This is a genomic window from Kitasatospora sp. NPDC051853 (assembly GCF_044452665.1).
Taxonomy (GTDB): Bacteria; Actinomycetota; Actinomycetes; order Streptomycetales; family Streptomycetaceae; genus Kitasatospora.
Genome location: NZ_JBITBY010000021.1, coordinates 1 through 82,292, shown reverse-complemented (window position 1 = coordinate 82,292; position 82,292 = coordinate 1). Strand labels below are relative to the sequence as shown.

General features: G+C 73.6%; 66 protein-coding genes. 22 read left to right on the top strand and 44 right to left on the bottom strand.

The annotated features are described in order from the left end of the window. From ACIA8O_RS38610 to ACIA8O_RS38595, 4 genes are all read right to left on the bottom strand, one after another. Nucleotides 1-1,717 (bottom strand): sensor histidine kinase (locus ACIA8O_RS38610; protein WP_396298751.1); only part of this gene is annotated, 1,717 nt, incomplete at its 3' end. Nucleotides 1,718-1,922: 205 nt separating this feature from the next. Further along, entirely contained in the window at nt 1,923-2,483 is a 561-nt protein-coding gene (locus ACIA8O_RS38605; protein WP_396298750.1) for a Clp protease N-terminal domain-containing protein, read from the bottom strand. Nucleotides 2,484-2,486: 3 nt separating this feature from the next. Beyond that, a complete protein-coding gene (locus ACIA8O_RS38600) occupies nt 2,487-2,705 on the bottom strand; it encodes an RNA polymerase subunit sigma-70 (RefSeq protein WP_396298749.1) in 219 nt (72 codons plus the stop codon). A gap of 32 nt (nt 2,706-2,737) precedes the next feature. After that, nucleotides 2,738-3,340: a TetR/AcrR family transcriptional regulator gene (locus tag ACIA8O_RS38595; RefSeq protein WP_396298748.1), complete on the bottom strand. Its 603-nt coding sequence runs from the start codon at nt 3,338-3,340 to the stop codon at nt 2,738-2,740. 112 nt (nt 3,341-3,452) lie between these two features. On the opposite strand from ACIA8O_RS38595, the gene ACIA8O_RS38590 reads away from it, so the two are divergent. Together ACIA8O_RS38590 and ACIA8O_RS38585 are read left to right on the top strand one after the other, a co-directional pair. Next, nucleotides 3,453-4,334, top strand: a complete 882-nt coding sequence (locus ACIA8O_RS38590; RefSeq protein ID WP_396298747.1) for an alpha/beta fold hydrolase — start codon at nt 3,453-3,455, stop codon at nt 4,332-4,334. A 10-nt stretch (nt 4,335-4,344) separates the two neighbouring features. Next, on the top strand, nt 4,345-5,175 hold the full coding sequence (locus ACIA8O_RS38585; protein WP_396298746.1) for a helix-turn-helix domain-containing protein: 831 nt from the start codon (nt 4,345-4,347) through the stop codon (nt 5,173-5,175). On the opposite strand, the gene ACIA8O_RS38580 is transcribed toward ACIA8O_RS38585, so the two are convergent. The 4 genes from ACIA8O_RS38580 to nrdR all read right to left on the bottom strand — a co-directional run bounded on the left by ACIA8O_RS38580 (nt 5,162) and on the right by nrdR (nt 9,886). Further along, entirely contained in the window at nt 5,162-5,581 is a 420-nt protein-coding gene (locus ACIA8O_RS38580; RefSeq protein ID WP_396298745.1) for a hypothetical protein, read from the bottom strand. The two genes, ACIA8O_RS38585 and ACIA8O_RS38580, sit on opposite strands and share 14 nt — an antisense overlap. A 155-nt stretch (nt 5,582-5,736) precedes the next feature. After that, nucleotides 5,737-6,282, bottom strand: a complete 546-nt coding sequence (locus tag ACIA8O_RS38575) for an FHA domain-containing protein (protein WP_396298744.1) — start codon at nt 6,280-6,282, stop codon at nt 5,737-5,739. Between the two features lie 106 nt (nt 6,283-6,388). Next, nucleotides 6,389-9,265 carry a vitamin B12-dependent ribonucleotide reductase gene (locus ACIA8O_RS38570; RefSeq protein WP_396298743.1) on the bottom strand — a complete coding sequence of 959 codons (2,877 nt, stop codon included), beginning with the start codon at nt 9,263-9,265 and terminating at the stop codon, nt 6,389-6,391. Between the two features lie 129 nt (nt 9,266-9,394). Further along, nucleotides 9,395-9,886: a transcriptional regulator NrdR gene (gene nrdR / locus ACIA8O_RS38565; RefSeq protein ID WP_396298742.1), complete on the bottom strand. Its 492-nt coding sequence runs from the start codon at nt 9,884-9,886 to the stop codon at nt 9,395-9,397. Nucleotides 9,887-10,325: 439 nt separating this feature from the next. Between nrdR and lexA the strand changes: the two genes are divergently transcribed. After that, the gene (gene lexA, locus ACIA8O_RS38560; protein WP_345288847.1) at nt 10,326-10,988 is read left to right on the top strand and encodes a transcriptional repressor LexA; all 663 of its coding nucleotides are present in this window, start codon (nt 10,326-10,328) and stop codon (nt 10,986-10,988) included. A 213-nt stretch (nt 10,989-11,201) separates the two neighbouring features. Here lexA and ACIA8O_RS38555 read toward each other — a convergent pair whose 3' ends face one another. From ACIA8O_RS38555 to ACIA8O_RS38535, 5 genes are all read right to left on the bottom strand, one after another. Beyond that, on the bottom strand, nt 11,202-13,304 hold the full coding sequence (locus tag ACIA8O_RS38555; protein ID WP_396298741.1) for an ATP-dependent DNA helicase: 2,103 nt from the start codon (nt 13,302-13,304) through the stop codon (nt 11,202-11,204). Between the two features lie 12 nt (nt 13,305-13,316). Then, entirely contained in the window at nt 13,317-15,020 is a 1,704-nt protein-coding gene (locus tag ACIA8O_RS38550) for an IucA/IucC family protein (RefSeq protein ID WP_396298756.1), read from the bottom strand. Between the two features lie 55 nt (nt 15,021-15,075). Continuing rightward, nucleotides 15,076-16,458, bottom strand: coding sequence for a lysine N(6)-hydroxylase/L-ornithine N(5)-oxygenase family protein (locus tag ACIA8O_RS38545; protein WP_396298740.1), 1,383 nt, complete (start codon nt 16,456-16,458; stop codon nt 15,076-15,078). A gap of 68 nt (nt 16,459-16,526) precedes the next feature. Then, nucleotides 16,527-17,165, bottom strand: coding sequence for a GNAT family N-acetyltransferase (locus ACIA8O_RS38540; protein ID WP_396298755.1), 639 nt, complete (start codon nt 17,163-17,165; stop codon nt 16,527-16,529). Then, nucleotides 17,057-18,865 carry an IucA/IucC family protein gene (locus ACIA8O_RS38535; RefSeq protein WP_396298739.1) on the bottom strand — a complete coding sequence of 603 codons (1,809 nt, stop codon included), beginning with the start codon at nt 18,863-18,865 and terminating at the stop codon, nt 17,057-17,059. Before ACIA8O_RS38535 ends, ACIA8O_RS38540 begins: the two co-directional genes overlap by 109 nt. A 353-nt stretch (nt 18,866-19,218) precedes the next feature. Here ACIA8O_RS38535 and ACIA8O_RS38530 point away from each other — a divergent pair, with 353 nt between their 5' ends. Further along, a complete protein-coding gene (locus ACIA8O_RS38530; protein ID WP_396298738.1) occupies nt 19,219-20,319 on the top strand; it encodes a trypsin-like serine peptidase in 1,101 nt (366 codons plus the stop codon). A 139-nt stretch (nt 20,320-20,458) separates the two neighbouring features. On the opposite strand, the gene hflX is transcribed toward ACIA8O_RS38530, so the two are convergent. From hflX to miaA, 5 genes are all read right to left on the bottom strand, one after another. After that, nucleotides 20,459-21,964 (bottom strand): GTPase HflX, encoded by a 1,506-nt coding sequence (gene hflX / locus ACIA8O_RS38525; RefSeq protein ID WP_396298737.1) that lies wholly within the window; start codon nt 21,962-21,964, stop codon nt 20,459-20,461. Nucleotides 21,965-22,051: 87 nt separating this feature from the next. Beyond that, complete coding sequence (locus ACIA8O_RS38520) at nt 22,052-24,271, bottom strand: RelA/SpoT family protein (protein ID WP_396298736.1); 2,220 nt, start codon at nt 24,269-24,271, stop codon at nt 22,052-22,054. Between the two features lie 289 nt (nt 24,272-24,560). Next, a complete protein-coding gene (gene dapF, locus ACIA8O_RS38515) occupies nt 24,561-25,430 on the bottom strand; it encodes a diaminopimelate epimerase (RefSeq protein WP_396298735.1) in 870 nt (289 codons plus the stop codon). A 27-nt stretch (nt 25,431-25,457) separates the two neighbouring features. Then, complete coding sequence (locus ACIA8O_RS38510) at nt 25,458-25,925, bottom strand: hypothetical protein (protein ID WP_396298734.1); 468 nt, start codon at nt 25,923-25,925, stop codon at nt 25,458-25,460. Nucleotides 25,926-26,153: 228 nt separating this feature from the next. Continuing rightward, on the bottom strand, nt 26,154-27,095 hold the full coding sequence (gene miaA, locus ACIA8O_RS38505; RefSeq protein WP_396298733.1) for a tRNA (adenosine(37)-N6)-dimethylallyltransferase MiaA: 942 nt from the start codon (nt 27,093-27,095) through the stop codon (nt 26,154-26,156). A gap of 72 nt (nt 27,096-27,167) precedes the next feature. Here miaA and ACIA8O_RS38500 point away from each other — a divergent pair, with 72 nt between their 5' ends. Next, the gene (locus ACIA8O_RS38500; protein WP_396298732.1) at nt 27,168-27,461 is read left to right on the top strand and encodes an antitoxin; all 294 of its coding nucleotides are present in this window, start codon (nt 27,168-27,170) and stop codon (nt 27,459-27,461) included. A 7-nt stretch (nt 27,462-27,468) separates the two neighbouring features. Here the strand turns inward: ACIA8O_RS38500 and ACIA8O_RS38495 are convergent, their stop codons facing one another. Together ACIA8O_RS38495 and miaB are read right to left on the bottom strand one after the other, a co-directional pair. Beyond that, nucleotides 27,469-28,161 (bottom strand): class III extradiol dioxygenase subunit B-like domain-containing protein, encoded by a 693-nt coding sequence (locus tag ACIA8O_RS38495; RefSeq protein ID WP_396298731.1) that lies wholly within the window; start codon nt 28,159-28,161, stop codon nt 27,469-27,471. A 43-nt stretch (nt 28,162-28,204) separates the two neighbouring features. After that, entirely contained in the window at nt 28,205-29,704 is a 1,500-nt protein-coding gene (gene miaB / locus ACIA8O_RS38490) for a tRNA (N6-isopentenyl adenosine(37)-C2)-methylthiotransferase MiaB (protein ID WP_396298730.1), read from the bottom strand. A gap of 80 nt (nt 29,705-29,784) precedes the next feature. On the opposite strand from miaB, the gene ACIA8O_RS38485 reads away from it, so the two are divergent. Next, nucleotides 29,785-30,795, top strand: coding sequence for a TAXI family TRAP transporter solute-binding subunit (locus ACIA8O_RS38485; RefSeq protein ID WP_396298729.1), 1,011 nt, complete (start codon nt 29,785-29,787; stop codon nt 30,793-30,795). Between the two features lie 193 nt (nt 30,796-30,988). On the opposite strand, the gene ACIA8O_RS38480 is transcribed toward ACIA8O_RS38485, so the two are convergent. Both ACIA8O_RS38480 and ACIA8O_RS38475 read right to left on the bottom strand, forming a co-directional pair. Continuing rightward, the gene (locus tag ACIA8O_RS38480) at nt 30,989-32,416 is read right to left on the bottom strand and encodes a sensor histidine kinase (protein ID WP_396298728.1); all 1,428 of its coding nucleotides are present in this window, start codon (nt 32,414-32,416) and stop codon (nt 30,989-30,991) included. Between the two features lie 6 nt (nt 32,417-32,422). Continuing rightward, entirely contained in the window at nt 32,423-33,154 is a 732-nt protein-coding gene (locus ACIA8O_RS38475) for a response regulator transcription factor (RefSeq protein ID WP_396298727.1), read from the bottom strand. Between the two features lie 291 nt (nt 33,155-33,445). Between ACIA8O_RS38475 and ACIA8O_RS38470 the strand changes: the two genes are divergently transcribed. The 5 genes from ACIA8O_RS38470 to ACIA8O_RS38450 all read left to right on the top strand — a co-directional run bounded on the left by ACIA8O_RS38470 (nt 33,446) and on the right by ACIA8O_RS38450 (nt 38,518). After that, nucleotides 33,446-34,231, top strand: coding sequence for an amino acid ABC transporter ATP-binding protein (locus ACIA8O_RS38470; protein WP_396298726.1), 786 nt, complete (start codon nt 33,446-33,448; stop codon nt 34,229-34,231). Nucleotides 34,232-34,322: 91 nt separating this feature from the next. After that, nucleotides 34,323-35,213, top strand: a complete 891-nt coding sequence (locus tag ACIA8O_RS38465) for a glutamate ABC transporter substrate-binding protein (protein WP_396298725.1) — start codon at nt 34,323-34,325, stop codon at nt 35,211-35,213. A gap of 31 nt (nt 35,214-35,244) precedes the next feature. Beyond that, complete coding sequence (locus ACIA8O_RS38460; RefSeq protein WP_396298724.1) at nt 35,245-35,895, top strand: amino acid ABC transporter permease; 651 nt, start codon at nt 35,245-35,247, stop codon at nt 35,893-35,895. Next, nucleotides 35,892-36,725, top strand: coding sequence for an amino acid ABC transporter permease (locus tag ACIA8O_RS38455; protein ID WP_396298723.1), 834 nt, complete (start codon nt 35,892-35,894; stop codon nt 36,723-36,725). Before ACIA8O_RS38460 ends, ACIA8O_RS38455 begins: the two co-directional genes overlap by 4 nt. Nucleotides 36,726-36,838: 113 nt before the next feature. Beyond that, the gene (locus ACIA8O_RS38450) at nt 36,839-38,518 is read left to right on the top strand and encodes an FAD-dependent monooxygenase (RefSeq protein ID WP_396298722.1); all 1,680 of its coding nucleotides are present in this window, start codon (nt 36,839-36,841) and stop codon (nt 38,516-38,518) included. A 7-nt stretch (nt 38,519-38,525) separates the two neighbouring features. On the opposite strand, the gene ACIA8O_RS38445 is transcribed toward ACIA8O_RS38450, so the two are convergent. Continuing rightward, entirely contained in the window at nt 38,526-39,359 is an 834-nt protein-coding gene (locus tag ACIA8O_RS38445) for an ABC transporter permease (protein WP_396298721.1), read from the bottom strand. Then, a complete protein-coding gene (locus ACIA8O_RS38440) occupies nt 39,356-40,249 on the bottom strand; it encodes an ATP-binding cassette domain-containing protein (RefSeq protein ID WP_396298720.1) in 894 nt (297 codons plus the stop codon). Before ACIA8O_RS38440 ends, ACIA8O_RS38445 begins: the two co-directional genes overlap by 4 nt. 133 nt (nt 40,250-40,382) lie before the next feature. Between ACIA8O_RS38440 and ACIA8O_RS38435 the strand changes: the two genes are divergently transcribed. Continuing rightward, nucleotides 40,383-41,555, top strand: a complete 1,173-nt coding sequence (locus ACIA8O_RS38435; protein WP_396298719.1) for a sensor histidine kinase — start codon at nt 40,383-40,385, stop codon at nt 41,553-41,555. Between the two features lie 10 nt (nt 41,556-41,565). Beyond that, nucleotides 41,566-42,213 (top strand): response regulator, encoded by a 648-nt coding sequence (locus tag ACIA8O_RS38430; protein WP_396298718.1) that lies wholly within the window; start codon nt 41,566-41,568, stop codon nt 42,211-42,213. 595 nt (nt 42,214-42,808) lie between these two features. Here ACIA8O_RS38430 and ACIA8O_RS38425 read toward each other — a convergent pair. From ACIA8O_RS38425 to rny, 4 genes are all read right to left on the bottom strand, one after another. Then, complete coding sequence (locus tag ACIA8O_RS38425) at nt 42,809-43,522, bottom strand: anti-sigma factor family protein (protein ID WP_396298717.1); 714 nt, start codon at nt 43,520-43,522, stop codon at nt 42,809-42,811. Then, entirely contained in the window at nt 43,519-44,082 is a 564-nt protein-coding gene (locus ACIA8O_RS38420; protein ID WP_396298716.1) for a sigma-70 family RNA polymerase sigma factor, read from the bottom strand. The genes ACIA8O_RS38425 and ACIA8O_RS38420 overlap by 4 nt, the downstream gene beginning before the upstream one ends. Before the next feature lie 35 nt (nt 44,083-44,117). After that, nucleotides 44,118-44,666: a hypothetical protein gene (locus ACIA8O_RS38415; protein WP_396298715.1), complete on the bottom strand. Its 549-nt coding sequence runs from the start codon at nt 44,664-44,666 to the stop codon at nt 44,118-44,120. A 90-nt stretch (nt 44,667-44,756) separates the two neighbouring features. Beyond that, nucleotides 44,757-46,085, bottom strand: a complete 1,329-nt coding sequence (rny, locus tag ACIA8O_RS38410; RefSeq protein ID WP_396298714.1) for a ribonuclease Y — start codon at nt 46,083-46,085, stop codon at nt 44,757-44,759. A gap of 218 nt (nt 46,086-46,303) precedes the next feature. Between rny and ACIA8O_RS38405 the strand changes: the two genes are divergently transcribed. Continuing rightward, entirely contained in the window at nt 46,304-47,173 is an 870-nt protein-coding gene (locus ACIA8O_RS38405; RefSeq protein ID WP_396298713.1) for a hypothetical protein, read from the top strand. A 34-nt stretch (nt 47,174-47,207) separates the two neighbouring features. On the opposite strand, the gene ACIA8O_RS38400 is transcribed toward ACIA8O_RS38405, so the two are convergent. Then, entirely contained in the window at nt 47,208-47,969 is a 762-nt protein-coding gene (locus tag ACIA8O_RS38400) for a regulatory protein RecX (RefSeq protein ID WP_396298712.1), read from the bottom strand. A 7-nt stretch (nt 47,970-47,976) separates the two neighbouring features. Beyond that, nucleotides 47,977-49,083, bottom strand: coding sequence for a recombinase RecA (gene recA / locus ACIA8O_RS38395; RefSeq protein WP_396298711.1), 1,107 nt, complete (start codon nt 49,081-49,083; stop codon nt 47,977-47,979). Between the two features lie 214 nt (nt 49,084-49,297). Between recA and ACIA8O_RS38390 the strand changes: the two genes are divergently transcribed. Then, nucleotides 49,298-49,975, top strand: coding sequence for an HNH endonuclease family protein (locus ACIA8O_RS38390; RefSeq protein WP_396298710.1), 678 nt, complete (start codon nt 49,298-49,300; stop codon nt 49,973-49,975). 44 nt (nt 49,976-50,019) lie between these two features. Here ACIA8O_RS38390 and ACIA8O_RS38385 read toward each other — a convergent pair whose 3' ends face one another. From ACIA8O_RS38385 to ACIA8O_RS38375, 3 genes are read right to left on the bottom strand one after another with little or no spacing between them, the layout of a single operon-like run. Then, entirely contained in the window at nt 50,020-51,333 is a 1,314-nt protein-coding gene (locus ACIA8O_RS38385) for an AI-2E family transporter (protein ID WP_396298709.1), read from the bottom strand. Nucleotides 51,334-51,354: 21 nt separating this feature from the next. Further along, a complete protein-coding gene (locus ACIA8O_RS38380) occupies nt 51,355-51,549 on the bottom strand; it encodes a DUF3046 domain-containing protein (RefSeq protein WP_396298708.1) in 195 nt (64 codons plus the stop codon). Nucleotides 51,550-51,593: 44 nt separating this feature from the next. Then, entirely contained in the window at nt 51,594-53,102 is a 1,509-nt protein-coding gene (locus ACIA8O_RS38375) for a S8 family peptidase (RefSeq protein ID WP_396298707.1), read from the bottom strand. A 259-nt stretch (nt 53,103-53,361) separates the two neighbouring features. Between ACIA8O_RS38375 and ACIA8O_RS38370 the strand changes: the two genes are divergently transcribed. Continuing rightward, entirely contained in the window at nt 53,362-57,993 is a 4,632-nt protein-coding gene (locus ACIA8O_RS38370; RefSeq protein WP_396298706.1) for an ATP-dependent helicase, read from the top strand. A gap of 456 nt (nt 57,994-58,449) precedes the next feature. On the opposite strand, the gene ACIA8O_RS38365 is transcribed toward ACIA8O_RS38370, so the two are convergent. From ACIA8O_RS38365 to ACIA8O_RS38330, 8 genes are all read right to left on the bottom strand, one after another. Beyond that, entirely contained in the window at nt 58,450-58,821 is a 372-nt protein-coding gene (locus tag ACIA8O_RS38365; RefSeq protein ID WP_345288800.1) for a helix-turn-helix domain-containing protein, read from the bottom strand. A gap of 238 nt (nt 58,822-59,059) precedes the next feature. After that, nucleotides 59,060-59,536: a CinA family protein gene (locus ACIA8O_RS38360; RefSeq protein ID WP_396298705.1), complete on the bottom strand. Its 477-nt coding sequence runs from the start codon at nt 59,534-59,536 to the stop codon at nt 59,060-59,062. Beyond that, nucleotides 59,533-60,147, bottom strand: a complete 615-nt coding sequence (gene pgsA / locus ACIA8O_RS38355) for a CDP-diacylglycerol--glycerol-3-phosphate 3-phosphatidyltransferase (protein WP_396298704.1) — start codon at nt 60,145-60,147, stop codon at nt 59,533-59,535. Before pgsA ends, ACIA8O_RS38360 begins: the two co-directional genes overlap by 4 nt. Beyond that, nucleotides 60,144-61,592, bottom strand: a complete 1,449-nt coding sequence (gene rimO / locus ACIA8O_RS38350; RefSeq protein ID WP_396298703.1) for a 30S ribosomal protein S12 methylthiotransferase RimO — start codon at nt 61,590-61,592, stop codon at nt 60,144-60,146. The genes pgsA and rimO overlap by 4 nt, the downstream gene beginning before the upstream one ends. 72 nt (nt 61,593-61,664) lie before the next feature. After that, complete coding sequence (locus ACIA8O_RS38345) at nt 61,665-62,501, bottom strand: RodZ domain-containing protein (RefSeq protein ID WP_396298754.1); 837 nt, start codon at nt 62,499-62,501, stop codon at nt 61,665-61,667. A gap of 223 nt (nt 62,502-62,724) precedes the next feature. Next, on the bottom strand, nt 62,725-65,379 hold the full coding sequence (locus ACIA8O_RS38340; protein ID WP_396298702.1) for a DNA translocase FtsK: 2,655 nt from the start codon (nt 65,377-65,379) through the stop codon (nt 62,725-62,727). Between the two features lie 191 nt (nt 65,380-65,570). Then, on the bottom strand, nt 65,571-66,191 hold the full coding sequence (locus ACIA8O_RS38335; RefSeq protein ID WP_396298753.1) for a two-component system response regulator: 621 nt from the start codon (nt 66,189-66,191) through the stop codon (nt 65,571-65,573). A 259-nt stretch (nt 66,192-66,450) separates the two neighbouring features. Continuing rightward, on the bottom strand, nt 66,451-70,953 hold the full coding sequence (locus ACIA8O_RS38330; protein WP_396298752.1) for a HAMP domain-containing protein: 4,503 nt from the start codon (nt 70,951-70,953) through the stop codon (nt 66,451-66,453). Between the two features lie 500 nt (nt 70,954-71,453). Between ACIA8O_RS38330 and ACIA8O_RS38325 the strand changes: the two genes are divergently transcribed. Further along, nucleotides 71,454-73,985: a SpoIIE family protein phosphatase gene (locus tag ACIA8O_RS38325; protein WP_396298701.1), complete on the top strand. Its 2,532-nt coding sequence runs from the start codon at nt 71,454-71,456 to the stop codon at nt 73,983-73,985. A gap of 295 nt (nt 73,986-74,280) precedes the next feature. Next, nucleotides 74,281-74,835: a GPR1/FUN34/YaaH family transporter gene (locus ACIA8O_RS38320; protein WP_396298700.1), complete on the top strand. Its 555-nt coding sequence runs from the start codon at nt 74,281-74,283 to the stop codon at nt 74,833-74,835. Between the two features lie 131 nt (nt 74,836-74,966). Here ACIA8O_RS38320 and ACIA8O_RS38315 read toward each other — a convergent pair whose 3' ends face one another. Further along, nucleotides 74,967-76,103, bottom strand: coding sequence for a YncE family protein (locus tag ACIA8O_RS38315; RefSeq protein ID WP_396298699.1), 1,137 nt, complete (start codon nt 76,101-76,103; stop codon nt 74,967-74,969). A gap of 127 nt (nt 76,104-76,230) precedes the next feature. Here ACIA8O_RS38315 and ACIA8O_RS38310 point away from each other — a divergent pair, with 127 nt between their 5' ends. Further along, on the top strand, nt 76,231-76,791 hold the full coding sequence (locus tag ACIA8O_RS38310; RefSeq protein WP_396298698.1) for a MarR family winged helix-turn-helix transcriptional regulator: 561 nt from the start codon (nt 76,231-76,233) through the stop codon (nt 76,789-76,791). 7 nt (nt 76,792-76,798) lie between these two features. Here ACIA8O_RS38310 and ACIA8O_RS38305 read toward each other — a convergent pair whose 3' ends face one another. Next, a complete protein-coding gene (locus ACIA8O_RS38305; protein WP_396298697.1) occupies nt 76,799-77,710 on the bottom strand; it encodes a LysR substrate-binding domain-containing protein in 912 nt (303 codons plus the stop codon). Between the two features lie 107 nt (nt 77,711-77,817). On the opposite strand from ACIA8O_RS38305, the gene ACIA8O_RS38300 reads away from it, so the two are divergent. The 3 genes from ACIA8O_RS38300 to ACIA8O_RS38290 are packed head-to-tail and all read left to right on the top strand — an operon-like array spanning nt 77,818 to nt 81,299. Further along, a complete protein-coding gene (locus ACIA8O_RS38300; RefSeq protein WP_396298696.1) occupies nt 77,818-78,873 on the top strand; it encodes an SDR family oxidoreductase in 1,056 nt (351 codons plus the stop codon). 46 nt (nt 78,874-78,919) lie between these two features. Next, a complete protein-coding gene (locus tag ACIA8O_RS38295) occupies nt 78,920-80,566 on the top strand; it encodes a sensor histidine kinase (protein ID WP_396298695.1) in 1,647 nt (548 codons plus the stop codon). Between the two features lie 25 nt (nt 80,567-80,591). Beyond that, nucleotides 80,592-81,299, top strand: coding sequence for a response regulator (locus ACIA8O_RS38290; RefSeq protein WP_396298694.1), 708 nt, complete (start codon nt 80,592-80,594; stop codon nt 81,297-81,299). A gap of 35 nt (nt 81,300-81,334) precedes the next feature. Here ACIA8O_RS38290 and ACIA8O_RS38285 read toward each other — a convergent pair whose 3' ends face one another. After that, nucleotides 81,335-82,177, bottom strand: coding sequence for a phosphatase PAP2 family protein (locus ACIA8O_RS38285; protein ID WP_396298693.1), 843 nt, complete (start codon nt 82,175-82,177; stop codon nt 81,335-81,337). Nucleotides 82,178-82,292 lie beyond the last annotated feature (115 nt).

The window sequence follows — 82,292 nt, the reverse complement described above, 5'->3', positions numbered from 1 at the left end:
GGGGGCGCGCTGGGGGGGCGGCCCGGGGCGCCCCGGGGGGGGGGGCGGGGGGCGCGGGGGGGGGGGCGGGCGGGGGCGCGGCGGCGGGCCCGCCGACGGGGGCGGGGGCCGGCGCTTCGGCGGGGGTCGGCGCTTCGGCGGGCGCGGGGGCCGGCCCGTCGGCGGCCTGCAGGGCGCGGCGGAAGGCGCCGAACCGGGAGGCCGCCACCGCCGCGTCGGCGCGCGGCGCGGGTACGGGGGTGGGCCCGGCGGCGGGCGCGGGCGCGGCGGGGGCGGGCGCGGCCTGGGCCGCGCTCAGGGTCTGGCCCCGGCGGCGCTGCGGCAGTCCGTGCTCGGTGGTCGCGGTGACCACCGGCTGGGCGGCCGGACGCTCGTGCACGGGGGCGGGCTCGGCGGCGGCCCGGACGGACGGCTCGGGCCGCTCGGGCGCCGGGTGGGTGATCAGCTGCTCGGGGATCAGCACCACCACACCGGTGCCGCCCCGGGCGGACGGCCGGAAGGAGACCTGCAGCCCGTGTTTGCGGGCCAGCACGCCGACCACGGCCAGGCCCAGCCGGGTGCCGGAGGAGAGCGAGGCGAGGTCCAACGGCTCGGCGGAGACGGCCTGTTCGGCCCGGCGCAGCCAGCTCTCGCCGAGGCCGAGGCCACCGTCCTCGACGGTGATCACCAGGCCGGAGTGCACCTCCTCCACGTAGACGTGGACCTCGGCGGGCGGGGCGGAGAAGTTGGCCGCGTTGTCCAGGATCTCGGCCAGCGCGTGCATCACGCCCTCGGCCGCGAAGCCGGCCACCGCCGCCGTGCTGGCCGAGTGCAGCCGGACCCGGCGGTAGCCGCCGATCCGGCCGAGCGCACCGCGCAGGATCGACTCCACGCCGATCGGCCTGGTCCAGCGGCGGCCGGTGCGGGCGCCGGTGAGCACCGCGATCGAGTCGGCCATCCTCCCCGCCTGGGCGGTGGAGTGGTCGAGCGTCAGCAGGTCGCCGAGCACGTCCTCGCCGTGCCGGTGCTGCATCTCGCGCAGCTCCGCGTGCATGCTGGTGGCCAGCGCCTGGACCCGTCCGGCGGCGGTCGCGCAGACCGCGAGCGCGGCGGCCCGCTGCCGCTCGCCCCGGCCGACCTCGGTGGCCACGGTGCGCAGCAGCTGGGCGTGCGGGATCCCGGCCTGGCCGGCCAGCACCGTCTCCACCGAGCTGCCGGAGCGCAGCCGGCGGAGCACCTCGGGCAGCACCTCGCCGGTCAGCCGGTCGAGCGCGGTGCGCTCCTCGTGCGCCATCCGGGCCAGGCCGTGCAGTTCGTGGGCCTCGGCCCGGCTCTCGTGCAGCGCCTCGTTGGCGGCGTGCAGGTCGCCGCGGAGCGCGTCGGCCTCGGCCTGGGCGGCGGCCAGCGCGGCGCGCAGCTGGGCGGCCGCCGTGTGGGTGGCGCCGAGCTCGGCGTGCAGGGCGGCGGCCCGGCCGGTCACCTCGGTGAGCTCGTACCGGGTGGCGTCCAGATCGGCCTCGGCGCGCTGCCGGCGGTCGAGCTGACGGCAGGTCAGCGCGAGCAGGACGAGCCAGAGCAGCAGGGCCCCGGCCACCGCGGCGACCACGGCGGCGCGGTGGCCGGACGGGGTGGCGGCGATCGCGGTGGCACCTGCGGCGGCACCGACCAGCAGGCCGACCGCGGCCCACCGGGCCGTGCTGCTGCTACCGCCGGTGGCGCGGCGGGGCTGAGCTCTCATCAGTCTGATCCTCGGGGGCGGACGGCTGCTGCTGGGCGGTCGACCAGCGCACCGCACCCGTCACTCTCCGGGCGGTTGATCAGTACACGCGGTCAGCAGATCATATCCATTCACCACTTGTACTCAAGACGGCATCTGACGCAGCGTCCGGCTTTCGGACACCGTCCGTCACCTTCGACGGGCGGTGTCCGAACGGCCCGTGAAATCAAGCCGTACGGGCCTCCAACTCCTGGCGCAGCAGGGCGAGGTCGATCCCCCGGTCGGCGATCACCCGGACCCCGAGGCCGCCGCCCTCGCGGAGCAGGCCGAGCAGCAGGTGGCGCACCGCGATCTCCCGGTCCTTCAGCCGCAGCGCCTCCCGGAGCGAGAGCTCCAGCACCTTCTTGGCGCGCGGGGTGAACGGACTGCGGTCGGTGACCGCGCTCCGCAGCCAGCCGCGCCGCCTGGGCTCCGCCTGGCCGCCGTCGAGCGCCCCCGCGCCGAACTCGGCCTCCACCGCGGCCCGGACGGCATCCAGGTCCACCCCGATCGAGGCCAGTGCCTCGGCGTCACCGTCCGGGCCGCCGACCAGCCGGACCACCGCCGCCCGGGCGGCGGCGTAGTCCAGCCCCTTCTCCGCCAGCAGGGCCGCCGCCGGGTCGGACGGGTCGGCCAGCACCCCGAGCAGCAGGTGCTCGGTGCCGGTGTACGCGTGGCCCAGCTCCTCCGCCTCGGCCCGGGCCCGCACCACCACCTGACGGGCCGTCACCGTGAACCGCTCGAACATCCCTCAGCCTCCGTCCCGCTTGGCGTGCTTCTTGTGGACGGCCTGCCGGCTGACGCCGAGGCAGACCGCGATCTCCTGCCAGGACCAGCCCTGGCTCCGCGCGTTCCCGACCTGGAGGTCCTCCAGCCGGTCCGCCAGGTCCCGCAGGGCCCGCACCGCGCGCAGGCCGACCGCCGGGTCACGACTGCTCGCGGCTGCCGCGAGCTGCTTGGTGTCGCTCATGCTGTCAACTTTGGTTGACGGCTCGGCATCTGTCAACCCTGGTTGACAAAGGCCCCGGCCCGGCCGGCCACCAGCGCCGCCTCGGCCGCCCGGTCGGCATCCCGCCCGTCCAGCGGCTCGCCGGTCAGGAAGAGGCAGTGGTAGAGCGGCGCGGTGGCCGCCCGGACCAGCGCCACCGGGTCGGTGCCGTCCGGCAGTTCACCCCGGACCACGGCCCGCGAGACCAGCACGGCGGCCTGGCGGTGGCGGGCGGCGAAGAACGCGTGCAGCGCGGCGGCACCCCGCTCGGAGCGGAGCGCGGCGGCGATCAGCGCCCTGGGCGTGGCCCCGGCCTCCGGATCGGCGAACACCCGGTGGACCTCGCCCGCCAGCAGGCGCAGGTCACGCCCCACCGCGCCGGTGTCGGGGACGGGCCACTCCTGCCCGGCGGAACTCTCCAGCGCCTGGGCGATCAACCCGTCCACCCCGCCCCAGCGGCGGTAGAGGGTGGCCTTGTGCACGCCCGCGCGGGCGGCGACCGCCTCGGCCGTCAGCTCGTCGTACGGCTTCTCGGTCACCTCGGCCAGGGTGGCCGCGACCACGTCGGCCAGGACACGGGCGCTCCGGCCGCCCGGGCGCTTCTCGACGGGCTTCACCTGGGGCTCCTCGGACAAAGTCGACTCCAGTCGCATTAAGGCTTGCCAGACTCCGGCCGGGCTGGCACGCTCAGATTAACGCGACTCCAGTCGCTTTAACGAGAGGACGCCTTTGCCCACCACCCTCCGCACCACCGAACTCCACCTCGACGGCCCCGCCGGCCGCCTCGCCGTCCTCGACCACGGCGGCCCGGGCCCCGACGTCCTGCTCCTGCACGGCGCCACCCGCACCGCCCTCGACTGGGAACCCCTGCGCCCCCACCTCCCCGGCCTGCGCCTGACCGCCCTCGACCTGCGCGGCCACGGCCGCTCCGAGGGCGACGGCGACTACGGCTGGCCCGCCCTGCTCGCCGACCTGGACGCCGTGATCGCCGCCCTCGGCCTGCGCACCCCCTGGCTGGTCGGCCACTCCCTCGGCGGCATGCTCGCCGTCCGCTACGCGGCCACCCGCCCCGGCGCCGTCCGGGGCCTGGTCGACCTGGACGGCTTCGGCCCCGGCGTGCCGTCCCTCTACCCGGGCCTGAGCGCCACCGAGGTGACCGAGCGCCGGGCCGAACAGCTCGCCCTCTTCGCCTCCCACCCCGCCGAGCCCCTCACCGCCGAGACCTGCGCCTCCCGCGCCCGGGCCCGCGCCGCCCAGCTCGGCACCGACCCCGGGGCCGAGGTGGCCACCGCCCTGCGGGCCCGCGCCGACGACGGCACCGCCCGCCCCACCCCCGCCGAACTCCCGTCCCTGATGGCCCCGTTGGACGGCTGGGACATGTTCGCCGAGGCCCGTGCACTGACCTGCCCCGCCCTCTTCGTCCGGGGCGCCGTCCCGCCTACCGTCGGCCATCTGCCGCCCCGGCAGGCCGAGTTGACCACCGCCCTGGTCGCCGGGATCGACCGCGAACTGGCCACCCTCCCGCACACCGCCGACGTCGGGGCCGGCCACCTGCTCCACCTGGAGCGCCCTGCCGAGACGGCCCGGCTGATCAGGGAGTTCATCGGGTAGGTTGCCCGGTATGACTGGTACCGCGACCACCGACACCGGAACGGGCACCGCAGCGGCCACCGGGGCGGGGGCCCTGCTCCGCGGCTGGCGCGAACGGCGCGGCATGAGCCAGCTCCAGCTCGCCCTCGCCGCCGACTCCTCCGCCCGGCACATCAGCTTCATCGAGACCGGCCGCTCCCGCCCCGGCCAGGACCTGCTGCTGCGCCTCTCCGAGCACCTCGACGTCCCGGTCCGGGAACGCAACTCCCTGCTGCTGGCCGCCGGTTACGCCCCGCACTACGCGGAGACCCCCTTGGACGACCCCGCACTGGACGCCCTCCGCGAGGGCATGGAGCGCCTGCTCGCCGCCCACGAGCCCTACCCCGCACTGATCGTGGACGGCGGCTACCGGGTGCTGGCCGCCAACCGGGGCATCGGGCTGCTGCTCGACGGGATCGACCCGGAGCTGCTCACCCAGCCGATGAACGCCATGCGGCTCACCCTGCACCCGCGCGGCATCGCACCGAAGATCCGCAACCTGCGCCAGTGGCGCGCCCACCTGCTGGAACAGATGGAGCGTCAGATCGCCCTGGTCCGCTCCGAGACGGTGCGCGCCCTCTTCGAGGAGGTCCGCGCCTACCCGCTGCCCGACACCGCGGACGAGCCCCAGGACGCCCACGAGGTCTTCCCGTTCGCCCTGCCGCTGCGGATCGAGCACGGCGGGCAGGTGCTGTCCTTCCTCTCCACCATCGCCACCTTCAACACCCCCACCGACGTGACGGTCTCCGAACTGGCCATGGAGACCTTCCTCCCGGCCGACCCGGAGACCGCCACCTACCTGCACTCCCTCATGCCGAGGTAGCCCGCAGCGCCCTCCACTGCAGCACCGCGAAGCCCGCCACCGTGGCCGCCTGCACCGGGATCCACACCATCCCGGCGGTGGTCGGCTCCAGCCACAGCTCCATCGCCACCACACTCAGCACCGGCCAGACCAGGTTCGCGTCGATCACCGCCTTCACCCCCAGCGGCGCGGGCCGCCGCTGCCCCGCCAGCACCGCGACCAGCGCCGCGTACCCGACCAGGAACACCCCGATCTCCCGGAGCACCCCCTCCGAGACCCCCAGCAACTCCCCCAACGGACCGGCGAACGCCACGTACGCCAGCCCGTTCCCACCCGTCACCACCGCGTCCAGCCCCAGCACCTGCCGCAGCCAACGCTGCGGAGCACCGACCGAACGGACCACACCGGCAACCGAGTTCACAGCCATGCCGAACCCACCCTCTCGGGACACGATCTCCTTGGAGCCCCTCCCGGGAGACCCCCGGGCGGCTGACACCAACTCTGCCGCCCGGGCCGACGCGGGTCGATTACGTCCGAGGTAATGCCGGACCGTCCACGGGCGGACCGTCCACGGGCCGGCCGTCAGACCGCGGTGAGCCGGAAGGCCAGCCGACCGAACCGGACCCGGTCCCCGGCCCGGACCACCACCGCACCGGCCACCCGGCGCTCGTTCACGAAGGTGCCGTTGCTGGAGCCGAGGTCGTGCAGCACCCACTCCAGCCCCTCCAGCCGGAGCTCGGCGTGGTGCCGGGAGACGGTGGCGTCGCCGAGCCGCAGGCCGGAGCCGGGGATCCGGCCGATCCGCAGCACCGTCACCCCGGGCCCGGGCAGCCCCAGACCCGGCAGCTCCTCGGCCCGCCAGCTCCGCCGCAGCCCGACCCGCAGGGCCGAGGCCCGCGCCACGGTGCGCAGCAGGAACCGGGAGAGCGGATCGTGGCCCTCCAAGTCGTCCACCACGTCGGCGAGTTCGGCCCTGGTCCGGGCGGAGAGCACCAGCTCCATCCGCCGGACGAAGGTGTCGTGCGAGAGCCTCCCGGACCCGACCCCCTCGCGCAGCACGTCCAGCGCACGGTCCCGTTCCACCTCGGACGGCCGTACCAACGCGGTGCGGAGCTCGATCGACGCCATGTCAGGGATTCTCCGCGCCGCCCACCGGCCCTGTCCAGCGCCCTCCGTCGAACGGGGACGGGCCCCGACCACCAGGTGGTCGGGGCCCGTCAGCGGGATCGGCGGATCAGCTGCAGCCGCTGGTGGAGCCGCAGCCCTCGCAGAGGTAGCAGCTGCCGGCGCGGCGCATCTTGGTGCCGCAGGAGAAGCAGAGCGGGGCGTCGGCGTTGAGGCCCAGCTGGATCTCCATCAGCTCGGTGGAGTTGTGCGCCTGCTTCGGGGCCGGAGCGGCCGGCACGGCCGGGGCCGACTTGGCCGCCGGGACCGGGGTGACCGTGACCGGGGCGGACTGGGCCAGGCCCTCGACGTCCACGTCCTCCGAGTCGATCGGCTCGTAGGAGCCGGTCTCCAGGTGCCGGGTGCGCTCCTCGACGGAGTGGATGCCCAGCGCGGAGCGGGTCTCGAAGGGCAGGAAGTCCAGCGCCAGGCGGCGGAAGATGTAGTCGACGATCGACTGCGCCATCCGCACGTCCGGGTCGTCGGTCAGACCGGCCGGCTCGAAGCGCATGTTGGTGAACTTCGCGACGTAGGTCTCCAGCGGGACGCCGTACTGCATGCCGACCGACACCGCGATCGAGAAGGCGTCCATCATGCCCGCGAGGGTCGAGCCCTGCTTGGACATCTTCAGGAAGACCTCGCCCAGACCGTCGTCCGGGTAGGAGTTGGCGGTCATGTAGCCCTCGGCGCCGCCCACCGTGAAGGAGGTGGTGATGCCGGGACGGCCCTTCGGGAGGCGCTTGCGGACCGGGCGGTACTCGACCACCGGGGCCGGGGCGGCCGCGGCGGCGGGCGCCTCCACGGCCGGCGCGTCCTTCTTCTTGGCCGAGAGCGGCTGGCCGACCTTGCAGTTGTCGCGGTAGATGGCGAGCGCCTTGACGCCGAGCTTCCACGCCTCGAAGTAGATCTCCTCGATCTCCTCGACGGTGGCGACCTCGGGCATGTTGACGGTCTTGGAGATCGCGCCGGAGATCCACGGCTGGATCGCCGCCATCATCCGCACGTGGCCCATCGCGGAGATGACCCGCTCGCCCATCGCGCAGTCGAAGACCTCGTAGTCGGCCGGCTTGAGGCCGGGGGCGTCCACCACGTTGCCGTGCTCGGCGATGTGGGCGACGACCGCCTCGATCTGCTCCTGCTGGTAGCCGAGGCGCTTGAGGGCGCGCGGCACGGTGTTGTTCACGATCTGCATCGAGCCGCCGCCGACCAGCTTCTTGAACTTCACCAGCGCCAGGTCCGGCTCCACGCCGGTGGTGTCGCAGTCCATCATCAGGCCGATGGTGCCGGTCGGGGCCAGCACCGAGGCCTGCGCGTTGCGGAAACCGTTCTGCGCGCCGAGCCGGAGCACGTCGCCCCAGGTCTCGGTGGCCGCGGCCCAGACCGGGGCGTCCAGGTCGTCGTAGGAGCGCGCGGCGGCGTTGGCGTCGGCGTGCTGCTGCATGACCCGCTGGTGCGGGGCCGCGTTGCGGGCGTAGCCGTCGTACGGGCCGACCACGCCGGCCAGTTCGGCGCCGCGGCGGTAGGCGGTGCCGGTCATCAGCGAGGTGATGGAGCCGGCCAGGGCGCGGCCGCCCTCGGAGTCGTAGGCGTGGCCGGTGGCCATCAGCAGGGCGCCGAGGTTGGCGTAGCCGATGCCCAACTGCCGGTAGGCGCGGGTGGTTTCACCGATCTTCTCGGTCGGGAAGTCGGCGAAGCAGATGGAGATGTCCATCGCGGTGATGACCAGCTCGACGACCTTGGCGAAGCGCTCGGCGTCGAAGGAGTCGTCGTCGCGGAGGAACTTCATCAGGTTGAGCGAGGCGAGGTTGCAGCTGGAGTTGTCCAGGTGCATGTACTCGGAGCAGGGGTTGGACGCGTTGATCCGGCCGGACTCCGGGCAGGTGTGCCAGTGGTTGATCGTGGAGTCGTACTGGATGCCCGGGTCGGCGCAGGCCCAGGCGGCCTCGGCCATCTTGCGGAAGAGCTTCTTGGCGTCGACGGTCTCGATGACCTCACCGGTCATCCGGGCCCGCAGGCCGAACTCGGTGCCGTTCTCGACCGCGGTCATGAACTCGTCGGAGACCCGGACCGAGTTGTTGGCGTTCTGGTACTGGACGGACGTGATGTCGTCGCCGCCCAGGTCCATGTCGAAGCCCGCGTCGCGCAGCGCGCGGATCTTCTCCTCCTCCTTCACCTTGGTGTCGATGAAGGCCTCGACGTCCGGGTGGTCCACGTCCAGGACGACCATCTTGGCCGCGCGGCGGGTGGCGCCGCCGGACTTGATGGTGCCGGCGGAGGCGTCGGCGCCGCGCATGAAGGAGACCGGGCCGGAGGCGTTGCCGCCGGAGGAGAGCAGTTCCTTGGAGGAGCGGATGCGGGAGAGGTTCAGGCCGGCGCCGGAGCCGCCCTTGAAGATCATGCCCTCTTCCTTGTACCAGTCGAGGATCGACTCCATGGAGTCGTCGACGGCCAGGATGAAGCAGGCGGAGACCTGCTGGGGCTGCTTGGTGCCGACGTTGAACCAGACCGGCGAGTTGAAGCTGAAGACCTGGTGGAGCAGGGCGTGGGTGAGCTCGTGCTCGAAGACCTCGGCGTCCTCGGAGGAGGCGAAGTAGCCGTTCTTCTCGCCGGCCGCGCGGTAGGTGAGGACCACGCGGTCGATGATCTGCTTGAGGCTCCACTCGCGCTGCGGGCTGCCGACCGCACCGCGGAAGTACTTCGAGGTCACGATGTTGACCGCGTTCACCGACCAGAAGTCGGGGAACTCGACGCCGCGCTGCTCGAAGTTGACCGACCCGTCACGCCAGTTGGTCATGACGACGTCGCGGCGCTCCCAGGTGACCTGGTCGTAGGGGTGCACGCCCGGAGTGGTGTAGATGCGCTCGATCCGCAGACCGCCCTTGGGAGCCTTGCCGGCCCCCTTGGCAGCCTTCGACCCGCGTGCGGCCCCGCTCGTGGTGTCGGTCACTTCTCGCTTCTCCTCTAGGGCAAATCCCCCAATGTCCCATTATCAGATGGGTCTGGGGGTGGACGGCAGTGTTCAGCGCACCGTTTTCGGGCACGCCTGACACCCGGGCCGACTGGTTGGGTCAGTAGGTCAGGGCGTGGCGGAGAGGACGGCGATGTCGTCCTCCGCGGGGAGAGGCTGCCCGGCGCGGAGCTCCGCGATGGCGGCCTCGAAGTCTTCGAGATCGTTGAAGGCCCGGTACACCGACGCGAAGCGCAGGTAAGCGACCAGGTCGAGTTCCTTGAGTGGGCCGAGTATGGCAAGCCCCACGTCGTGGGTCGAGAGTTCCGCGCTGCCGGATGCCCGGACGCACTCCTCGACCCGCTGCCCGAGCTGGGCCAGCGCGTCCTCCGTGACCGGACGGCCCTGACAGGCCTTGCGGACTCCGGTGATCACCTTCGACCGGGAGAACGGCTCGGTCACCCCGCTGCGCTTGACCACCATCAGCGTGGCGGTCTCCACGGTGGTGAAACGGCGGCCGCAGTCGGGACACTGGCGGCGACGGCGGATGGAACTCCCGTCGTCACTGGCTCTGCTGTCCACGACCCGGCTGTCCGGATGCCGACAGAAGGGGCAGTGCATCGGGAACTCCCTCGACGGCGACAGCGGACTCGGACCAGCCTACACCGACCACAAGGGGTGGGCTCGACCGAGAACCTATGCCCTAGATGTTGTGGTCGCATCCCGACGCGCCGCCGTGTCCTAGACTTATCCAGTCGAACACTTAAGCGATGTACACCCAAGGCCTTGATCGAGTCAGCCCGACTCGAATAAATTCACTCGAACGTGTGTTTGGCGCAACCTTTCGATCGGTGCCCCTGTTGAGCTGGGAAAGAGGGCCAGCAGTCGGAAGGAACCCGCCGTGAACACTCTCGAAGCCAAGACCTCCATCCCGGTGCAGGAGCGTTCCGCGCGCACCGCCGACCAGGAGAGCGTGGACCACACCATGAGCCGGAGCCAGCCGATCGAGCACTCCGCCGCCCAGGACGACGTCCTCGGCCAGCCCGCCCCGACCCGCGCCATGCCGGGCCGCCCGCCGGGCATCCGCACCGACGAGGCCGGTCTGACGGAGCGCCAGCGGCGGGTCATCGAGGTCATCCGGGACTCGGTCCAGCGGCGCGGCTACCCGCCGTCCATGCGGGAGATCGGCCAGGCCGTGGGGCTCTCCTCCACCTCCTCCGTGGCCCACCAGCTGATGGCCCTGGAGCGCAAGGGCTTCCTGCGGCGCGACCCGCACCGCCCCCGCGCCTACGAGGTCCGCGGCGTCGAGGTCGCCCGGCCGAACACCGCCGAGGCGGCGGGCCGGCCCTCCACCTCCTACGTCCCGCTGGTCGGCCGGATCGCCGCCGGCGGCCCGATCCTGGCCGAGCAGACGGTCGAGGACGTCTTCCCGCTGCCCCGCCAGCTGGTCGGCGAGGGCGAGCTGTTCGCGCTCACCGTGCGGGGCGACTCGATGATCGAGGCCGCCATCTGCGACGGCGACTGGGTCACCGTCCGCCGCCAGCCGGTCGCCGAGAACGGGGACATCGTCGCGGCGATGATCGACGGGGAGGCCACCGTGAAGCGCCTCAAGCGCGAGGACGGCAAGATCTGGCTGATGCCGCACAACCCGGCCTACGAGCCCATCCCGGGCGACAACGCCACCATCCTCGGCAAGGTCGTCGCGGTCCTCCGCCGCCTCTGAGGCACGCGGCGCGCCACCCACGGGCGCGAGGAACGTACGTGGTTGCACCAGGGGCGCGGGGAACTGCGCGCGGTGGAAAGGCAGCACCTGCAACCGGCTGACGGTGAGTCGGTTGCAGGTGAGCCGCCTTCCGCCTCGCGCAGTTCCTCGCGCCCCTGGTGTCACCACGTACGTCCTCGTGCCCCTGGCGTGCTGCCCTCCGGGCGTCGCGGGTCAGCTCTTGCGCTTGGTGACCGGCTTGACCGGCGGGGCCGAGGCGTCGATGGCGGCGAGGGAGCGGCGGACCTGGTTGCGGTCGTCGGTGTACCAGAAGTCGGGCATGGAGGACTTGAAGAAGCCGCCGTACCGCTTGGTCGCCACCCGCGGGTCGAGCACCGCCACCACGCCGCGGTCGTCCGCCGCGCGGACCAGCCGGCCGGCGCCCTGGGCCATCAGCAGCGCCGCGTGGGTGGCGGCCACCGCCATGAAGCCGTTCCCGCCTCGCGCCTCCACGTCCTTCTGGCGGGCGCTCATCAGCGGGTCGTCCGGCCGGGGGAACGGGATGCGGTCCATCACCACCAGCTGGCAGGCGGAGCCCGGCACGTCGACGCCCTGCCACAGCGACAAGGTCCCGAACAGGCAGGTCGAGGAGTCCGAGGCGAACTCCCGGATCAGCTCGCCGAGGGTGTCCTCGCCCTGGAGCAGGATCCGGTGGTCGAGCCGCTCCCGGAGCGCCTCCGCCGCCGCCTTGGCGCCCCGCATCGACGAGAACAGGCCCAGCGTGCGCCCGCCCGCCGCGTCGATCAGTTCCGCCAACTCGTCGAGCATCTGCGGCCGTTCGAGGTCCCGCCCGGGCTCGGGCAGGTGGCGGGCGACGTAGAGGATGCCCTGCTTGGGGTAGCTGAACGGGGAGCCGACGTCCAGGCCGCGCCAGTACGGCGGGGTGGTCTCGTCCTGGACCAGCTCCGGCTCGTCCGCCGTGCGCACGTCCGGCAGCCGGCCCTCCGCCGGGAGGCCCACCGAGGCGGCCACGCCGCCGAAGTCGCCGCCGAGCTTGAGGGTGGCGGAGGTGAGGACGACCGAGCGCTCCTTGTAGAGGCTCTCCCGCAGCAGGCCGGAGACGCTCAGCGGGGCGACCCGCAGGGAGGCGGTACCGGGGCCGAAGCGGTCGGTGCGCTCGATCCAGATGACGTCGTACTCGGAGCCCTCCAACAGCCGGCCGGCGGTCTCGTGCAGGTTCTCCGCCGAGGCCATCGCCTGCTTGCGGACGGCGTCCTCGTCCGTCAGGGCCTTGTCCCTGGTCTCGCCGAGCGAGGTGATCACCTGGCGGGCGGCGTCCCGGATGGCGGTGACGGCGTAGCCGAGGTACTCGGGGAGCTCGCCCTCGACCCGGCCGGGCTGGGCGGTCTCCATCAGGCCGTGGTAGTTCTCGGCGGCGGCCTGGAGGGCGTCCACGGCCTTCTCGTTGGCCAGCCTGGCGGCGCGCTTGACGGCCCGGTTGACGGCGCCGACGGTGAGCTCGCCGGTGGCGGCGCCGGTCACCCGGTTCACCAGCTCGTGGGCCTCGTCGACGATCAGCAGGCCGTGCTCGGGGAGGACGGGGGCGCCCTCGATGGCGTCGATGGCGAGCATCGCGTGGTTGGTCACCACCACGTCGGCCAGCTTGGCGCGCTCGCGGGCCTGCTCGGCGAAGCACTCCTGGCCGTAGGCGCACTTGGTGGCGCCCAGGCACTCCTTGGACGTCACCGACAGCTGGGCCCAGGCCTTGTCGGAGACGCCGGGCGACATGTCGTCGCGGTCCCCCGTCTCGGTCTCCTCGGCCCACTCGCGCAGCCGCAGGACGTCCTGGCCGAGCTTGCCGGTGGGGCCGCCGAGGGCCTCGACCGGGTCGAAGAGGCCCTCGCCCTCGTCGCTCGGGGTGCCCTCGTGGACGCGGTGCAGGCAGACGTAGTTGGACCGCCCCTTGAGCATGGCGAACTCCGGGCGGCGGCGCAGCACCGGGTGCAGCGCCTCCACCGTGCGCGGCAAGTCCCGCTCCACCAGCTGGCGTTGGAGGGCCAGGGTGGCGGTGGCCACCACCACCTTGTCCCCGTGCGCGAGCGCGGGGACAAGGTAGGCGAGGGACTTTCCGGTGCCGGTGCCGGCCTGCACCAGGAGGTGCTCGCCGCTGCCCACCGCGTCGGCGACGGCGGAGGCCATCGCGACCTGACCCGGGCGCTCGACACCCCCGACGGCCTGGACGGCGGTGTGCAGCAGCTCCGGGAGCGCGGCGCGGGTGACGGGCGCCGGGGCCTCGGCGGTGCCGGGCAGGGCCTGGGGTGCGGAGTCGTTCGTCATGGCCCGCCCAGCCTACGGCGTGGGAGTGACAATCCGGTCCTGCCGGGCCGGGGCCGGGACCGTCCCGCCGAGGTGCAGCGGGTTGGCCACCTGGCCGTGCACGGCGGCGTGCGGGCGCTCCGGCCGGTCCCGGTAGCCGTCCAGCAGCAGCCGGTTCCGGTTCAGGCAGAGCCGGTCGATCCTCGGGGTGAAGAGGTCGAAGAGCCGGAAGCGCTCGCCGAGTTCGGGGAAGCGCCGCTGGTAGGCGGTGATCCGCTCGCGCAGCAGCTCCCAGAACTCGTTCTCCGGGACGCCCAGCTGACGCTCGAACAGCGGGGCCAGATAGCGGAAGACGCCGATGAACAGGCCGGAGTGCAGGAACTGGCAGAGGAAGGCCGGGGGTTCGCGCAGCAGCACCCCGCCGACCTCCTCCGGCAGGCCGTCCAGCTCGGGCAGCGGCTGGTCGCTGATGTTGACGTCGTCGACGAAGTCCTTGACCGCGAGGCGGGCCGGGGCGTCGTGCTGGTCGAAGACGATGATGGCGTTCTCGCCGTGCGGGGAGAAGACGGTGCCGTACCGGTAGAGGAAGTGCAGCAGCGGCGGCATCATCACGGCGAACAGCCGGCGCAGCCAGTCCCTGGCGGGCAGCCCGGAGCGGCCGACCAGCTCGGCCGCCAGGGCGCGGCCGTCCGAGCCGGTCTGGAGCAGCGAGGCCAGGGTGCGGGCCCGCTCGTGCGGGGCCAGGTACCGGCCGAGCGGCTCGCGCCAGATCGCGCCGAGCAACTCCTTGTACTGGTACGGCACTTCCGGCAGGTCCCGGTAGAGCGGGTGGTCCACCGTGACGGAGGCGATCTCGCCGAGCAGGATCACCCGGCACTCGTCGCGCAGGAACGGGTCGCCGTCCCGCAGGCCGTGGATCCAGGAGGTGACGGCGGGGGCGGCCAGGGTGCGTTCGGTCGGCAGGCCGCGCCAGACCAGGGTGTTGAGCACCGAGAGCGGGAGCTTGACGGTGCAGCGCTCGGGGTGGCTAAGGTTGAAGAAGCTGCGGATGGACTGCTGGGGCAGCCGCAGGTCACCGTCGCTGGGCAGCGGGACGATCAGGCCCTCGGCGATCCAGGGGGCGAACAGCGGCAGCAGCACCTCGTCCCACTGCCAGGGGTGGACCGGCAGCAGCAGGAAGTCCGGACCGGCCAGCTCGCGGAACTCGGGGCTCAACTCCTGCTCGTACAGGTCCGCTTGGCCCCGGTACTCGGCCAGGCTGCGGTGCACCGCGAGCCAGGGCAGCCGCTGCGGCTGCCGGGCCTCCGGGGTCCAGGCGGCCGCGTCCCGGGCGGAGAGGCCGAGCCGGCCCTTGTTCGGCACGATCCAGGGGTGGCCGCCCTGCCGGCCCTCCAGCGAGGGGTGGTCCAGGTCGGCGAGTTCGGCGGCGGTCAGCTCCTCGGCCAGCAGCCCGGCGTCGGCCATCAGGGTGGCGGTCAGCTCGCGGACCAGGTGGCCGACGGTGTCGCCGGAGAGCCCGAGGGTGGTGCGGGCCAGCTGGAGCAGCCGGAGCGGGTCACCCGCCGGGTCGGCCGCGCAGGCCACCGAGTCCGGGTCCACCTGCCAGCTCCCGTACGCGCCCCGGCGGGCGGTGAACCGGTAGACCGCGCCGGGGAGTTCGAGCCGGTAGCCGGTGCCGTCCGGCTCGGGGACGAACAGCTCCTCGTAGGCGAACTCACCGATCATCTTGGCCAGCATCGCCCGGCGGGCCCGTTGCCAGAGCGCGGCGGTGAGCTGCGCTGGTCGGTGGAGCTCAGTGGGGGACAGCGGCACGGTTCGCCTCCTGCGGGCGTGGGAGCGCGGGGACGGGCACACCGCCGGGTCGGGCGGTGTGGACGGGCGGGGCGAAGCTGGTCCAGGCGGTGCGGTCGGGCAGCCGGTGCACGGTGCGGCCGGTGACGGCGTTCAGGATCACGGCGGCCCGGTGGGCGCCGAGCCCGAGGTCCGGTGTGCCGACCCCGTGAGTGTGCAGCTCCGCGTTCTGCACGTACAGACCGCCGGTCAGCTCGGGCCGGGTGGCGACCCGGTGGTCCAGGTCGACCTTGAACCGGCCCTGCTCGTCCCAGTCGACCAGCTCGGCCACCGGGTCCAGCGCGGCCGGGCGGACGGCGCGGTAGCCGGTGGCCAGCACCACGGCCTCGGTGCGGACCACGTGGGCGGCCCCCGAGTCGCCCTGGCGGCAGAGCAGTTCGAAGCCGCCGCAGGGGCCGGCCAGCGCCTCGGTGACGGCGGTGCCGGGCCGGATCTCCACCGGGTCGGCGTCCAGCGGGCGGCCGATGGTCCGTTCGTAGAGCAGGTCGTGGATCTCGGCCAGGGTCTCCGCGCTGGCCGCCTTGTGCAGCTGCCACTGCTCGCGCACCAGCCGGTCGCGGACCTCGCCGGGCAGGGCGTGGAAGTGCCGGGTGTAGTCGGGGGTGAAGTGCTCCAGGCCGAGCTTGGAGTACTCCATCGGGGCCAGCGCCCTGGTCCGGGTGAGCCAGCGCAGCCGGGTGCCGTCGGTGCCCCGGGTGCGCAGCAGGTCGAGGAAGACCTCGGCGCCGGACTGGCCGGAGCCGACCACGGTGACGTCCTTCGCCCCGTCCAGGCGGTGACGGTTGGTCAGGTACCCGTCCGAGTGCCAGACCCGGGGGTGGCCGCGGAGCGCGGCGAAGGCCTCGGGGAGCACCGGCTCGGTGCCGACGCCGAGCACCAGGTTGGCCGCCCGGTGGACGGCGCCGCCGGCTGTCACCCGGTAGAGGCCCTCCTCGGGCTCCCAGTGCACGGCGGTGACGGGGGCGCCGAAGCGGCAGTTGGGCAGCCGCTCGGCGGCCCAGCGGCAGTAGTGGTCGTACTCGCGGCGGGCCAGCTGGAAGCGCTCGGCGAAGTAGAACGGGAAGAGCCGCTGCTGCTCGCGCAGGTAGTTGAGGAAGGACCAGGGGTTGGTCGGGTCCACCAGCGAGACCAGGTCGGCCAGGAACGGCACCTGCATCCGGGCCCCGTCCACCAGCATCCCGTGGTGCCAGCGGAACTCCTCCCTGGCCTCGCAGAACAGCGTGCGCAGCCCGTCCACCCGGTCGGCCAGCGCGGCCAGCGAGAGGTTGAACGGGCCGATGCCGACGCCCAGCAGGTCGTACGGTTCGGGCTGCGGGTTGTCCATCTCGTCCTAGCCTCGGCAGGTCATGGGAGCGGGGTACGGGAGCGGGTACGGGGTGGTGGGGGCGCCGGTCACTGGCGCAGCATCAGGGCGGCGCGCTTCTCGGGCAGCTCCAGCTCGGCCACCGCGGCGAAGCCGGCCCGCTCGAAGGCGCGCAGCGAGGGGGTGTTGGTGAGGTCCGGCTCGGCCACCAGGCGCACGCGGTCCGGGGCCGCCAGCAGCCCGTCGGCCAGTGCGGTCAGCAGCACCGCGCCGAGCCCCCTCCCCCGGTGCTCCGGCGGGCCGATCAGCAGGTGCAGGCCGGTGTCGCCGGGCTCGGCCGGGTAGTACCCGGCCAGCCGGTCGGCCTCGGCCCGGTAGACCTCCCAGTAGCTCATCGGGGTGCCGTCCAGCAGCCCCAGGTAGGGGGTGCTGTGGCTGCCGGGGGCCAGCTGCGGGGCGAGGTGGGCGGCGGTGGTCCCCGGCGGGCCGGCCAGCTCCCACCAGCGGCTGACCGCCGGATCGTTCATCCAGCCGGCCAGCAGCGCCAGGTCGCGGTCCGGGTCCACCGGGCGCAGCTCGAACGCCCCGGCCGGGGTGGCGGCCCCGAAGGCGGCGGTCCTCACCGGGCCGCCACCGGGTTGGGGATGTCCACGTAGACGGACTGGGTGGCCACCGGGCCGACCAGCTCGTCCATCCCGTTCAGCCGGGTGAGCAGGTTGGCCTTGCAGTGCAGCTGCTCGCCGCCGAGCAGCAGCGCGGGCAGTGCGGAGCCGGTGGCGGTGGCCTGCGGGCCGTTCAGGAAGCCGCGCAGCGCCGCCAGCAGCACCGGCTCCTCGGCCAGGCCCTGGGAGCCGAAGGCGCCGATCAGGCCGAGCACGTGGTTGATGCCGAGGTAGTAGGCGAAGTGCTTGTCGATCACCCGGTCCGGCAGGAAGGTGTCGCTCTCCCGGCCGATGCCGGGCAGCCGGGCCTCCAGCCGGGCGGCGGCGGACTCGCGGAAGTAGTAGCCCTGGTTGTCCCGGTAGCGGCCGCCGACCGGCCAGCCGGCCTGGTCCAGCAGCACCAGACTGTTCTGCTGGTGCGCCTCCAGGGCGATGCCGCCCCGGCCGTCCAGCCAGAGCACCGGGAGCACCACGGCGTCCAGGTAGCGCAGGAACCACTCGGTGGCCACGGTCTGCACCGAGCGCCCGCTGGCCGCGGCCAGGCGGCGCACCACCGTGCCGAGCCGGGAGCCGACCCGCTCCCCGTACGGGCGCTCGGCGACCAGCCCGGCCACGCAGAGCGCCCGGTCCCGCAGCCCGAACGGCTGCTGACGGAGCACCACGTCCAGCCCGTTCGGGTCGGCGCCGCCCGGCAGGTCGACGCCCAGCCAGGCCGGGTCGCGGACGATGTCGAAGCCCGGGTGGACGGCCTGCCACTCGGCGGCCAGGCCGGTCTCCAGCAGGCGGTGCACCTCCAGGCCGCGGAGCAGCTCCTTGCGGAGGTTCTCCCGGCGCGAGTTGGTGATCCGCAGGCCGAGCGAGAGCTTGAGCATCCACGGGGTGCCGGGGCGGCAGACGGTGCGCACCGAGGAGGTCGGGTGCCAGGGCTCGCCCTGCTCGCCCAGGTCGTGCAGCGCGCCGCTCGCGAGCAGCCCGGCGATCTCCGGGCGGAGCGTCAACTCGGCTGCCTGCCAAGGGTGCAGGGGCAGCGCGGCGGTGCCCTCGGGCAGCCGGACGCCGTCCCCGAGCAGCCGGGCGGTGAGCTGCTCGGCCGGGACGCCGACCGCCGAACCGGAGGCCAGCAGCTCCCGGGAGACCGCGAACCAGTGCAGCCGGAAGGAGCCGCGCAGCTCCGGCGAGTACGCGGCGCTCTGCGCCGGGCCGAGGCCGTCGCGGCTCTTCGGGGTCGGGTGCAGCGGGTGCCCGAGCAGCAGCGCCTGCTCGGCCGCCAGGAACGGCCAGCCGTCCTCGGCCCCGTCCCCGCTCTCGGCCTCGCCCCGGCGGCGGCCCAGGATCTCGGCGGTGCGCAGCACCGAATCGGCCACCCGGGCCGCCAGGTCGGTGAGTTGACCGGCCTCCGGCCGCTCGGCGGTGGCCCCGGCCACCAGGGTGGCCACCGTCACCACGTCCACCGGCAGCCCGGCCAGGGTCACCTCGCCGAACCGGTGCCAGCCGGCCGGCGACCAGTACCGGACCGGCGCGGCCAGCTCCGCCGCCCCGCCCAGCACCGGCACCCGGAGCACCCCGTCCGCCCCCGGCCGGGCCCCGGTCTCCCGGGCCCAGCAGCGCAACAGGCTCTCCGTACCGGCCTGTTCGGCGGCCACCGCCGGATCGGCGTCGAGCAGTCTGTCCCGGGCGGGCCCCGTCCCGGTGGTCCGGACGGCCGGCGCGGTCGGGACGGCGGACGGGGCTCCGGCGGAGGCGGCAGTGCTCAGGACGGTGCTCAAGGCTGCTCCTTGGGGCGAGCGGAGGTGCGGGCGCCGGGAGTACGGGAGAACGGCTTCGGGGCGACGCCGGAAGCGGCATCGAGGGGGGAACGGCCGAGGCGCGTGGGGCCGAGGGCGCCGACGTGCCCAGCGAACTGCCCGCTACCGGGTGATCACAAGATCAGCTCACTCGTTGTGGTGAACCTCAAGCGATCACTCACCCGTTGGAGTGGACCGGTTCCGGATCGACACGCCGCCGCACCGAACCCGCTCCGTACCCCGCCCCGTGACCTGGCGGTGGGAGAATCCCCCCGTGGTACCCAGGGGGAACGACGGGGGGACGGACAGTGGGAACGGGTTCGATACGCAGAACGGTGACGGCCGCAGTGGTGGGGGCGGCCCTGCTCACCGGGTGCGGCAGCTCGGCCGGGGGGCCGGAGCACGACTGGAAGCTGCCGGCCGCCGAACGCAGCAAGTGGCAGGGTGAACTCTCCGAGCGCTGGGCCAAGTTGAAGGACTGGCGACCCGAGGACTGGGACCGCTGGGCCCGCGAGCACGTCTTCCGCAACCCGGTGGTCCGCGACCTCTGGGAGCCCGAGCGGATGACCACCGCCGAGCCCCAGCAGCCCGGCCCGCCGGTCACCCCGCCGGCCGCCGACCGCGACGTGACCGGCCGGGACCTGAACGACCCGGAACCGTCCGCCGTCCAGGCCGTCCCGGTGGAACGCCCGTACACCCGCTACCCGGCCTCCGGGAAGGTCTTCTCCACCGCGCCCGGCGGCGGCACCGGCCAGTGCTCGGCCACCGTGGTCGCCGACCCGGCCCGGCCGGGGAGGAGCAACCTGGTCTGGACGGCCGGGCACTGCGTGCACGAGGGCGCGGGCGGCGGCTGGTTCCGGAACCTCATCTTCGTTCCGGCCTACAACAGTTCGGGCGCCGCGAGCAGCAAGAAGAAGCCCACCATGGCCGAGGTGGCACCCCTCGGACAGTGGTGGGCGGACCAGGTGATCAGCTCCCCGCAGTGGATCGCCGAGGGCGGCCACAGCGGCAACGCGGCCAACCAGTACGACTTCGCCGTCCTGCGGGTGCACAACCCCGACGGCGACGGGCGCTCCCTGGAGGAGACGGTCGGCACCGCCGTCCCCGTCTGGTTCGACGCCCCGCGCGAGCAGCTCACCGTCTCGGCCTGGGGCTACCCCTCGTCGAAGCCTTACGACGGACGGGAGTTGAACCGCTGCGACGGCGGCCGTCCGGCCCGGCTCTCGTTCGACGCGACCAGGCCGCCCATGCTCAGCATCGGCTGCACCATGACCGCCGGCTCCAGCGGCGGCGGCTGGTTCGCCGTCATGCCGAACGGACGCACCGCCCTGGTCAGCAACACCTCGATCGGCAACCTCGCCCACACCGCCCTCAACGGCCCGTACCTGGAGTCGGTCGCCCGCCAGGCCCTCGAGTACGTCTCGCGCAAGGCGTAAGTGGCCACACGCCAGGGGCGCGAGGAACTGCGCGCTTCGGGAGGCGGCCCACCTGCAACTGACTCACCGTCAGCCAGTTGCAGGTGCTGCCTTGCCACCCCGCGCAGTTCCTCGCGCCCCTGGCGCGCCACCGCGGACGTCAGCTGGTGACCACCGCGTAGCGCTCGAGCTCGGCGGCCAGCTCGGCCGCGACCTTGGCGTGCAGCAGCGTGCCGTCGGCGGTGTGCTCGGCGGAGATCGGCTCGCCCTCGGCGTGGACCCGGGAGACCAGGTCGCCACGGGTGTACGGGATCAGCGCCCGGACCTCGATCGCCGGTCGCGGCAGCTCCCGGTCGATGAGCTCCAGCAGCTCGTCCATGCCCTGCCCGGTGCGGGCCGACACCACGATGGCGTGCGGCTCGCGCCGGAGCAGCCGCTGGAGCACCAGCGGATCCGCCGCGTCGGCCTTGTTGATCACCACGATCTCCGGCACGTTCTGCGCGTCGACCGAGACGACCACCTCGCGGACGGCGGCCAGCTGGGTCTCCGGCTCGGGGTGCGAGCCGTCGACCACGTGCAGGATCAGGTCCGCTTCGGCGACCTCCTCCATGGTCGAGCGGAAGGCCTCGACCAGGTGGTGCGGGAGGTGGCGGACGAAACCGACCGTGTCGGCCAGGGTGTAGATCCGGCCGCTCGGGGTCTGGGCCCGGCGGACGGTCGGGTCCAGGGTGGCGAACAGCGCGTTCTCCACCAGGACGCCGGCTCCGGTCAGGCGGTTGAGCAGGGAGGACTTGCCGGCGTTGGTGTAGCCGGCGATGGCCACCGAGGGGATCTGGTTGCGACGGCGCTCCTGGCGCTTGGTGTCGCGGCCCTTCTTCATGTCGGCGATCTCGCGGCGCAGCTTCGCCATCTTCTCGCGGATGCGGCGCCGGTCGGTCTCGATCTTGGTCTCACCGGGACCACGGGTGGCCATGCCGCCGCCGGAGGAGCCGGAGCCACCACCACCCATCTGCCGGGACAGCGACTGACCCCAGCCGCGCAGGCGGGGCAGCATGTACTGCATCTGCGCGAGCGAGACCTGGGCCTTGCCCTCCCGGCTCTTGGCGTGCTGGGCGAAGATGTCGAGGATCAGGGCCGTCCGGTCGACGACCTTCACCTTGACGACGTCCTCCAGCTGGATCAGCTGGCCCGGGGTCAGCTCACCGTCGCAGACCACGGTGTCGGCGCCGCTGGAGGCGACGATGTCGCGCAGCTCCTTGGCCTTGCCGGAGCCGATGTAGGTGGCGGGGTCGGGCTTGTCGCGGCGCTGGATCACGCCGTCGAGCACCTCGGAGCCGGCCGTCTCGGCGAGGGCGGCGAGCTCGGCCATCGAGTTCTCCGCCTCCTCGGCCGTGCCGTCGGTCCAGACGCCCACGAGGACCACGCGCTCCAGGCGGAGCTGGCGGTACTCGACCTCGGTGACGTCCTGGAGTTCGGTGGAGAGACCGGTGACGCGGCGCAGGGCCGCGCGCTCGCTCCGGTCGTACTGCTCACCGTCGTACCGGTCGAAGGCCTCGTCGTTCGCCGCGAGGTCCTCGTCCATCAGGGCTTCCGCCCGGAGGTCCGCGATCCGACGGGCGGAGTCACGGTTTTCGTTGCGGCTGTCGAACGTGGAGGTCAATCTCATCCTTAGGTAGATCGGGAGGGGCCGGTGTGGGCCCGCGCACGAGGAGTCTGCCCCGTCTGTCGCCCCGATACCAGGTGGCGAGTCGAGCTACCCCTCAAGGCCGTGACCGGCACCGGAACCACTTCGTCCGGTGAACGCCACGGACCGGCCGTGAATTCCCTCCGATGGTCGCACGCCCGCCGCCGCCCGGTCACCCTCATTTCGCCGGGCCACCCCCGCCCGGTAGACGTCGTAGACCCCGGAGACCCGGAGCATCGCCCGCATCAGCAGCGGCAGCACCGCGGCGTCCGGCAGCTCCACGGTGTAGGTGTGCCGGACCCGCAGCTGCTGCGGGGGCTCCACCTCGGCGGCGGCGATGCCGACGCCCTCGGCCGACATCGCCGCCGTCAGGTCGGCCAGTAGCCGGGGGCGGTTCAGCGCCTCGGCCCGCAGGGTGGCCCGGAAGCCCTCGGCCGGGCGGACGCCGGGCACCCAGCGCGGCCGCACCGGCACCCGGCCCTCGGCCCGCAGCTGCTCGGCCGCCGGGCAGCCCGTCCGGTGCACGGCCACGGCGCCGCCCCGGATCGGGTAGCCGGTCACCTCGTCCGGCGGGACCGGGGTGCAGCAGCGGGCCAGCCGGGCCTGCGCCTCCGGGAGGCCCGGCACCGTCACCGCCGCCTCGCCCCGGCCGGTGACGGGCGGCGCGGGCGGGGCGGGCGGCTGCACCGGCTCCGGGGCCGGGGCCTCGGCGGTCGCGGGGTGGCCGGCCAGCCAGCGTTCGATCGCCAGCCGGGCGGCCGGGGTACGGGCGTGCTCCAGCCACTCGGCGGCCGGGCCGGACGGCTCCCCGCTCTCCTCGGTCAGCACCGCGACCACGTCGCCGTCGGCCAGCGGGGTGCGCAGCGCCACCAGGCGCCCGTTCACCCTGGCCCCCAGGCAGCGGTGGCCGGTCTCCTCGCCGAGCAGGTACGCGGCGTCCACGCAGGTGGCCCCGGCCGGCAGGTGCAGCGTCTCGCCCTGCTCGGTCACCGCGGTGATCTCCCGGTCGTCCGAGAGGTCCGAGGTCAGGGCCGACCAGAAGGTGTCCGGGTCCGGGGTCTCCTGCTGCCACTCCAGCAGCCTGGTCAGCCAGCCCGGGCGGCCCGGGTCGGTCTCCTCCCCGCTCTCCCCCGCCTGGTGCGGGTCGCCCAGCGCGACCACGCCCGTCTCGGCCACCCGGTGCATCCGCCGGGTGCGGACCAGCACCTCGGCCACCTCGCCGCCGGGCAGGGCGACCGCGGTGTGCAGCGACTGGTAGAGGTTGAACTTGGGGGCGGCCACGAAGTCCTTGAACTCGCCCGGCAGCGGGGTCCAGCAGGTGTGCAGCTCGCCGAGCACCGCGTAGCAGTCGGCGTTCTCCTCCACCACCACCAACAGCCGCCCGAAATCCGCGGGTTGGAGCTGCTGGGGCAGCCCGTCCGGGCCGGCCGCGGCGGTCCGCTTCAGCAGCACCCGGTGCACGGAGACGGCGTGCCGCGGGCGCACCGTCACCTCGGCGGCGATCTTCGCCTCGGCGAGCTGGCGGGTCAGCGCCTCGGCGAAGGGCAGCAGCAGCTCGTCCGGCCGCTCCTCGTAGGCGGCGACCAGGGCCCTGGTCCGGGCGTACTCCTCCGGGTGCAGGGTGGCGAAGACGATGTCCTCCAACTCCGCCTTCAGCACCTGGATCCCGAGCCGCTCGGCGAGCGGGATCAGCACGTCGCGGGTGACCTTGGCGATCCTGATCCGGCTGGCCGGCTTCATGTGACGGATCGTCCGCATGTTGTGCAGGCGGTCGGCCAGCTTGATGACCATCACCCGGACGTCGTCGCCGGTGGCCACCAGCATCTTCCGGAAGGTCTCCGCCTCGGCGGCGGCACCGAAGTCCACCTTCTCCAACTTGGTGACGCCGTCGACGAGGTAGGCCACCTCGGGGCCGTACTCCTCGGCGACCTGATCCAGCGTCACCTCGGTGTCCTCGACCGTGTCGTGGAGGATCGAGGCCACCAAGGTGGTCGTCCCGGCGCCGAGTTGGGCCAGGATCATGGTGACGGCCAGCGGGTGGGTGATGAACGGCTCGCCGCTCTTGCGGGTCTGGCCGCGGTGGCTCTCCTCGGCGGTGCGGTACGCCCGCCCGAGCAGGGCCAGGTCGGCGCCCGGGTGATGGCGGCGGTGGGCCTGCACGATCGGCTCGATCGCGTCCGGCAGCGGGGTCCGGTCGGTGGCCAGCAACGCGGCCCGGCCCGCCCTGCCCAGGGCGACCCGGTTGAGGCGCACCAACGCGCGCCTCCCCACCTCGGCATCGACGGTCATCCGCACCTCCGGCAGCGATGGTCCATGCTACCGAGCACAGCACGTTCCGCACCCGCCCGCCCCCGTACCGTCACCACCACCACCCGAACGGGGGGATTCACGGGCTTCGCAAACGGGAAGCGGGGGCTCGCGCTTGCGAGTGGTTGCGCCGGGGGCGCGGGGAACTGCGCGAACCGGAAGGCGGCCCACCGGCAACTGAACCACCGTCAGCCAGTTGCACGTGCTGCCGTACCCCCGCGCGCAGTTCCCCGCGCCCCCGGCATCACCACGTACGGTGCCCGCGCCCCGATCAGATGGCCAGGGTGCCGGAGGCGACGATCTCCGCGGGGCCGGTCATCTCGATCCGGGAGTCGGGGTGCTCGGTGATGCGGAGGGTGCCGCCGGGGAGGTCGACGGTGTAGGTGACGGGGGCGCCGGTCTCGGCCGGGGAGAGGTGGTGGCGGCGGGCGGCCGCGACGGCGACGGCGCAGGCGCCGGTGCCGCAGGAGCGGGTCTCGCCGGAGCCGCGCTCGTGGACCCGCATGGCGACGTGCCGCGGACCGCGCTCGACCACGAACTCGACGTTGACGCCCTCCGGGTAGACGCCCTCGGTGACGCCGGGGGCGGAGTAGAGGGTGCCGGCGTCGGCGAGGTCGTCGACGAAGGCGACGGCGTGCGGGTTGCCCATGTTGACGTTGAGCGCGGGCCAGCTCCGGTCCCCGACGGTCACGGAGACCGGGCCGGAGTCGGGCAGGGCCGCGTGGCCCATGTCGACGGTGACCTCGCCGGAATCGGCCACGACGACCTGGCGCAGGCCGGCCCGGGTGGCGACCGCGAAGGAGCCGGTTCCGGCCAGTCCGGCCTCGACCAGGTAACGGGCGAAGACCCGGACCCCGTTGCCGCACATCTCGGCGATCGAACCGTCGGAGTTGCGGTAGTCCATGAACCACTCGGCCCGGTCCGCCATGGCCTCCGCCGCCGGGTCGGCCGCCGAGCGGACCACCCGGAGGAGACCGTCCCCGCCGACGCCGGCCCGGCGGTCGCAGAGCAGGGCGACCTCGTCCGCGCCGAGGTCGAGCCTGCCGTCCTCGTCCGGGATGATCACGAAGTCGTTCTGGGTGCCGTGCCCCTTGAGGAAGGGGAGGCCGAAGGTCTTGGATGCGGTAACCGAAGCGCTCACAGCGCCGATGGTACTGACCCGCGCGGCTCAGGCGGCGAGCCGTACCACCCGCCAGACGGCGAGGCCGACCGCGACCACCGCGATCAGGGTGTAGATCAGGATGGAGCGCCGGCTGGCCCGCTGCCCGCTCCCCCGGCGCGGCACGCCGGGCCACTTGTACCCGGCCATCCGGGCGGCCATCGCGCCCCAGCCCACCGAGGCGGCGGTGAGCAGCATGCCGAGCATCCCGATCATGGCGGCGCCGCGGTCCCCGGAGCCGAAGGCCAGCGGGAAGGCGAACATCATCGAGCCGAAGGTGGCGACGACCGCGATCGGCAGGGTCTGCCACCAGCGCAGCCGCTTGCGGGGCCGGATCTCCCGCTCGTGCACCACGCCGGGTGCGGCGAGGTCGGCGAGCACGGGGAGCGCCACCGCGTAGGAGGTGGGCTCGGGCAGGGCGAGCTCGGCGGTCAGGCTCGACAGTTCTTCCGTCTCCGGGCCGGTACCCGTGGACACGCGGCCTCCCCTGACGGTGCGGCACGGGCCCGCGGGCCCGCTGCTGGTGAGGCGGATCGAACGACCTGCCTCCGGATGCTCTCGATGATGGCATGTCCGATCCGGCCGACAGCCGGTTCCACCGGCCCCCGGGTGATCCGTGGCCAGGACGTGATGTGCCCGTAACCCTCAGTTCGTCGTGCACCCGCAGCTGCACCGGCAGCGTGGCCGGAAACCGCCCCGGCCTGGTCAGATCTGACGGGCGGTCAATTCCAGCGAGCGTTCCAGCAGCTCCACCGGGTCGGCCCCGGCGGGGCGGGAGAGCCAGTGGATCCGGTCGTCCCGGCGGAACCAGGACTCCTGGCGGCGGGCGAACCGGCGGGTGGCCCGCACGGTCTCGGCCTTAGCCTCCGCCTCGGTGCACTCCCCGGCGAAGAAGGCGAGCACCTGCTGGTAGCCGAGCGCCCGGGAGGCGGTCAGCCCGTCCCGCAGGCCCTGCCCCTCCAGGGCCCGGACCTCGTCCAGCAGCCCGGCCTCCCACATCCGGTCCACCCGGAGCTCGATCCGCTGGTCCAGCTCGGGCCGGGGCACCTGGACGCCGATCTGCACGGTCTCGTACACGGCGGTGTTGGTCGGCAGGCTGGCGGTGAACGGGCGGCCGGTGATCTCGATGACCTCCAGGGCCCGGACGATCCGCCGGCCGTTGCTGGTGAGCACCGCCTCGGCGGCGGCCGGGTCGAGCACGGCCAGCCGCTGGTGCAGCGCGTACGGGCCCACCTCGGCGAGCTCGGCCTCCAGCCGGGCCCGGACCGCCGGGTCGGTGCCGGGGAAGTCCATCTCGTCGATGGCGGCCCGGACGTACAGGCCGGAGCCGCCGACCAGCACCGGGGTGCGGCCCTCGGCCAGCAGCCGGTCCATCTCGGCCCGGGCCAGGCGCTGGTACTCGGCCACGCTGGCGGTCTCGGTGACGTCCCAGACGTCCAGCAGGTGGTGCGGGATGCCGCCGCGCTCCTCCTCGGTGAGCTTGGCGGTGCCGATGTCCATGCCGCGGTAGAGCTGCATCGAGTCGGTGTTGATCACCTCGCCGCCGAGGCTGCGGGCGATGGACACGGCCAGGTCGGACTTGCCGGCGGCGGTGGCGCCGACCACCGAGACGACGCGGGGCTGGGGGGTCGAGGAGGAGCTGCTCACGGGCCAAGTCTCGCAAAGATCGGGAGTGGCGCCGTGTCTCCGGCCGTCACTCTGGGGAAGTATGAGTATGGAATGACCGATTTGCCCCGCCCGCCGAGGGCGGGGCCCGCCGAAGGAGAGCGACTGACCATGGGCCTGATGGACAACCTCAAGGGCAAGGCCGAGGAGCTCAAGGGCAAGGCCAGCGAGCTCGCGGGCAAGCACGGCGACAAGATCGACCAGGTGGTGGAGAAGGCCGGAGCGGCCGCGGACAAGGCCACCAAGCACAAGTACACCGACAAGATCGAGACCGGCACCAACAAGGCCAAGGGCGCGGTCGACCAGTTCGCCGCCAAGCCCAAGGACGACGGCCCGAACCCGAACTGACCGGCCGTCAGCTCCAGGAGGCGACGAAGTACCCGACCCCGTACGGGGCCTCGTCGTACCGGAGCCGCCCGCTCAGCCTGGCGCCCTGCGCAGCTCCCGCGAGGACCTGCCAGGGCGCCCGGCCGTCCGCCTGCAGCTCGGCCGAGAGCACCGGGTCCAGCGCCCGCAGCGCCTCGGTGTCGGCCTCGGCCAGCGCCTTGGCGGCGTGCGCGTCGTACGGCTCGGCCCGCTCGTCCAGGTAGCCGGGGGCCTTGACGGTGCGGCAGGCGCTGCCGCCGCCGAGCACCAGCAGCCCGACCCGGTCGGCCAGTTCGGCCAGGCCCTCGCCGAGGCCGGTCAGCCGCTCCACCGGGGCGTCCGCCGGGACGGCGCAGGCGTGCGTGGGCACCGTGATCCCGGCCTGCTCCAGCAGCCAGGCCCCGACGGTCAGCGAGGGCGCCAGCTCCGGTCCCTCCGCCACCGCACCGGGCAGCCGCACCACCCGGGGCACCCCGTAACGGTGGAACGACCCGATCCCGCCCTCGGTCCAGACCCCGCCCTCCGGCCCGGCCCCGACCACCACGACCAGCTCGACGTCACCGAGCTCCCGGACCGCCTCCAGGCAGGTCTCGCGCAGCGCGTCGAGTTCGGACGCGGCACCGGCGGCCACCTCGGGCACGAGCAGCGGCGGGCAGGGGCAGACGGCGGCGGCGACAAGCATGTCGATCACTCTACGGCCCGGGGCCCTGAAGGCGCGTCAGCGGTCAGGCGTCGCAGCAGCCGCCCGTCGGCGCGAGCGGCAGCGGGGCCGGGGCGCCGATCTTGGGCAGGCCGAGCAGGACGCCGGCCGGCTTGGCGGCCGGGGCGGCCTGGCGCTTCTCCCAGGCGTCGCCCGCGCGGGTGCGGCGGACCGACAGGGTCGGGCCCTCGGCGAGCAGGTGGTGCGGGGCGGCGTAGGTGATCTCGACGGTCACCACGTCACCCGGGCGGACCGGCTCGGTCGGGCGGGTGAAGTGCACCAGGCGGTTGTCGGGCGCGCGCCCGGACAGCCGGTCGGTCCGGTCGTCCTTCTTGCCCTCGCCCTCGGCGACCAGGATCTCCAGCACCCGGCCGACCTGCTTCTTGTTCTCCTCCCAGGAGATCTCCTCCTGGAGGGCGACCAGCCGCTCGTAGCGCTCCTGCACCACGGCCTTGGGGATCTGCCCCTCCATCTCGGCCGCCGGGGTCCCGGGGCGCTTGGAGTACTGGAAGGTGAAGGCGTTGGTGAAGCGGGCCTCGCGGACCACGTGCATGGTCTGCTCGAAGTCCTCCTCGGTCTCGCCCGGGAAGCCGACGATGATGTCGGTGGAGATCGCCGCGTCCGGCATCGCCTCGCGCACCTTGCGGATGATCCCGAGGAAGCGGTCCTGCCGGTACGAGCGGCGCATCGCCTTGAGCACGGTGTCCGAGCCGGACTGCAGCGGCATGTGCAGCTGGTGCATCACGTTCGGCGTCTCGGCCATCGCGGCGATCACGTCGTCGGTGAAGTCGCGCGGGTGCGGGGAGGTGAAGCGGATCCGCTCCAGGCCCTCGATCTGCCCGGCCGCCCGGAGCAGCTTGGAGAACGCCTCGCGGTCACCCAGGTCGGAGCCGTACGCGTTGACGTTCTGGCCCAGCAGGGTCACCTCGATGACGCCCTCGCCGACCAGCGCCTCGATCTCGGAGAGCACGTCGCCGGGGCGGCGGTCCTCCTCCTTGCCGCGCAGGGCGGGGACGATGCAGAAGGTGCAGGTGTTGTTGCAGCCGACCGAGATCGCCACCCAGGCCGCGTACGCCGACTCGCGCCGGGTCGGCAGGGTGGACGGGAAGGTCTCCAGCGACTCCAGGATCTCCACCTGGGCCTGCTGCTCGATCCGGGCCCGCTCCAGCAGCGCGGGCAGGTGCCCGATGTTGTGGGTGCCGAACACCACGTCGACCCACGGGGCCTTCTTGACGATGGTGTCGCGGTCCTTCTGCGCCAGGCAGCCGCCGACGGCGATCTGCATCGCCTTGTGCTGCTGCTTGTCGGCGGCGAGCCGGCCGAGGTTGCCGTACAGCTTGTTGTCGGCGTTCTCGCGCACGGCGCAGGTGTTGAACACCACCAGGTCGGGCTGCTCGCCGTCCTGGTCGGCCTTCACGTAACCGGCGTCCTCCAGCAGCCCGGAGAGGCGCTCGGAGTCGTGCACGTTCATCTGGCAGCCGTACGTGACGACCTTGTAGCTCTTGGAATCCTGGCTCGTACCCACGGACCCAAGGGTACGTGGAAGCGGATCGGGCTCCGTGACCCTCTCCCCATCCGGCGCTTGGCCTGGCAGTATCCAACCCCATGACCTGGAGACCCCGTGCCGCCCTGCGCACGGCGGCCCGCAGCCGGCTCGGCCGGGTGGCCGCCGTGTTCCTGCTGGTCGTGGGCGCGGCCGGGGGCTGGTGGGCCACCGCCGGTGACCGCACCGACTACCCGCGCGGCGAGACCGGCTTCGCCACCGGAGTCCCACGGGGCGTGTACGACCGGTACGGAATCCTGCTGCGCACCTACCTCCACGACAACCTCCCCGGCGTCGAACTGCGGCTCGACAACTCCCAGGGCTCCGTCGACAACCTCGACCGGGTCGCCGCCGACCGGGACTCCTTCGCCATCGCCACCGCCGACGCGGTGGCCAGCTACCGGGGCGACGGCAAGGACCGGATCCGCGCGATAGCCCGGCTCTACGACGACTACCTCCAACTGGTGGTGCCGGCCGACTCCCCCGTCCAGAAGGCCGCCGACCTCAAGGGGATGCGGGTCGGGGTCGGGCAGAGCCGGTCCGGGGTCCAGCTGGTCACCAGGCGGCTGCTGACGGCGGCGGGACTGGACCCGGACCTGGACGTGTCGGCCTCGATGCTCGGTGTCGGCGACGCCGCCGACCAGTTGAGGAACCGTCAGCTCGACGCCTTCTTCTGGTCCGGCGGGCTGCCGACCAACGCGCTCACCGACCTCTCCGAACGCTTCCCGATCCGGATCGTCCCGCTCGGCGACCTGGCCGAGGCGGTCCACCACGTCGAGGGCGGCGGGGCCGACGCCTACCGCGCCGCCACCATCCCGGCCGACGCCTACCCGAAGGCCCACCCGGCCGGCACCGCGGTCGCCACCCTCGCCGTCCCCAACCTGCTGATCACCCGCGAGGACGTCGACCGCTCCCTGGTCCAGCGGATGACCAAGGCCGTCATCGACAGCCGCGACCGCATCGGCTCCGAGGTCCACGCCGCCCAGGTCGTCGACCTCCGCACGGCCGTCTACACCGACCCGCTCCCCCTCCACGCCGGCGCCAGCGCGTACTACCGCTCGGTCAAGCCGTAGGCCGACGCCCGGAAGGGCAGCGACCTCAGGGGCGCGAGGAACTGCGCGCAGGGGAACGGCAGCACGTGCAACTGGCTCACCTGCCCCGACCTCACGCTGGTCCGCCTTCCGGACTCGCGCAGTTCCTCGCGCCCCCGAGGCATCACGTTGTCCCGCGCACCGAGGCATCACCTTGTCCTGCGCCCCGAAGGCGTCAGCGCGGCCGGGGCACCGTGAGGCGGACGGTGAGGCCCGTGGGGTCGACCGGGGTGAAGTCGAGGGAGCCGCCGCCGGCCAGGAGGAGGGTGCGGGCGATGGAGAGGCCGAGGCCGGAGCCGTCGACGTTCTGGTGGCGGGGGCTGCGCCAGAAGCGGTCGCCGATGCGGGCGAGCTCCTCCTCGGTGAGGCCGGGGCCGGCATCGGAGACGGTGAGGGTGAGTTCGCGCTTGTCCTGTTCGACGCCGAGGCGGACCGCCTCGCCGCGCGGGGTGAACTTGAGGGCGTTGTCCAGGACGGCGTCGAGCGCGCTGCCGAAGCCGATCGGGTCGGCCAGCCCGACCGCCGTGGCGGGCCCCTCCCAGAGGAGCCGGATGCCGCGCTGGTCGGCGACCGGCCGCCAGGCGTCGATGCGGGCCAGGGCGAGGGCGGTGAGGTCGACCCGTTCCGGTTCGGGGCGGGCGTGTTCGGCGGTGGCGAGGCCGAGCAGGTCGTCGAGGACGCGGGCCAGCCGGGTGCCCTCCTCGCGGACTCCGCCGAGCTCCTCCTCGTGGCCCTCGGGGAGTTCCAGGCCGAGGAGTTCGACCCGGAGCAGCAGGGCGGCCAGCGGGTTGCGGAGTTGGTGGGAGGCGTCCGCGACGAAGGCCCGCTGCTGGTCGAGGGCGAGCAGCACGTGGTCGGCCATGTGGTTGAACGAGCGGGCCAGGCGCCGGAGTTCGGGCGGGCCCGAGCTGGGGGCGACCCGGGCGTTCATCCGGCCGGTGGCGATGTCGTGGGTGGCCCGGTCGAGGGTGCGGACGGGGCGCAGCACCCAGCCGGTGAGGCGGACGGCGAGCAGGACGGCGGCGACCATGGCGAGGGCCTCGCCGGCGCCGAGCCAGAGCCAGCGGTCCAGCACCCGGGAGCGGAGTTCGCCGGTGGGCGACTCGGTGATCACCACGGCGATGACGTCGCCGTCCCGGACCACGGGGGCGGCGACGGTGATGGTGCGCTCCGGGGTCCACGGCCAGACCTGCGGCGGGTTCTTGCTGCGGCGGCCGTCGACGGCGTCCTGGAAGGCCTGGGCCCCGGGGCCGCCGGTGGGGATCTGCCAGCCGGCCGGGGCGACCGCGACGGCGCTGCCGTCGCGGTGGAAGACGCCGGCCCGGATGCCGTAGAGCTCGTGGTAGCGCTGGACCTCGGCGCCGAGCGAGCGCAGCCGTCCGCCGTCCCCCTCCTCGGGGGTGGCGGAGCCCTTGACCGCGGTGCCGGCCGGGGGCAGGCCCTGGGTGGGGAGCTGCTGGGCGAAGCGGGCGGCGTCGTCCATCCGGTCGACCACCACGGCGCTCTGCTCGGCGGCGGCCTTGGCGGCCGCCAGCGGGACCCCGAGGGCGGCCAGGACGGCGGCCATCAGGGAGAGCAGGATGCCGAGCAGACGGGTGCGCACGGGGGTTCAGCTCTCCTGGGCGGGGGCTGACGGTCCGTCGGACGCGGGCTGTTCGGGCATCAGCCGGTAGCCGACGCCGCGCACGGCCTCGACCAGGCCGGGCAGCGCGAGCTTGGTGCGCAGCGAGCCGATGTGCACCTCGAGGGTGCGCCCGTTGCCCTCCCAGCCGGAGCGCCAGACCTCGCTGAAGATCTGCTCGCGCCGGTAGACCACGCCGGGGCTCTGGGCGAGCAGCGCCAGCAGGTCGAACTCCTTGCGGGTGAGCGGGACGTCGCGCCCGTGCACGCTGACCCGGCGGCGCTCGCGGTCGATCAGCACGCCGCGGGCCTCCAGCGGGCCGGGCTGGGAGACCGGCTCGGAGGGTTCGGCGGCCTGGCCGCGGCGGGCCACGGCGTGGATGCGGGCGAGCAGTTCACCCATGTCGTAGGGCTTGGTGACGTAGTCGTCGGCGCCCAGGTTGAGGCCGTGGATGCGGGAGCGGATGTCGGCCCGCGCGGTCACCATGATCACCGGGACGCTGCTGTGCGCGCGGATCCGGCTGCACACCTCGAAGCCGTCCCGGTCGGGCAGGCCGAGGTCGAGCAGGACCACCCGGTACGGCTCGTTCCCGTCCGGCACCAGGGCGTCCAGGGCCTCGTGCCCGCTACGGGCGTGCCGGACCTGGAAGCCGTGCCGGCCCAGCACCGCGACCAGGGCCGCGGCCACCCGGTCGTCGTCCTCGACGAGCAGCAGTCGCACCTGCGGGCCTCCCTCCGGTACGGGTGTCACGCCTCTTCTGCGTGGGGTACCTGCGGAGTATCGTCCAGACCGCCCGTTCTGTCACGGCCCGGTCGGCGCACGCCCCGGCACCACCGCGACGGGTGACCGGGCGTGGCCGGATCGTGATGCTCAAGTTCCGCTCAGATCCACTGACGTGACAATGTCAGCCGCCCTATGGTCAGCCGGACCGGGGGCTGCGAGCTCCGCCGGCGACCAGCCCCCGGTACCAGTGCACGGACCCAAGCACCGCCCACGAGGGAGCCAGGCTCGATGACCGAGAACGCCGTGAGTGACTCCGCAGCCGTGAGTGGCTCCGCAGCCGCTCCCCTGGTGGTGCTGAGCGGTGTGAACAAGCACTTCGGCGCCCTGCACGTGCTCCAGGACATCGACCTGGAGATCAAGCAGGGCGAGGTGGTCGTGCTGATCGGCCCGTCCGGCTCCGGCAAGTCGACCCTCTGCCGGACCATCAACCGGCTGGAGACCATCGACTCGGGCGCCATCACCATCGACGGGCAGCCGCTGCCGGCCGAGGGCCGCCAGCTGGCGAAGCTCCGTGCCGAGGTGGGCATGGTGTTCCAGTCCTTCAACCTCTTCGCGCACAAGACCGTGCTGGAGAACGTGGTGCTCGGCCAGGTGAAGGTGCGCAAGGTCGCGCGCCCCGAGGCCGAGCAGACCGCCCGGGCCCTGCTGGAGCGGGTCGGACTGGCCGCGCACGCGGACAAGTTCCCGGCCCAGCTCTCCGGCGGCCAGCAGCAGCGCGTGGCGATCGCCCGCGCGCTGGCCATGAAGCCCAAGGTGATGCTCTTCGACGAGCCCACCTCGGCGCTGGACCCGGAGATGGTGAACGAGGTGCTCGAGGTCATGCGCGACCTCGCGGCCGAGGGCATGACCATGGTCGTGGTCACCCACGAGATGGGCTTCGCCCGCTCCGCCGCCAACCGCGTCCTCTTCATGGCCGACGGCCGGATCGTCGAGGAGAACACCCCGGAGGCGTTCTTCACCGCGCCCCGCAGCGACCGGGCCAAGGACTTCCTTTCGAAGATCCTGCACCACTGACGCCCCGGCTGACCTACCGTCAGTCCCTGTCATGCCCAGAACTTCCCCGGCCCGGCTCCACCGTGCCCACGATCGAGGAGACAGCTCCTTCATGAGGACCCGTCGTACCATCGCCGCCGCCCTGTCCGTGCTCGCGCTGACCGCCGTCGCGGCCTGCGGCAAGGAGGCCCCGAAGGCCTCCGACGATGCCGCCAAGCTGCCCACCTACACGGTGAAGACCGACGCCAAGGTCGAGGGCTCGAAGGTCTTCGAGGAGGCCAAGAAGCGCGGCAAGCTCATCGTCGGCGCCAAGTCCGACCAGCCCTTCCTCGGCTTCGAGAACGTCACCACCAAGAGCCGTGACGGCTTCGACATCGAGATCGCCAAGATGATCGCGGCCGACCTCGGCTTCGGCCCGGACAAGATCGAGTTCAAGACGATCGTCTCGGCCAACCGCGAGACCGCGCTCCAGGGCGGCCAGATCGACTACTACGTCGGCACCTACACCATCAACGCCGGCCGCAAGGAGAAGGTCGCCTTCGCCGGCCCGTACTACGTGGCCGGCCAGGACCTGCTGGTGAAGAAGGACAACACCGCGATCACCGGCCCCGAGTCCGTCGCGGGCAAGAAGGTCTGCTCGGCCACCGGCTCCACCTCGGTGAAGCAGATCAAGACGTACAACCCGGGCGAGACCATCGAGTACGAGACCTACGCCCAGTGCGTGGACAAGCTGCTCACCGACGAGGTCGACGCGGTCACCACCGACGACGCGATCCTCAAGGGCTTCGCCGCCAAGAACCAGGGCAAGCTCAAGGTCGTCGGCAAGCCGTTCTCCAAGGAGCCGTACGGCATCGGCGTCCAGAAGGAGGACCCGGCGTTCCAGCAGGCCGTCATCGCCGCGCTGAAGGCGCACGAGGACAACGGCGACTGGAAGAAGGCCTACGACGCCACCCTCGGTCTCTCGGGCTCCCCGGCCCCGGAGATCCCGGCGCTCACCAACTGACCCGTCTGGTAACGAAAGGAGGGCCGCCGGCATGGGCATACTCTTCGAGGACGGCAATTTCGAGCTGTTCCGGAACGGGTTCCTGCAGACGGTCGAACTCAGCGCGCTGAGCGCGCTGTTCGCCCTGCTGCTGGGTGTCCTGCTGGCGGCCTTCCGGGTCTCCCCGGTCCCGGTGCTGCGGGTCTTCGGCACCGTCTGGGTGAACATCTTCCGGAACACCCCGCTGACCGTCCTGTTCTTCGCGGTGGTCTTCGGACTCCCGCGCCTGGACGTGCACTTCGACCACTTCACCTTCGCGGTGATCGCACTCTCCGCCTACACCGCCTCGTTCGTCTGCGAGGTGATCCGGTCCGGCATCAACACCGTGCCGGTCGGGCAGGCGGAGGCGGCCCGAAGCCTCGGGATGACGTTCGGTCAGACCCTGACCCAGATCGTGCTGCCGCAGGCCGGGCGGACCGTGCTCGGCCCGCTCAGCAGCGTCTTCATCGCGCTCCCCCGCAACTCGGCGGTGGCCGGTGCGTTCAGCGTGGGGGAGCTGTTCAACTTCCAGACCACGCTGAACGAGAAGGGCTACTCGATCCTCGGCATCTTCTTCTGGGTCGCGCTCGCCTACCTGTTCCTCAGCACCTGCGTCGCCCTGTTCTTCAAGTTCCTGGAATCCCGTCTGGCGGTGGCCCGTTGAGCGCCAAGAGCAGCGTCCTCTACGACGTCCCCGGGCCCCGGGCCCGGATCCGCAACCACGCCCTGAGCGTGGTGGCCGGCCTCGCCCTGCTGGGCGGCCTCTGGTACGCGTTCACCAAGCTGCGCGACGCCGGGCAGTTCTCGCCCGAGATGTGGGACGTGTTCGCCTACAAGAACACGCAGGAGACCATCCTCACCGCGCTGCTGGACACCCTGCTGGCCTTCGCCACCGCCGCGGTGCTCTCGCTGGTGCTCGGCGCCCTGCTGGCGATCGGCCGGCTCTCCGACCACAAGCCGGTGCGCGCCGTCTGCACCGCCGTGGTCCAGTTCTTCCGCGCGATGCCGCTGCTGATCATGATCTTCGGGCTCTACGTGGCGGTCTTCACCTCCACCCCGTTCTGGGCTCTGGTGACCGGTCTGACCCTGTACAACGGCGCCGTCCAGGCCGAGATCATCCGCTCCGGCATGAACGCGGTGCCGCGTGGCCAGAGCGAGGCCGGCTACGCGCTCGGCCTGCGCAAGACCCAGGTCATGACGGTGATCCTCACCCCGCAGGCGGTCCGGGCCATGCTGCCCGCGATCATCGGCCAGCTGGTGGTCACCCTCAAGGACACCTCGCTCGGGTACGTGATCACCTACCCCGAGCTGCTGAACGTCGGCAAGAAGATCGCCGCCACCTGGGACACCCCGGACGGCTACCCCTACATCCCGGCCACCATCGTGGTCGGCGCGATCTACATCCTCTGCTGCCTCCTGCTGACGGCGCTCGCCAAGTGGCTGGAGGGCTGGAGCCGCCGCGGCGCGAACCGGCGCACAACGGCCGCTGCTTGACGGACACGCAGGTGATCTGTTGCATTGCTCTTCGTGACACCACCCGGGACCCCTGACGCTCCGTCGGCCGCCGCTGCCCCAGCTCGGACCGACCGGTCCGAGGAGGTCCCGTCGTGGATCCGGTGATCATCGTCGGGGCCGGGCCGGTCGGCCTGGCCCTGGCGCTCGCCCTGGCCCGGCACGAGGTGCCGACCGTCGTCCTGGACGAGGGCACCGGAGTCTGCTCCGAGGGCCCGCGCAGCGTGGTGCTCACCCAGCAGACCACCGGCTTCCTGACCCGGCTCGGCTACCAGCGGGCCGGGTCCGACGCCGTGTACTGGGACGCCTTCACCGTCTACCGGCGGCGCTCCGAGGTGCTCCGGCTCCCCCTCAGCGGGATCAGCCACCTGCCCCAGCACCGTCTGCACCGCGGCCTGCGGGACGCGGCCACCGCCACCCCGCTGATCCAACTCACCCCGCACACCCGCCTGGTGGAGCTGGAGCAGGACGGGGACGGCGTCTCCGTCCGCACCGAGCACACCAGGGACGGCACCTCCACCTGGTGGCGCGGCAGCCACCTGGTCGGCTGCGACGGGGCCCGCTCGGCCGTCCGGAAGCTGCTCAAGGTCCGCTTCCCCGGCCGCCCCGCGGTGGACCGGCACGCCGTCGCCACCCTCCGGGTGGACCTGCCCTTCCCCGGCGAGGCCCGGCTGCACCGCGAGCCGCCGTGGCGCGGCGACCGCGAGGCCTCCGCCCGCCCCCTGCCGGACGGCCTCTGGCGGCTGGACTGGCGGCTGCCGCCCGGCCGCCCGGCCCCCGAGACCCCGGTCGACCCGCACGCCACCTGGCCCGGCATCGTCACCGGTGACACCCTGCTGGCCCGGGTCCGCTCCACCCTGACCGGCTGGTGCGGCGAGCTCCCGAAGTTCGAGCTGCTGGCCGCCGCCGACCACACCGCCCAGCAGCGCCTGGCCGCCCGCTTCCGGGTCGGCCGCTGCTTCCTGGCCGGGGACGCCGCCCACCTGCACGGAGCGCTCGGCATGCAGAACCTCGCCGACGGCCTGCGGGACGTGGACAACCTCTCCTGGCGGCTCGCCCTGGCCTGGCACCTGCACTCCGGGGCCGGCTCCGGGGCCGAGTCCAGCCTGCTGGACGGGTACGAGACCGAGCGGCGCGGCGCGGTCGGCGCCCGGCTGCGCGCGGTGGACCAGTCGATGCCGCTGCTGCGGCCGCTGCGCGGCTGGGCCCAGACCAGGCGCTCGCTGCTGACCGGCTCCTTCCGCAAGCACGCACCGCTGCTGACCGACGGTCAGCTCGGCACCGGCCGGTTCGGCGGCGCCCCCGCCTACCCCGAGGCGCCGTCCGGCGTACCGAGCCGGGTGCCGCCGCAGCGCGGCCCCAAGGGCACCGCGCTCACCGAGCAGCTCCCGCCGACCGCCCCCGGCGTGCTGGCCCCCGACGTCCCGGTGATCACCACCGAGGGCGTCCCCGACCACCTGCACGACCGGCTCGGCGGCGGCTTCCTGCTGCTGCTGGTCGCCCCCGGCGCCACCGTCTGGTCCTCCCGGCACTGGCTCTCGGCCGGCCTGATGCCCCGGCTGACCTCGCTGGCCGCCTCGCTGCCGATCCCCGCCGAGGTACTGGTCACCGACCAGTACCCGGCCGCCGACCCGCACACCGTCCTGCTGATCCGCCCCGACGGCCACGTCGTCGGCACCACCCACGGCGCCGAGCCGGACGCCCTGCAGGCCCTCGCCCAGCACGCCCGCGGCGGCCCGGCCCCGATCACCAGCCCCGACCTGACGGGGTCCTGACGGCCCGTCACTGGTCCCGATGGCGGACGGCCAGCGCGGTGACCAGGACGGCGGCCGCCGCCCAGCAGGCGAGCACCAGCCAAGCGCCGCCATGGGTGGCCGGATAGGGCTGCAGGGCGGCGATGTCCGGGCGCTCGGTCAGCGTGCTCCAGGCCCGGTACGGCATCGCGTTGGCGAACACCGCGGTCCAGTGGCGGCGGGTGCTCAGCATGGCGGGCACGATCAGCAGCAGCACCGTGGCGGCCACCACCGAGAAGGCGGAGTGCCGCAGCAGCGCGCCGACGGCCATCCCGGTCAGCGCGGCCACCGGGGCGAGCAGCGCGGAGGCCACCACCAGCCGCAGCGCACCAGGGTGACCGATCGTCACCCCGGCGTGCTGCCCGGCGTACTGGGCCTGGGTGGCCCAGAACGAGACCGCCGCCAGCAGCGCCCCGAACACGGTGGCCACGGCCGCGACCACCAAGGCCTTGGCCGCCATCACCGAGCCGCGGGCCGGCACCGCGACGAAGGTGGTCCGGATCAGGCCGGTGCCGTACTCGCCGGTGACGGTGACCGCCCCCCAGGCACCGACCGCGAGCAGCAGCACCATGGCCCCGTTGGAGGTGTAGGCGGTCATCAGGGACAGGCCCTCGGCGATGAACTCGGCCCGGTCGGCCGGAGGCATCACGTCCCAGTAGCGGACCTGGTCCCAGGCGGTGCCGACGTTCAGCCCGAGCACGGCGAGCGCGGTCAGCAGCAGGGTCCCGGCGGTGGAGCGCAGCGACCAGAGCTTGATCCACTCGGCGGCGACCAGGTCGGCGAGGCGGGCGCGGGGTTCGGCGGTGAGGGCGGCGGTGGTCATCGGATGCTCCCGGCGTGGTCGGAGGTGAGGTCCATGAAGGCCTGTTCGAGCGAGGCCGTACGCGGGCTGAGCTCGTGCAGCGGCAGGTGGTGACGGAGCGCCAGTTCGCCGATCTCGGCGGCGGCCATCCCGGCGACGGTGAGCACCCCGCCGTCGGCGCTCACCCGTGCGCCCCGCTCGGCCAGCAGCGCGGCCAGCTCGGCATGGCCCGGGGTGCGGACGGTGACGGTGGCGCCGCCGCGGGCGGCGAAGGCGGTCAGGCTCTCGGCCGCGATCAGTTCGCCCCGGCCGATCACCACCAGCTCGTCGGCGGTGTGCTCCATCTCGGTCATCAGGTGGCTGGAGACGAAGACCGTGCGGCCCTCGGCGGCCAGCCGCCGGAACAGCCCGCGCACCCAGCGCACGCCCTCCGGGTCCAGCCCGTTCAGCGGCTCGTCGAAGAGCAGCACCGGTGGGTCGCCGAGCAGCGCACCGGCGATGCCCAGACGCTGGCGCATGCCGAGCGAGTACCCGCCGATCCGCCGCCCGGCCGCCCCGGTGAGACCGACCTCGGCCAGCACCTCCTCCACCCGGGAGCGCGGAATGCGATTGCTCCGGGCCAGCGCGGCCAGGTGGGCCCGGCCGCTGCGGCCGCCGTGCACCTCGCCCGCGTCCAGCAGTGCGCCGACCTGCCGCAGCCCGCGCGGCCGGTCCCGGAACGGGCGGCCGTCGATCAGCACCGAGCCGCTGCTCGGGGTGTGCAGGCCGAGGACCATCCGCAGCGTGGTGCTCTTGCCCGAGCCGTTCGGCCCCAGGAAGCCCGTCACCCGGCCCGGGCGGACGGTGAAGGTCAGACCGCGGACGGCGGTCGTGGAGCCGTAACGCTTCGTCAGTTCGTTGACCTCGATCATGGCTCCGAGCCTGCCGCCGCGCCCCGGGCCCGGTCGTCGGCCCGGTGGTGTCACCCCGGGCGGTGGATGTCCTCCACGGGCGTACGACCACGGGCCGATGACCGGACCGTCCATGATCGCTAGCATCGGCGCCATGCGAATACCCCTGCTAGGGCGGTTCACCCCGGCCACCTGGACGGTGCTCGCCTGGTGCGCGGGCACCGTGCTCACCGTGCTGTTCCGGGTGCGCCTCCCCGGCGAGTACGAATCGGCGATCGGCCCCGGGGTCGTCTTCCTGCGGTGGGACGGTGTCCTCTGGCACGCCGTGGCCGGTCTCGTCACCGCGCTCGGCGCACGGCGGCTGACCACCCGTCCGGCCGGCGGGCTGGGCTGGGTGCTGGCCGGGGCGGTCATCGGCGCGACCCCCCTCAGCGTGACGGAGCTCCCGCTCCAGCAGTACCTGGCGGTGGACGTGGCGGTCTACTTCCTGGCCGCGGCCCTGCCCCGGCGCCGCTCGCTGGGGGCCCTCGGCGCGGCGCTCGGCCTGCTGGTCGCGTACCTCGGCGTCCGGCTGGTCTGCGGGTGGACGGCCGGGATCTCCACCGAACTCCCGGTCGCCCTGCTGGTGGTGATCGCCTGGCTGCTCGGCAGCTCCGAGCGGCGGAGCAGGGAGCACCACGAGGAGACCCGGACCCGGGCCACCGAACAGGCCGTCACCGACGAGCGGCTGCGGATCGCCCGCGAGCTGCACGACATGGTGGCCCACAGCATGGGCGTGATCGCCCTCCAGGCCGGCGCCGCCAAGCGGGTGATCGACCGTCAGCCGGAAGCCGCCCGGGAGGCGCTGGGCACCATCGAGACCACCGGGCGGGAGACCCTGGCCGGGCTGCGCCGGATGCTGGTCGCCCTGCGCACCGAGGACGCGCTCGCGCCCGACCTCGGGGTGGCCGACCTGTTCCGGCTGGCGGAGTCCACCACCGCCGCCGGCCTCCGGGTGGAGCTGCGGCGCACCGGCGAGGCCGTCCCGCTGCCGCCGGAGGTCGACGTCTCCGCCTACCGGATCGTGCAGGAGTCGCTGACCAACGTGCTCAAGCACGCGCGCACCGACCACTGCCTGGTGACGGTCGACCAGCTCCCCGACGCCCTGCTGCTGGAGGTCACCGACCGCGGGGCCGGTCCCGGCCCCGGGCCGTCCGGCTTCGGCCTGGTCGGCATGCGCGAGCGGGTCGCCCTGCTGCACGGCGAGCTCGCCACCGGCCCGCTGCCCGGCGGCGGCTTCCGGGTCACCGTCCGCCTCCCCCTCCCCGCCTCTCCGCTTCCCCGCTGACAGGAGCCCGATGACCGTCCGTGTCCTGCTCGCCGACGACCAGCCACTGGTCCGCGCCGCCCTGAAGATGGTGATCACCGACGCCCCCGACCTGGAGCTGGCCGGCGAGGCCGGCAACGGCGCCGAGGCCGTCGCCCTGGCCGCCGAACTGCGCCCCGACGTGGTGGTGATGGACCTGCGGATGCCGGTACTGGACGGCATCGAGGCCACCCGCCGGATCACCTCCGGCCCGGCCGGACCGCAGGTGATCGTGCTGACCACCTTCGACGAGGACGAGAACGTGCACGGCGCCCTGCGGGCCGGCGCCTCCGGCTTCCTGGTCAAGGACATGGCCCTCGACGAGATCCTGGCCGCCGTCCGGGTGGTGGCGGGCGGCGAGGCGCTGCTCGCCCCGTCCGTCACCCGCCGCCTGATCACCGAGTTCACCGCCCGCCCGGGCACCACCGCCCGGCGGGAACTGGCCGGCATCACCGACCGCGAGCGCGAGGTGCTCACCCTGGTCGGCCGGGGCCTGTCCAACGCGGAGATCTCCGAGCAGCTGGTGATCAGCCCGGCCACCACCAAGACCTACCTCAGCCGCCTGCTCGCCAAGCTCGACGCCCGCGACCGGGTCCGCCTGGTGATCCTCGCCTACGAGGCGGGCCTGGTCACCGTCTGACGGCCCGTCGGAGGATGGCCCCACCAGGGCCACCCCCGGCCCGGTCTGGTCACGCCCGGCGGACCGGAGCAGGGTGGTCCCCGGAACGGAACCGGACGAGGGGCGGACATGGAGTACACCACGCTGGGCGGCTCGAACCTGGAGGTCAGCCGGATCGCGCTCGGCGGCATGAGCTTCGGCACCTCGACGACGCGGCCGCCGCCCCCGGCCTGCACCTCACCGACACGGAGGCCGCGGCCCTGGAGGCCCCGTACACCCCGCGCCCGCCGGACGGCTTCTGACGGCCCGTCGGCGGGGCGGCCACCCGAAACCCGTTGGCAGGCACGACCACCGGCCGGTCGGACCGGTGACCCACACCCGGTGGTCTTCGTCCGCGATCCGGCTCCGTTGGGCCTGCCTGGGTTCGACCTGACCGGCGTCCATTCGGTCGACCACCGGCACCCCGAGGTACCCGACCCCGACGAGTACCTCACCGACCCTCCCGTCGAGGGCCTGACCGTGCCACCGGTCCGGCGGGCCTGGCCGCGAGGCCTTCGCCGCCTGGCTCCGGCACCCCGCCTTCGAGCTGTACGGCTAGAGCCCGCCTGACCCGGTCTCAGACCGGGACGGCCACCAGCCGGGCGCCGTCCGCCGTACGGACCTCGAAGTGGTCGATCTGCGCGGAGGGCAGGCCGACCCCGCCGTGCGTGATCAGGCTGTCCGGCTGCCCCGGGAGGCCGTAGCCGGCCGGCGGGACGGCCCAGCTGGTGACGGTCTGCTGCTCGCCCGAGCGGCCCACCGCGACCAGCGAGCAGTTCAGCGGCCCCCGTACGCCGCCGAGTTGGAGCGCGACGTGGGTGCCCCACTTGCGGTCCTCCAGCGCGACGGTGGCGACCGCCCCGGTCGACGCGTCGGCGGCCGAGTGGCGGACCCCGTGGTCCATCAACTCCTGTGCGGGGCTGGTGGAGTGGGCGGCCGGCCGGCCGCCGTCCGCCCCGCCCAGGGAGGCGCCGACCAGCGGCCCGCCGATCAGCACCGCCACGGCCGCCGCCACCAGGAACAGCCTCCTGGTGCGCGCCGACCGCCGGCTCGCGGTCACCTCGGCGGTCAGCCGTTCCAGCATCCGGCCGCCAGCGGCCGGCGGCACGGCGGGGCCGACCGCCTCCGCGTACTCCGCCAGCAACGGTTCCAGGCCGGAGAGTTCGTCCGCCTCGGCGGTGCACCGGGCGCACCCCGCCAGATGCGTGGCGAACTCCGCCATCTCCTCCGGTTCGAGCAGCCCGAGGACGTAGGCACCCACGTCGAGGTGCTGTTCCTGCGGGGACGTCACGATGTCACCCCTCGTTCCTCGAGAGCGTTCTTGAGCGATTTCAGCGCGTAGAAGACCCGGGACCTGACCGTGCCGGCCGGGATGCCGAGTTCGACGGCCGCCTCGTTGACGGTACGCCCCTTCAGGTAGGTCTCGACGATCACCTGCCGGTGCGGTTCGGTCAGCGCGTCCAGGGCGTCGGAGATGGCCATCAGCCGCAAGGCGCGCTCCAGTTCGTCCTCCGCCGGCATCACGTCGAGCACCGCGTCACCGACCTCGGCCGGGCGGGACTGCCGGCTGCGGTGGCCGTCGATGACGATCCGACGGGCCACCGTCACCAGCCAGGGCCGGAGCGAGTCGGCCGACGGGTCGAGCCGGTGCAGGTTGCGCCAGGCCCGGACCAGCGTCTCCTGCACCACGTCCTCGGCCCGGTGCCGGTCGCCGCCGACCAGCCGGAGCACGAAGCCCATCAGGGCGGCGGCGTGCCGGTCGTGCAGCGCCCGGACCAACTCCTCGTCCCGGCCCGGCGGGTGGGACACCGACCGGTGGGGCGGACCGGGAGCCGCCTGTTCGCGCCGCATGCGCCCCTCCTCCAGTGCCAGGGTCGGCGGGGTCATCAGTAGCCGCCGCCACCGCCGGAGGTGGCGGCGGCCTTCTTCCCGTCGGGAGCGGCCGCGAACCAGGTGCCGCCCACGCCCTGGCCGTTGGTCTCGCCCGGCGCCTTGTCCCCCGCGAAGCGGTAGAGCGGCCAGCCGCCCAGGGTGAGTTGCCGGGTGCCGTCCGCCCGGGTCACCGTACCGACCAGGGCCCGGTCCACGCCCTGGAGGGTGCTCTGCGCGTTGACCGGGACCGGCGGCCACTTGGCCGCGCAGTCGCCGTTGCAGGTGGAGGCCGAGGGCTTGGCGGTGTCCTTGTCGAAGCGGTACAGCGTGTAGCCCAGGCCGTCCAGCACGGTCGGGCCCAGCCCGGACGGGCGGCCCACGGCCAGCGAGCCCTTGAGCACCGCCTTGTCCGCGCCGGGCGCGGAGGGCGCGGCGGAGGACGCGGCGGTCGGCGCGGCTGCGGGTGCGGCGGTGGACCCGCCCTCCGAGCCGCAGCCGGTGAGCAGCAGCAGGCCGGCCACGGCCGGGGCGGTCAGCAGGGCGGTACGGCGAAGCGTGCGCATGAGTGGTCTCCCCCACGGGTTCCGACGGGCGTTCGCACCCATCAGTACGGAGGGGAGCCGCGGAACACTCAACGCGGTGGAGGAAATCTTCTAGCGGGCCACCTCGACGGCGCGGGTCTCGCGGATCACGGTGACCCGGACCTGGCCGGGCAGGGTGACCTCCTCGGTGATCCGCTTGGCGATCTCGCGGGCCAGCACCTGGGCGGCGATGTCGTCCACCTGGTCGGGCTGGACCAGGACGCGGACCTCGCGGCCGGCCTGCATCGCGTAGGCCTTGGTGACCCCGGGCTGGGCCACCGCGATCTCCTCCAGCCGGGCCAGCCGCCGGACGTAGTTCTCGGCCGACTCCTTGCGGGCGCCCGGGCGGCCACCGGAGCAGGCGTCGGCGGCCTGGACGAGCACCGCCTCGACGGTCTGCGGGTCGACCTCGCCGTGGTGCGCGGCGATCGCGTGCACCACCTCGGACTGCTCGCCCCAGCGGCGGGCGTAGTCGGCCCCGGCCAGGGCGTGGCTGCCGACCGCGTCGGAGGAGAGCGCCTTGCCGATGTCGTGCAGCAGCGCGGCCCGCCGCACCAGCGCCGCGTCCGCGCCCACCTCGGCCGCCAGCACCGCGCCCACCCGGGCCGACTCCACCAGGTGCGCCAGCACGTTCTGCCCGTAGGAGGTGCGGTAGCGCAGCTGGCCCAGGGTGCGGACCAACTCCGGCTCCATCTCGCCGACCTGGGCCGCGAGCAGGGCGTCCTCCCCGGCCCGGACGCAGAGCCGCTCCACCTCGCGCAGACTGCGGGCGTGCACCGACTCGATCCGGGCCGGCTGGATCCGGCCGTCCGAGACCAGCTTCTCCAGGGTGAGCCGGGCGGCCTCCCGGCGGATCGGGTCGAAGCTGGAGAGCTGGACCACGCCCGGGGTCTCGTCCACCAGCAGGTTGACCCCGGTGACGGCCTCGAAGGCGCGGATGTTGCGCCCCTCCTTGCCGATGATCCGGCCCTTCAGGTCCTCGGCGGGGAGCCGGAGGACGGAGAGCACCGTCTCCGCCGTCTGCTCGCTCGCCACCCGCTGGACGGCTCCCGCGACGATGTCCCGGGCCAGCTCCTCGCCGTCCCGCCGGGCCCGGCGCTCGATCTCCCGGACGGTCACCGCGGCCTCCCGCCGGGCCGCCGCCTCGGCCGTCCGCAGCACCTCGGCCCGGGCCTCCTCGGCCGTCAGGCCGGCCAGCCGCTCCAGCTCGCGGCGCTGCTCGCCCTCACGCTCGGCCACCGCCGCCTCCCGGGCGGCCAACTCCGCCCGGCGGCTGCCGAGTTCCGCCTCGACCAGCCCGACGGCACCGACCGCCCGCCGCTCGGTGCCGCGCATCCACCGGAACGCCAGCAGCACCAGCGCCAACAGCAGAACCCCGAGGCACCCCGTCACGATCCACATCGGGTCCGCTCCCGTCCCGCTCAACCACGCATTTCTGTGAGGCTAAGCGGGGGTCACGAAACGGTCAAGATACGCTCTCGAACCGTCAGGGCCGGAAGCTGACGTTCTGTCACCTCGGCGGCCGGGAAGCGGGCCGGAGGCGGACGGACGGACCGCGGTTCGGCTAGGGTCGCGCTGCCCTGGGCGCCCGACCCGGCGGCACACGGGGGGAGCGGGCCATGGGGGAACCGACCGCACGGAGAGGACGCCGCCGCACGGTGGCGGCCGGACTGACGCTCGGCGTCCTGGCGGCCGGGGCCGCCGGGCTCGGGTGCCGCACCGGGGCGGCCGGCGGGGCCGCCGCCCCGACGGGGCCGAGGGCGGTGCCGGTCCGGGAACTCCGCGTCGGCGACTGCTTCTCCGTGCCCACCGACGGGCCGGGCCTGCCGAGCACGGTGACCGTGGTCCCGTGCGGGACGCCGCACCTCGGCGAGGTGTACGCCACCGCCCCGCTGCAAGGGCTGACCTTCCCGGGCGGGGAGCTGGAGAGCCACCGGACCTGCGAGACGCTGTTCCCCGGCTACGTCCTGGACCGCTGGGCGCTGCCGCGCGGTGCGGCGGCCCGCCACATCGATCCGCCGGCGACCGGCGGCCGGGCCGTCACGGTCTGCGTCGTCGACCTCCCGGGCAGCCGGTCCTCCTCGGTGCGACAGGACCGTTACCACCTGACGGACCACCAACTCGCCTACCTGGACGCCGAGAACGCCGTCCACCGTGACCTGGTGCTGCAGCCGGGCACGTTCCCGGTCCACGCTCCCGAGGCGTACCGCGAGTGGATCGGCGCACTCGCCCGGGCCACCAGCGCGGAACTGGAGGTGCTCGGCTCCCGGAGCTGGGGCGACCGGGCCGCCGCACCGAAGGCCGCCCTGGCCGGGGAGCTGGAAGCGGCGCTCGGCCACCTGCGGGCAGCCGGGGGCTCGACCGACCCCGACGCCGTCCGGCGCGAGGTCGGCGCGGCCACCCGGCTCCTCGCGGACGGGCCCGGCACCGCGGCCTTCCGGGAAGCCATCGGCCTGCCGAGCACTCCCCCGGCCCCCGGGCTCGACTGACGCGCCGCCGGGCCCGGCTGACGCGCCGTCCGGCTCAGCGCTCGGCCTCCAGCGCCTCCTTGGCCAGCCGGAAGGCCAGCCCCTCGGCGTAGCCGCGGCGGGCCAGGGCTCCGACCAGGCGACGCAGCTTGGCCTGGTCGTCCAGGCCGCGCATGGTGCGCAGCCGTCGCCGGACGAACTCCCGGGCCGCCGCCTCCTCGTCGTCCTCGTCGACCTGGGCGAGGGCCCGCTCGGCCAGCTCCGGGGCGACGCCGCGCTGCCGCAGCTCCTGGGAGAGCACCCGCCGCCCGAGGCCGCGGGCGTTGTGCCGGGACTCCACCCAGGCCTCGGCGAAGGCGGCGTCGTCGATCAGCCCGACCTCCTGGAGGCGGTCGAGGACCTGCTCGGCCACCTCCTCCGGGATCTCCCGCTTGGCGAGCGCCCCGGCCAGCTGCTTGCGGGTCTTGGCGGCCCCGGTGAGCAGCCGCAGGCAGATCGTCCGGGCCCGCTCGGCCGGGTCGGCCTCCTCGGCGGCGCGCTGCTCCTTGCGGGCCTTCCGGGCGGCCTTGCGCTCCTCCTTGGTCAACTCCGGCTCGGGGCCGGGCTCCTCGGAGGGCGGGGCCATCCAGTCCGGACCGCTGGCCGACTCGGCCGTCCGTGCCTCGGCCGTCCGTGCCTCGGCCGACTCTGCCGCCACCGCCGACCGCCGGCGCCGCCGACCGCCCGTCAGGTCCGAGGCGCGGAGCATCCCGTCGAACGACGGGATGCCGGGCTCGCCCTCCGAGCCCGGCATCCCGGTACCGCTGTCGTGCGTCAAGACCGGCTCAGCTCTTCGCCGCCGCCGTCTTCTTGGCCGCGGTCTTCTTCGCCGCGACGGCGCCCGCCTCGTCCTCGGCGCCCGCGGCGGCGGCCGGAGCGGCCTCGTCACCCTCGGGCTTCGGCCCGATGCCGAGCTTGCCCTTGATCTTGACCTCGATCTCGTCGGCCAGCTGCGGGTTGTCGCGCAGGAAGTTGCGGGCGTTCTCCTTGCCCTGGCCGAGCTGGTCGCCCTCGTAGGTGTACCAGGCGCCGGACTTGCGGATGAAGCCGTGCTCCACGCCCATGTCGATCAGGCCGCCCTCGCGGCTGATGCCGATGCCGTAGAGGATGTCGAACTCGGCCTGCTTGAACGGGGCGGCGACCTTGTTCTTCACGACCTTGACGCGGGTGCGGTTGCCGACCGCCTCGGTGCCGTCCTTGAGGGTCTCGATCCGGCGGATGTCGAGGCGCACGGAGGCGTAGAACTTGAGCGCGCGGCCACCGGTGGTGGTCTCCGGCGAGCCGAACATCACGCCGATCTTCTCGCGCAGCTGGTTGATGAAGATCGCGGTGGTGTTCGACTGGTTCAGCGCACCGGCGATCTTGCGCAGGGCCTGGCTCATCAGACGGGCCTGGAGGCCGACGTGCGAGTCGCCCATCTCGCCCTCGATCTCGGCACGCGGCACCAGGGCGGCCACCGAGTCGATGATCACCAGGTCGATCGCGCCGGAGCGGATCAGCATGTCGGTGATCTCCAGCGCCTGCTCGCCCGTGTCGGGCTGGCTGACCAGCAGCGCGTCGGTGTCCACGCCGAGCTTCTTGGCGTACTCCGGGTCGAGCGCGTGCTCCGCGTCGACGAAGGCGACGGTGCCGCCCTGACGCTGGCAGTTGGCCGCCAGGTGCAGGGTGAGGGTGGTCTTGCCGGAGGACTCCGGGCCGTAGATCTCCACCACGCGGCCGCGCGGGATGCCGCCGACACCGAGGGCGACGTCCAGCGCCGTGGAGCCGGTCGGGATCACGTCGATCGGCTCGTTGGCCTTCTCGCCGAGCCGCATCACCGAGCCCTTGCCGAACTGCCGCTCGATCTGGGCGAGTGCGGTCTCAAGGGCCTTCTCGCGGTCCGTACCTGCCATGGCTTCCACCCTCGGGTTCTGTGCTGTGCGCTTCATCGTCCTCGACGCTAGCGCGTCCCACCGACAATCCGCCCCGAACGGGCTCGGCCTGTGGAAAACTCGCCGCGAGCCAGTATAGGGAACATCTGTTCGAATCAAGTCAACCGCCCCGCCCCCACGCCCACGACCGCGTGAAACCACCAGCTCAGCACCCCGGGCCACTACCTGTGGACGCATGATCACCACCACCGGACGGCGCCGCACCGCCGCCGTCCTCCTCGCCCTGGCCGCCCTGCTGCTGCCCACGGCCGCCCCCGCCGCGGCCGCCGGGCCCGCCCCCGCCGCCCATGTCCGCGCCCTGCCCGAGCCCTCCCCCGCCGAGCAGGCCCGCGCCGAGCTGGCCGAACTGACCGTCGCCGAACCGCACTCGATGGCCGGCTACAGCCGCGCCAAGTTCCCGCACTGGGTGAAGCAGTACGGCGAGTGCGACACCCGCGAGGTCGTCCTGGCCCGGGACGGCGAGGGCGTCCTCCAGGACGAGGCCTGCCGCGCGTCCACCGGCACCTGGCTCAGCCCGTACGACGGCCGGGTGCTGACCGCCGCCGCCCAGGTCGACATCGACCACATCGTCCCGCTGGCCAACGCCTGGCGCTCCGGCGCCGACGAGTGGACCACCGCCACCCGCCGGGCCTTCGCCAACGACCTGGAGCACTCCCAGCTGATCGCGGTCTCGGCCGCCTCCAACCGCTCCAAGGCCGACAAGTCCCCCGACCAGTGGTCCCCGCCGGACCCGGCCTACTGGTGCACCTACTCCCGGGCCTGGATCGACGTGAAGCACCTCTACGGCCTCACCGTCACCGCGCCCGAGGCGGCCAGGCTCTCCGAGATGCTCGACACCTGCGCCACCTCCTGAGACGACGACGGGCGGCCACCCGCCGGGTGACCGCCCGTCAACTCTCATTCGTCCCGGTGCCCGTGCCGCTCCCCGCGCACCATGTGGCGCAGCCGCCGCGCCGCCTCCCGCCGCCGGGCCCGCCGGCCCTTGCGGTCCGCGCCCCGGTCGATCCGCGGGTCGGTCTGCACCTCGTACCGCCGCACGTAGGTCCCGACGAAGCCCTGCAGGGTGGCCGCCACCGGGATGGCGATCAGCGCGCCGACCGCACCGAGCAGCGCGGCCCCCGCGATCACCGAGCCGAAGGCCACCGCCGGGTGGACGTCCACCGTCCTGGCGGTGATCCGCGGGTGCAGCAGGTAGTTCTCGACCTGCTGGTAGACGATCACGAAGGCCAGCACCCAGAGCGCGTCCATCGGCTCCACCGTGAGCGCGACCAGCACGGGCAGCGCGCCCGCGATGTACGTCCCGATGGTCGGCACGAACTGCGACATGACGCCGACCCAGACCGCCAGCGCCGCCGCGTACGGCAGGCCCAGGATCGAGAACATGATCCAGTGCGCGATGGTCGAGGCCACCGCCAGCAGCGCCCGGGAGTAGAGGTAGCCGCCGGTCTTGGCCAGCGCGATCTCCCAGGCCCGCAGCACCTCGGCCTGCTTGGCCGGGGGCAGCAGCGAGCAGACCGTGCGCCGCACCCGGGGGCCGTCGGCGGTGAAGTAGAAGGTGAACAGGCCGACGGTGAACATCTGGAACAGCCCGCCGATCAGCGTGCTGGAGACGCCCCAGACGTTGTCCGCCGCCTGCTGCGCGTACTTCTCGATGTTGCCCGAGTCCTTCAGCAACTTCTGCTGGAGCTGGTCCAGCGAGAGGCTCTGGTTGAAGGTCCGGTTCACCCAGTCGATCAGGTTCTGCACCAGGTGCGGGAGGTCCCCGGCGATCTTGGCCACCTGGTCGACCAGCAGGGTGCCGAGCGCGGTCAGGAAGCCCGCGATGGCAACGCCCAGACCGATGAAGACCAGGAAGGTGCCGAGCCCCCGGCGCACCCCGCGGGCGGCCATCCGGTCCACCGCCGGCTCCATCGCCAGCGAGAGGAAGAAGGCCACCAGCAGCATCACCAGCAGGTCGATGAGCTGGCGGAACGCCCAGTCCGCGAGCTGGAACAGCCCGACCAGGACCAGCGCCATCACCATCGCCCGCGGCAGCCACCGGGGCATCCCGCGCCCCCAGATCGACTGCGCCACCGCGCCGACGCCGCCCCCGCCGGCGGCGGAGCCGAGCGGCTCCCCGGCGTCGGGCGGGGGCGCCTCGCCGGCCACGGGTGCCGCCGCTTCGGTCAGGGTCTCCTGGGGTGGGTGCTGGTCTTCACGGTTCTCGGCCACCCGCCCAGTCTTACCCAAAGCTCAACGGAGCAACGCCGACACCCCCTGCGTGCGGCACACCACGCGCCAGACCTCCTTCGCCTCCCAGCCCGCGTCCAGCGCCTGACGGACCGTCCGCCCGCCCAGCTCGCTCATCAGGTGGTCCTGGGCGAACGACTCCGCGTACGCCTCGCCGAAGTGCTCGTCCATCCGTCGCCAGAACTCGGTCAGCCTCATGGCCCCAGTATCCCGGAGCCGCCCGGGACGGTCCGGGGCCCGGCTCAGCCAGCCGGCAGCGCGAGCACGCCCGCGCCGAAGAACTGCCGCTCCACGCAGGCGCCCGGCGCGTACGGGCAGTTCACGGCGGCCGCGTCGGCCAGCAGCGCGGCCAGCCGCTCCGGCCGCCAGCCCGGGTGGGCCGCCGCCGCGACCGCCACCGCCCCGGTGACGTGGGCGGCCGCCATCGAGGTGCCCGCCAGCGCGGCGTACCGGCCGCCGGGCCAGGCCGAGACGACCGCCCCCTCCGCCCCGCCGTCCGGCTCCCCGCCGGGGGCGGCGATCGAGATCCGGCCGCGGCCGTAGTTGCTGTACCCGGAGGGCAGGCCGTTGCGGTCCACCGCGGCGACGGTCAGCACGCCCGGGAGCTCACCGGGGAGGCGGACGCACTCCGGGCCGAGGAAACGATTCTGCCCGGGGCCGGACAGCCGGTCGTTGGGGCTGCGCTGGTCGTGCCGCACCGCACCCAGGTCCTGCCCGTCGTTGCCCGCCGAGGCCACCACCACCGCGCCCCGCTGCTGCGCGTAGGCCACCGCCCGGCCGACCGCCAGGATCAGCGCCGCCTGGTCCGGCTCCTGGGGGCAGTTGTACTTCCACGGGTCGGCGAAGTAACTGTCGTTGATCGCCCGGGCCCCGTGGTCGGCCGACCAGAGCATCCCGCAGACCACGTTCTCCGCGTAGTACTGCCCCAACGGACCCAGCAGCCGGACGGCGGCGATCCGCACCCCCGGTGCCACCCCCGTCACGCCCTTCCCGTCCCGGGACGCCCCGACGATCCCCGCCACATGGGTCCCGTGCCCGCTCTCCCCCACCCCCCGGTCCGGCCGCCACGCCCCGAACCGGGCGTCCGGGCGCCCGTCCGCGCAGGAGGCCGAGGCCGCCGGGTCCACCGCCGACCGCAGGTCCGGGTGGGTGTCGTCGACCCCCGAGTCCAGCACCGCGACCAGCACCCGGCGCAGCTCCTGACCGCTCGGCCCCGCTCCCCCCGGGGTCCGGACCAGGGCCGCCGGGCGGGTGCCGCCCGCCGCCGCCCGCCCGCCGGCGCCGATCATCGCCAGGTTCCAGTCCGCCGCCTCGCCCGGGTCCGGGGTCAGCGCCTCGTCCGCCTCCCCCGTCTCCGCCGCGTCCCCGCGCACCTCCGGGCCGAACTCCCCCTCCCCCTCCAACGCCCCGGGCGGACCCGGCACCCCCGTCGTCCTGGTCGCCCCCACCGCGGCTATGCCCTCCGCCCCGCGGAGCCGCTCCGCGAACCCGCCGGTCGCGTACGCCAGCACCACCCCGATCTGCGGGTACTCCTGCACCACCCGGCCGCCCGCCTGACGGGCCTGCGCGGCCGCTCCCCGGGCGCCCTCGGCGTCCTGACGCTCCGCCAGCACCAGGTAGCTCAGGTACGACCGCCCCGGCCCGGCCACGAACGGCACCGCGCCGCCGACCACCAGAGCCACCATCAACACCCCCAGCAGCACCCGGACCCGCACCTTCCGCGTCCGTACGGCGAGACCCAGCCGTTCCATCGCACGACCTCCGCTCGTCGGGTCCGATTCATCACGATATGACCCACATTCCGATCACGCCTGACTACGTTGAGGCACACGGGTGGAGGTGGTTACACCGGGGGCGCGAGGAACTGCGCGAAGCGGAAGACGGCCCAGAGCCGGATCGGGGCAGGCGAGCCAGTTGCACCCGCTGCCGTTCCCCTGCGTAGTTCCTCGCGCCCCCGGCCTCACCTGCTGGTGCGTCCCCGCTGTCAGAGGGTCCGTGCACCATGGGGGCATGGCGCGGACTGAGCTGAGCGATCCGTTGGAGGGGTTCGCCCCGGCGACCAGGGCGTGGTTCTCGGGGGCGTTCAGTGCGCCCACGGCCGCGCAGGCGCAGGCCTGGCAGGCGATCCGCAGCGGCTCCGACGTCCTGGTGGTGGCGCCGACCGGCTCCGGGAAGACGCTCGCCGCGTTCCTGTCCGCCCTCGACCACCTCAGCCACACCCCGCCCCCCGCGGACCCGAAGCGCCGCTGCCGGGTGCTCTACATCTCCCCGATCAAGGCCCTCGCCGTGGACGTGGAGCGCAACCTCCGCTCCCCGCTGGCCGGCCTGCGCCAGGCGGCCGTCCGCCTCGGCCTGCCCGAGCCCGAGGTCCAGGTCGGCATCCGCTCCGGCGACACCCCGGCCGCCGAGCGCCGGAAGATCGCGACGCACCCGCCCGACATCCTGATCACCACCCCCGAGTCCCTCTTCCTGCTCCTCACCTCCGCCTCCCGCGAGGCGCTCCGCGGCGTCGACACGGTGATCCTGGACGAGGTGCACGCCGTGGCCGGCACCAAGCGCGGCGCCCACCTCGCGCTCAGCCTGGAGCGTCTCGACGAGCTGCTGGACCGCCCGGCCCGCCGGATCGGCCTCTCCGCCACCGTCCGCCCGGTCGACGAGGTGGCCCGCTTCCTCTCCCCCCGGCGCGGGGCGAAGGTGGTGCAGCCGCCCGCCGCCAAGGAGTTCGACCTCTCCGTGGTGGTCCCCGTCGCCGACCTGGACGAGCCCCCGGCCGCCACCGGCACCGACGACCCGTCACGGCAGGCCTCGATCTGGCCGCACGTGGAGGAGCGGATCGTCGACCTGGTCCAGGCCCACCGCTCCACCATCGTGTTCGCCAACTCCCGCCGCCTCGCCGAGCGCCTGTGCAACCGGCTGAACGAGATCGCCCACGAGCGCGCCACCGGCGAGCCGCTCCCCGAGGCCCACGGCCCCGCCGAGCTGATGGGCGGCTCCGGGGTGGCGGCGGGCGCCCCGGCGGTGATCGCGCGGGCGCACCACGGCTCGGTCTCCAAGGAGCAGCGCGCCCTGGTGGAGGAGGAGTTGAAGGCCGGCCGGCTGCCCGCCGTGGTGGCCACCTCCAGCCTGGAGCTGGGCATCGACATGGGCGCGGTCGACCTGGTGGTCCAGGTGGAGTCCCCGCCTTCGGTGGCCTCCGGCCTCCAACGGGTCGGCCGGGCCGGTCACCAGGTCGGGGCGGTCTCCACCGGGGTGGTCTTCCCCAAGTACCGGGGCGATCTGGTGCAGTCGGCGGTGGTCACCGAGCGGATGCGCTCCGGCGGCATCGAGGCCCTCCGGGTGCCGCGCAATCCGCTCGACGTGCTCGCCCAGCAGCTGGTCGCGATCACCGCCCTCGACACCTGGGACGTGGACGAGCTGCTGGCCCTGGTCCGCCGGGCCGCACCGTTCGCCACCCTCCCGCAGTCCGCCTTCGACGGGGTGCTGGACATGCTGGCGGGCCGTTACCCCTCGGACGCCTTCGCCGAGCTGAGGCCCCGTCTGGTCTGGGACCGGGTGGCGGGCACCGTCACCGGCCGCCCCGGCGCCCAGCGCCTGGCCGTCACCTCGGGCGGGACGATCCCCGACCGCGGCCTGTTCGGCGTCTTCATCGCCGGGGCCGACCCGAAGAAGGGCGGGGGCAGGGTCGGCGAGCTGGACGAGGAGATGGTCTACGAGTCCCGGGTGGGCGACGTCTTCACCCTGGGCACCACCTCCTGGCGGATCCAGGAGATCACCCACGACAAGGTGCTGGTCACCCCGGCCCCCGGCGTCCCGGGCCGGCTGCCGTTCTGGAGGGGCGACAGCCTCGGCCGCCCGCTCGAACTCGGCCGCGCCCTCGGCGCCTTCGTCCGCGAGCTGGGCGCCCTGACGCCCGATCAGGCCACCGTCCGCCTCAAGGCCGCCGGCCTGGACGACTGGGCCGCGCAGAACCTGCTCGGCTACCTGGCCGAGCAGCGCACCGCCACCGGCCACCTCCCGGACGACCGCACCATCGTGGTCGAGCGCTTCCGGGACGAGCTGGGCGACTGGCGGATCGTCGTGCACTCCCCCTTCGGCGCCCAGGTGCACGCCCCCTGGGCGCTGGCCATCGGCGCACGCCTGCGCGAGAAGCACGGCCTGGACCCGCAGGTGATGCACGCCGACGACGGCATCGTGCTCCGCCTCCCCGACGCCGACCTCCTGGACTTCCCTTCCGACCGGCCCGTCACCGACGACGCCCCCGTCGGCGCCGACGCCACGCTCTTCGACAAGGCCGAGATCGAGCAGCTGGTCACCGACCAGGTCGGCGGCTCGGCCCTGTTCGCCGCCCGCTTCCGCGAGTGCGCCGGCCGCGCCCTGCTGCTGCCCCGCCGCAATCCCGGCAAGCGCACCCCGCTCTGGCAGCAGCGCCAGCGCGCCTCCCAGCTGCTGGAGGTGGCCGCCGAGTACGGCTCCTTCCCGATCGTGCTGGAGGCCGTCCGGGAGTGCCTGCAGGACGTCTTCGACGTGCCGGGCCTGGTCGAGCTGATGGGTGATCTGGAGTCGCGCGCCGTCCGGCTGGTGGAGGTCACCACCCAGGAGCCGTCCCCGTTCGCCCGCTCCCTGCTGTTCGGCTACGTCGCCCAGTTCCTCTACGAGGGCGACTCACCGCTGGCCGAGCGCCGGGCCGCCGCCCTCGCCCTCGACTCCCGCCTGCTCTCCGAACTGCTCGGCCAGGCCGAGCTGCGCGAGCTGCTGGACCCACAGGTGCTGGCCGAGCTGGAGGCCGAGCTCCAGCGGCTCACCCCGGAGCGGCGGATCAAGGACACCGAGGGCCTGGCCGACGCGCTGCGCCTGCTCGGCCCGCTCTCCGAGGCCGAGTTGACGGCCCGTGGGGCGCAGCCCGCCTGGGCCGCCGAGCTCCAGGCCGCCCGCCGGGCCGTCCTGGTGCGGATCGGCGGCGAACAGCGCTGGGCCGCGATCGAGGACGCCGGGCGGCTGCGGGACGCGCTGGGCACCCCGCTGCCGGTCGGTGTCCCGGAGGCCTTCACCGAGCCGGTGAAGGACCCGCTGGGCGACCTGCTGGCCCGGCACGCCCGCACCCACGGCCCGTTCACCGCCACCGAGGCCGGCGCCCGCTTCGGCCTGGGCACCGCCGTGGTCACCGGCACCCTGCACCGCCTGACCGCCGCCGGCCGCCTGGTCCAGGGCGAGTTCCGGCCCGGCGAGGGCCACACCGGCACCGTGGAGTGGTGCGACGCCGAGGTGCTGCGCCGGCTGCGCCGCCGTTCGCTGGCCGCGCTGCGCCAGGAGGTGGAGGCCGTCCCGCCCCGGGCACTGGCCGCCTTCCTGCCGCAGTGGCAGCACCTGGCCGGTCACCGGCTGCGCGGGCTGGACGGGCTGGTCCGGGTGGTGGAGCAGCTCCAGGGCACCGCGCTGCCCGCCTCGGCGCTGGAGAGGCTGATCCTCCCGGCCCGGCTGCTGGACTACTCCCCCGGGATGCTGGACGAGCTGATGGCGGCCGGCGAGGTCGGCTGGTCCGGCGCGGGCGCGCTGCCCGGCCAGGACGGCTGGCTGGCCCTGCACCTGCCGGAGGCCGCCCACCTGCTCCGCCCCGAGCCGGTGCCGCCCGCCCTGACGCCGGTGCACACGGTCCTGCTGGAGGCCCTGGAGGGCGGCTACGGCCTGTTCTTCCGTCAGCTGGCCGAGCGGGTCCGGGAGCTGACGGGCCAGGAGGCCCCCGAGGGCGAGCTGCTCACCGCCCTCTGGGACCTGACCTGGGCCGGGTACGTCACCAACGACACCCTGGCCCCGCTCCGGGCCCTGCTCGGCTCCGGCCGCACCGCCGGGGCCACCGCCCACCGGGCGCCCCGGGCCACCCCGCGCGGCCGCTACGGCGGCGGCGCCCGCGGCCTGGCCCGCCCGGCGGCCCGCTCCGGCCCGCCGACGGCGGCCGGGCGCTGGTCACTGCTGCCCCGGCCGGCCACCGAGCCCACCGTCCGGGCCACCGCCCAGGCACAGGCCCTGCTGGACCGGCACGGGGTGCTCACCCGGGGCGCGGTGGCGGCCGAGCGGGTGCCCGGCGGCTTCGCCGGGGTCTACCGGGTACTGGGGGCCTTCGAGGAGCGCGGCCGGGCCCGCCGGGGGTACTTCGTGGAGGGCCTGGGCGGCGCCCAGTTCGCCATGGACGGGGCGGCCGACCGGCTGCGCTCGGTCAGCTCCCGGCTGGAGCGCCTGGGCGGCGGGGAGTGGACGGCCGCCCCGGCGGCCGAGGCCCCGCAGGCCCTGGTGCTGGCGGCCGCCGACCCGGCGAACGCCTTCGGTGCCGCCCTGCCCTGGCCCGAGCCCCCCGCGGGCGAGGGCGAGAAGGCGCACCGGCCGGGCCGCAAGGCCGGCGCCCTGGTCGTGCTGCTGGACGGCGAGCCGGCGCTGTACGTGGAGCGGGGCGGCAAGTCGCTGCTGGCCTGGGGCGAGCAGCCGGCCGCCTTCGCGGCGCTGGCCGGGGCCGTCCGCGGCGGCGCACTGGGCACCACCGCCACGGTGGAGCGGATCAACGGCGCCCCGGCCCTCACCGCCCCCCTGGGCCGCCTCCTGGAAGAGGCGGGCTTCCACCCGTCCCCCAAGGGGTACCGCCTGAGGAGCTGAAGAATGGTCACCCCGGGGGCGCGAGGAACTGCGCGAACCGGAAGGCGGCCCACCTGCAACTGAGGGCACGTCAGCCAGTTGCACGTGCTGCCGTCCCCCAGCGCGCAGTTCCTCGCGCCCCCGGGTCGCTGCAACTGAACCTCGCGCCCCCGGCCTCAGGTTCCCGGGGAGTTGACGCTTCCGGGGGGTCTGGGCGGATCCGGTCGTACTCCGTCAGGTGCCGGGCCGTCGGACGTGGCTTCTTCACCCTTCCGGGGCAGCCACCGGTTCGCGTGCACCGGGATCAGGGCCAGCCCCCAGCCGCCCGCCAGGACGGCGAGCGCGGCCGAGCCGGCGTGCAGGACGCCCCCGCCGATCACCACGGCCCCGAGCAGCACCGCGGGCCACCACCTCACGGCGGTGGCCCGCGGGGACCCTTCGCTTCGCATCACTGGCCTCCTCGGTGGGAGGCCGGTGTCATGCCGCCACCACGTCCACGGCGGCGGCCTTCGGCGAGATGGAGCTCATCCGGTCGACGCCGGGTGACGGCAGCGACACGGGTTCGAGCACCGGCCTCAGCAGTTCACCCTCGGAGAGGGTGGCCATCGCCGCAAGTTCGGCCAGCGAGAGCTCGTCGCTGACCTCGCGCATCACCTCGGACATCCGGACGTCGAGTGCGTCGCAGATGGCGGAGAGCAGCTCGGAGGAAGCCTCCTTCTGCCCCCGCTCGACCTCGGAGAGGTAGCCGAGCGAAACCCTGGCGGCCGCCGACACCTCTCGGAGTGTGCGGCCCTGGCGCTGGCGCTGCCGACGCAGTACATCGCCCAGTAGGCGACGGAGCAGGATCATCGGTGCCTCCCTCCTCGGACTGCGGATCGAGATGTCACGCCCCCACCGTACCGCCTCGTCCGCATCGCGTGCGGGGACCGTGGTCGTGTTCACTCTGGGCTGCAAGGCTGCCCCCTCCCCTGTTGTTCCCCGCCCGACTACCTGACTACTGCCCACTCGGGGTATCTGATGTAACACGATCCTGCTGTCAACGGAGCCTGTTCAGGTGCTTTTCCGGGAAGCCGGTCCGCCGGGGCGCTCAACGCGCTAGGCGGTCCAGCAGGAGGTCGAGGGCGGCGGCGACGGTGTCACGTCGAATTGTTTCACGTGTCCCTGACAACCCAAGCGAAGCCGTCCGTGCTCCGTCGGGTCCGGAAAGCCCGATGTGCACCGTTCCGACCGGATTCCCGTCCTGCTCCTCCGGGCCCGCCACCCCCGTGGTGGAGAGTCCGTACGTCGCCCCCAGCAGCCGCCGCACCCCGTCGGCCATCTGACGGGCCACCACCGGGTGGACGGCGCCGTGCACCTCGAGCAGGCCCTCGTCCACGCCCAGCACCGAGGCCTTCAGCTCGGTCGCGTACGCGGTGACCCCGCCGCGGTAGGTGGCGGAGGCGCCGGGCACGTCCACCAGGGCGGCGGAGAGCAGGCCGCCGGTCAGCGACTCGGCCACCGCCACGGTGGCGCCCCGCTCCCGCAGGGCCCGGTGCACCTCGGCGGCCGGCCGGCGGTCCGTCATGTCGTGGTCCTCCCCTGCCGGCGCAGCACGACCGCCTGCCGGACGTAGTCGAGCCCGGTGCCCAGGGTCAGCAGCACCGCCGCGGTCATCACCACGGCGCGGCCGGTGGCCAGCCAGCCGGTCAGTTCCAGGACGTACATGCCGACCGCGATGCCCTGGGTCAGCGTCTTCAGCTTGCCGCCCCGGCTGGCCGGGATGACGCCGTAGCGGATCACCCAGAAGCGCATCAGGGTGATGCCGAGCTCGCGGGCCAGGATCAGCGCGGTGACCCACCAGGGCAGGTCGCCGAGGACCGAGAGGCCGATCAGGGCGGAGCCCATGATGGCCTTGTCGGCGATCGGGTCGGCGATCTTGCCGAAGTCGGTGACCAGGCCCTTGCGGCGGGCCAGCTCGCCGTCGAACACATCGGTGATCATCGCGATCGCGAAGGCCGCCCAGGCCACCGCCCGCCACTTCGGGTCGTGCCCGCCGTCCGCGAACAGCAGCAGCACGAAGACCGGCACGATCGCCAGCCGGAGCATGGTCAGCACGTTCGCGATGTTCCACAGCGAGGGCACGGGCGGGGCGGAGCCGGCCGGCTTGGCCGGGGCGGCGCCCGCCCCTCTGCTCATGCGTCGGCTCCGGGGAGCACCTCGGCGACCAGGTCCACGCCCTCGGTGCCGACCACGGTGGCGCGGTAGTACTCGCCCACCTTGGCGTCGTCGGCGCCGAGCAGGGTGGTCAGGCCGTCCGTCTCCGGCGCCTGGTGGGCCGATCGGCCCTCCACCACGCCGTCCTCGACCGACTCGACCAGCACCTCGACCTCGGTGCCGATCCGCTGCTCGGCCCGCTGGGCGGTCATCTCCTCGGCCAGCTTGGTGAGCCGGGCCACCCGCTCGGCGACCAGGTCCTCGGGCAGCTTGCCGTCGAAGGTGGCCGCCTCGGTGCCGTCCTCGTCCGAGTAGCCGAAGACGCCGATCGCGTCCAGGCCGGCCTCGGTGACGAAGCGCTCCAGCTCGGCGAAGTCCTCCTCGGTCTCGCCGGGGAAGCCGACGATGAAGTTGGACCGGGCGCCGGCCTCCGGGGCCTTGGACCGGATGGTGGAGAGCAGCTGGAGGAACTGCTCGGTGTTGCCGAAGCGGCGCATCTTGCGCAGCACCGCCGGGGCGGAGTGCTGGAAGGAGAGGTCGAAGTACGGCACCACGCCCGGGGTGGAGGTCATCACGTCGATCAGGCCGGGGCGCATCTCGGCGGGCTGCAGGTAGGAGACCCGGACCCGGCGCAGGCCCTCGACGGCCGCGACCTCGCTGAGCAGGGTCTCCAGCAGGCGGATGTCGCCCAGGTCCTTGCCGTAGGAGGTGTTGTTCTCGCTGACCAGGACCGCCTCGGTGACGCCCTGGCCGGCCAGCCAGACCGCCTCGTTCAGCACGTCCGAGGGACGGCGGGAGATGAAGGAGCCGCGGAAGGCCGGGATGGCGCAGAAGGAACAGCGGCGGTCGCAGCCGGAGGCCAGCTTGACCGAGGCGACCGGGTTGGAGTCCAGGCGCTTGCGCAGGGTGCGCGGACCGGAGGCGGGGGCCACGCCCTCGGGGAGGTCCTCGGGGGCGCCGTGGCCGGGCAGGGCCACCTCGGCGGCGGCCGCCTGGCGCTCGACCGGGGTGAGCGGGAGCAGGGTGCGGCGGTCGCGCGGCTTGTGGGCCTCGACGTGGCCGCCGGCCAGGATGGTCTGGAGGCGGCTGGAGATGTCGGTGTAGTCGTCGAAGCCGAGCACGCCGTCGGCCTCGGGGAGGGCGTCGGCCAGCTCCTTGCCGTAGCGCTCGGCCATGCAGCCGACCGCGACCACGGCCTGGGTCCGGCCGTGACCCTTGAGGTCGTTGGCCTCCAGCAGGGCGTCGACGGAGTCCTTCTTGGCGGCCTCCACGAAGCCGCAGGTGTTGACCACGGCGACATCGGCGTCGGAAGCGTCGTCGACCAGCTGCCAGCCGTCGGCCTCCAGTCGCCCGGCGAGTTCCTCGGAGTCCACCTCGTTGCGGGCGCATCCGAGCGTGACAAGGGCGACAGTACGGCGTTCAGGCATAGGGACAAGGTTAACGCGCGGCCCCCGGTGCCGTTCGCCCCGGAGGCCGCGTCGTGCGAACCGGCGGCCGGATCAGCCCGCCTGGGGGTCACCCGGGGTGTAGGTCAGGTGCTTGACCTGGCCCTCCGCACCGGCGGGGCCGAGGTCCTTGCCGTTGACGTACAGGTGCACGGCCCCGGCGTTGCCGATCACCAGCTTGATCTGCTTGGGGTCGGTGAAGGTCTGCGAGCCGCCCTGCTCCAGGTTGTTCTGGAACAGCGACTTGCCCTTGCCGTCCAGTGCCGACACCCAGCTCGTCCCGGCCTCGGCGACCAGCTTGACCGTCACCCGGTCGGCCGGGGCGGCGGCGATCGCCTCCACGCTGGGGGCCGGCGCCGGGGGCTGCACGCTGGCGGTGGGCGAGGCCGGGGCGGTGGCCGAGAGCGGGGCGCTGGCCTCGCCCACGGTGGCCGGGGTGCGGTCGCCGGAGAACAGGTTGAAGCCGATCAGCCCGACCACCACGAAGATCGCGGCCACCATGGCGGCGGTCCAGTTCGGCCGCCGGTGGTCGGTCATCCTGATCGGGCCGGCGTCCGGCAGCGGGGCCGGGCGCTGCGCCGACGGGGCCCCGCCGTGCGCGGCGTCGTACGCGGCCACCAGGGGCTCGCCGTCCACCCCGACCGCCTTGGCGATCGCCCGGATGTGACCGCGGGCGTAGACGTCGCCGCCGCAGCGCGAGAAGTCCTCGTCCTCGATGGCGTGCAGGATCGGCACCCGGACCCGGGTGTCGGCGCTGACCTGATCGACCGTCAGCCCCGCCTGCCGTCGGGCGTCCGAGAGCACCCGGCCGATCGCCACCGGCGGGGCGGCGGGGACGGCGGGCTCCGGCACGGCTGCGGGGTCGGAGGACCGGTGCGAGGACTTGCCGATGGTCACTGAGCGCGCCTTTCGAGCGTTGGCCACCTGCTGAGAGAACAGTCTAGGGGCGGGCCCGGAGGCTTTCTCAAGCGGAGTGGGCCCGAACGTGCGGTGCCCGGGCACCGGGCTGACGGCGGGTCAGCCCGGCCCGGACGGCTGCACGGTGGGACGTACCCGGACGGCGCACGGTTCCCCTCCTCCGATCGGGTGAGGACTCGGTGAACCCCTCGTGACGTCAGCCCCTCAGGGTGATGAGGACCGCGTCGAGCTCGTCCGGTTTGATCAGGACGTCGCGGGCCTTGGAGCCCTCGCTGGGGCCGACGATCCCGCGGGACTCCATCAGGTCCATCAGGCGGCCCGCCTTGGCGAAGCCGACCCGGAGCTTGCGCTGGAGCATCGAGGTGGAGCCGAACTGGGTGGAGACCACCAGCTCGGCCGCCTGGATCAGCAGGTCCAGGTCGTCGCCGATCTCCTCGTCGATCTCCTTCTTGGGGCCGCCGCCGACCACCACGTCCTCGCGGTAACGGGCCGTCAACTGGTCCTTGCAGTGCTGCACCACCTTGGCGATCTCCGCCTCGGTGACGAAGGCGCCCTGCATCCGGACCGGCTTGGAGGCGCCCATCGGCAGGAAGAGCGCGTCGCCCTTGCCGATCAGCTTCTCCGCGCCGGGCTGGTCCAGGATGACCCGGGAGTCGGCCATCGCCGAGGTGGCGAAGGCCAGCCGGGACGGCACGTTGGCCTTGATCAGACCGGTCACCACGTCCACCGAGGGCCGCTGGGTGGCCAGCACCAGGTGGATGCCGGCCGCGCGGGCCAGCTGGGTGATCCGGACCACCGAGTCCTCGACGTCGCGCGGGGCGACCATCATCAGGTCGGCCAGCTCGTCGACGATCACCAGCAGGTACGGATAGGGCGTCAGCTCCCGCTCGCTGCCCAGCGGGGGCTTGAGGGCCCCGCTGCGCACCGCCGCGTTGAAGTCGTCCACGTGCCGGAAGCCGAAGGCCGCCAGGTCGTCGTAGCGCATGTCCATCTCGCGCACGACCCACTGCAGCGCCTCGGCCGCCTTCTTCGGGTTGGTGATGATCGGGGTGATCAGGTGCGGGATGCCCTCGTACGCGGTCAGCTCGACCCGCTTGGGGTCGACCAGCACCATCCGCACCTCGTCCGGGGTGGCCCGGACCAGCACCGAGGTGATCAGGCAGTTGATGCAGGAGGACTTGCCCGCGCCGGTGGCGCCGGCCACCAGGACGTGCGGCATCTTCGCGAGGTTGGCCATCACGGTGTGGCCCTCGACGTCCTTGCCCATGCCGACCACCATCGGGTGGGTGTCCTCGGCGGCCGTGCGCGAGCGCAGCAGGTCCCCGAGGGTCACCATCTCCCGGTCCCGGTTGGGGATCTCCACGCCGACCGCGGACTTGCCGGGGATCGGCGAGATGATCCGCACGTCCGGGGTGGCCACCGCGTAGGCGATGTTCTTCGCCAGCGCGGTGATCCGCTCGACCTTCACCGCCGGGCCGAGCTCCACCTCGTACCGGGTGACCGTCGGGCCGCGGGTGAAGCCGGTCACCCGGGCGTCCACCTTGAACTCGGCGAACACGCCGCTGAGCTGGGCCACCACCTCGTCGTTGAGCGCGCTGCGGGCCTTGGCCGGGCCGCCGCGCTCCAGCAGTTCCAGGGAGGGCAGGGCGTAGCTGATGTCCCCGGAGAGCTGGAGCTGCTCCATCCGGGCCGGGGAGGGTGAATGACCGTCAGGGGCGTCCGCGGCGCGGGCCGCGGGGACGGCGGGCTCCTCGGGCGGCGCGGTGTGGTCCTTGACCTGGTGCAGCATGCTGGCCACCGCCGGGGAGGCGGGCACGCCGTAGGTCAGGGCGCCGTCCAGGTCGGCGGCCACCCCGGCGGCGATGTCCCGGGTCTGGAACGGGTCCTGGAGCTGCTCCTGGCCGTGCTCCGGCTCGTCCAGCCGCTTGCGGCGGCGGCGCCGGCGGGCGCCCGCCCCGTCCTCGGCGTCCTCCACCGTGAACGGCATCGCGTCCGGGTCGGCGTCCTCCGGCGGGGCAGTCGAGTACTCCCGGTCCAGGGCCTCCTCGTCCTCCGGCAGCTCGGCCGGCTCCACCACGCCGAGCTTCTCGCCCAGCAGGCGCAGCCGCTCCGGGATCCGGTTGACCGGCGTCGCGGTCACCACCAGCAGCCCGAAGAAGCTCAGCAGGAGCAGCAGCGGCACCGCCAGCAGCGGCCCGGCCGCCGCCATCAGCGGCGTCGAGGAGGCCCAGCCGAGGATGCCCCCGGCCGTCCTGATCTTCGACGCCCCGCTGCCCATCGCGGGCGCCCCGCAGCCGATGTGCACCAGCCCCAGGACGCCGAGCGACAGGGCGCTCAGGCCCACCGCGATCCGGCCGTTGGCCTCCTCCTCCGGCCGGCCGGGGTGGCGCATCAGCCGGACCGAGACGGCCAGCAGCAGGAACGGGACGAGGACGTCGAGGCGGCCGAACAGCCCGGAGACCACGGCGGTGGCCGCCTCCCCCAGCCACCCCTGCGGGCTGAACCACGTCCCGGCGGCGGTCACCAGCGCGAGGGCGAGCAGCAGCAGCGCCACGCCGTCCTTGCGGTGCGCCGGGTCCAGGTTCTTCGCGCCGTCGCCGACGCCGCGGAAGACGGCGCCGACGGCGTGCGCGAGGCCCAGCCAGACGGCGCGGACGGCGCGGAAGAGTATCGGGCGGCGTGCGGGGGCCTGCGGGGGCGCGGGGCGGGCGGCGGCCGCCTTCTTGGCGGGTGCCTTCTTCGCCGGGGCCGCGGCCTTCTTCGCGGGAGCCGCGGCCTTCTTCGCCGGGGCCTTCTTGGCCGGCCCGGACTTCGGGTTGCGCGCTGCCGCGCCGGGCGTACGTGTGGCCATGGGACAGCAGCCTACCGGCGCACGGAGGCACCGGACACGTGCTCGAGCCACCGTGTCGCACCGTCAGAAATGGTTACACCGGGGGCGCGAGGAACTGCGCGGGGCGGGAGGCGACGAACGGCAACTGAACCGCCGTCAGCCAGTTGCCGGTGCTGCCGTTCCCCCGCGCGCAGTTCCCCGCGCCCCCGGGATTACGAAGATCCGGGGCGCAGGGCGTCGAGGGCCTTGCGCAGGCCGGCGAGCTTGCGTTCGAGGTGGGCGGCGGTGGCGGCGGCCGTGGTGTCGGAGGAGTCGCCGAGCTGCTTGCCGAGGGCCTCGGCCTGCTCCTCGACGGCGGCCAGGCGGGCGGAGAGCTCGCCGAGGACGGTGGCCTCGCCCTGCTCGACCTGCAGGCGCAGCAGTGCGGCCTGCTCCTTGAGCTGGCAGTTCTTCACGTACAGGTCGACGAAGACCGAGACCTTGGCCCGCAGCACCCACGGGTCGAAGGGCTTGGAGATGTAGTCGACGGCCCCGGCCGCGTAGCCGCGGAAGGTGTGGTGCGGCCCGTGGTTGATCGCGGTGAGGAAGATGATCGGGATGTCCCGGGTGCGCTCCCGCCGCTTGATGTGGGAGGCGGTCTCGAAGCCGTCCATGCCGGGCATCTGGACGTCCAGCAGGATGACCGCGAAGTCGTCGGTGAGCAGCGCCTTGAGCGCCTCCTCGCCCGACGAGGCGCGGACCAGGGTCTGGTCGAGCGCGGAGAGGATGGCCTCCAGGGCCAGCAGGTTCTCCGGCCGGTCGTCGACCAGGAGGATCTTCGCCTTCTGCACCACGACCCGCCCTCCTGCCGCTTGTCTGCCGATCGCGGCCGTCTTGGTACCGCCCATCACCGCACCGGTCATGCTAGCCGCACCCCCTCGCCCGCCAGGCCGCTCCGGGCGATCCGGCACCGTGGCAGTGCCGAATCCCACAGCGGCGCGGGGCGGATTCCGAGCACCACGTCACCATTCGGTCACTGTTCGCAACGATGCGCGACCTTACCCCGTTCCCGGCCGGACCCGCCAGTGCGCCGGGAGAGCGCGCCCCCGGCGGTTACTTGCCCGTGGCGGAAGGAAGCCAGTGGCGCATCACCGCCAACAGGTGGTCGGTCTCCACCGGCTTGGTGACGTGGTCGGTGGCGCCGGCCGCGAGGCTCTTCTCCTTGTCGCCCTTCATGGCCTTGGCGGTGAGCGCGATGATCGGCAGCCCGGCGAACTGGGGCATCCGCCGGATCGCCTCGGTGGTCGCGTAGCCGTCCATCTCCGGCATCATGATGTCCATCAGCACCAGGGCCACGTCCTCGTGCTGCTCCAGCACCTCGATGCCCTCGCGGCCGTTCTCGGCGTACAGCACGGTCAGGCCGTACTGCTCCAGCACGCTGGTGAGCGCGAAGACGTTGCGGATGTCGTCGTCGACGATCAGCACCTGCTCCCCGGCGAAGCGTCCGTCGAACTGCGCGGGCACGGTGACGGCGGGCTCCTGACGGACCGTCGGGGTCTCCTCGGCGGCGGCCCGGCGGCGTTCGGCGGCACCGCGGCGGCGCACCTCGGCCAGTTCGCGGACCTCCTGGGCCCAGTGCTCGGCCGGGTTCTCGTTGACCGGGACGGGCGTGCCGACCGGGGTGACGGCGATGGTGGCGCGGATCGGGCCGGGCAGCGCCGGGCGCTCCTGGCCGGGGAGTTCGGGGGCCTCGCTGCGCAGCGGCAGGTAGAGGGTGAAGGTGGAGCCGGTGCCGAGCTCGCTCTCGGCGTGGATCTCGCCGCCGAGCAGGCGGGCGATCTCGCGGCTGATGGAGAGTCCGAGGCCGGTGCCGCCGTACTTGCGGCTGGTGCCGCCGTCGGCCTGCTTGAAGGCCTCGAAGATCTCCCGGAGCTTGTTGCGCGGGATGCCGATGCCGGTGTCGGAGACCGAGAAGGCGATCAGCGGCTCGTCCGGGTCGCCGATCACGCCGTTCTCCAGCAGCTGCTCGCGGACGTGCTGCGGCACGTCGCGCTCCTCGGCCTTGCGGATGCGCAGCTCGACGGCGCCGCTGTCGGTGAACTTGACCGCGTTGGAGAGCAGGTTGCGCAGCACCTGCTGGAGGCGCTGTTCGTCGGTGTGCAGGGTGACCGGGAGGTCGGGCGAGACCACCACGGCGAAGTCCAGGTTCTTGTCCAGGGTGAGCGGACGGAACGCGGCCTCGACGTAGTCGACCAGCTGGACCAGGGCGATCTTGGCCGGGCGGACGTCCATCTTGCCGGCCTCGACCTTGGAGAGGTCGAGGATGTCGTTGATCAGCTGGAGCAGGTCGGAGCCCGCGCCGTGGATCGTTTCGGCGAACTCGACCTGCTTGGGCGAGAGGTTGCCCTCGTTGTTGTCGGAGAGCAGCTTGGCCAGGATCAGCAGCGAGTTGAGCGGGGTGCGCAGCTCGTGCGACATGTTGGCGAGGAACTCGCTCTTGTAGCGCGAGGCCAGCGCGAGCTGCTCGGCGCGCTCCTCCAGGATCTGCCGGGCCTCCTCGATCTCGCTGTTCTTGATCTCGATGTCGCGGTTCTGCTGGGCGAGCTGCTCGGCCTTCTCCTGGAGCTCCTCGTTGGTGCGCTCCAGCTCCTCCTGGCGGGCCTCCAACTCGGCGGATCGCATGGAGAGTTCGGCGGTCAGGCGCTGGGACTCCAGCAGCAGGCCCTCGGTCTTGGTGTTGACGCTGATGGTGTTGACGGTCACCCCGATGAGATCGGCGATCTGCTCCAGGAAGTCGAGGGCCACCGTGGTGAAGGAGGAGAAGGTGGCCAGCTCGATCACGCCGAGCAGCCGGCCCTCGAACATCACCGGGAGCACCACCACGTGGGCCGGGCTGGCCTCGCCGAGGCCGGAGGCGATCTTGAGGTAGCCGGGCGGGGTCTCCTTGAGGATGATCGAGCGCTTCTCCACCGCGGCCTGGCCGATCAGGCCCTCGCCGGGGCGGAAGGTGGTCGGCATCGAGCGGCGCTGGTAGCCGTAGGAGCCGATCAGGCGCAGCACGGTGTCGTTCTCGTCGTCGTCCTCGGCGATCAGCTCGGCGTTGCGCCCGGCCGGCTGGGCCAGGAAGAAGGCGCCGTGCTGGGCCGAGACGGTCATCGTCAGCTCGGTCATGATGAGCGAGGCGACGGCTTCGAGGTCGCGGCGGCCCTGCAGCAGACCGGAGATCCGGGCCAGGTTGGTCTTCAGCCAGTCCTGCTCCTGGTTGGTCCGGGTGGTCTCGCGCAGGTTGCCGATCATCTGGTTGATGTTGTCCTTGAGCTCGTCGAGCTCACCGGAGGCGTCCACGTCGATCCGCAGGGAGAGGTCGCCGCGGGTCACCGCGGTGGCGACCTGGGCGATGGCGCGCACCTGCCGGGTCAGGTTGTTGGCGAGTTCGTTCACCGACTCGGTCAGGTCCTGCCAGGTGCCGTCCACGCCCGGCACCCGGGCCTGACCGCCGAGGCGGCCGTCGGTGCCCACCTCGCGGGCCACCCGGGTGACCTCGTCCGCGAAGCCGGAGAGCTGGTCGACCATGGTGTTGATGCTGGTCTTGAGCTCCAGGATCTCGCCGCGGGCGTCCACGTCGATCTTCTGCGAGAGGTCACCGCGGGCGGTGGCGGTGATGACCAGGGCGATGTTGCGGACCTGACCGGTCAGGTTGTTGGCCATCAGGTTGACGTTGTCGGTCAGGTCCTTCCAGATCCCGGCGACGCCGGGGACGCCGGCCTGGCCGCCCAGGATGCCGTCGGTGCCCACCTCGCGGGCCACCCGGGTCACCTCGACGGCGAAGGCGGAGAGCTGGTCGACCATCGTGTTCAGGGTGCCGGCCAGTGCCGCGACCTCGCCCTGGGCCTCGATGGTGATCTTCTTGGAGAGGTCGCCGCGGGCCACCGCGGTGGCGACCTCGGCGATGTTGCGCACCTGCGAGGTCAGGTTGGACGCCATGAAGTTCACGTTGTCGGTCAAGTCCCGCCAGATGCCGGAGACGCCGGAGACCCGGGCCTGGCCACCGAGGATGCCCTCGGTGCCGACCTCGCGGGCGACCCGGGTCACCTCGTCCGCGAAGGCGGACAGCTGGTCGACCATGGTGTTGACGGTGAGCACCAGCTCGCGGATCTCGCCGCGGGCGTCGACGGTGATCTTCTTGGAGACGTCGCCGCGCGCCACCGCCGTGGTCACCTCGGCGATGTTGCGGACCTGGCTGGTCAGGTTGTTGGCCATCAGGTTGACGCTGTTGGTGAGGTCCTTCCAGGTGCCGGAGACCCCGGGCACGCTGGCCTGGCCGCCGAGGATGCCCTCGGTGCCGACGTCCCGGGCGACCCGGGTGACCTCGTCGGCGAAGGCGCCGAGCTGGTCGACCATCGTGTTGATGGTGTTCTTCAGCTCCAGGATCTCGCCGCGCGCGTCCACCTGGATCTTCTGCGAGAGGTCGCCCTTGGCGACCGCGGTGGTCACCTGGGCGATGTTGCGCACCTGGGAGGTGAGGTTGTTGGCCATCGAGTTGACGTTCTCGGTCAGGTCCTTCCAGACCCCGGCGACGCCGGGGACCTGGGCCTGACCGCCGAGGATGCCCTCGGTGCCCACCGCGCGCGCCACCCTGGTCACCTGCTCGGCGAAGCCGGAGAGTTGGTCGACCATCGTGTTGATGGTGTTCTTCAGCTCCAGGATCTCGCCGCGCGCGTCGACCTCGATCTTGCGGGACAGGTCGCCCTTGGCGACTGCGGTGGTCACCTCGGCGATGTTGCGCACCTGGTCGGTCAGGTTGTTGGCCATGAAGTTCACCGAGTCGGTGAGGTCGCGCCAGACGCCGGCCACGCCCGGCACCTGGGCCTGCCCGCCGAGCCGGCCCTCGGTGCCCACGTCGCGGGCCACCCTGGTGACCTGCGCGGCGAAGGAGTTGAGCTGGTCCACCATGGTGTTCACGGTGTTCTTCAGCTCCAGCATCTCGCCGGCCACGTCGACGGTGACCTTGTGCGAGAGGTCGCCCTTGGCGACCGCGGTGGTCACCTCGGCGATGTTGCGGACCTGGGCGGTCAGCCGCCCGGCCATGGTGTTGACCGAGTCCGCCAGGTCCTTCCAACTCCCGGACATGCCACGGACCCTGGCCTGGCCACCGAGCTTGCCCTCGGTGCCCACCTCGACCGCGACCCTGGTCACCTCGGCGGTGAACTCGCCGAGCTGGTCGACCAGTCCGTTCACCGTCCGGCCGACCTTGAGGAACTCGCCGCGCAGCGGGTGGCTGGCCCCGCTGGTGTGGATCGAGCGCAGCTCCATCCGCTGGTCCAGGTCGCCCTCCGAGATGGAGGTGAGCACCCGGCCGACCTCGGCCATCGGCCGGGCCAGGTCGTCGATCAGCGCGTTGCAGTTGTCGACCGCCGCCATCCAGGCGCCCTCGCCGACCCCGCTCTCCAGCCGCTCGGAGAGCCGGCCCTCCCGGCCCACCGCCCGGCGGACCCGGGCCAGTTCGCCGGTCAGGTGCTGGTTCCGCTCGGCCACCTCGTTGAAGACCGCCGCGATCTCGGCCAACGGACCGTCACCCGGCACGGTCAGCCGGCGGCGGAAGTTGCCGTCGCGCATCGCGGTGAGCGCGGCCAGCAGCTTGCGCAGGTCGGCCGGCTCGGCCCCCCGGTTGTGGTTCGGTCGCCGCCCGGGAGCAGGGCGGGATGCCGGACGGCCACCGCTGCGGCCGACCGCCGGGGTGGTGCCGGGTACGTCCTTGGTGGCCGAACTCAAGTCGAGGTCCTCCCACATCGTGACCGTCTCCGCGCCACCCCCCTCCGGGGCGGCCACCGGCCCGCCGCACTCGGGGCGGACGCCGGCGCACCTCGACCGTAACCCGCGGGTCGGGTGCTGCGGACCCCCCAGTCTGGCAGTACCGCCGCCGAGTGTCCGTCCCGTTGCACAGGGTCTGCACCGAGGTGGTGCAAACCGGTCGCCTAAATCACCCTCAGGTGCTTCTTTCCGCGCCCGGGCCCCACGCACGCCCCACCGGTAAGTAGGGTGGGACGCTGCACCGGCCCCGGCTCCGCCCGAAGACGGGGCAGCAGGGCAGTCGGAGCTGATGGGAGATGTGGCACGTGGTCACCGCGCGCGCAGCCGCCACCTTCGAGCCGGAGGGCCGCTCGGCCGGTGCCGCGCGCGGTTTCGTCCGGGACGCCCTGCTCGGCTGGGGACTGCCCGAGGTGGTGGACGACGCCGTGGTGCTGGTCTCCGAACTGGTCACCAACGCGGTGGTGCACGCCGGGACGGCCGCCGAGGTGGCCGTGCTGCGCGAGGAGGAGAGCGTCCGGATCGAGGTGACGGACCGTCACCCGGAACGCGGGCTGCCCGCCTTCGCCAACGTCCCCGCGCACGGCTCCGACCACTTCGGCGACCCGGACGGCGAGGGCGGCCGCGGCCTGCTGATGTGCTCCGCCATCTCCACCTGCTGGGGCGTCGAGTACTCGGCCGGACGCAAGACCGTCTGGTTCCGCCTCGCCCTGCCCGAGCACCACGTCGGCACCCGGTACGCGCTGCCCAGCCTGCCCGGCGGCGAACTCCCCGACACCGACGGCCCGGTGCTGGTCGGCGTGGTGCGGATCGACGAACAGGGCACCGTCCGCTCCTGCAACCCGGACGCCGAGGTGCTGCTGCGCCTGCCCGCCGACCAGCTGCTCGGCCGTGCCTGGGCCGAGCTGGTCGACTGGCCCGCGCCCGGCCTCGGCCTGGCCGAGACGCTCCGGCTGGCCCGCTGGGAGGGCGGCTTCACGCTGTTCGGCGACGGCGGCGAGGTCTACGCCGTCCAGGTCCGGGTCCGCGATACCCACGGCGAGCCCTCCACCCTGTGCCTGCTGGTTCGCGAGGCCGACCGCGCGGTGCTGCGCTCCCCCGTCACCGCCGCCGACGCCCCCGCCGGGGTCGAGCCGCTGGACCTGCTGGTCGGCCACCTCGGCCCGGACGACCTGGGCGGGCTGCTCCAGCGGATCGTCGAGCGGGCCCGGGACCTGCTGGACGCCGACGCCGCGTACCTGCTGCTGACCACCGACGACGAGACCGAGTTCGAGCTGCGCGCCGCCACCGGCCTGCCCGGCGGCCTGCGCCGGCACGCCCCGATCCCGGTGGAGTCCGGGGCCGGCCGGTACGACTCGGCCCGGCTGCCCGCCGTCCACGAGGACCTCGCCGTCCGCCCCAACGCCGTTCCGCTGCTGGCCGGTTCGGGCCTGCGCTCGCTGATCACCGTCCCGCTCAAGGTGGACGGCCGGCTCACCGGCTCGCTCGGCGTGGCCGCCACCACCGCCGGCCGGTACGACAACGAGGACGCGCTGCGCCTGCAGTTCGCCGCCGACCGGGTCGCGCTGGCCCTGGAGAGCGCCCGGCTGACCGAGCTGGAGCGGCTGCGCCGCGGCTCGCTCTCCTTCCTGGTGGAGGCCTCCGACCTGCTCGCCGGGACGCTCGAACTCGGCCAGACCCTGGCCCTGATGGCGCAGATGGCGGTGCCCACGCTGGCCTCCTGGTGCGCCGTCTACACCAGCGCCGACGCCGGGGCCGACCTGGCCTTCGTGCTGCACCAGGACGAGGACCGGATCGACCGGCTGCGCGACCTGCTCGACAAGACCCCGCCGCCGGACGCCGCCCGGGACTCCGGGGTGACCTTCTGGTCCGCCCCCGCCGAGGCCGCCCGGCAGGCCGGGCTGACGGACAGTCCGGAGCTGGCCGGGCTGCTCGGCGAGACCGTGGTGCTCCCGCTGGTGGCCCGCAACCGGGTGATCGGCCTGCTGGTGCTCGGGGTCTCCACCGGCCAGCGGTTCCGCCAGGAGATGCTGGAGCTGGCCGAGGACCTGTCCCGCCGGGCCGCCCTGGCCCTGGACAACTCCCGGCTCTACTCCGAGCGCACCGCCACCAGCCAGGCCTTCCAGCGCGCGCTGCTGCCGCCGGACCTGCCGGCCATCCCCGGCCTGGAGGTGGAGGTCTTCTACCAGGCCGCCGGCGAGGGCAACGAGGTCGGCGGCGACTTCTACGACATCTTCCAGATCCGCGAGGGCACCTACGGCTTCGCGATCGGCGACGTCTGCGGCACCGGCCCCGAGGCCGCCGCCGTCACCGGCCTGGCCCGGCACGCCCTGCGCCTGCTGGCCCGCGAGGGGCTGGACGGCCCGCAGCTGCTCTCCCGCCTGAACAGCGCGATCCTCGACGAGGGCAGCCGCTCGCGCTTCCTCACCCTGCTCTACGGCGAGCTGACCCCGCGTCAGGACGGCTGTACCGAGCTCTCCCTGGTCTGCGCCGGACACCCGCTGCCGCTGCGGCTGCGCACCGACGGCCAGGTGACCCCGGCCGCCACCCCGCAGCCGCTGCTCGGCGTGCTGGAGGAGCTGGAGCTGACCGCCGAGCAGGTGGTGCTGGAGCCCGGCGAGGTGCTGCTCTGCGTCACCGACGGCGTGACCGAACGCCGCGAGGGCCAGCGGATGCTGGGCGACGACGGCCTGGCCGCCGTACTCACCGGCTGCACCGGGCTGACCGCCGGGGCGGTGGCCGCCCGGGTGCAGCGGGCGGTGGAGCGCTTCGCCCCCGAGCCGCCCTCGGACGACATGGCCATCCTCACCCTGCGCGTCCCGGAACAGCGCACCGGCTGATCACGGACGGACCGGAAACGGTCAAGGGTCGCCGCCCTCCATCTGACGACCCGACAAATTGTGGGATTCACAAGGGTACAAGCCGGTACCGGGTGGGTACACAGATCTCACCGGGGAAGACCCCGGTAGGGGACTCGCCGGCAGCTCCGACCTGCCGGTTCATCACTTCGCCGCCGCCGCCCGCACCGTGGGACAGCCCTGTCCCGTGCGCTCCCCGGCCCCGGCACGCGCACCCACTCCACGCACAGCTCCCTGCCGCCCTGAAGCGGCACGCCATGAGTGAAAGGAGCCTCCGGTGAGCAACGAAGCCTCCGGGGCGAACACCCGTTCCGCCGATGCCGGTAACCTCGGCTACCTGGCTCTCGGTCTGACCCTCCTCGCCTACGGCCTGCTCGGCACCGGCATCCTCTCCGGCGCCGGCGTCAAGGACGCCGCCGGACTGGCCCACCTGGTCGGCGGCCTCACCCTGTTCGTCGCCGGCCTCTGGCAGCTGCGCGGCGGCGACGGCTTCACCGGCACCGCCTTCACCTCCCTCGGCGCCTTCTGGGCCGTCTGGTCAGCGGGCGGCGGCGCGAGCAAGAACGCCACCGGCCTCTTCCTGCTGCTCTGGGCCCTGCTCGTGCTCAGCCTGGCGCTGGCCGCCTGGGGTTCGGGCCTGCTCGGCCGGGTCCTCTGGGGCCTGTTCTTCCTCTCCCTGGTACTCAGCGCGCTCGGCGTGCTGAACGGCAGCAGCGGCCTCGGCAAGGCGGGCGCCTGGCTGGCGGCCGTCGCGGGCCTCGCGGCCTGGTACTCCGCCACCGCCGCCCTCGCCGAGAGCGGCTGGGGCCGGGCCCTCCTCCCCACCAAGTGACCCACCCCACTGGGTAGTCCGGGTCCTCCGGGTGCCCCACCACCCGGAGGACCCATCCCTCCCCCCATCGAAGCCGGGCCACCCCACCACGGGGTGGTCCGGCTCCGTTTGCGCCCCGCTCCGCCCTGGTGCTACCGGGACGGCAGGACCACCACGCCCAGCGGCAGCTTCCCGGCCGCCACCCGGTGGGTCCGACCGCTCGTCAGGTCCACCACCGTGACGCCGTCCCAGCCGCCGGGGCGGGAGAACCCGCCGGTCACGTAGGCGGTCCGGCCGTCGCGGGAGACCGCGACCTCCTCGTGCGGGCCGTCCAACGGGATCACCCGCTCGCCGCCGTCGGGCGCCCGGACGGTGAGCGAGGGGCCGTGGTCGCTGCCGCCGATCGGGCCGGTGCCGACCACCAGCAGGGTGCCGTCCGGGGCCAGCGCGGTGCCGTGCTGATGCGTGTCGGCAGTCATCGGACGGACCGTCACCCGCCCGTCCGCCGGGTCGAGCACCGCCAGCCGCTCCCCCTCGAAGGGCAGCAACAGCCGTCCGTCGGAGGCGACTTCGGCGTAGTGCGGCTTCAGCCAGGAGCCCAGCCCTCCCTCGGTCCCGTACGGGGCGACCTCCATCCGGCGCGGCCGCAGGGTGCCCGCGTCCACCGCCGTGACGTCGAAGGAGTCGTGCCCGACCGCGTACACCTCGTGCCCGTCCCGGGCCACCACCACGTCGAACGGCCTCCGCCCGACTTGCACCACGTCGGTGACCTGCCGGGTCGCCGTGTCGATGACCTCCAACACCCCTTGCTTCCCCGGCACGTTGACCCCTACGTAGACCCGGGTGCCGTCCGGCGAGAGCGCGATGCCCATACCGCCGCCCCGGTACTCGCCCGTGGTCACCGGCCCGCTCGCGGTCCGGTACGGCACCGTCGCCGTCACCCGCCGGGACGCCGTGTCCACCACGCCCACGCCCTCGGCCGCCGCCACCCAGGCCCGTCCGTCCGGTCCGAGCGCCACGCCCCACGGCGCCGTCCCGACCCGGACCGACCCGACCGCCCCGGCCGCCGGGTCCACGAAGGTCACCGTGTCACCCCCGAAGTCGGCCACCACCAAGGTCTCCTGAGCCCCCGCCGCCTGCGGAGCGGCCGGAGGCACCGGCGCGGACGGCGCCGTGACCGAAGGCACCGGTGCGGGCGGTTCCGGCGCGGGCGGCGCCACCTGCCCGCACCCGGCCAGCACCGCTGCCACCAGCCCGAGCCCTGCCCAGCGCACCCTGCCCCGGCCCATGCCGTCCTCCGTTCCTCGCCCTCCTGCTCCTCCATCCTCCGGCTGCCGCAGCGACCCCCGGGTCCACCGATCGGCTGACACAGGCCCTTGGCACGGCCCCCGTCCGCCATTACAGTGGTGCTTCATTATGAATGACGTACATAACTCTCCGCGACTTTCCCGCGACGGCAACGGCCTGCTCCACGACCCCGGCGTCCGCGCCGCCATGGCCACCCTCACCCTCGACGGCGACACCGGCGCCCTGGAGACGGCCGCCGCCGTCCGGTCCGCCGCCCAGGCGATGGACCGCCTCCGCTCGCACGGCGCCGACGGGCGCGGCCTCAGCGCCGGTGCCCTCGACGTCCTGCTCCGCCTCGGCACCGCCGGCCCCGACGGTCTGGCCATCGGCGAGTTGGCCCGTTCCTGCGGCGTCAGCTCCCGCAACGTCACCGGCCTGGTGGACACCCTGGAGCGCGAAGACCTCACCCGCCGTGCCCAGGATCCTCAGGACCGGCGCTCCGTCCGGGCCGTGATCACCCCCGTCGGCCAGGAGTGGCTGGAAGCCTTCCGCGCACCCACCCAGCGGGCCATGGCCGCCGTCTTCCAGGGCTTCACCCCCGAGGAGCTGGCCACCCTGCGCCACCTCAGCCTGCGCCTGGTCGAGAACCAGGAACGGATCGAGCAGTACCTGCGCCCCACCCGCCCCTGACGGCCCGTCACCCCGCGAGCCGCTCCCGGACGTGCTCCGGGAGCAGCACCGCCTCCCGCCGCACCACCGTCACCAGCTCCGCCGTGAGCGGGTCCGGCTCGCTCCGGGCGTACACGGCGAGCGGCCGCCGCACCGGCGGCAGCGGGCGGTGGAGCCGGCCCGGCAGCCCGGGCGGGAGGGCGTGGGCGGCGGCCAGGGTAGGTCCGATCCCGGCCGAGGCGAGCAGCGGGCCGGCCGCGGTCTGCTCGGTGCGGACGGCGGCCACCGGGCGGAAGCCCGCCTCCGCGCAGGCCTGGTCCAGCAGCTCGGCCAGCCCGTTCCCGGCCGCGTAGTGCACCCAGCTCCGCCCGGCCAGCGAGCGCAGCTCCAGCTCCCCGCCCGGCCCCGCGTCCGACGGGTCGTCAGCGGGCAGCACCAGCAGGAACTCCTCCTGCCCCAGCTCCCAGAGCGGCCCGGCCCACCCCGGCGGCACCGGCCCCAGCGCCAGGTCCGCCACGCCCCCGGCCACCGCCTCCGCCAGTTCCTCGGCGTGCCGGTACTCCCGCAGCCGCACCGCCACCCCGGGCCGCTCCCGGTGCCAGACCCGCAGCACCGCGGGCAGCACCCCCAGGCTGTACCCGTACAGCGTGGCGAGCTCCACCTCGCCCGCTCCGGACCGCGCGCAGTCCCGGGCCGCCGCCACCGCCTGCCCCGCCTCGGCCAGCGCGGCCCGGGCGTGCGGCAGCACCGCCCGCCCCATCGGGGTGGCCCGCACCCGCCGGGGCAGCCGCTCCAGCAGCGGGCCGCCGAGCAGCCCCTCCATCACCCGCACCTGGTGTGACAGTGCGGGCTGGCTGACGTGCAGCAGCTCGGCGGCCCGGGTGAACGAGCCCTGCTCGACGATGGTGACCAGGTACTCCAACTGCCGCAGCGTCAGCATGAGCTGAGCTTATGTCAGGCAGAAGGAACCGGTCTTGGACTCATGTCCCGCCCACCGGCGAGGATCGTTCACGTACCCGCCGACACCGCCCGCCAGGAGATCGAGCCATGACCACCGACCGCAAGACCGCCCTCGTCGTCGGCGCCAACGGCGTGATCGGCCGCAACCTCACCGAACACCTGCTCGCCCTCGGCGACTGGGACGTCATCGGCCTCTCCCGCCGCGGCGGCGAGCCCGAGGGCCGCCTGCGGCACATCAGCGTCGACCTGCTCGACGCCACCGACAGCAAGGAGAAGCTCGGCGGCCTGCACGAGGTCACCCACGTCTTCTACGCCGCCTACCAGGACCGCCCGAACTGGGCCGAGCTGGTCGCCCCCAACCTCACCATGCTCACCAACGTCCTCGACACCGTCGTCCCCGCCGCCACCGGCCTGCGGCACGTCAGCCTGATGCAGGGCTACAAGGTCTACGGCGCGCACCTCGGCCCGTTCCGCACCCCCGCCAAGGAGAGCGACCCGCACTTCATGCCGCCCGAGTTCATGCACGCCCAGCAGACCCTGCTGGAGCGGCGCCAGGCCGGGCAGCCCTGGAGCTGGACGGCGATCCGCCCCTCCGTGGTCACCGGCTTCGCCCTCGGCAACCCGATGAACCTCGCCATGGTGATCGCCGTCTACGCCGCGATCTCCAAGGAGCTCGGCCTGCCGCTCCGCTTCCCCGGCAAGCCCGGCGCCTACGACTCCCTCCTGGAGGTCACCGACGCGGGCCTGCTCGCCAAGGCCACCGTCTGGGCCGCCACCGAACCGCGCTGCGCCAACCAGGCCTTCAACGTCAACAACGGCGACCTGTTCCGCTGGAGCGGCCTCTGGCCCGCCATCGCCCGCTTCTTCGAGCTCGACACCGCCCCCGGCGTCCCGCTGAAGCTCGCCGAGGTGATGGCCGACAAGGAGCCGATCTGGGACGCCATGGTGGAGAAGTACGGACTCGCCCACTCCTACGCGGAGGTCTCCTCCTGGGCCTTCGGCGACTTCGTCCTCTCCTGGGACTACGACCTGTTCGCCGACGGTTCCAAGGCCCGCCGGCTCGGCTTCCACGAGTACGTGGACACCGAGGCGATGTTCCTGGAGATCTTCGCCGACTTCCGCCGCCGCCGCGTGATCCCCTAGCAGCGGCTTCCGGAGCCGGACATTCCGGCCCGGGCACAATCGGGAGATGCGCTTCGTACCGCTGCTGCCCGCCGACCGTCCGGACGCCCCCCGCCCGCCCGGACGGTGGCTCCTGGAGGCCCTGGTCGGCGGCTGCGTCCTGCTGGTCACCTACGCCGCCCTGCACAGCGTCGGCCTCAGCGGGCTCTTCGACCGCAGCACCCTGGTCGCCCTCGGCGCCCTCGCCCTGCTGCTCTCCCTCGCCCGGCACCGCCACCCCGACGCCGCCCTGCTCGGACTGGCCGCCCTGGTCGGCATCCTGCCCAGCGCCGCGATGCTCACCGCGATCGTCGCCTACACCACCTCCCGCCGCGCCGCCCGCGCCCTGCGCCGCGACCTGCTGCTGGTCGCCGCCGCCCTGCTCCCCCTGTTCACCAGCGAGGTCCGGCTGGACTACTGGCAGGGCGGCCGCTGGCAGTACGCCATCGCCCAGGGCGGCGTGCTGGCCGTGGTCGCGGTGCTCATCCCCGGCCTGGTCGGCACCGCCGCCGGCCAGCAGGACCAACTGGTCGGCGCCCTGCGCGAACGCACCGCCGCCGCCGAACGGGCCAAGCGCTCCGCCGAGAACGAGTCCCGGCTGCACGAACGCTCCCGGATCGCCGCCGAGATGCACGACCTGGTCGGCCACCGGCTCAGCCTGATCTCCCTGCACGCCGGCGGACTGGAACTGGCCCTCGACCGGCAGGCCCCCGAACTCCGCGACGAGGCCGAGCAGCTCCGCCGGGCCAGCCGGGACGCCATGGACGAACTGCGGCAGGTGCTCGGCGTGCTCGGCCCGGTCGGCCGCGACACCGGCACCGACGCGCTGACCGACGCCACCGGCACCCGGGCCGACATCCTGGCCCTGGTCGAGGAGTCCCGCGCGGCCGGGGTCCCGGTCGCCTTCCACTGGGCGGGCGAGGACCTCACCGAGGTCCGCCCCCAGGTCCGACGGGCCGTCAACCGGGTGGTCCGGGAGTCGCTCACCAACATCCACCGCTACGCCCTCGGCTCCGCCGTCGAGGTGACCGTCGAACAGCTCCCCGGCAGCGTCGAGGTGGTGGTGCACAACGGCCGCCCGCCCGTCCCGCCCGCCGTCACCACCGGCCTGGGCAGCGGCCGCGGCCTGGACCAGCTGCGCGAACGGGTCGCCGTACTGGACGGCCGCCTCACCGTCGGCCCCGTCCCGGACGGCTACGAGGTCCGCGCCGTGCTGCCCACCGAACCGCCCTCCACCGGCCGCCGGACCGACACCGCGCCCACCGCCCCCGGCGCCGACGTCCCCGTCCTGGCCGGCGGCCCCGCCGCCCGGCTCCGCCGCCAGCTGGCCAGCGCCGTCTCCGCCGCCCTCGGCCTGGCCGGGCTCGGCGTGATCCTGCTGCTCGGCCTCGGCCTGGTCCAGCAGACCCGCCCCTACGACGGCCCGCCGCCGACCAGCGCCGTCCACCCCGGCATGACGGAGGGCCAGGTGGTCTCGGTGGTCGGCCCCGACAGCCCTTCCGTCCGCTCCGCCGCCGCCGGACGCGAGCCCGCCCGCCCGGAGGGCACCACCTCGTGCCTCTTTCCGTACACCAGTCGGCTGACGAGCAGCGACCGGCTCTACGTGACCCGTTACTGTTTCGAAGACGGCACTCTCACCGAAATCACCACATTCACGACACCCCTGGCGCCCTGACCCACCACCAGAGCCGGAGCCGCACATGACCGACCATCAGGTGACCGACCAGCCGGGCGAGCACACCACCCCGATCCGGGTCCTGCTCGCCGACGACGAACCCGGCATCCGGGCCGGCCTGCGTCTGGTCCTGAGGCACGCCGAGGACATCGAGATCACGGCCGAGGCCTCCGACGGCGCCGAAGCCGTCGCCCACGCCACCCGCACCCCGGTGGACGTCGTCCTGCTCGACATCCGGATGCCCGTCCTCGACGGCCTCGCCGCGATCGACCAGCTGGTCCGGCTCGACCCCAAGCCCGCCGTCGTCATGCTCACCACCTTCGGCGAGGAGGAGAACGTCACCCGCGCCCTGCGCTCCGGCGCCACCGGCTTCCTCCTCAAGGACGACGGCCCGCAGGAGCTCATCAGCGCCGTCCGCGCCGCGGCCGCCGGTGACGCCGTGCTCTCCCCCGGCGTCACCGGCCTGGTCGTCCGCCGGATGCTCGACGGCGGCCCCATCGAACCGACCGATCCCACCACCGAGGCCGAACGGCGGATCGCCTCGCTCGACCCCACCGAGCGCGAGGTGCTCACCCTGCTCGGCGACGGCATGCCCAACCTGGAGATCGCGCTGCGCCTCGGCATCGGCCCCGACCGGGTCCGCACCCTGGTCGACGAAGTACTGGACCGCACCGGCTCGGACACCCGGGTCCAGGCCGCCCTGCTCGCCGCCCAGGCCGGCCTGAGCTCCTGAGTTCCTGCCCCCACCCACTGCTTACTGCTTACTGCTCAGCCGGCGGCCGTCTCCTTCTCGTTCTCCCGCTCCCGGTGCACGGCCGCCGGCCCCTCGTTCGCCGCCCGCCACCCCGCGGCCGCGTTCAGCACCAGGTACACGATCATCAGCAGCCCGACGGCCACCAGCCCGTCCGCCCAGAAGTGATTGGCCGTCACCACGACCACGTACACCGTGACCACCGGGTGCAGCACCGCCAGCCACCGCCAGGGCGAGCGCGCGATCACCACCACCGCCACCGCCACGATCACGCACCACGCCACGTGCACCGAGGGCATCGCCGACAGCTGGGCCTCCACCACCCCGCCGACCGCGCCCCCGTACACCGACTGCCCGTACTCCGCCGCCACGTCCACGAACCCGTTCCCCGGCAGCATCCGCGGCGGCGCCACCGGCAGGAACTGGATCAGCAGACAGGCCGCCGTGGTCAGCACCACCGTGTTCCGCACCCAGGCGTACCGCGCCCGGTGCCGGACGAACACCCAGAGCAGCAGCGCGATCATCGCCCCGAAGTGCATCGTCGCGTAGTAGTAGTTCGACGCCGAGATCAACCACGGATGCTCCCGGGCCGCCCGCTGCCAGGCCGCCTCGTCCGGCAGCCCCCAGTCCAGCTCGGTCCGGTGGATCCACTCCGCCCGGTCCAGGGCGTGATCCGTACTCAGCAACGACAGGTGCCCGACCAACTGCCAGAGCGTGAACAGCGCCAACAGCGTCCCCGCCTCCCGGCAGGCCACCCCCAGCCCCGGCTTCCCCCACCACCGCTTGGCCGCGTACGCCGCACCGAACAGCGCGACGCCGGCACTGCCGGAGGTCTGCCAGGTAAGGGTCAGGTTCTGCATTGGCGAAGGTTAACGCAGAAAAGCCCCCTGACGAATCGTCAGGGGGCTTCTCTTGAATGATTGTTCGGCGGCGTCCTACTCTCCCACAGGGTCCCCCCTGCAGTACCATCGGCGC

Bases quoted from the DNA above. Each gene is read 5' to 3' on its own strand.
- lexA (WP_345288847.1), top strand. From the start codon at position 10,326: ATGCCGGGCCGCCCGCCGGGCATCCGCACCGACGAGGCCGGTCTGACG.
- ACIA8O_RS38575 (WP_396298744.1), bottom strand. From the start codon at position 6,282: ATGGCGTCGATCGAGCTCCGCACCGCGTTGGTACGGCCGTCCGAGGTG.
- ACIA8O_RS38545 (WP_396298740.1), bottom strand. From the start codon at position 16,458: ATGGACAACCCGCAGCCCGAACCGTACGACCTGCTGGGCGTCGGCATC.
- ACIA8O_RS38405 (WP_396298713.1), top strand. From the start codon at position 46,304: ATGGGGGAACCGACCGCACGGAGAGGACGCCGCCGCACGGTGGCGGCC.
- ACIA8O_RS38445 (WP_396298721.1), bottom strand. From the start codon at position 39,359: ATGACCACCGCCGCCCTCACCGCCGAACCCCGCGCCCGCCTCGCCGAC.
- ACIA8O_RS38380 (WP_396298708.1), bottom strand. From the start codon at position 51,549: ATGAGGCTGACCGAGTTCTGGCGACGGATGGACGAGCACTTCGGCGAG.
- ACIA8O_RS38465 (WP_396298725.1), top strand. From the start codon at position 34,323: ATGAGGACCCGTCGTACCATCGCCGCCGCCCTGTCCGTGCTCGCGCTG.
- ACIA8O_RS38500 (WP_396298732.1), top strand. From the start codon at position 27,168: ATGACCGATTTGCCCCGCCCGCCGAGGGCGGGGCCCGCCGAAGGAGAG.
- ACIA8O_RS38550 (WP_396298756.1), bottom strand. From the start codon at position 15,020: ATGCTGGCCAAGATGATCGGTGAGTTCGCCTACGAGGAGCTGTTCGTC.
- ACIA8O_RS38305 (WP_396298697.1), bottom strand. From the start codon at position 77,710: ATGCTGACGCTGCGGCAGTTGGAGTACCTGGTCACCATCGTCGAGCAG.
- ACIA8O_RS38585 (WP_396298746.1), top strand. From the start codon at position 4,345: ATGACTGGTACCGCGACCACCGACACCGGAACGGGCACCGCAGCGGCC.
- ACIA8O_RS38330 (WP_396298752.1), bottom strand. From the start codon at position 70,953: ATGCGCGACGGCAACTTCCGCCGCCGGCTGACCGTGCCGGGTGACGGT.
- ACIA8O_RS38375 (WP_396298707.1), bottom strand. From the start codon at position 53,102: ATGGAACGGCTGGGTCTCGCCGTACGGACGCGGAAGGTGCGGGTCCGG.
- rny (WP_396298714.1), bottom strand. From the start codon at position 46,085: ATGTGGATCGTGACGGGGTGCCTCGGGGTTCTGCTGTTGGCGCTGGTG.
- ACIA8O_RS38370 (WP_396298706.1), top strand. From the start codon at position 53,362: ATGGCGCGGACTGAGCTGAGCGATCCGTTGGAGGGGTTCGCCCCGGCG.
- hflX (WP_396298737.1), bottom strand. From the start codon at position 21,964: ATGAGATTGACCTCCACGTTCGACAGCCGCAACGAAAACCGTGACTCC.
- ACIA8O_RS38365 (WP_345288800.1), bottom strand. From the start codon at position 58,821: ATGATCCTGCTCCGTCGCCTACTGGGCGATGTACTGCGTCGGCAGCGC.
- ACIA8O_RS38495 (WP_396298731.1), bottom strand. From the start codon at position 28,161: ATGCTTGTCGCCGCCGCCGTCTGCCCCTGCCCGCCGCTGCTCGTGCCC.
- ACIA8O_RS38605 (WP_396298750.1), bottom strand. From the start codon at position 2,483: ATGTTCGAGCGGTTCACGGTGACGGCCCGTCAGGTGGTGGTGCGGGCC.
- ACIA8O_RS38580 (WP_396298745.1), bottom strand. From the start codon at position 5,581: ATGGCTGTGAACTCGGTTGCCGGTGTGGTCCGTTCGGTCGGTGCTCCG.
- pgsA (WP_396298704.1), bottom strand. From the start codon at position 60,147: ATGAGCAGAGGGGCGGGCGCCGCCCCGGCCAAGCCGGCCGGCTCCGCC.
- nrdR (WP_396298742.1), bottom strand. From the start codon at position 9,886: ATGCACTGCCCCTTCTGTCGGCATCCGGACAGCCGGGTCGTGGACAGC.
- ACIA8O_RS38555 (WP_396298741.1), bottom strand. From the start codon at position 13,304: ATGACGAACGACTCCGCACCCCAGGCCCTGCCCGGCACCGCCGAGGCC.
- ACIA8O_RS38485 (WP_396298729.1), top strand. From the start codon at position 29,785: ATGACCTGGAGACCCCGTGCCGCCCTGCGCACGGCGGCCCGCAGCCGG.
- ACIA8O_RS38390 (WP_396298710.1), top strand. From the start codon at position 49,298: ATGATCACCACCACCGGACGGCGCCGCACCGCCGCCGTCCTCCTCGCC.
- ACIA8O_RS38315 (WP_396298699.1), bottom strand. From the start codon at position 76,103: ATGGGCCGGGGCAGGGTGCGCTGGGCAGGGCTCGGGCTGGTGGCAGCG.
- ACIA8O_RS38420 (WP_396298716.1), bottom strand. From the start codon at position 44,082: ATGCGGCGCGAACAGGCGGCTCCCGGTCCGCCCCACCGGTCGGTGTCC.
- ACIA8O_RS38430 (WP_396298718.1), top strand. From the start codon at position 41,566: ATGACCGTCCGTGTCCTGCTCGCCGACGACCAGCCACTGGTCCGCGCC.
- ACIA8O_RS38440 (WP_396298720.1), bottom strand. From the start codon at position 40,249: ATGATCGAGGTCAACGAACTGACGAAGCGTTACGGCTCCACGACCGCC.
- ACIA8O_RS38295 (WP_396298695.1), top strand. From the start codon at position 78,920: ATGCGCTTCGTACCGCTGCTGCCCGCCGACCGTCCGGACGCCCCCCGC.
- ACIA8O_RS38300 (WP_396298696.1), top strand. From the start codon at position 77,818: ATGACCACCGACCGCAAGACCGCCCTCGTCGTCGGCGCCAACGGCGTG.
- ACIA8O_RS38340 (WP_396298702.1), bottom strand. From the start codon at position 65,379: ATGGCCACACGTACGCCCGGCGCGGCAGCGCGCAACCCGAAGTCCGGG.
- ACIA8O_RS38310 (WP_396298698.1), top strand. From the start codon at position 76,231: ATGAATGACGTACATAACTCTCCGCGACTTTCCCGCGACGGCAACGGC.
- ACIA8O_RS38600 (WP_396298749.1), bottom strand. From the start codon at position 2,705: ATGAGCGACACCAAGCAGCTCGCGGCAGCCGCGAGCAGTCGTGACCCG.
- rimO (WP_396298703.1), bottom strand. From the start codon at position 61,592: ATGCCTGAACGCCGTACTGTCGCCCTTGTCACGCTCGGATGCGCCCGC.
- ACIA8O_RS38460 (WP_396298724.1), top strand. From the start codon at position 35,245: ATGGGCATACTCTTCGAGGACGGCAATTTCGAGCTGTTCCGGAACGGG.
- ACIA8O_RS38470 (WP_396298726.1), top strand. From the start codon at position 33,446: ATGACCGAGAACGCCGTGAGTGACTCCGCAGCCGTGAGTGGCTCCGCA.
- ACIA8O_RS38360 (WP_396298705.1), bottom strand. From the start codon at position 59,536: ATGACGGACCGCCGGCCGGCCGCCGAGGTGCACCGGGCCCTGCGGGAG.
- ACIA8O_RS38290 (WP_396298694.1), top strand. From the start codon at position 80,592: ATGACCGACCATCAGGTGACCGACCAGCCGGGCGAGCACACCACCCCG.
- ACIA8O_RS38435 (WP_396298719.1), top strand. From the start codon at position 40,383: ATGCGAATACCCCTGCTAGGGCGGTTCACCCCGGCCACCTGGACGGTG.
- ACIA8O_RS38285 (WP_396298693.1), bottom strand. From the start codon at position 82,177: ATGCAGAACCTGACCCTTACCTGGCAGACCTCCGGCAGTGCCGGCGTC.
- ACIA8O_RS38415 (WP_396298715.1), bottom strand. From the start codon at position 44,666: ATGCGCACGCTTCGCCGTACCGCCCTGCTGACCGCCCCGGCCGTGGCC.
- ACIA8O_RS38520 (WP_396298736.1), bottom strand. From the start codon at position 24,271: ATGACCGTCGATGCCGAGGTGGGGAGGCGCGCGTTGGTGCGCCTCAAC.
- recA (WP_396298711.1), bottom strand. From the start codon at position 49,083: ATGGCAGGTACGGACCGCGAGAAGGCCCTTGAGACCGCACTCGCCCAG.